Genomic DNA, 114,494 nt, shown 5'->3' on the forward strand with positions numbered 1-114,494 from the left:
CCCGCCCCCGCGGCAGCCGCCCCCGCGGCAGCGGCGGTGGCGGCGCCCGCAGCGGCGGCGGCCAGCGACTCGCCCCGCCGGGCCGCCTCGAAGGCCTGGGGCAGGCAGGCGCGCAGCGACAGCAGCCTGGCCTGACCGGCATACACACCACCCAGCAGTGGCTCGACGAGGCGGTCGACGACTGCCTCACCCAACCGCGCCGAGACGTAGTCACCGACCGACACGTCGTCGAACTCGCCGGCCTCCCAGGGCTGCTCGGCTTCGGCCCTGGCCACCTCGGCGGATGACAGGATGCCGAGCGCGGAGGACGCCGGCGACGGGATGCCCATGAGGGTCCCCTTGGGCAGCGGGTGGAGGTCGCCGCGCGACCAGATCGACGCAGCGGTCGTCGCCGGGTGCACCACGTCGAGGTCGAGTCCCAGCTCGGTGACCAGGTCGAGCGCCTCCGGTCGCCGGGCGAGCATCGACTCGGCGCCGACGTCGAGGGCGACGCCCGCCACGGGTTCCCGGCGGAGCTTGCCACCCGGACGGTCGGCTGCGTCGACCAGCGTGATGGTCGCGTCGGGAAGCGCATGCGACAGCTCCCAAGCGCAGGCAAGCCCACTGATGCCTCCCCCGACGATGAGGATTCGTGATCCGACCATGCCCACACCCTTTCAAGATCGTGACTCTTTCGACACCACCGGGTGGGAACGTCGAGCGCACGGCACGAGTCGCACCGGTATCCGCACCGCCGCACGACCTCTCCACGACCCGCTCCACCACCAGGGAGTCGCCATGATCCGTGTTCGATCGCACCGCACCGCTGCCGCCATCGGGGCAGCCCTCCTCGCCACCCTCGCCCTCGCCTCGTGCGCTGGAAGCAGCGGCGACAGCTCCGGCAGCTCTGCCGCCTCCGGCCCCCAGGCCGGGTTCTCCGACGAGTCAGGAGGGCGCGCAGCCGACTCCTCCGGCGACACACCATCGTCCGCGGGCAGCCCCGGCAAGGGCGCCAGCGGCTCGACCGCCGACCCGGTGACCACCGCCAACCTCGCCGCCAGCCAGGACTCCCTGGCCCGCCGAGCCTCGATCGCGTTGAAGGTCAAGAACATCGGCCAGGCCGTGGCCAAGGTGCGGGCCACCACTGCCACCGCCCAGGGCATCGTCCTGTCGGAGAACATCGGCACGGCGGCCGGTGACGCACCCTTGGCCGAGTCGGCCAAGGTCACCGCGACGACCTATGGCGAGATCACCATCTCGGTGCCCTCGGCCGAGCTCGACCGGGTCATCGCCGAGCTTGGCTCGGTCGGCACCGTCATCCGGTCCACGAGCTCCAGCGAGAACGTCGGTGGGCAGATCGTCGACACCACCTCACGACTGCAGACCATGCGCGTCAGCGTCGAGCGGGTGCGGGCCTTCCTCGAGGACGCCAAGGACCTCAACCAGATCGTGGCCCTCGAGGCCGAGCTGACCCGTCGCCAGTCGGACCTCGAGTCGCTCGAGGCGCAGCTCGCGTCGCTGAAGGGCAGCGTGGCCCGCTCGCCCATCCAGATCAGCCTGACCACCGAGCCCGGCGCAATCGTCGAGGAGCCGGACCAGGCCGGGTTCCTCGTCGGGCTCAAGGGCGGCTGGGACGCCTTCACCGGCTCGCTGAGCGTGCTGCTCACCGTCCTCGGGGCCCTGCTCCCGTTCCTCGCCCTGTTCGCCCTGCTGGGCCTTCCGGTGTGGTGGTACCTGCGTCGGCGACGTCCGGTGAACCCGTCGCCTGCAGTCCTCCCCCAGTAGGTCCCGCGGGGGCATGCCGAGGTCGGTCAGCGTGTGAGTGCGTCAGCGCTGGCCGACCTCGTGCACGAGCTCGACGACGCGGGTGAGGACGTCGGGGTCGGTGTCCGGCAGGACGCCGTGGCCCAGGTTGAAGATGTGTCCCGGAGCGGCGCGGCCCTCCTCGACGATCGATCGCACCGTGGCCTCCAGGGCCTCCCACGGCGCGAAGAGCAGCGCGGGGTCGAGGTTGCCCTGCACGGCATACCGGCCATCGAGCCGGGCCAGTGCGTCGGTGAGGGACACGCGGTAGTCGACCCCCACCACGTCGGCGCCGACGGCGCCCATCGACGCCAGCAGCTCACCGGTGCCGACCCCGAAGTGGATCATCGGTATGCCGCGGCCCGCGACAGCGGCGAGCGCGGCGGTGGAGTGCGGCGCCACGAAGCGCTCGTAGTCGGCGCGCGGGAGGGCGCCCACCCACGAGTCGAAGAGCTGCACGGCCGAGGCGCCGGCTGCGGCCTGCACATCGAGGAAGGCGCCGGAGATCTGGGCCAGCCGGGCGCACAGGTCGTGCCAGAGCTGGGGGTCGCCGTACATCAGCGCCTTGGTGTGCTCGTGGTTCTTGCTCGGGCCGCCCTCGACGAGGTAGCTGGCCAGGGTGAAGGGGGCGCCCGCGAACCCGATGAGGGGAGTCGCCCCCAGCTCGGCCGTCAGCAGCCCCACGGCCTCGGTGATGTAGGGGACGTGGTCGGGGGTGAGCTCGGGCAGCCGGTCGAGGTCCGCGCGGGTGCGGATCGGCTTGGCGACGACCGGGCCGACCCCGGCGACGATGTCGAGGTCGACCCCGACGGCAGCGAGCGGCACCACGATGTCGGAGAAGAAGATCGCGGCGTCGACGCCGTGGCGGCGCACCGGCTGCAGGGTGATCTCCGTGACGAGGTCGGGACGGCGGCACGAGTCGAGCATGCCGATGCCCTCACGCACCGCGCGGTACTCCGGCAGCGACCGCCCGGCCTGGCGCATGAACCACACCGGCGTGTGGCTGACGGGTTCGCGGCGGGCAGCACGGACCAGGGCAGAGTCGTGGGGGGAGGTCACCGAGCGATTCTAGGTGGCCTAGAGGGCGATGATCGCCGCGCCCGCCAGCGAGAGCACGGCCCCCACCTGCTGGATCCTGCGCAGCTTCTCCTTGAGCAGCAGCCGCGCCAGCAGGATGGTGACCACGGGATAGAGCGAGCCGAGCACGCTGGCGACACTGACCTGCCCCCGGGACGACGCGATCCCGAAGAGCAGGTTCGCACCCATGTCGCCGCAGCCGATGAGGAGCAGGGCCGGCAGCTCCTTCACCACGACGCCGCCGCGGCCGCGCACGACGAGGGCCAGGGTCGTGAAGACGACGAACGACACCCCGCGCATCCCCCAGAGGGTCATCAGGGTGGAGGACCGCGCGCCACGGTCGATGCAGAACAGCGCGAGGCCGAACCCGACCGCCGCGATCCCGGCCAGCACGACCGGTCGAGGTGACACCCCACCACTGAGCTCGGGTCCCGACGCGAGGGTCACCCCGACCACGGCGACCACGATGCCCAGCCAGGTCCAGGAGGACGGCTCGTCCCCGGTGGCGACTCCCAGGAGCACGGGCACGGCCACGCCGAGGGCCGCGATGGGCGCGACGACCCCGATGGTGCCGGTCGCGAGCGCGGTGTAGAAGCAGAGCAGCCCGGCCACCCCCGACAGGGCGGCGCCGACCGACCACAGGGGCCAGCCGCTCCACGTGACGTGGTCCCAGCGGACCGCGACGGCGACGCACAGCACGAGGAAGGCGAGCGACTGGGTCCACCCGACCACGGCCACGGCCGGCCTGCGGCGGGAGAACAGCCCCGCGAAGAAGTCCGAGGTGCCCCAGCACGCGCTGGACGCGAGCGCGAGCAGGGAGAGCATGCGCGCACGCTACCTTTCGGCGCGACACGACGCGGACGGCAACCTCCCTGTGATATCCGACCCCTCGGCATACCCTCTGATGGTGGGCAGCCGAACGGTCCCTGGCGACCAATCCCCCGAGTTCACGCAGGCGCTCAGCGACCTGCGCGGGGCGCGGTTGCGCCCCGAGATCCGACTCACCGAGGTCCCTGCTCCCCAGCGCATCGCGCCGTATGCCGTGGCGCTCACCGCCGAGGTGGTCGGCGCCGCTGCGGACGAGGACGAGCTCGCCTCCGGACGCTTCGTGCTGTTGCACGACCCGTCGGTCCCGGACCCGTGGGACGGCGCCTGGCGCGCCGTCACCTTCGCCCGGGCCGAGCTCGAGCCCGAGCTGGCCAACGACCCGATGCTCGGGGCGGTCGGCTGGTCGTGGCTGACCGATGCGCTGGAGAGCCACCACCTCGGCTACACCGCGGAGGCAGGCACGGTCACCCGCGTCGTCTCCGAGAGCTTCGCGGGGCTGTCCGACCGACCCGCCAGCGTCGAGATGGAGGTCCGCGCCTCGTGGACCCCGGTGGCCGGCAATGTCGGTGCCCACCTGGTCGCGTGGTCCGACCTGCTGTGCACCATCGCGGGGCTCCCGCCGCTGCCGGAGGGCGTCATCGCCCTGCCCGGGCCACGCCGTTGAACGGTGGAGTGCTGAGCGCCACGCGGTGCCGGGACGCGCTGGCCCGATAGGTTGACCCGGTGACCGACACCGACGCCGACCAGGCGGTGGAGCCCGAGCAGGAGCCAGCCCCGCCGCTGACCCCGCTCGACATGCCCGCCGACGGGGTGCCGCCGGTGGTCGAGTCGGAGCGGGCGCTGATGGAGGCCGCCCGCGCGATCGCCGCCGGCGAGGGCCCGGTCGCCCTCGACGCCGAACGCGCCAGCGGCTACCGCTACGGCCAGCGTGCCTACCTCGTGCAGCTCCGCCGCGAGGGGTCCGGCACCTGGCTGATCGACCCCATCGCGTGCCCCGACCTGTCGCCGGTCAACGACGCCATCGGCAGCGCCGAGTGGATCCTGCACGCCGCCACCCAGGACCTGGCCTGCCTGGCCGAGGTGGGGCTGCGACCGCAGCAGCTGTTCGACACCGAGCTCGCCGGGCGCCTCCTGGGCCTTCCGCGGGTCGGCCTGGCCGCCGTCGTCGAGCACTACCTGGGCCTGTCGCTGGCCAAGGAGCACTCGGCGGTCGACTGGTCCACGCGTCCCCTGCCGGAGCCCTGGCTGCGCTACGCGGCCCTCGACGTGGAGGTCCTCGTCGACGTCCGCAACCTGATGGGGGTCGACCTTGCCCGCCAGGGCAAGGACAGCTGGGCCCGCGAGGAGTTCGAGGCGCTGCTCGACTTCACCGGTCCCGCGCAGCGGGTCGACCCGTGGCGCCGCACCAGCGGGATGCACCGCGTCCGGCACCGCAGGATCGCCGCCGTGGTGCGCGAGCTGTGGGAGACCCGCGACCAGATCGCCCAGGACCGTGACGTCTCCCCCGGCCGGGTGCTGCCCGACGCCGTGCTGGTCGAGGTCGCGATGGAGTCGCCCACCGAGAACGGCGCGCTGCCCAGTGGTCACCGCTCGGTGCGCCGCTACCAGCGCCAGTGGCTCGACGCCATCGCCCGGGCCAACGCGATCCCGGACGCCGACCTGCCCCCCATGACCCTGCGCTCCGACGGCCCGCCCCCGCAGCGGTCGTGGGCCGAGCGCAACCCGGTCGCCGCGGCCCGGCTCACCGCCACGCGGGAGGCGCTGACCGCGTTCGCCACCGAGCACGCGATCCCGGTCGAGAACGTCCTGTCCCCGGAGCCACTGCGCCGCGTGATCTGGTCACCGCCCGCAGAACACACGGCGGCAGCGTTCGCAGAGGCCCTGTCCGGGCTCGGGGCCCGGCACTGGCAGACCGCCGTGGTCGCGCCCCTGATCGAGGCGGCCTTCGAGGCCAACCCCGACGCCTGACCGTTCCCCGGCGCCTACTCATGCAAAAGGCGAGTTAGCGCCGCCCCAGAACGGCGCTAACTCGCCTTTTGCATGAGATGGCGTCCGGAAGAGGGGCGGCCGGGTGACGGCTCTCACGCGCGGAGCCGGTGACCCGCTTGTTACCGCGGAGTAGCATCGAGCGCGGACCCACCGGCATACCGGTGAACCACCACCCCGAGCCAGATCCACATACCCAGGGAGGCCACCCGTGCCCCGCACCCTTCATGAGGTCGTGTTCGTCGACGGTGTCCGGACACCGTTCGGCAAGGCCGGCGACAAGGGCATGTACGCCCAGACGCGCGCCGACGACCTCGTCATCCGCTGCATCCGCGAGCTGATGCGCCGCCACCCCGAGCTCCCGCCGGAGCGCGTCGAGGAGGTGGCCATCGCCGCCACCACGCAGATCGGAGACCAGGGCCTCACGCTCGGTCGCATGGCCGCCCTCCTCTCGGGTCTGCCCAAGACCACTCCCGGCTACTCGGTCGACCGCATGTGCGCCGGCGCGATGACCGCCGTGACGACCACGGCGAGCTCGATCGCATTCGGCTCGATCGACATCGCCATCGCCGGAGGGGTCGAGCACATGGGCCGCCACCCCATGGGTGAGGGCGTCGACCCCAACCCGCGGATCGTCGCGGAGAAGCTGGTCGACCCCTCGGCCCTGGTCATGGGCTCGACGGCGGAGAACCTGCACGACCGCTACCCGTCGATCACCAAGGACCGCAGCGACGCGTATGCCGTGGGGTCGCAGGACAAGCTCGCCAAGGCCTACGCCAACGAGCAGATCCAGCCCGACCTCGTGCCCGTCGCCACCCGCCACCAGGAGCTCGGCTACGGCCTGGCCACCCAGGACGAGCCGCCGCGCCCGGGCACCACCGTGGCGGACCTCGCCACGCTCAAGACCCCGTTCCGACCGCACGGCAACGTCAGCGCCGGCAACTCGGCCGGGCTCAACGACGGTGCCACCGCGTGCCTCCTCGCGTCGGAGACGGCGGCCCGCGAGCTCGGCCTGCCGGTGAAGATGCGCCTCGTCGACTTCGCGTTCGTGGGTGTCGAGCCCGAGGTGATGGGCATCGGCCCCGTCCCGGCCACCGAGAAGGCCCTGGCCAAGGCCGGCCTGTCGATCGAGGACATCGGCCTGTTCGAGCTGAACGAGGCGTTCGCCGTGCAGGTGCTCGCCTTCCTCGAGCACTTCGACATCGCCGACGACGACCCCCGGGTCAACCAGTACGGCGGGGCGATCGCCGTCGGGCACCCGCTCGCGTCGTCCGGCGTGCGGCTGATGACCCAGCTCGCCCGCCAGTTCGAGGAGCACCCCGAGGTGCGCTTCGGCCTGACCGCCATGTGCATCGGGATCGGGATGGGCGCCGCCGTGATCTGGGAGAACCCCCACCACGCCGACTACGGCAAGGAGGTCGCAGCATGAGCGACACCACCACGAGCACCACTCCCGCGTTCGAGGAGGTCGTGACCCACACCCCGGTCCGCGACGTCGTGCTGCCGGGCAAGGCCGGCACACTGGCCCTCATCACCTTGGACAACGGCTTCGACCACACCAAGCCCAACACCTTCGGCCCGCAGACCATCGTCGGCCTCAAGGCCACGGTCGATGCCCTGCGGGCGCGCGCCGAAGCCGGCGAGATCCAGGCCGTCGGCATCACCGGCAAGCCGTTCATCTTCGCCGTCGGCGCCGACCTCAAGGCAGTCTCCCAGGCAGCAGACCGCGAGCAGGCGCTAGAGGTCGCTCGCGCGGGGCACGCGGCCTTTGCGGCGATCATGGACCTGCCCGTGCCGACCTTCGCGTTCGTCAACGGTGCGGCCATGGGTGGCGGCGTGGAGATCGCCCTGTCCACCGACTACCGCACCATCTCGGCTGGGGTCCCCGCGCTGGCCCTGCCGGAGACCTTCCTCGGTCTCGTCCCCGGCTGGGGCGGCTGCTACCTGCTGCCCAACCTGGTCGGCCCGGCCAACGCCCTCAAGGTCATCATCGAGAACCCGATGACCATGAACCGCATGCTCAAGGGTCCGCAGGCCTTCGAGCTGGGCCTGGCCGACGTGTTGCTCGAGCCGGCCGACTTCCTCGAGGAGTCGCTGCTCTGGGCGGCCTCGGTGCTGTCCGGCCGGACGAAGGTCGACCGCCCCCCGGTCTCGACCGACGAGGCCGAGTGGACCGCGGCGATCAAGGCAGCCAAGGGTCTGGTCGACCTCAAGACCGGTGGCAAGGCTCCCGCGCCCTACCGCGCGCTGCAGCTCGTCGGTCAGGCGCGCACCGCGACCCGCGACGAGGCCTTCGCCGCCGAGGACGAGGCCCTCGCGGACCTCGTCATGGGTGACGAGCTGCGGGCCGGGCTCTACTCGTTCGACCTCGTCCAGCGTCGCGCCAAGCGCCCCGCCGGCGCGCCCGACAAGGCCCTGGCCCGCAAGGTCACCAAGGTCGGCATCGTGGGCGCCGGACTCATGGCGAGCCAGCTCGCCCTGCTGTTCGCCCAGCGGCTCGAGGTGCCGGTCGTCATGACCGACCTCGACGAGGAGCGGGTCGCCAAGGGCGTGGGCTACGTCCACGGCGAGGTCGACAAGCTGCTCGGCAAGAAGCGGGTCAGCTCCGACAAGGCCAACCGGCTGAAGGGCCTGGTCACCGGGGCGACGTCCAAGGACGGCTTCGCGGACGCAGACTTCGTCATCGAAGCGGTCTTCGAGGAGATGTCGGTCAAGAAGCAGGTCTGGTCCGAGGTCGAGGCGATCGTCAGCGCCGAGTGCGTCCTCGCGACCAACACCTCGTCCCTGTCGATCACCGAGATGGCCTCGGAGCTCGCCCACCCCGAGCGGGTCGTCGGGTTCCACTTCTTCAACCCGGTCGCCGTCATGCCGCTCCTCGAGATCATCAAGGGCGAGCAGACCGACGACGCCACCCTCGCCACAGCATTCGCCACCGGCAAGGGACTGAAGAAGACGACCATCCTCGTCAAGGACAGCCCGTCCTTCATCGTGAACCGCCTGCTCGGACGGTTCATGGGCGAGGTCGCCAAGGTGGTCGACGAGGGCACCCCGATCGAGGTCGCCGACCGTGCGTTCGCGGGGCTCGCCCCGATGCCGCCGTTCATCCTCCTCGGCCTGGTCGGCCCGGCCATCGCGCTGCACAACAACGAGACCCTGGCCCAGGCCTTCCCCGACCGCTTCTACGTCTCCGAGAACCTGCGCAAGGTCGTGGCCGCGAAGAAGTCGGCCATCTACACCTGGCCCGAGGGCAAGCCGGTCGTCGACCCCGAGGTCGAGGCGCTCTTCGACAAGCCGGCCGACCCGGTGGTGCTGTCCACCGAGGAGGTCCGGGAGCGCGTGCTGGGCGTCCTCGCCGACGAGGCGCGCCGGATGCTCGACGAGGGCGTGGTCGCCGCTCCGATGGACCTCGACCTGGCCATGATCACCGGTGCCGGGTTCCAGTTCTGGAACGGCGGCCTCACCCCCCTGCTCGACCGCGAGGGCGTGGCCGAGAAGGTGACCGGCCGGCGCTTCCTGCCGCCCGGCGCCGCAAGCGTCCCCGCCTAGGCGAGGGACCCCAGCAAGGCCGGTGGCCGGCATACCGAAGCGACGGTGTGCCGGCCGCCGGCCTGTCCGGACCGACCACACAGGTTCGCAGCCAACTGTGGGCTGGCACCACATGCTCGCGTGCTTGCGCCGCACCTAGTCTCACCGCATGCCGATGACGCCAACGCTGCTCGACCTGTCCGGACGGAGCGCGTTGGTCACCGGCGCCGCCAGCGGCATCGGTGCCGCCTGCGTCGAGCGGCTGGTCGCGGCCAAGGCCAGCGTGTATGCCGTGGACCGCGACGCCGAGGGCCTCTCCCGGTTCGACCGGGTCGGCGCGGTCGAGACGCTCGCGATGGACCTGGCCGACCTCGACGCGGTCGACGCCCTGCCGGGCACCGTCGACATCCTGGTCAACAACGCCGGCATCCAGCACGTCAGCCCAATCCACGAGTTCCCGGTGGAGACCTGGGACCTCATCATCCGGCTCATGCTGACCTCGCCGTTCCGGCTGACCCGCCGCGTCCTGCCCCACATGTACGACCAGGGCTGGGGCCGGGTCGTCAACGTCTCGAGCGTCCACGGCCTGCGGGCGAGCGCCTACAAGGCCGCCTACGTCTCGGCCAAGCACGGGCTGGAGGGCCTGTCCAAGGTGACCGCGCTCGAGGGTGGCGAGCACGGGGTCACCAGCAACTGCGTCAACCCGGCCTACGTGCGCACGCCCCTGGTCGAGCAGCAGATCAGCGACCAGGCCCGCACCCACGGCATCTCCGAGGACGAGGTCGTCGAGCAGGTCATGCTGGCGCCGGTCGCCCTCAAGCGGCTGGTCGAACCGGACGAGGTCGCCGAGCTGGTGGCCTTCCTGTGCAGCCCGGCCGCGGACTCGGTCTCGGGCTCGTCGTTCTCGATGGACGGCGGCTGGACCGCCCACTGAGCGGGCCCGCCGCCTAGGATCCGACTCGATGGACGCCCACGACGACTCCCCGGCGATGACGCTGCTGCGCCTGCTCGCGCAGGGGGCTCCGGCGGCCGAGCTCGAGGCGGTGGTCCCCCACGCCTCCGGTCCCGACGACCCCGCGGCTGCCCAGGCCGACGAGGCCCGCGAGCTGGCGCTGCGCGTGCGGGCGGCCTTCGACTCGCGGCGCCGCCGCGAGGCCGAGCTCACCGGCCTCGTGGAGACGGCTCGTGACCTGGCTGCGATGCGTGACCCCAGCGGCATCCTCGAGGCGATCGTCCGTCGGGCCAGGGCCCTGCTCGGGACCGACGTCTCCTACCTCACGCTGTTCGACCCGCAGGCGGGCGACACCTTCATGCGCGCGACCGACGGCTCCGTCAGCTCCGAGTTCCAGGTGGTGCGGCTGTCGCTCGGCGATGGCCTCGGCGGGCTCGTCGCCTCGACCCGCAAGCCCTACTGGAGCGCCGACTACCTGCACGACCACCGCTTCCAGCACACCGGCGCGATCGACAGCGCCGTCGGTGACGAGGGCCTGGTCTCGATCTGCGGCACTCCCCTGGTCGTCGAGGACGAGTTCGTGGGGGTGCTGTTCGCGGCCAACCGCTCCCCGCGCCCCTTCTCCCCCGACCAGGTGGCCCTGCTCGGCTCCCTCGCGGCGCTGGCCGCGGTGTCGATCGTGCAGACCCGCAGCGCCGAGGAGGTCCGACGCCACACCGCCGGGGTGGAGCGCGCCGCTGCCGCCCACGACCGGTTCGCCGAGCTGGTCCTCGCCGGTGGCGGCGTCGACGACATCACCAAGGCGCTGGGCGACCTGCTCGGCGGGTGGGTGGTGCTGCTGAGCTCGGAGGGCGAGCTGCTCAGCACCCACGGGTCGACCCCGCTGCCGGACGACGGCACCGCTGGCGCCCTCGCCCGGTCGCGCGCGGTCCGCGAGACGGACAGCACCGGACGGCTCGCGCAGGACCCCGGCACGGACCAGTGGGCCATCGGCGTGAAGGCGCCGCAGACCCCGCTGGGCACCCTCGTCCTCGGGGGTGTGGGTGTCCTCGACGACGCCGACCGCCGCACCGTCGAGCGCGCGTCGGTCGTGAGCGCGCTCGTCCTGCTCTTCGAGCGCACCGCCGCCGAGGCCGAGCAACGCGTCCGCACCGACCTCGTGGCCGACCTGGTCAGCGGTCGCGGTGACCCCACGTCACTGGCCACCCGGGCGAGGGCCCAGGGCATCGACCCGGGTGCCGCCCACGCCGTGCTGGTCGCGCACGCCGACCCCGACACCCCGCGCCGCACCCTGCTGCTCGCCGCCCACGCTGCCGCTGGGCACGGCTCCGTCGTCGGTGAGCACGACGGCCACGTGGTCGCCCTGCTCCCGTCGCAGGACCCGCACGAGGCCGCCGTCGAGCTCGCCCGCCGCCTGAGCCGGCTCGCCACGGTGACCGTCGGCGCGGCGGGACCGACGACCCTCGGCGCCGACGTGCCGGCCGTGTGGCGGGAAGCCGTCCGCACCGTCTCAGCGCTCGTCTCACTCGGGCTGGAGGGCACCGGAGCAAGCGCCGGCCACCTCGGTTTCGCAGGTCTGGTCGTCGGGTCCGCACCCGACGTCAGCGGCTACGTGCGCCAACACCTGGGCCCCCTGCTCGACTACGACGCCCGCCGCGGCTCCGAGCTGGTCAAGACCCTCCAGGCCTACTTCGACGCCGGCGGCAGCCCCCGCCACGCGGCCACCGACCTGCACGTCCACGTCAACACCGTGAGCCAGCGCCTGGAGCGGATCTCCGCGCTCCTCGGGCCGCACTGGCAGCGCCCCGGCGAGTCGCTCGAGCTCCAGCTGGCGCTGCGCCTGATGCGGCTCAGCGCAGGCGGGTCGCCAACGAGGTAGCCACCGCGTCCGCGGTGAGGCCGACCTCCTCGAGCACCTGTCCCCGCGACGCGTGGTCGAGGAACCGCTTCGGTATGCCGTGCACGTGCACCGGCACGTCGACGTCGGCCTCGCGCAGGGCCAGGGCCACCGCGGCTCCCACTCCTCCGCTGACGAGGTTGTCCTCGACCACGGCGACGGCACCCGCGCGTCGAGCCATCTCGACGAGGTCAGCACTGACCGGCAGCACCCATCGGGGGTCGACGGCCGTGACCGAATGTCCCTGCGCCTCGAGCTTGCCCGCGATGTCGACGGCCATGCCGGCGAAGGCGCCGACCCCGACCAGGAGCAGGTCGCAGCTGTCCCTCGAGGTCTCGTGGAGCACGTCGACGACGCCGTCCTGGCGGATGGCGTCGACGGCCGGCCCCACGTCACCCTTGGGGAACCGGAGCACGGTCGGCCCGTCGGTGACGTCGATCGCCTCGCGCAGCTGGCGCTTGACCTGGTCGCCGTCGCGGGGCGCGGCCAGCCGCAGGCCGGGGACGACCGACGCGATCGTCATGTCCCACATGCCGTTGTGCGAGGCGCCGTCACTCCCGGTCACGCCGGCTCGGTCGAGCACGAAGGTCACGCCCGCCTTGTGCAGGGCGCAGTCCATGAGCAGCTGGTCGAAGGCCCGGTTGAGGAAGGTGGCGTAGACCGCGACGACCGGATGCAGGCCGGCATACGCCAGGCCGCTGGCCATGGTCACGGCGTGCTGCTCGGCGATCCCGACGTCGAAGACGCGGTCGGGGTACGCAGCGGCGAAGCCGTCGAGGCCGACCGGGATGAGCATCGCCGCCGTGAGGGCCACGACGTCCTCGCGCTCGCGGCCGATCGCGACCATCTCGTCGTTGAACTCGTCGGTCCAGATCCGGCCGCTCACCTCGAACGGCAGCCCGGTCTCGGGGTTGAACTTGCCGATGGCGTGCCACTGGTCGCCCTCGTCCCGGCGGGCGGGGTCGTAGCCGCGGCCCTTCTCGGTGATGACGTGGACGAGCACGGGGCCGCCGAACGCCCTGGCCCGACGCAGCGCCGCCTCGACCGCCTGCTCGTCGTGGCCGTCGACCGGACCGAGGTACTTCAGCCCGAGGTCCTCGAACATGCCCTGCGGCGCGACGATGTCCTTGAGGCCCTTCTTCATCCCGTGCAGCGTCTCGTACATCGCGCCACCGACCACGGGGGTGCGGCTGAGGGTGTTCTTGCCCCAGTCGAGGAACCGTTCGTAGCCGCGGGTGGTGCGCAGCGTCGCGAGGTGGTCGGCCAGGCCGCCGATGGTCGGGGCGTAGGACCGCTCGTTGTCGTTGACCACGATGGTCAGGGGCAGGTCCTTGTCGGCCGCGATGTTGTTGATGGCCTCCCACGCCATGCCACCGGTGAGCGCTCCGTCACCGATGACCGCCACGGTGTGCCGACCCTTCTCGCCACGCAGCCGCCGGGCCTTGGCGATGCCGTCGGCCCAGGACAGGGCGGTCGACGCGTGGGAGTTCTCGACGATGTCGTGCTCGGACTCGGCCCGGCTGGGGTAGCCCGACAGGCCGCCCTGCTTCTTGAGCTGGCTGAAGTCGTGGCGACCGGTGAGCAGCTTGTGCACGTAGGACTGGTGGCCGGTGTCGAAGACGATGGCGTCCTGGGGGCTGTCGAAGACGCGGTGCAGCGCGATGGTCAGCTCGACCACCCCGAGGTTGGGGCCCAGGTGGCCGCCGGTCTTGGAGACGGACTCGACGAGGAAGTCACGGATCTCCTGGGCCAGCCCGGGCAGCTGGGCAGGCGTCAGCGCCTTGAGGTCGGCCGGGCCGGTGATGGTCTCGAGCACTCCCACGCACGCCGTCCTTCCGGTTGTGTCAGCACAGGGGCATATCTCTGCAGGGGAACCGCCCGAGTCTATGCGCCCCCGCTGACCCGGACCTCCTGCGGCACCCCGGTGACCTCGACCGCTCCGTCGCGGCTGACCGAGACCGAGAACGGCACGCCACCCAGCCGCAGGCCTTCGACGTGGAGCGCGCCGAACGGCAGGGGCAGGACGGGGTCGACGTGCAGGACCCCGCCGGGCAGGTCGGCACGCAGGCCGAGCGCGACGGTGAGGATGGCACCGGCCGAGGCCGCGGACCACGCCTGGGGCCGGCACGAGGCCGGGTAGGGCGAGGGGCGACCCAAGCTGCGCTGGTGGCCTCCGCCGCCACCCAAGGGCAGGCCCGAGTAGAGCTCGGGCCACCGGTAGTCGAACGCCTCGGCGGACGCCACGAGGGTCTGCGCCACGCGGGCGGCCGGCCCGGTCAGCCCTTCGCGCGCGAGGCCCAGCGCGACGATGGCCGTGTCGTGGGTCCAGACCGAGCCGGTGTGGTAGCCGATCGGGTTGAAGCCACCGTTGCCCGTGCCGAGGGTGCGCACGCCGAAGGTGTCGAGCAGCTCGTCTCCCGTGACCGTCGCCCCGACGCTGGCGGCCTCCGCGGGGTCGAGGGTGCCGGTGCCGAGCGCGTGCCCCATGTTGGAGCCCAGCCCGTCCACCGGCTTGCCGGACCCGTCGAGCGCCATCGCGAGGTAGCGGCCCTCACCGCCCTCGACCCAGAACGCCTGCCGCACGCGCTCACGCAGCGCCCCGGCCTCCGCCCGTGCCGGGTCCGCTCCGTCCTCACCCAGCGCCTCGAGGAGGTCGGCTGCCCCGAGCAGTGCCTCCACGGCATACGCCTGGGCCTCGACGAGGGCGATCGGCGCGGCAGCGACGCTGCCGTCGCGCATCCGCATCGAGTCACCGGAGTCCTTCCAGCCCTGGTTGGCGAGGCCGTGACCCGACGTGTCGAGGTACTTGAGGAAACCGTCGTCGTCGGGCTGGCCGTCCGAGGTGAGCCAGGCCAGCGCGGCGCGCAGGTTGGGGAGCAGCGCGCGCACCTCGGCCTCGGGCAGACCCCACCGCCAGGTCTCGACGAGCAAGGTCACCCACAGGGCGGTGGCGTCGACGGTGCCGTAGTAGAGCGGCGGGAGTGCCAGGTCACCCTTGCGCGGCGACCCCGTGTATGCCGTGCGGCGCACCTCGTGGGGGATCTTGCCCGGCTGCTCGGCCGAGTCGGCATCGTGTCGCGTGCCCTGTCGTCTGGCCAGTGCGCGGAGGGTGCCGGCGGCGAGCTCGGTGCCGAAGGGCAGCATCATGCGCGCCGCCCAGATCGAGTCCCGCCCGAAAAGCGTGAGATACCAAGGGGATCCGGCTGCGGCGAAGACATCGGACGGCTCGAGCGGGTCACGGAGCAGGAGATGCCGCAGGTCGTCGGTCGACTGCGCGACGAGGGGGGCGAGACGGGGTTCGTCGGACGTGATGCGGATGTCGCGCCACGTGACGGCGTCGCCGCCCGGGTCGGCGTCGAACTCCGAGGCGGCGGTCCGGGAGGCGCTGACCGTGACCCGGACCGTCTGGCTCTCGCCGGGCTCCACGACGACGTCGTGGCTCACGACGGCGCGGTCCGCGGCGACCTCGAGTCCGGTCGGCGCGGGGTCGACGTCGACGCGCGTGCGGTGCCGTTCGGTGGTGAACGTCAGGACCCCGTCGACCAGCTCGGGCGGCACCGCCGGCGCGCCGAAGGCGCCGTACTTCACCCGCGCGATGGCCAGGCCGTCCGACCCGAGCTCGAGCCGCAACGTCGCGCGGACGGTGCGTGCGGCGCGCGAGGTCACCGTGACGTCCTCGTGCAGGGTGGCGCCCTCCAGGGTGCGCACCCTGCGGATCTCCACGGTCGGGTCAGGGCCCTCGTCACCGAGCCCGCGAGCCGCGCCGAAGAACTCCGCGGTGGCTCCCCCGGCCTCGGAGGCGACCGCGCTGGGTGTCTCGCCGGAGACGGTCAGCTCGAGCCTGGACAGCAGGCGCACGTCGTCCACGAACAGCCCGTGGCCCGCGCCGGGGCTCACGTCACCCGTGGTCGCCGACAGCGCGGTCGCGTTGCCGTCGACGATGATCCGCAGGTCGTGCAGCCACGGTTGACGCGGGCTCTGCTCGGTGGTCACGCGGGCCTCGTTTCCGGTTGAGCACTGAGGGGTCCACCCAGGGGTTGGTGGCCATGATCTCTTGACTGGCGGCCCGTCGTGGGCCATATTCAGCCTAGTTGGAACGTTCAAATGGGGCATCTCCACCATGGCCCGTCGGTCGATCACAGCGCAAGGGAGCGGTTGTGGCAAGTGGACCAGAGCAGTACCGCGGACGAGCGACGATCGTCGACGTCGCCACCGCGGCCGGAGTGTCCCGCCAGACCGTCAGCAACGCCCTCAACTACCCCGACCGGGTCGCCCCCAGCACCCTCGCGCGGGTGCATCGCGAGATCGAGCGGCTCGGGTTCACCCCCAACGCCGCCGCCCAGCAGCTGAGGCGGCGCAAGGCCTCCGCCTACGGGTTCGAGGTGAACCCCTCCGGCGCCGGCAAGATGGGTCACATCCTCGACGGCTTCCTCGTCGAGCTGACCGTGGCCGCCCCCGACCACAGCTGCCACCTGGTCACCTTCGCGCCCGACCTGAGCAGCCTGCTCTCGGGCTACGACCAGATCCTGTCCACCGGGCTGGTCGACGGGTTCGTGCTGGGAGACACGAGGCACGACGACCCCCGACCCGCGTGGCTGCTCCAGAACGACGTGCCCTTCGTGACCTTCGGCCGGATCTGGGACGAGCCGCAGATGGGCCGGTGGGTCGACGTCGACGGACGCGCCGGCATGGAGCTCGCGGTCGGGCACCTGCTCGGCCAGGGCTACACCTCGGTCGCCTACCTCGGGTGGCCGGAGGGCTCCCCCGTCGGCGACGACCGGCGCCGCGGCTGGCTGGCCGGCCTGGCCGACGCGGGCCTGGCGGACGATCCCATCGCCGAGGAGGCCGTCCAGGACCTCGCGGTCGCCACGGCGGCAGCCGACCGGTTGCTGGCGCGACTCGGTCCCGACAGCGCGATCCTCTGCGCCTCCGACCTGCTGGCCCTCGGCGCCCTGAGGGCGGTCCGCAACCGCGGTCTCGAGCCCGGCCGCGACATCGGCGTCGTGGGCTTCGACGACAGCGACGTCGCCGAGGCCCTGCAGCTGACCAGCCTGCGCCAGCCCCTCCGGCAGGCGGCCGCCGAAGCGTGGCGGATCGTCCACGAGAAGGGCACCGACCTGTCCCTCACCGCCCTGCTGGCCCCGACGCTCTCGATCCGCGAGAGCACCTCCCGCGCGGGCGACCCCTCGGCACCCCCTCCGACTGCTACGCCCCGACCCAGACCCTGACCCACGACCCCTGACCCACGACCCCTGACCCACGACCCCTGAGTTACCCAGGTCGTCCGACACCCGGCGGACGGCACCCCCACCCCAAGGAGCACCCATGAGGCGCAACACCACCCTGGCCCTGGTCGTCGCGGCCACGACATCGTTGGCGCTGACCGCCTGCGGTGGCGGCGGCTTCGACGAAGGCGCGAAGCCACAGCAGTCGTCGGGCCCGGCGAAGCTGCAGATCCTGATCGGCACGTCCGGCGACGCCGAGACCGCCGCCGTCAAGGCGGCCGCTGACACCTGGGCCAAGAAGACCGGCAACACCGCCGAGGTCGTCGTGGCCTCCGACCTCAACCAGCAGCTCGGACAGGGCTTCGCCGGTGGCACTCCGCCGGACATCTTCTACGCCGACGCCGGCCGCATCGGCGACTTCGCCAAGGCGGGCAACCTCTACGCCTACGGCGACCAGGTCAAGGACGCGGGCTACCTCGACAGCCTCGTGCAGACCTACACCTACGACGGCAAGCTCCAGTGCGCGCCAAAGGACTTCTCGACGCTCGCCCTGGTCATCAACACCGAGATGTGGACCAAGGCCGGTCTGACCGACGCCGACATCCCCAAGGACTGGGCAGGCCTGGAGACGGTGGCCAAGAAGCTCACCAGCGGCAAGGTCACCGGCCTGGTCGTCAGTGGCGAATGGGCCCGGCTCGGGGTCTTCATGCGTCAGGCCGGCGGCTGGGTCGTCAGCCCCGACGGCAAGACCGTGACGGCCGACTCGCCGGAGAACGTCGCCGGGCTCACCGAGGCGCAGAAGCTGCTCAAGGCCGGCTCGATGAAGTACGCCAAGCAGGTCGACGCCGGCTGGGGTGGCGAGGCGCTGGGCAAGGGCAAGGCCGCGATGACCATCGAGGGCAACTGGATCCGCGGCGCGCTGAAGAACGACTTCCCCACCATCAAGGCCAAGGTCGTCGAGCTGCCGGCTGGTCCGGGCGGCAAGGGCACCCTGCTGTTCAGCAACTGCTGGGGCATCGCCGCCAAGTCGAAGAACCAGGCCGCCGCGGTCGACCTCGTGAAGTCGCTGACCTCGGTCGACCAGCAGATGGCCTTCGCCAAGGCGTTCGGTGTCATGCCGTCCACCAAGGAGGGCTCGACGCAGTATGCCGCCGCCTTCCCTGACGATGCCGCCTTCTCCGCCGGTGGTGCCTACGGCACCGGTCCGGTGAACGTGCCGGGCTTCGACCCCGTCATGGCCGCCTTCAACACCGACCTCGAGCAGCTGGCGAGCAAGGACCCGAAGACGATCCTGTCCAGCCTGCAGAAGAACGGCGACGCGGCCCTCAAGGGTCAGTGAGCATGACTGTCATCCCCGGATCCCGTCGCCGCGCCAAGGCCGGCGGCGGGATCCGCGGCGGCGAGTCCGTCGCAGGCTGGTTGTTCACCGCACCGATGATGATCATCCTCGGGCTCTTCCTGTTCATCCCGATCGTCATGGCGCTCTACGTCAGCTTCACCAACTGGAACGGCAACGGATCGCCCTTCAACGGCGGCACGAACGCCGAGTGGGTGGGGACCAGCAACTACACGTCGCTGTTCACCCAGGACGGACTCAAGCGCGCCAACTTCATGCAGTCGCTCAACAACAACTTCTGGTACGTGCTGTTCGTCGTGCCGCTGCAGACGGCGGTGTCGTTCTTCCTGGCGCTGATCGTCAGCAACCGCTTCCTCAAGGGAAAGGGCTTCTTCCGCACCGCCTTCTACTTTCCCTCGGTCACGAGCTCGATCGCGATCAGCGTGGTGTTCCTCTTCCTCTTCGCCAACTCGGGCGCGGTGAACGCGGTCCTCAGCGCCGTGGGCATCAAGGGGCCGGCGTGGTTCAGCGACTCGCGGGGGCTCTTCCACATCGTGCTGGGGTGGTTCGGCGCGGGTGACAACCCCGGCTGGGGCCAGGGCCTGATCCTGGGCCGCTCCGTCTGGGACTGGTTCGCCGGGCCCTCGGTCGCCATGTGCGTCGTCATCATCCTGGCTGTCTGGACCACCACCGGCACCTTCATGCTGATGTTCCTGGCGGCCCTGCAGGACGTGCCGGTCGAGGTCGAGGAGGCCGCCATGCTCGACGGCGCCACCGGCTGGCAGAAGCTGCGCCACGTCACCATCCCCATGCTCAAGCCGGCGTTCTTCCTCGTGACCACGCTCGGTCTGATCGGCACCTGGCAGCTCTTCGACCAGATCTACGTCATGGGCAAGGGCGCGCCCGCCAACACCACCCTGACCCCCGCCTACCTGTCCTACAAGCAGTCCTTCACCAGCCTCCAGTACGGCAGTGGCGCGGCGATGTCGTTCATCGTCTTCGTCCTCATCGTCGCGCTGACCGCCTTCCAGCGATGGCTGATGCGTGACAAGGACGCCAAGCCGAGGCGACGCTTCGGACGGGCAGCTGCGGTCGGCGTCGCGACCCAGGGCACCGGCACCGGAGGGGTGAAGTGAACCAGCGCACCAAGGGTTGGAAGCTCACCCTCTTCTACGTCGTGCTCGTGGCCTTCGCGATCATCTATCTCTACCCGTTCCTCATCCAGACCGCGACGTCGTTCAAGTCCAACGCCAGCGCCACCGACAACCCCCTGAGCCTGGTCCCCAACCCGCTCGACCTCTCGACCTGGAAGCGGATCTTCGGCATCGGTGGGGACACCTCGCTCCCCATCATGCGGTGGCTCACGAACTCCGTCGTCGTCACCGTCGTGATCACGGCGGCTCGGGTGTTCCTCGACAGCATGGCCGGATATGCGTTGTCCCGGCTGAGGTTTCGCGGCCGCGGGTTCCTCTTCTCCACCGTGCTCGCCGTGATGAGCGTGCCGGGCGTCGCGCTCCTGATCCCGAAGTTCCTGATGGTGAACTACCTCGGCATCTACGACAGCTACACCGCGATGGTCCTGCCGCTGGTCGTCGACGCTGCCGGGGTCTTCATCATGAAGCAGTTCTTCGACTCGGTCCCGGTGTCGATCGAGGAGGCCGCGCGGATCGACGGGGCTGGCGTCTTCCGGACCTTCTGGTCGGTGGTGCTGCCGATGGCCCGCCCGGCCCTGATCACGCTGACGATCCTGTCGTTCCAGGGGTCGTGGAACGAGTTCACCCACTTCCTGGTCACGACGCAGAGCCCGGAGCTGAAGACCCTCGTGACCGGCCTGGCCAGCCTGGCCAGCGGCGACCTGGGTGCTGGCTCGCAGTACCCGCTCAAGCTCGGAGCCGCCCTCCTGACGACGATCCCGGTCGCGGTGCTGTTCTTCGCGTTCCAGCGCTACTTCGTCTCGGGCGCCAACGAGGGGGCCGAGAAGGGCTGACGCCGTCGGTAGGCCGCCGTGCCCCACCGGGCGCGGCGGCCTACCGTGGGTCGGGGCACGGTCGGGGCACGGTCGGAGCTCACAACCGGGGCACGTAGCGCTTGCCCTGCAGCGCGTCGTAAATCAGCCCCGCACTGCGTCGCGCGGCCAGCAGCCGCACCCCCTCGGTCTCGAGGTCGGCCAGCACCTGGGCCAGTCCCTCGCTGGTGAGGTGATCACCCAGCTCGACGCGCACCTCGCGGTAGGCCTGCCGCATCGCGACCACCTGCGCGTCGATGTGCCGGGTCGTCATCCAGGCCAGCGCGACGGGCTGACGTCGCCACCCGGCATACAGGCGGTACTCGGAGGGGCAGAAGTCGAGCAGCCACGAGACGGCGGGCACCTGCCAGCCGTGCGACTCCGGTGGTGGCACCAGTGGCGGCCAGCCCGGGGGTACCGCGGGGCTCGCAGGTCTCGTCGGCGACGGACCCGCGAGGCGTCCCGCGACCTCACCCGGTCGGCGAGCCGAAGCAGTCATCGCCGGCCGTGCTGGACGACCGGCGGGAATCCAGCGATTCGAACATGTGTTCGATCATAGGGCATGAGCGAGCTCCGCTGGACCGGATGAGGGAAGTCGCACCACGGAGAAGCGGGCACCCCGCAGGGCGCGACGGAAGGACGGACGGCGGGCTGCTTCACCGTCCGTCCTCCCCTGCCGGGTCAGCTCACGTCGGCGAACCTCCGCGCGGTGACCCGGGTACCTGCTCCCGCGAGGAGCAGGAGCCCAGCGACCAGCAGGAGCTGCCATGGCAGGCCACCACCGGTCATGGCGAGCGACGCCGCGGTGGCCATGCCCAGGGCAGGAAGCGCCGAGGCTGACGGCGGGCCGGTCGCACCGTCCGCCGTGTCACCCCCGGGCTGGCCGCTCGAACCCCCCGCGCCGTCACCGGGGGCGGTCGGGTCGGACGGGTCCATGGGTTCGGACGGGTCCGTGGGGTCCGTCGCGTCCTCGCCGGGAGGTGTCACGGGGTCGGTCCCCGTGGCAGCTCCCGTGGTCGTGGAGTCCCCGACGACCGAGACGGAGTTGCCACCAGCTGTGACGGGGGCGGCCACCGGAGCCGTGACCTGGTTGCCACCGGCAGCCGAGYCCGCACCGGACGTCGAGTCACCGGCGGTGCCACCAGTCGAACCGGATGCCCCAGCGGGCTCCGACGGYGCTGCTGCGGTCGAGTTGGAGGACGAGGAGTCCCCCAGSACCGACACACTGTTGCCGCTGACCGTGACGGGCACCGTGGCCGCCGCAGCAGCCTGGTTGCCACCGGCAGCGGAGCCGTCTCCTGAGGTGCTGGCGGCCTGAGCGCTGGGCGCCTGAGCCGCCGCTGGTGCGGTGGCGTTCGACCCGGACGAGTCCGAGTCCCCCACCGCTGAGATGGAGCTGCCCGTCGCGGTGACCGGCACGACGACCGAGACTGCCGCCTGGCTGCCGCCGAGGGCGCTGTCCGCGCCCGTGGTGCCTTCGTCGGCTGACGCCTGTCCTGCGAAGAACAGGATGCCGCCCCCGACCACGAGAGCCACTTCGAGCCCTCTGCGCACGTATGCATGCATGGTCTTTCCTTCCTGATCGTGCTGTGTCGCCCGTGTCCGGGCATGGCTCATCTGCGCCGAGATCACGGCGCGAGAGCGGCACTAGTCAGGTCGGGTACCGGGGTGTGCGGGAAGGCCGCGCGGGACGCGCCAGTCGGCGCTGCTGCGACCGAACAAGCGGGGGTCCGGGAGCACCACGCTCGGGCTCCCGGTGGCCGGGTCGCCGCCACCCTGCGCAGCGCCGCCGGGGGGCGACGGCTGGGTCGGCAGGGCCGGCGAGGAGTCGAGCGGGGCCCACGGGTCGAACGGCTCGCCGGGCCAGCTGGGTGCGGCGGGCAGTTCGGTCTGCACGGATGCCGCGTGGCGAGAGGGGCCGGCCTCGGACCTCGTCAGGAGCCCGTCCCGATCACGGGACATGGTTGGCCGGATGACCGCCCTGGCGGCTGACGGGTCACGCTCTGTCGCAACGGCTTCCGTGGCCCCCGGAAGCGGGACCACGTCGATGGGCGTCCCGTCGCCGATCGGCAGGGGCACGATCGGCGACGGGAAGCCCACGGGAGCAAGGGACTGCACGAGGGTCACGACGGTGTCGGTCACCAGCACGAGCGGTTCGCCGGCCACTGGCACCGAGCCGGCGACCTCGGCCAGGTCGATGACCTGCGTCAGCCCGCTGTCGACGGTCGACCGTGCCGTGGCCCCGACCTGGTCGAGGACCGGGGGTACCTGCCGGCCGGCAGCCTTGACGGGCGCCATCGTGGTCGTCAACGTGGTGGTCAACATCGTTGTGCCAGAACGCTTTTCGCTCGCCTGCGCGTCGGCAGGCGTGGCAGGCGTGGCAGGCGTGGCGGGCTTCGCGGGCGTGGCGGGCTTGGCGGGCGTGGCGCGCTTGGCAGACTTCGCGGGTTGGGCCGGGTGACCCGCGGGCCGCTCGGCCGTGGCCGACGACGTCCCGACGACGGTGCCCAGCACCGCCTCGAGCCCGTCCCGGTCGATCGGCGCAAGGGTGCGACCGACGTCGGAGCGTGGTTGCGAGGATGCGGATCGCTCGGCGGCCGAGGCCGGTCCGGAGGTCAGGACGACCCAGGCGAAACAGAGGAGGGCAGCGCCGATGAGCAGCCGAAGGAGGCTGCGCACGTGCATCGTCCCCTGCATGCAGTCGACCCCAAGCTCCCCGGCTCAAGGGCATTACCGTCACTCCAGTGGAGCACGGACCACGCGCAACGGCAACCGGTCAGCCCATCATCACCGCAGGTCAGGCCCACCCTTCGCACCCCAAACGGGCCCAGGGACCGTCCGCCGGACGCCACCAGAACCTCGACATCCAGTGGTTGAAGCGGTCAGGAACTGACCTCTTTGGCTCCTAGCGTGGAGCCATGACGACCACCGACCAGACCCCGACCACCGCACCCGCCACAGCACCCGCCTCCGCCGGCGGTGAGCGCGCCGACTTCCTGGAGTCGCTGCAACGCCATCGCGACTTCCTGCGCTTCACCGTCAAGGGCATCAGCGACGAGCAGGCCCGCCAGCGCACCACCGGCTCGGAGCTCACCCTCGGTGGCCTCATCAAGCACGTCGCCACCACCGAGAAGCAGTGGGCGGAGTTCATCGTCGACGGGCCCGCTCCCCGCCCCGACATCGACTGGGAGGACGTCGACTGGCAGAACCCCCCGGAGCACGTGCGGGCCTTCATGGACTCACACCGGATGACCGAAGACGAGACGCTGGCCGACTTACTCGCACACTACGATTCGGTCGCCCAAGCCACCGATGCGCTCGTGGGGAGCCTCGCTGACCTGGACGCGTCCCACCCGCTGCCGGAGGCTCCGTGGTTCGAGCCGGGGGCGCGGTGGTCGGCTCGCCGGACCCTCCTCCACATCATCGCCGAGACCGCTCAGCACGCCGGCCACGCCGACATCATCCGCGAGGCACTCGACGGACAGAAGACGATGGGCTGACGAGGTGAGCCGGTCGGGCGGCGACCGGCGAGTCCGAGGGGCGGTCCCCGGCATACGGATTCGCCGACGGCGGGGTTAGCGTGAGGAGGTGACGCACCCCTCTGCCTCCACCCCTGTTCCCCCGCCCCCTGCCACGACCCTGGGCGAGCTGCGCGCCTCCGGTCACGCGCACCGCACCCTTCGCGAGGAGGTGCGCGGCAACCTCGTGGCCGCCCTCGCCGAGGGCCGTGACCCGTGGCCCGGACTGCACGGCTTCGCCACCACCGTCATCCCCCAGCTCGAGCGGGCCCTCCTCGCCGGCCACGACATCGTCCTGCTGGGCGAGCGAGGCCAGGGCAAGACCCGTCTGCTGCGCAGTCTGGTCGGACTGCTCGACGAATGGACGCCGGTGATCGCCGGGTCCGAGCTCGGCGAGCACCCCTACGAGCCGGTCATCCACGCCTCCCGGCGTCGGGTGGCCGAGCTGGGCGACGACCTTCCCATCGAGTGGCGACACCGTGACGAGAGGTATGCCGAAAAGCTCGCCACCCCGGACACGTCGGTCGCCGACCTCATCGGGGACGTCGACCCGATGAAGGTCGCGGAGGGGCGCTCGCTCGGTGACCCCGAGACCATCCACTTCGGTCTGATCCCTCGCAGCCACCGCGGCATCGTCGCGATCAACGAGCTCCCCGACCTCGCCGAGCGCATCCAGGTCGCGATGCTCAACGTGATGGAGGAGCGCGACATCCAGATCCGCGGTTACGTCCTGCGGCTCCCACTCGACGTGCTCGTCGTGGCCAGCGCCAACCCCGAGGACTACACCAACCGCGGTCGCATCATCACTCCCCTGCAGGACCGGTTCGGCGCCGAGATCCGCACCCACTACCCGCGCGAGCTCGAGGACGAGATGGCCGTCATCCGCCAGGAGGCCGAGCTCGTCGCGCAGCTCCCCGACCACCTCGTCGAGGTCCTCGCCCGGTTCACCCGAGCGTTGCGCGAGTCGAGCTCGGTCGACCAGCGCTCCGGCGTCTCGGCGCGGTTCTCCATCGCAGGGGCGGAGACGGTCGCCGCGGCAGCCCTGCACCGCGCCACCCGCCAGGGCGAGCCCGAGGCCGTGGCCCGCGTCGTCGACCTCGACAGCGCCGTGGAGGTGCTGGCCGGGAAGATCGAGTTCGAGACGGGTGAGGAAGGTCGCGAGCAGGAGATCCTCACCCACCTGCTGCGCACGTCCATCGCCGACACCGCTCGGCGTCACCTCGCCGGGATCGACCTCGCCCTCCTCGTCGCCGCCCTCGAGGGCGGTGCGACCGTCACCACGGGCGAGCAGGTGGCGGCCACCGATGTGCTGGCCGGGTTGCCGGTGCTCGGCGAGTCCGACCTCTACGACGCCATCGCGGATCGGCTCGACGCGCACAGCGCCGGTGAGCGGGCCGGGGCGGTCGAGCTCGCGCTCGAGGCCCTCTACCTGGCGCGCCGCGTCGACAAGGACTCGGCGGACGGGGAGACGGTCTACGGATGAGCCCGCACCGGTCGCGGTACGCGCGCTACTCAGGCGGACCCGATCCCCTCGCACCCCCGGTCGACCTGGCCGAAGCCCTCGACGCGATCGGCCAGGACGTCATGGCCGGCTACTCGGCCGACCACGCCATGCGCGAGTACCTGCGCCGGGGCAGCCGTGACCAGACCGGCCTGGACGACCTGGCCCGCAGGGTGGCCGAGAAGCGGCAGGAGCTGCTGCAGCGGCACTCCCTCGACGGGACCTTGCGCGAGGTCCGCGAGCTGCTCGACCGCGCCGTGCTCGAGGAGCGCAAGCAGCTCGCCCGCGACCTCGACGACGACGCCCGGCTGGCAGAGATGCGGATCGAGAGCCTGCCCGCGTCCACGGCGGGGGCGGTCAGCGAGCTGTCCGACTACTCGTGGCGCAGCCAGTCGGCCCGGGCTGACTACGAGCGCATCAAGGACCTGCTCGGCCGCGAGGCCCTCGACCAGCGCTTCGCCGGCATGAAACAGGCCCTCGAGAACGCCACGGACGAGGACCGCGAAGAGGTCCGACAGATGCTCTCGGACCTCAACGACCTCCTCGCCGCCCACGGTCGAGGCGAGGACACCACCGAGCAGTTCCGCCAGTTCATGGAGCAGCACGCCGACTTCTTCCCGGACGACCCGCAGGACGTCGACGAGCTCATCGACAGCCTGGCCCAGCGGGCGGCCGCCGCCCAGCGGATGCTGAACTCGATGACCGCGGAACAGCGGGCTGAGCTGATGCAGCTGTCGGCGCAGGCGTTCGGGTCTCCCGCGCTCATGGACGAGCTGGGGCAGCTCGACGCGAACCTGCAGGCGCTGCGCCCCGGTGAGGACTGGGGCGGCTCCGAGGAGTTCGAGGGATCGCAGGGGCTCGGTCTCGGCGACGGCACCGGCGCCCTCCAACAGCTCGCGTCGCTCGACGAGCTCGCCGAACAGCTCTCGCAGTCCTATCCCGGCGCTCGGATGGACGACATCGACATCGATGCGCTGGCCAGGCTGGTCGGCGACGACGCTGCCGTGGATGCCAGGACGCTGGGCGAGCTGGAGCGTGCCCTGCGCGACTCGGGCTACCTCAACCGCACCTCGGACGGACAGCTGCGACTGTCTCCCAAGGCGATGCGGCAGCTCGGCAAGGCCCTGCTGCGCGATGTCGCCACCCGGCTGTCCGGTCGCCAGGGACAGCGCGACGTGCGGCACGCCGGCGCGGCCGGCGAGGCCAGCGGCGCCACCCGCGAGTGGCAGTTCGGTGACACCGAACCCTGGGACGTCACGCGCACGGTCACGAACGCCGTGCTGCGGACGGCGGGTGAAGGCGGCCAGCCCGCACACGGCATACGCCTCGACCTCCGCGACGTGGAGGTCACCGAGACCGAGGCGCGCACCCAGGCCTGCGTCGCACTGCTCGTGGACACGTCGTTCTCGATGGCGATGGACGGGCGCTGGGTGCCGATGAAGCGCACCGCCCTGGCGCTGCACCACCTCATCTCCAGCCGGTTCCGTGGCGACGCCCTCCAGCTGATCGGCTTCGGCCGGCACGCGGAGGTGATGGACATCGAGCAGCTCACCGGTCTCGACGCGCAGTGGGCCAAGGGCACCAACCTGCACCACGCCCTGCTCCTCGCAGCCCGGCACTTCCGCAAGCACCCGAGCGCGCAGCCGGTGCTGCTCATCGTGACCGATGGCGAGCCGACCGCCCACCTCGAACCCGACGGGCAGGTCTACTTCGACTACCCACCACACCCCCTCACCGTCGCCTACAGCGTGCGCGAGCTCGACAACGTGGCTCGGCTCGGGGCGCAGGTGACGTTCTTCCGGCTGGGCGAGGACCCGGGGCTGGCCCGGTTCATCGACCAGATGGCGCGCCGCGTCGACGGCCGCGTCGTGGCGCCAGAGCTCGACGACCTCGGTGCGGCGGTCGTCGGCAGCTACCTCGGCTCGCGGGGGCCGGGTTCCTACCGAGAGCAGTTCGGTGGCTTCTACGGCGGCGGGCGCGGGTTCTGGGTCGACGACTGAGGTATGCCGCGTGGCTGGCTCCTCTCGTGGCCTCGCTCGCTGCGTCGGCCGCGCCGTATCGGCGCCCTATCCGGGCTAGGCCTCCACAGTCACGCCGCCGTCGAAACGTTATACACAGCAACAGGATTCGCGGTCCAGGCATCTGGTTGGGCTGTCGGTGGTCGGTCGTAGGTTTGATCCATGTCGTTCGCACCGGACCCGAGCTGGCCGGCTGACCAGCCGCCGGCCCGGCCTGTGCTGGGCGCGGTCAGCGCCGCCCTCGACGCGATGTCCGAGTCGACGCCGGAGCGGCTCTGGGCACTCAGTGACGGTGAAGTCACCCAGGCGGTTGCGCTCCTCGGGCAGCTGCACGCGAGCGGCGACGCGCATCTGGTCGCGGTGCTTGCCGAGGCCAAGCGGCGAAGCCTCGGCACCGGTGACGGGTGGGGGCCGGTCGACTGGGCAAGAGCGCAGGCGCCTCAGCTGCCGACCCGGACCCTGGCCGACCTTGACACCGTCGCCACGGCGGCGGCCGACGCCGCAGCGGGTGACACCCGCCTGGGCGACGTCATCGATGCCGTCACCGGGGCGGCTGGCCGCGGCAGCGCGTCCGGCGATGGTGCGGACGATGCGGGCGGTGCCGACACGGAGGAGCACTGGGGAGGCGAGGGCGGCACGGACGACGTGGGATCGGGTGGGCTGGAGCTCGGGAAGGCGGCCCAGATCGTCCGGTTCCACCGCTCCGTGCGCGGCCTGGCCGAGCCCGAGCACCTCGCCGAGCTGACCACGATCACCCTGCGCGCCGCTCGCGGAGACCGACCGCTGTCCGAGAAGGGTCTGGCCACCGCGCTGCGCCGCGCCGCCGACCAGCTGCGCCCCGACCGGTTCGTCGAACACGACGCCGACCTGCGCCGCGCGCACCGCTCCCTCGTGAAGGGCCCAGGACCGCTCGGCCTCTCCCGCTACACCCTGCTCCTGGACGACGAAGGCGCCGCGGTCCTCGACACCGCCGTCGACGCCCTCGCCCGACCTCGACCGGATGCCGATACCGGGGAGCTGGACCCGCGGACCCCCGCAGCGCGCCGCGCGGACGCGTTGCTCGACCTCGTGACCCGCGCCGTCACCGCCCCCGACGGCACACCACGGCAGGCCAAAACCGCCCTCATGGTGACCATCGACCTCGACGTGCTCCGCCGCACCCGCCGCGGCGCCGGGCTCACCCTGGCCGGGGACCTGCTCACCACGGACACTGTCCGCCGCCTCGCCTGCGACGCCGAGCTCATCCCCATCGTCCTGGGGAGCGCCGGACAGATCCTCGACCACGGCACCGCCGTCCGGCTCTTCACCCCGGCCCAGGTCAGACACCTGTGGCTCCGCGACCGAGGCTGCACCTTCCCGGGTTGCAGCAAACCACCCACCTGGACCGACGCGCACCACCTGATCCACTGGGCCGATGGTGGTTCCACCGACCTGACCAACGCCGCGCTGCTCTGCCGAGCACACCACACCGTCGTCCACCGCCACCGCTACACCGCCACCGTGGTGGACGGCGCCCTCGGACCCAGTGTCCGGTGGGATCTCACCCCCGGCGCCTACGACGACCACCTCGAAGCCCTCCGCCACACCGGCACCATCCCCCGGTGGACCCACCCCGACGAGCACCGACCATGAGCCCGCCCCACACCCCGCCGACCGCGGGGCCGGTGGCCTGCCCGCGTGCGGGGATCACGCCTGGGGCCGGATGGCTGCCCAGCGACGGCGACAGATCGAGCAGGAATCGAGGAGTCTCGGGCACGGCGGCTTCCTAGCATGGGGCCAACCCATTCCCCCGACCCGATCCGACCCGATCCGACCCAGGAGCGCACCATGATCACCAGGCTCAACGTCACGTCCGTCTACGTCCTCGACAAGGAGGAGGCGCTCGACTTCTACGTCGGCAAGCTGGGGCTCGAGAAGAGCAACGACGTCCGGCAGGGCGACTACCGGTGGCTCACGGTTCGGGTCCCGGGCGACCCGTCGACCGAGATCTCGCTGGAGCAGCCGGGTGCGCCCCTGCACGACGAGGCGACCGCCGCCCAGATCCGCGAGCTCGTCACCAAGGGCGCGTTCGGCACGCTGGTCTTCATCGCCAACGACGTGCCGGCCCTCTACGAGTCCCTCAAGGACGCCGGCGTCACCGACTTCACCCAGGAGCCGACCGAGCACTTCTACGGCACCGACATGGGCGTCCGAGACCCGTTCGGCAACCCCATCCGGGTCCTGCAGCAGGGCTGAGGGGTATGCCGCGTGGTGACCACGCGGCATACCCCTCAGTGTTGGTGCGGTGCGGCGGAGCTCAGCTGTTGACGAGCGACCGCAGGACGTACTGCAGGATGCCGCCGTTGCGGTAGTAGTCGGCCTCGCCGGGGGTGTCGATGCGGACCACCGCGTCGAACTCGACCGGGTCGGCACCGTCACGGACCGCGGAGACCTTGACCGTCTTGGGGGTCCGGCCCTCGTTGAGCTCGGTGATGCCCGAGATCGAGATCGTCTCGGTGCCGTCGAGGCCCAGCGACTCGGCCGACTGACCCGCCGGGTACTGCAGCGGGATCACGCCCATGCCGATGAGGTTCGAGCGGTGGATGCGCTCGTACGACTCGGCGATGACGGCGCGGACCCCCAGCAGGCGGGTGCCCTTGGCCGCCCAGTCACGCGACGAGCCTGAGCCGTACTCCTTGCCCGAGAGGATGACCAGCGGGACACCGGCCTCCTGGTAGGCCGCCGAGGCGTCGTAGATGGTGGTCTGCTCGCCGCCCGAGAGGAAGTTCCGGGTGAAGCCACCCTCGACCCCGTCGAGCAGGAGGTTCTTGAGCCGGATGTTCGCGAACGTGCCGCGGATCATGACCTCGTGGTTTCCACGACGCGAGCCGTAGGAGTTGAAGTCCTTGCGGTCCACACCGTGCTCGGCGAGGTACGTGCCGGCAGGGCTGTCGGCCTTGATCGACCCGGCCGGGCTGATGTGGTCGGTCGTGACCGAGTCACCGAGCTTGGCCAGCACCCGCGCGTCGGCGATGTCGGAGACCGGCGTGGTCTCCATCGTCATGCCGTCGAAGTAGGGGGGCTTGCGCACGTAGGTCGAGTCCTCGGCCCAGTCGAAGGTCTTGCCCTCAGGCGTGGGGAGCGACTTCCAGCGCTCGTCGCCGGCGAACACGTCGGCGTAGTCGCTGGTGAACATCTCCTTGTTGATGCTCTCCGTGATGGTCCGCTCGACGTCGGCCGGAGCGGGCCACAGGTCCTGGAGGAAGACGTCGTTGCCGTCGGTGTCCTGGCCCAGCGGCTCGGAGTCGAAGTCGAAGTCCATCGTCCCGGCCAGGGCGTACGCGATGACCAGCGGCGGCGACGCGAGGTAGTTCATCTTCACATCAGGGTTGATGCGTCCCTCGAAGTTGCGGTTGCCGGAGAGCACGGAGACGACGGCGAGGTCGTTCTCGTTGATGGCCGCGGAGATCTCGTCCGACAGCGGACCGGAGTTGCCGATGCACGTGGTGCAGCCGTAGCCGACCAGGTGGAAGCCGAGCTTCTCGAGGTAGGGCCACATACCGGCCTTCTCGTAGTAGTCGGAGACGACCTTGGAGCCCGGCGCCATCGACGTCTTGACCCACGGGGCGACGGTGAGACCGCGGTCGACGGCGTTCTTGGCCAGCATCGCGGCGGCCATCATGACCGACGGGTTGGAGGTGTTGGTGCACGACGTGATCGAGGCGATCGACACGATGCCGTGGTCGATCTCGAAGGACGCCCCCTCGGCGGTCGTGACGGTGACCTTCTTGGACGGACGCTCGGCACCATCACCCTCCGAGGCCGGCTTGTCGCCGCCGTTGGTGCCGTCGGTGCTCCCCTGCGGCGAAGGGTCGCTCGCCGGGAAGGAGGACGCCACGCCGGCGTCACCCTCGTGGTGGGCGACATAGGTCGGCAGCACCTTGCGGAAGGAGTCCTTCGCGTCGGTGAGCGCGATGCGGTCCTGCGGGCGCTTGGGCCCGGCGATCGACGGCACGACGGTGGACAGGTCGAGCTCGAGCCGCTCGGAGTAGCGGGCCTCGGGCTGGTCGGGGCCGGCGTGCAGCCACATCCCCTGCTCCTTGGCATACGCCTCGACCAGGGCGACCGACTCGTCGCTGCGACCGGTAAGCCGCAGGTACTCCAGGGTCACGTCGTCGATCGGGAAAATCGCACAGGTCGAGCCGAACTCGGGGCTCATGTTGCCGATCGTGGCGCGGTTGGCCAGCGGCACGGCCGAGACGCCCTCGCCGTAGAACTCGACGAACTTGCCCACCACGCCGTGCGCACGCAGCTGCTCGGTGATGGTGAGCACGACATCGGTCGCGGTGGCGCCCGCCGGGATCGAGCCCGAGAGCTTGAAGCCGACGACGCGCGGGATGAGCATCGAGACGGGCTGGCCGAGCATGGCCGCCTCGGCCTCGATGCCGCCGACGCCCCAGCCGAGCACGCCGAGGCCGTTGACCATCGTGGTGTGCGAGTCGGTGCCGACACAGGTGTCGGGGTAGGCCACGCCGTCACGGACCATGACCGTGCGGGCGAGGTGCTCGATGTTGACCTGGTGGACGATGCCGGTGCCCGGGGGCACGACCTTGAAGTCCTCGAACGCGGTCTGGCCCCAGCGCAGGAACTGGTAGCGCTCACCGTTGCGCTGGTACTCGATCTCGACGTTCTTCTCGAAGGCGTCGGCGCGACCGAAGACGTCGATGATCACGGAGTGGTCGATGACCATCTCGGCCGGGCTGAGCGGGTTGATCTTCGCCGCGTCGCCCCCGAGGTCGGCGACGGCCTCGCGCATGGTGGCCAGGTCGACGATGCACGGCACCCCGGTGAAGTCCTGCATGAGGACCCGCGCCGGCGTGAACTGGATCTCGGTGTCGGGGTCAGCGGTCTCGTCCCACGCGCCCAGGGCGCGGATGTGGTCGGCCGTGATGTTGGCGCCGTCTTCGGTGCGCAGGAGGTTCTCCAGCAGCACCTTCAGGCTGTACGGGAGGGTCTCGCTGCCCTCGACCGCGTCGAGCCGGTAGACCTCGTAGGAGTTGTCACCGACCTTCAGCTCACCGTGGGCGTTGAAGCTGTTCGTGCTGGCCACTGCCTGCTCCTTCGATGCTCGGAATCGATGCTCTGGGGATGCACCCTCGTGTCGCTCGATACGGGTGCTCGTGCTCGGTCGATTTATCTTGACGTCAAGATATCACGTCGGTCAGGCCTACTGCCTGATCCTGCTCCAAGGCCGCGCCCAGCGAAAGTGGGGAGCGCCCGCGACAGCCGTCGCAGCACCGCCACCGGTCACGTCGCGGCCCTCGTGAACAGGGCAACGCACTCCACGTGGTGGGTCATCGGGAACGCGTCGAAGGCCCGCAGCTCCCCCAGCTCGTAGCCGGCCGCCGCCAGGAATGCCGAGTCCCGGGCCAGCGCAGAAGGGTCGCAGGCGACGTACGCGATGGCCCGCGGCTCGAGGGCGGCGATCTGCGCCGTGACATCGCGCCCCGCTCCGGTCCGCGGCGGGTCGAGCACCACCAGGTCGGCGCGCAGGGGGATCAGCGGGTGCCGGCGCAGCTTGCGCTGCCGTTGCGCGCGGTTGCGGGTGGGGCCCGACCGACTGGCCCGCGGCACGCCGAACGCGTCGTCCACGCGGGCCCGGACCACCGCGACCGACGGGTATGCCGCGAGGTTGCCTGCCGCCGACGCGACGGCTCCGGAGTCCGACTCCACCGCGACGACCTTGCCCGACTCGCCCACCCGCTCGGCCAAGGCTGCGGCGAACAGGCCCACCCCGGCATACAGGTCGAGGGCGATCTCGCCCGCACCGGGCTGGAGCATGCCCGTGACGGTGTCGACGAAGGTCGCCGCCGCTCCGGGGTGCACCTGCCAGAAGCCGCGGGCCGACACCTCGAACGTGCCCGAGAAGGTCTGAGCCGCAACGTGTTCGGTCACGACCGGAGGCTCGGCCTCCCCCGAGGGGATGGCGACCACGACCGCCTCGCCCTCCGAGGGCGCCGCCACGTCGACGGCCGACTCGCCCGACCAGTCGCGCGCCAGGACACCGGTGGCGAGGATGCGCGGATCAGCGATCAGGCAGGTGTCGACGGGCACGATGTCGTGCGACCGACTCCCCCGCAGTCCGGCCCGACCGCTGTCGTCGACCGCGAACTCCACCCGGGTCCGCCACCCCAGGCCCGCCTGGTCGCCCGGGAGCGCCTCGACGGCGACCTCGACGTCCTGCTTGGCCAACCGGGCGAACTGCTCACGCACGACCGATGACTTGAGCTCTCGCTGGTGGGCGAGGGTGGCGTGCTGGAAGTCGCACCCCCCGCACAGGCCGGGGCCAGCATACGGGCAGGGCGGCGTGACGCGGTGCGGACTGGCGTCGAGCACCTCGACGCAGTCGGCCCGGACGAACCGCTGCCCCTCGCGCGCCTCGGTGATCTTCGCGGTGACGCGCTCGCCCGGCAGGGCGTGCCGGACGAAGACGACCCGGCCCTCGTGCCGCGCGACGCAGAACCCACCGTGCGCCACCGCCCCCACGTCGAGGGTCACCAGGTCGCCCACGGCGAGGGCTGCTGGAGCGGGCGGGGTGGTGGTCACTGCCCGAGGCGGACCGAGCCCGCAGTGGGGCCGTCGAACCGCTCCTCCTGGCCCTCCGACGAAGCGAGCTGCCACGGCACGCTGGCCACCATGACCCCGGGGGTGAAGAGCAACCGGCCCTTGAGGCGCAGGGCGCTCTGGTTGTGCAGGACCTGCTCGTACCACTTGCCCAGCACGTACTCCGGGATGTAGACCACGACGACGTCGCGGGGGTGGCCGGAGCGCAACGACTTGACGTACTCGACGACCGGGCGGGTGATCTCGCGGTAGGGCGAGTCGAGGGCCTTGAGCGGCACGGGGATGTCGCGACGGTCCCACTCGTCCTGCAGCGCCTTGGTCTCGTCCGGCTCGACGTTGACCGTGATCGCCTCCAGCTTGGACGGGCGGGTGGCCCGGGCGTAGGCGAGCGCTCGCAGGGTCGGCTTGTGGATCTTGGAGACGAGGACGATCGCGTGCACACGGCTCGGCAGCATCTGGGCGTCCAGGTCGTCGTCGCTGATCCGCAGCTCGGCACGAACGCGCTCGTAGTGCCGCTGGATGCGCACCATGATGAAGAAGATGACGATCATCGCCGCGATGGCGTAGCCGGCCCCGTGGATGAACTTGGTCAGCAGCACCACCACCAGCACGGTGCCCGACATCGTCGCGCCGACGGCGTTGATGACGCGGCTGCGCATCATCCGGCGTCGCACGGCCGCATCACGCTCGAGCCGCAGGTGACGGTTCCAGTGCCGGATCATGCCGGTCTGGCTCAACGTGAACGAGACGAAGACGCCGACGATGTAGAGCTGGATCAGCTTGGTGACCTCGGCGTTGTAGATCACGATGAGCAGGGCCGCCGCGCCGGCGAGGATGAGGATGCCGTTGGAGAAGGCGAGCCGGTCGCCGCGGGTGTGCAGCTGGCGGGGCAGGTAGCCGTCCTTGGCGAGGATCGAGGCCAGCACCGGGAACCCGTTGAAGGCCGTGTTGGCAGCCAGGATCAGGATGAGTCCGGCCACGATCGAGACCAGGACGACTCCGGGGTGGAAGCCGGAGAAGACCGCCTTGGCCACCTGCCCCATGATCGTGTCCTGGACGTAGGAGTCGCCGACCGGTTTGCCGTCGCGGAGCAGCTGGGTGCCGGGGTCCTCGGCGTACTTGATGCCGGTCCACTTGGCCAGGGTCAGCATCGACATGAGCATCGTGATGGCGATGACGCCCATGAGCAGGAGGGTGGTCGCGGCGTTCTTGCTCTTGGGCTTCTGGAAGGCGGGGACGCCGTTGGAGATGGCCTCGACGCCGGTGAGCGCCGCGCAGCCGGACGAGAAGGCGCGCAGGAGCAGGAACATCATCGCGAAGCTGCCGAGGGACTCGAAGCCCTTCTCCGGGGCCAGCGTCAGTCCGGCGCTCTCCGCCTGGGGCAGCGACCCGGAGACCTCGCGGATCAGCCCGACGATGCCCATGCCGATGACGCTCGCCATGAAGAGGTAGACCGGCAGCGCGAACGCCTTGCCCGACTCACGCACTCCACGCAGGTTCATCGCGGTGAGCAGCGCGACCAGCCCGACGGCGACGATCACCTCGTGGCCGCGGATGAAGGGCAGCGCCGCTGCGGCGTTCTGGACGCCCGACGAGATCGACACCGCCACGGTGAGGACGTAGTCGACGAGCAACGACGCGGCGACCGTGAGGCCGGCCTTCGGCCCGAGGTTGGTGGTCGCGACCTCGTAGTCACCACCGCCTGAGGGGTAGGCGTGCACGTTCTGGCGGTACGACGCGACGACGACCAGCATGACGCCGACGACGCACAGCCCGATCTCCCACGAGTGGGTCAGGGCGAGGAAGCCACCAGCCAGGCCGAGCGTCAGGAAGATCTCGTCCGGCGCGTAGGCCACGGAAGACAAGGCGTCGCTGGCGAAGATCGGCAGCGCGAGCCGCTTCGGCAGGAGCGTGTCGCCCAGCCGGTCACTGCGCATCGCGCGTCCGACGAGCACGCGCTTGACGACACGTGAAGAGTTGGGCACGGCCAACACTCTAGGGCGCGGTATCCACGGCTGCGCGGCGCCCTGCGGCGGTGGGAGGGCGCGGTGTAGCGTCGGCGTCGTGCATTTCGTCATCATGGGCTGCGGCCGGGTGGGTTCCTCCCTCGCGCACAGCCTCGAGACCCTGGGCCACGACGTCGCGATCATCGACCAGGAGGAGTCGGCCTTCCGTCGGCTCGGATCCACGTTCGAGGGTCGTCGGGTGACGGGGGTCGGGTTCGACCGCGACACCCTGCACGAGGCCGGCATCGCCGACGCCTATGCGTTCGCGGCGGTCTCCAGTGGTGACAACTCCAACATCCTCGCGGCCCGGGTGGCGCGCGAGACCTTCGGCGTCGAGCACGTCGTCGCCCGCATCTACGACCCCGGTCGCGCCGAGGTCTACCAGCGGCTCGGCATCCCCACGGTCGCCACGGTGAAGTGGACCGCCGACCAGATGATGCGGCGCCTGCTGCCCCAGGGCCACGTCCCCGAGTTCGTCGACCCGTCGGGCAACGTCGTCATCGCCGAGGTGACCGTCAACCCCGGCTGGGTCGGGCGACGCATCACCGAGCTCGAGGATGCGACGGGCGCCCGCGCGGCATACCTGACCCGCTTGGGCGTGGCCACGCTCCCCGCCGCGGACAGCGTCTTCCAGGAGGGCGACCTGCTCCACCTCGCCGCCCTCGCGGCCGAGCTGCCCTCCGTCGAGCGCACGCTCGACGGACCGCCCGCCGTGACCGACCAGTGAGCCCCACGAACACCGAGCCCCACGAACCCTGAGCACGAAGGAACCAAGCATGCGCGTCGTCATCGCCGGTGCAGGCAGCGTGGGCCGCTCGATCGCCCGCGAGCTGCTGCACAACGGTCACCAGGTGCTCCTCATGGACCGCGAGCGCAAGGACGTCCAGGCCAGCAAGATCCCTGACGCCAACTGGCTGCTCGCCGACGCCTGTGAGATCACCGCACTTCACGAGGCCGGGTTGGCCGAGTGCGACGTGGTCGTCGCCGCGACCGGTGACGACAAGGTCAACCTGGTCGTGTCACTGCTGGCGAAGACCGAGTTCGGGGTGCCGCGCACCGTGGCGCGGGTGAACAACCCCAAGAACGAGTGGATGTTCGACGAGGCGTGGGGCGTGGACGTCGCAGTGTCGACCCCACGGCTGATGACGGCCCTGGTCGAGGAAGCCGTGAGCATCGGCGACCTCGTGCGGATCTTCCAGTTCCAGCAGGGCAAGGCGACGATGGTGGAGCTCACGCTGCCGCCTGACAGCCCCTACGCCGGCAAGCGGGTCGGCGACGTCGACTTCCCCGGTGAGACCGTGCTGGTCGGGATCATCCGCGAGGACCACCCGATCGCCCCCAGCCGCGACGACTCGCTCGAACCGCACGACGAGCTGCTGTTCATCTCGACGCCGGAGTTCGAGGACGAGCTCGAGGCGATGCTGAGCCCGGGTCAGAGGGTGCCGCGCGGCGAGGAGTGAACCGAGCCCTCGGGCTCAACCTCTCCCTGCTCCTCCGCCGGTAGTGCGTCGACCTCGGACTCGCGGGCGTCTGCCTCTGCGTCGGGCCGTGCCTCGTCGGCGGGGTCCAGCTCGGGCGGGGTGTGTCCCTTGACGAGCATGAGGCCCATCACGCCGATCCCGGCCAGCCAGAGCGGCCACCCCAGCACGACCTTCGCGACGCCCAGCAGCGCGACCTGGCTCGCGAGGTAGAGCGGCACCATCACCACGAGCCGGATCACGAAGAGCCCGACCAGCACCAGGGTCAACCGCTGACAGACGCGCACGAGACCGCGGTCGCGGTGCCAGCCGACCGGGTCGTCGGCCATCCGCGGGTCACCCGCGCCGACCATGAAGCCCACCAGGGGCCAGCGCAGGGCCACCGAGACCAGGGCCACCGCGAGCATCACGGCGTTCCAGATGATGCCGGGGAGGAAGGCGTCCTCGGCCTTGCCGCTGCGCAGCGCGAAGAACGCGGCGATGGCGGTGGGGAAGACGGCCGACAGGACGTACTGCAGGCTCTGCCGCTGGACCACGCGCACGACGGCCAGGACGACCGTCACCGCCACCGACGCGATGATCGCGATGGTCAGGTCCTGGCGCCAGACCCAGAGGACGACGAACGCCACGGTGGGCAGGGCCGTCTCGATCGAACCGCGCCAGCCGCCCAGGGCGGTCGACAGCCGGTGCCGGATCAGCTCCTCGACGGTGACGCCGGCCGCGGGGTCAGTGGGCACGCAGCGGGACGATCTCGTACGACGGGTTGAAGATCGTCGGGGTGCCGCGGGTGTAGGTCACGCGGCCGTGCGCGCGCAGGTAGGTGCCGGGCTCGATCCCGCCGATCGTGCGACGGCCCAGCCAGACGAGGTTGATCGTGCGGCTCCCGTCGTAGAGGTCGATCACCAGCGCGGGGACGTTGACCCGCGGCCGCAGGGTGACGGCGCGGACGGTGCCGGAGACGGTGGCCTCCTGGCGGTCCTGCAGGTCGCACATGGGCGTACACCCCAGGCGCGCGGCGTCCTCCTGGAGCTCGTCGGCCTCCAGCTGGGTGACGGACTTCGTGAGCCGCTCGGAGAGCTTGGCCAGCGGTGACTTGTGGACCTGCGGCGTCCGCGGGTCGACGGGGGTGAGGTGCTTGATCGCCACGGTGTCCTACCTGACCTCGGTGATTTCGGGACCACGCTCGAACGGCTTGAGGTCGTCGACCCGGCTGGACGACCCAGCGGGGGCGTCGTCCCCGTGATCGTGGTCGTGGTCGTGGTCGTGGTCGTGGGGCGTCTGCATCTCGTCGGGCAGCTTGAGCAGCAGCATCTCGCGAGGGGCCATGGCGCTGTCGCCGCGCACGACCACGGTCCCGCGGACGACCTCGAGCAGCGGCTCGGCCGCGGCGTCCTCGATCGCCGCCCGCCCGGAGAACACGGCGCGCAGGAACCAGCGCGGGCCGTCGACGCCGGCGAACCGTGCCGGGGCGAAGACGGTGCGACCGTCCGGCCCGGCCGAGGGCATCCGGGTGCGCAGCTCGGTGCCGAGCACTCCCCGGGCCTCGTCGGCGGTGCCACCCTGGGCCAGGATCGACTCGGCGATCTCGCTGCGGATGTCGTCCCAGATGCCCATCGTCTTGGGGGCAGCGAAGGCCTGGATCTGCACGGCCGAGTCACCGATCACCGCCGTCGCGCCGACCACCTGGTTGGCCGCCTCGTCGATCTCGAGCCGCAGCTCCATGCCGGGCAGGCCCTTGATGCGCAGCGCGCCGAGGTCGAGCCGGCCGTCGTCGTCGTCGACCTCGGACGAGTCGAACGGCCCCGCGGCGCCGGTCCCGGCATCGACCGCGTGGTCGTCCGCTTGGTCGGCCGAGTGAGCGTCGGCCCGGTCGTCGGCCTGGTCGTCTGCCTGGTCGTCGGTGTCGCTGACGTCGCCCAGGTCCGCGAGGTCGAGGTCGGCGGCGCCGGTCCCGTCAGCCAGGTCGACGTCGTCGACGCTGTCGACGGTGTCGGTCGCGTCGGAGTTCTTGCCGCGTCGGAAAATGCCCACTGGTGAGTCAGTCCTTCGTTGTCGGGGGGTGGTCGCCGAAGCCACCACTGGCACCATGTCCAGTGTCACCCCGTGGGGTGGTTTCGAGCGAATCAACCTCGTGGAACTCGACCCGCGCGACCTCTTGCACCACCAGCTGGGCGATGCGGTCGCCACGGCGCACGGCGAAGGCGTCACGGGGGTCGAGGTTGACGAGGTTGACGAGGATCTCGCCGCGGTAGCCGGAGTCCACGGTGCCGGGGGCGTTGACGATGCTGATGCCGTGCTTGGCTGCCAGCCCGGAGCGGGGGTGCACCAGCCCGACCCAGCCGTCGGGGATCGCGAGCGCGACCCCGGTGGGGACCAGGGACCGCTCCCCCGGGGCGAGCGTCACGTCCGTGGCGGCGTAGAGGTCCGCCCCGGCGTCGCCCGGGTGGGCGTAGGACGGGAGCGGGAGCCCGGGGTCGAGCCGCCGGACCGCAACGGCCACCGTCGAGGTCGGAACGCGGGAAGGGCCAGTCACGTGGACTGACCCTATCCCTGCGTCGAGAGGAGGTGCATCCTGCACCGTGGTGCCCACGCTGCCGTCCTCCGTGTCATTGCTCACCTACGCGGCGCACTCCCGGCACACCATCTGACCGCCGGACTCGGAAGCCAGCTGGCTGCGGTGGTGCACGAGGAAGCACCGTGAGCAGGTGAACTCGTCGTACTGGCGCGGGATGACCCGCACCGAAAGCTCTTCGCCGGACAGGTCCGCACCGGGCAGCTCGAAGCCTTCGGCCTGTTCGGTCTCGTCGACGTCGACGCTGGATGCGCTCTTGTCGACGCGGCGGGACTTCAACTCCTCGATCGAGTCCTCGGACAGCTCGTCATCGGTCTTGCGCGGCGCGTCGTAGTCAGTCGCCATGGTCGCTGTCGCTCTCCCTGTTCTGTGGTCGTTCTGGGTCTTCCCGAAGATCGGGAAAAACGATCGGCCGGTGCCCCGGCAATACGATTCGCCCGTGTAACGCTGGTGGTCACGGTTTTGTGCCCGTTGCCGGGCGGGATTGTGCCCTATCCACGGCGCCACGTCACCATCGTGTCCAGATCCGGTCCGCCCGCGTCTCCGAAGCCCCACGTAAGCACCGCCACACGACCGGCGCGCCACCCCGGTCCGCGCGCCAGCGGCATACCAAGTGCTGGTCTGGGTTCACCCAAGATTCACCTCTGACGGGCAACCCCGACTCCCTGTTTCGGCGTCTGAACCCGTAGAGTCCTCACTTCGGCCCGGCCGACCCGACTCGTGAAACGACCATCTGACACACGAAGAGAGGGGTGCACCATGACCGAGTTCCACACCGAGATCACCCAGCGCGCAGCCCGCGCCGTCCAGTCCCTTCGCACGGCCCAGGAGTCCGGCGACGACTACCTCGCCTCCGTCCGTGAGGCCGAGCTCGAGAACCTGGCTCGCCTCGCCTCCGAGCACGGCCTGCGCATCCCTGAGCTCAGCGGCTACAGCGCCGCTTGAGCCAGACCTGCACGACGAAGCCGGTGCCGGGGCCACAGCCCCGGCGCCGGCTTCCTTCATGAGCTCGCTGTCAGAGGGTGGAGTCGGTGCCGGCCCGCCCGGCGGCGCGGAGCACCACCTCGTGCAGGGCGGTATGCAGCGTGGCCGCCGCCGCGACCACCATCCGGTCGCTGGGTGGCTCGCCTCCCAGGCCGGAGAAGACACCGCCCGCCTCCACCAGCACCAGCCAGGCCGCAGCCATGTCCCACGGGTTGAGGCCGCGCTCGTAGTAGCCGTCGAGGCTGCCTGCGGCCACCGAGCAGATGTCGAGGGCGGCGCTGCCGAGCCGGCGGATGTCGCGGACCTCCGGCAGGACGTCCAGCAGCACGGTCGCCTGCCACAGCCGCCGCGCCGTGTCGTAGCCGAAGCCGGTGCCGACCAGGGCGTGGCCCAGCGACGGCGGCTCGGCCACCTCGAGGCGGCGGGCCGGCGCCCGTCCGACCTCGAGCCGGGCCCCGGCACCGGCCCGTGCGCGGAAGAGCTCACCCGTCACCGGGTTGAACACGGCGCCGGCCACGGGCCGCCATGCCCCGGGGATCGTGGGGTCGCCGACCACGGCGGCCACGGACACCGAGTACGAGGGGATGCCGTAGAGGTAGTTGACGGTCCCGTCGATGGGGTCGACGACCCAGGTGATCGTGGAGCGCCCGTCGGTGCCGCCCTCCTCCTCGCCGAGGAAGCCGTCCTGGGGTCGCGCCTCGTGCAGGCGGGTCCGCAGCAGGTCCTGCGCCCGCTGGTCCATGACCGTGACGACATCCGTGGCGGTGCTCTTGGTCTTGGAGACCCCCAGGTTCGGGGGCCGTTCGTCGACGATGAGCCTGCCCGCTTCCATGGCGACGTCGACGGCGAGCGCCTCGAGAACCTCCAGGGTGGCGTCGTCGGGAGTGGTGAGGTCGGGGGTGGCGAGGTCCATGGTCAGTCCCGCCCGCAGAGCGCCGGCTTGGCCGCCCGCAGGTTCGGGCAGCACCCGGGGGCGCACACCGACGGCATGGCCGCTCGACCCGGCCAGGCGGGCACGACCGGCTCCTCACCGCGCGCCTGGGCGGCGCGCTCCAGCACGAGGTCGACCAGGCCGGACACGAACTCGGGGTCGACGCCGACGGTGGGCACGCGGGCCAGCCGGAGCCCGAGGCGCTCTGCCGTGGCGGCCGCCTCGGTGTCGAGGTCGTAGACGACCTCCATGTGGTCCGAGACGAAGCCGATCGGGGCCAGCACGACGGTCGTGGCACCCTCGGCCGCGAGCTCCTCGAGCCGGTCGTTGACGTCGGGCTCGAGCCAGGGCTGGGAGGGCGGACCCGAGCGCGAGCAGAACACCAGCTCACCGGTGAGCTCCGTGTCGAGGGTCGCGTTGACCTCGTCGGTGATCGCCGCCCCGAGCGCGAGGTGCTGGTGGCTGTAGGCGTTGCCGTCCTCGTCGCCGGGCCCGGAGGTGTCGTCCATCGCCGTGGGGATCGAGTGCGTGACGAAGAGCAGGCGGATCCCCTCCGGGTCCACCCCGTCCCGCAGCACCCCGCGCACGGCCTCGGTCACCAGCCGGGTGTTGGCTCGGGCGAACCCGGGGTGGTTGGCGTAGGGCCGGACCTTGTCGAGCTCGATCACGATGCCGCGCTCGGCCACTGACTCCTGGGCTGCGGCGAGGTCCTCGCGGTACTGCCGGCAGGAGGAGTAGGAGGAGTAGGCGCTCGTGACGACGGTGACCAGCCGCTGCATCCCCTGCCGCGCCGCCTCGGCGAGCGCCTCGGCGGTGAACGGGGTGAAGTTGCGGTTGCCCCAGATCACCGGCGTCGGGATCTCGCGACGGTCCAGCTCGGCTCGCAGGGCGGCCAGCAGGGCGCGGTTCTGGTCGTTGATGGGGCTGCGGCCACCGAAGCCGTAATAGTGCTCCCCCACCTCCTCGAGGCGCTCGTCCGGGATGTTCTTGCCCGCCGTGACCGTGCGCAGGAACGGCAGCACGTCCTCCGGCTTCTCCGGGCCGCCGAAGGACAGCAGCAGGATGCCGTCGTAGGGCTCGAGGGGTTGCTCGGTGGTCATGGGGTGGGTCCGTTCATGTGAGGTCTCCCGTGCGCAGTGGTTTGGGGGCGTGGACGTCGAGGACGACCGCCACCATCCGCATGACGAAGACGAGTGCGACACACCCCCAGATGGTGAAGGAGTTGACGAGGTCGTAGTGGTGGGCGGTGACGATCAGGATCGAGCCGAGCAGGGCCGGGAGCGCGTACATCTCTCGTCGCAGCACCTCGGGCACCTGGCCGGCCAGGACGTCGCGGATGATGCCGCCCCCGACAGCGGTGATGCCACCGACGAACACGGAGGTGAGCGGGTCCATCCCGGCTCCGAGCGCCTTGAGCGACCCCCCGATGGCGAAGACGGCCAGCCCCGCGGCGTCGAGCACGCGGACGAAGCGCGAGATGCGTTCGACGCCGGGGTGGTAGAGGAAAGTCACCAGTCCGGCGACGACGGAGCAGGTCAGCAGACGCCAGTCGGAGATGCCTACTGGGGGCAGGGCGCCGATGAGGACGTCCCGGATCACCCCTCCTCCGAGCGCGGCCGCCCCGGACAGGACGAGCACCCCGAACAGGTCGAGCCGCTTCTTGACGGCCACCAGCCCACCGGACAGCGCGAAGGCGAACACGCCGACGAGGTCGAGTGCCAGCTGGAGGTGTGCGTCGAAGGTGAGCATCGCGAGGTCAAAACTACCGTTGCGGCGTGGTCGCTTTCGCCTCGACCTCGGGGATGGCAGAGTCAGCAGCACGGTGCCCGATCCAACGAGCGAGGGCGATACGGGAGACATGCCGATACTGGAGACGATGGCAATGCGGGATTTGCGGCTGATCGGTGTGCAGGAGGACGGCCAGCACCTCTTGCTGTCCGATTCCGACGGAGAGCGCTTCCGCGTCCAGCTCGACGAACCGCTCCGGGCCGCCGCCAGGCGCGACCGGCCCCGCCTCGGACAGCTCCAGATCGAGATCGACGGCGGGATGCGCCCGCGCGAGGTGCAGGCCCTCATCCGTGGCGGGCTCTCGGCCGACGAGGTCGCCGAGCGGTCCGGTTGGCCGGTGGAGAAGGTCCGTCGCTACGAAGGACCGATCCTCGCCGAGCGCGAGTACGTCGCGGGCCTGGCCAGGGCTGTCCGGCTCCGTGGCCGCTCGGCGGGAGGCGCCAGTGCGCCCACCCTCTCCGCCCGCGTGAGCCAGCGACTGTCCGGCCGCGGGGTCGACCCTGCCTCGGCCGACTGGGACTCCGCCCGCGGCACCGAGGGCGACTGGACGATCATCCTCACCTTCCCGGCAGGCGGTCGCGAGCGGCAGGCGCGGTGGTCCTTCGACGTGCAGGCACGCACCGTCGCAGCGGCCGACGACGAGGCGCGCTGGCTCAGCGAGGAGGACGTGTCCGGCACGAGCTCACCCCTGCCGGCACCACACCTCGTCTCTGCCCCCGTGCGGGCGACCACCGTCTACGACGTCGAGGCCGAGGGCGGAGTGGGATCGGCACGCCGGGCAGCGACGCGCTCGACCTCCGCGACGGGTGGCACGCTCGACGAGCCGCTCGACCTCATGTCCGCCATGCGCGAGCGCGCGTCTCATCGGGGGCGCCCACGTCGCCGCAAGAGCCCCGCGACCCAGACTCCCGGCGACGACGCCCCCAGGGACGACGCTCTCCCCCTCGAGGACCTGGCCTACGACCCCGAGTCGATGCCTCCTCCCCCGGCCGCGCGCGGTCCACACCCCCTCGACCAGGCCTCCGATGACGGCTCCGTGGGCCACGACGTGCTGCCCGCGGCGCCGGAGGCACCGACCGAGCCTGCGGGGGCCGAGCGGGGACCCCAGCCGACCGACGCAGCAGACGACACCGACCACCGGGAGCCCGAGCCCGAGGTCGAGGCGACGACCGAGTCGCCCGCCGAAGCGGAGCCCGGGTCGGCCCACCGTCCGGGCGCGGGCTCGGGCAAGAAGTCCGCGCGCCGCAGCGTGCCCAGCTGGGATGACGTCATGTTCGGGGCCAAGCCCCGCGACTAGCTGTACTGACCACACAGGTTGGGTACGCGGGACGCGGGACGCTGGTCGACTAGCCCTGCGGCACGGGGCAGACGTCGAGGTCGAACGGCAGCACGTCGGGGGACGTGGCGGCAGCTCGCGCGGCGGCGGAGTTCATCCGCCGCATGAAGTGCCGGCGGCACAGCACCTCGTACTCCACGAGGGTCTCGGTGCCCGGCTTGGTGTCGCCGACGACGACCTGCTCGCCCTCGACCACCATCACTCCGTCGACCACTCGCGCGTTGTGCGTGGCGCGGCGCCCACACCAGCACAGGGCCTCGACCTGGAGCACCGAGACCCGGTCGGCGAGCTCGATCATCCGTCTCGACCCGGGGAACAGCTGGGTGCGGAAGTCGGCGGTGATGCCGAACGCGAACACGTCGATGCCCATCTCGTCGACCAGCTTCGCGAGCTGCTCGACCTGCTCCGGGGTGTAGAACTGCACCTCGTCACAGATCAGGTAGTCGACGCGCAGCCCGCTGGTCGCGTGCTCGACCACGGCCTCCCAGAAGTCGAGGTCGTCGCTGACCTCGTGGGCGGCGGTCGACAGCCCGAGCCGGGACGACAGCACATCGGTGCCGGCGCGGTCGAGCTTGGTGTAGATCAGGCCCGACCGACCCCGCGCCTGGTGGTTGTGGTCCATCTGGAGTGCAAGGGTCGACTTGCCGCAGTCCATGGTCCCGGAGAAGAAGACGAGCTCAGCCACGAGAGGACACCCTAGGCGTTGTCCCGCGCCGGGACGTGGAACCACGGCACGGCGGACTCCTCGGGTGTCAGGGATCCGTGCAGACCGAGCAGGGCGAGGAGCTGGGGACGGGCCCGGCGCGAGTCGACGATGGCGAAGTTGTCGCGCATCGCCACGACGAGGTCACCGATCCGGGCCCGGTTGACCTCGCTGACCGGACCGAACCACCCCTCGCGGGTGGCCTCCTCGCGGGTGCGGATCCAAGCCCGCTCCCCCACCCGGTCGGCCCAGGTCTGGGCGACGTCGGCGGCCGCCCCCTCCTCGCAGTAGAGCTGCAGGGCGCGCGGCTCTCCGCCGACGTGCCGGATGCCCGCGGCCAGCTCGGCGTCGTGGGCCAGGTCGATCCGCAGTGCGTGCGGGGCGTCGACCATGCCGTGGTCGGCGGTGATGTGGACCGCGGTGTCGCTGGGCACCGAGCGCACCAGCCGGCCGAGCTCGGCATCGATGGCCTCGAGCTCGTCACCCCACTCCCACGACTGGCACCCGTGCACGTGCCCCACCTTGTCCAGCTCGCCCCAGTAGAGGTACACCATCGACCGGGCACTGGCCCGCACTGCTGCCAGGCTCGCGTCGACCCGTTCGGCGAGGGTGTCTGCGGCCCGGAACCTCCCGCCCCGCAACGCTGCTCGCGTCAGGCCCGACCCGTCGAAGAAGCCCGGGCCGACGCGGGTGACGGACACCCCAGCGCCTTCGACGACCTCGAAGACGGTCTGCTGTGGTTGCCAGGCGAGGGGGTCGGGACCGTCCTCCCAGGACAGCTCGTTGACCAGCCGGTCCTCGCCCGGCACCAGCACCTCATAGCCCAGGAGGCCGTGGGAGCCAGGCGGAAGGCCCGTCCCGAACGTGCCCATCGAGGTCGCGGTCGTGGCGGGGAACCCGGCGGTGATCCGGTGCGCGGCCGGCAGGAGCGAACGGAGGAAGGGAGCGTGCCCACCGCGTCGGCGGATCAGCTCGTAGCCCAGCCCGTCGACGAGGACGACGACCGCTCGCCGGGCCCCGGGCAGCGGCAGGTGACCGGGACCGGCATACCGTGGCACGCCCAAGCTGGCGGCGACGGCCGGCAGCACCCCGGCGAGGCCGGACTGGTCGTATCGGGGCGGGAGCAGACCTTCGTGGGGCATCGGCTAGGGGTTCGCCCGGGTCAGGTCGAGAGATTCGGCCGCGACGGTCGGGTCGGTCGGGTCGAGCAAGGACTGACCGCGGTCGCGACGCACCTCAGCTGCCGATGCTCGCCGAGAGCTCTCGCGCGAACCCCAGGGCGTGCTGCAGGGCCGCCTCGCCCTCGGCATCGGCACTGATCCGCAGCGAGATGTCGTCGGATGCGACGCTGCCCTCGTAGCCGTGGTCGGCATCGCAGTCGGGGTCGGCACACGTGGCGGGCATGAGGTCGATCCGGCTGACCGCCCCCCAGCCCAGCGTCAGCGTGATCTCGCGTCCGAGCGAGCCGGGCTGGTACTCCTGCGGCCGCGCGACGACGTGCGTGATCATCACGCCCCGCACCGCCGACAGGGGCACGCTCTCGGTCGTGGCGGTCGCGACGTCCTCGTGGCCGGGTCGCTCGTCGGTGTGGTCGTCGGCGTGGGCGATGACCAGCCGGGTGCCGGTCAGGGCCAGCACGGTGATGTGCCGACGGACGACGTCGTGGTCGAACGTCGTCTCCTGGTGCACGAGGTGCGACACCACTTCCTCCGAGCCGAGTGCGGCCTGGACCACGTCTGCCACGAGTGCCGGGTAGTAGCCGGCCTGCTCGATCGCCCGCGTCAGGTCGACCGGCAGCGGGATGAGGGGTGCAGCAGCACTCTGCGACGAGGCACTGTGCGAGGAGGTGGGACCCATACGTCCATCTTGCCCTAGGCCGACCGGTGGCGCTCCGGCTAGGTCGGCTAGGTCAGCGTGCGGCGACCCTGGTCCTGCCTTCGCGGGGTCGGGGCCAGCGTGACCTCGGCGCCGAGCACGTCGACTCCCCCGACGTGTGCGTTGACCGGGTTGAGCACGAGGCTGCCGACCTCCGGCAGGTTGTCGGCCAGCACCGACACCCGGGCGATCAGGTCGGCCAGCGCCGCGCGGTGGACCGGCGCCGCACCCCGGTGCCCGTGCAGCATCGGCGACGCCTTCACCGACGAGATGAGGTCGGAGACGTCGACGTCCGTCAACGGCGGGATCCGGTGCCCGATGTCGCCGAGGAGCTCCGTGGGCGGTCCCGCGATGCTGAACGACACGACCGGGCCGAAGAGGGGGTCCTCGTCGGACCGCACCACGCACGACACCCCCGGCGTGGCCATCCGCTGGATGACGAAGCTGTTGGCCGACATCGGCGCCAGTCGCTCGTTGAGCCCTTCGAACGCCTCACGCAGCTGCGCCTCCGACCGGAGGTCGACCCGGATCCCGCTCAGCCCCGGGGAGTGCCGCATGAGCGGCGCCACCGACTTGATGACCACCGGGTAGCCGATGGCCTCGGCAGCAGTCACCGCCTCGTCGACGGTACGGGCCGGCACACTGCCCCACACGTCGATCCCGTAGGTGGCCAGCAGCTCGGTGACCTCCTGCAGCGTGAGCCGCCGCCCTTCCGGCGACTCCTCGAGCACCCGCTCGACGAACGCCTCGGCGGCCTCGCGGTCGATCCCGACCGGGAGCACCGGTATGCCGCGGTCGCGAGCGCGCCACTCGGCATACCTCGTCGCGGCGGCCAGGGCGCGGACGGCGTCCTCCGGCATGGCGTAGGCGGGGACGACCGTGGTGCGCCCGTCGTCGGTGGTGCCGGACAGCCTCTCGAGGACACCCCGCATGCCGAGGAACGTTGCGAGGCAGGGCTTCTCGTGCTTCATGGCAGCATCGCGCACGGCGATGGCCACGTCCTCGTCGAGCGTGACGAGGGGTGGGATGAAGCAGGTCAGGACGCTGTCGACCTCGGGGTCGGCGAACGCATCGGCGAGCGCCTCGGCGAACTTCTCACCGCTCGCCTCGCTCGGCAGCGAGACCGGCCCGTGGGCGACCTGCAGGCCCCAGCTGACACACGCCTCGGCGCTCAGCGCCCCCAACGCGTCGGAGTTGCCGACGATGGCCACCCGGTTGCCCTGGGGCAGTGGCTGGTGGACCACGAGCTGGGCGACATCGAACATCTGGTGGACGTTCTCGACGCGGATCACGCCGGCCTGGCGCAGCATGGCGTCGAAGGCCTCGGGCCGGATCCGGGTGTGCCGGGCGCGGTGACCCGGGGGGACGCCGTAGGACGACACCCCCGACTTGACGACGATGACGGGTTTCGTGGAGGCGAGCCGCCGGGCGATCCGGGAGAACTTGCGAGGGTTGCCCATCGACTCGAGGTAGAGCCCGACCGCGTCGGTGCTGTCGTCGTCGATCCAGTACTGCATGAAGTCGTTGCCGGAGACGTCGACGCGGTTGCCGGCCGAGGCGAAGACGGAGATGCCGAGACCCCGGCGTGAGGCGGAGGCCAGCACGGCGATGCCCAGGGCCCCGCTCTGGGCGAACAGCCCCAGCCGTCCCGGGGGCGGCAGCTCGGGCGCGAGCGAGGCGTTCAGTCGCACCGCAGGGTCGTTGTTGATCACCCCGAACGAGTTGGGGCCGAGCACTCGCATCCCGGACTCGCGGACGGCAGTGAGCAGGCGGGACTGCAGCTCCGCGCCGTCGGGGCCGGACTCGGCGAAGCCGGCGCTCACCACCAGCAACGTCTTGACGCCCGCCTCGGCGCAGTCGGCCACGACGTCGAGGACCTCGTCGGCGGGGACTGCGACCACCGCGAGGTCGACGTCGTCGGGGATCTCGGAGACCCGGGTGTGGGCCGGCAGCCCGAGCACCTCCATGGCCTCGCGGTTGACCGCGTGGACGGCGCCGTTGAAGTCGGCCGCGAGGATGTTGGACAGGATGTGGTGGCCGATCGACTCCGGCCGACGACTCGCCCCGACCACGGCGATCGAGTCGGGGAAGAGCACCGAGTGCATGCTGACCGACTCGGCGCGGTGCTCGCGCGACAGCCGCACCGCCTCGGAGCGCTCGGTCGGCTTGATCTGGAAGGTGAGCGAGACGACGCCGTCCTCGAAGCGGCGGCTCACCTCGTAGCCGGCGTCGGAGAAGACCGAGATCATCTTGCGGTTCTGCGGCAGGACCTCGGCGGTGAACTCCTCGACCCCCGACTCCCAGGCGATCACGGCCAGGTGCTCGAGGAGCACGGAGCCGATCCCCCGACCCTGGTAGCTGTCGGAGATGTTGAAGGCCACCTCCGCGCTCGTCGGGGTGACCCGGTCGTAGCGCCCGATCCCGATGATGTCGCCCCGCACGGTCGCCACCAGGGCCACCCGGTCGTGGTAGTCGACGTTGGTGAACCGGGTGACGTCACGGTCGCTCAGCTGGCGCAGGGGCGCGAAGAAGCGCATGTAGATCGACTCGGCGGACTGGCCGGCGTGGAACCGGTGCACGGCGTCGACGTCGCTCGGCGTGATCGGACGCAGGTGGGCCACCGACCCGTCTCGCAGGACGACGTCGGCCTCCCACGACACCGGGTAACCGGCGGGAAGCGCCGAGGCCTCACTCATGGCCGAAAGCATGTCACGTCCGGGTGTCCCCGAACCGGCTGACCCGCCCTGCGACCGCCGTGCGACCGCCGTGCGACCGCCGTGCGACCGGGCAGCGCGCTGAGGCGTGCTCTAGCGCGCTACTTCCTGAACGACCGCTGTTCGAACGAGGCCCCGCTGTCAGTGCTGACGTCGTACCTACCGCCACGGGCCACCGCGTAGACGATCGGCCCGCCTGCGGCACCGACCCAGACGAAGGAGTCGTCAGCGCCCTGGTCCAGCCGAGGGCGGGCCCACGTGGCTCCCCCGTCCCGGGTCGACAGGATCGCGGTGGCGTTCTGGTAGGCCGGGATGCTGACGGTCAGACCCTGGAGCACCACGACGAAGTGCCTCAGGTCAGCCGCCGTCAGCCACACGCCGGGGGCGCCGGGGGTGGCCAGGTCCGGCGATGCCTGCGCAGGCGACCACGATCGGCCGCTGTCAGTGGAGGTGGCGAGCGCGTAGGACTTGCCCGGTGCGCCAGAGGCGCGGCACACGGCAACCAGCGCACCGCGGGTCCGTGCCGTCCCCCAGACCCAGACACCACCCGTCGATGCGCAACCGCGGGGCCGCGAGACAGGGTTTGGCGTACCTGAGACCCGCTGCGGCAGCGACTGCGCTTCCTGGTCCTCGTAGGAGACGCTGACGTACGCGTCGGTGCCGTCCATGCTCAACCACGCCCCGTCCGCCGGCGCCGGCGTGTCCAGCCCTACGACCTTCGCCGCCTTGGCCCCGGTGACGTCCGTCGACCAGACCTCGAGGCCCGCGCATCCCCGGGTGCCCTTCTCGGAGAGAAGGCAGCTGCTCGCCGTCACCATCCACACCTGCTTGCCGTCGGTCTCCAGCGACAGGACGGTGCGACCGCTGACGTCCACCGGGTCCCAGTGCCGGCCGCCGTCGACCGTGCGCATCGTGGTGCTGCCGTAGACGTAGCCGACCTGCGGGTTGGCGAAACGGATGCCCACGACCTGGCCGGGGTCGGCCGGGGTGGTGCGCGGGCCGGGGCTGGTGAGCGTGGTGAAGGACGCCCGGGTGGTCCACGTGGCACCGTCGTCGTCCGAGCCGATGACAGCGGTGCACTCCCCCTTGGGGCACGTCGCCTTGCCGAGGGCGAACAGGTGCTTCCCGCCGGCGTTGGTCATGGACACGATGTCGAAGCTGTTGGGCGCCGGGAAGGTGGTCGCCGTCGGGGTGCCCGGCGATGAGGTCCCGCCGGTGGCCGACGGCTGCGCCAGCGTGGTGGCCTCGGTGGCGCTGACCGTGGCCGTGGAGACGGCGGCCGTGCTGCTGGCGGGGTCGGCCGCACGGTCGGTACCGGGTCCGCGTCCGTTGCCCCACAACACTCCGCCAACCAGGACGACCGCCGCGGCACCGGCGAGGTAGGGCAGCCAGCTGCGGCGCACCGGACGGCGCGCCTCGACGAGGATCGACTCCCAGCGGTCGGCCCCGGCGGGCAGGTCACGGATGTCGGCTCGCTCGCGGGCGAAGAAGTCGGCGACCGGGTCGCGCTGCTCTCCCTCGTCGGGCAGGTCGGACAGGTGGCGGTTCATCGGATCTCTCCCAGCATCGTCGCCATCCGCTGGCGCGCGTCGAACAGGTCCCGCTTGATGGTTCCCTCGGACTTCTCGAGCTGCCTGGCCACGGTGGCCACCGGAAGGTCGGCGAAGTAGTGCAGCATGACCACCACCCGCAACCGGTCGGGCAGCGCCTCGACGGCGTCCCGGACGGTGAGGGTTGTCGCGGGGTCGGCGTCGGTCGTGAAGTCGTCGCGACCGGCCTCGTGCCGCCGGTAGGCGGCCGCCTCGCGACCGCGCTTGCGCCAGTGGTCCCGGACCAGGTTGGCCGTCACCGTGTAGAGCCACGGCCTCGGCTCGTCGACCCGGCCGAAGTCCCGGAACAGCTTGAGGAACGCCTCGGTCGCGAGGTCGTGGGCCAGGTCGGGGTCGCCCACGAGCTTGGCGGTCCACCCCGCGAGGCGGGCGTAGTGCACGTCGTAGAGCTCACGGACGGACGCTTCCACGTCCACGCGGTCTCGCGCCGGCACTGCCACCCCTCCCGTGAGTGCCACCGCGGCCATGGTCGTCATGCCTCGTGGACGCCGCAGGGCGGTCCCGGGTTGGCAGTGCTGGGCGGGTGGGTCGTCGGCCAGTCTTGCAGGCAGGGTGCACGGGCCATCCGGTGCCTCGACGGCCGCCACGACAGGATGACCCCATGGAGTTCGCAGACGTGCTCAGGCGGCGCCGCATGGTGCGACGCTTCGACCCCGACCGACCGGTCCCGCCCGCCGTCCTCGACGCGGTCCTGTATGCCGCGCAGCGGGCTCCCAGCGCCGGCTTCAGCCAGGGCTGGGACTTCGTGGTGCTCCTGGAGGACGACGACCGCTCGCGGTTCTGGAGTGCGACCCGCGACCCGGCATCAGGCGCACCGCGCGACGCCTGGCTGGCCGGCGTCTCGGCGGCGCCGGTGCTGGTGCTCTGCCTGTCCGACCCGGACACCTACCTCGACCGCTACGCCGAGCCCGACAAAGGCTGGGACGACCGTGACCCGGCGCGCTGGCCGGTCCCCTACTGGGACGTCGACACCGGGATGGCCGCCATGCTGATGCTGCTCGCGGCGGTCGACCAGGGGGTGGGGGCGCTGTTCTTCGGGGTCCCAGCGCCCAGGCACGCGGCGGTGCGCCGGGCACACGGCATACCGGAGAACCGGCGGCTCGTCGGCGTCGTGGCCCTGGGCCACGAGCTGCGGCGCACCGAGGGGTCCAGCCGGACCCGGCCACGGCGCGCGGCCACCGAGGTCGTGCACTGGGGGCACTTCAAGGGCGCCGACCTCGGGGTCAGCGAGGGCACCCAGCACGGGGTCAGCGGCGAGTCGGGGGCAACCCCGGTCTAGGCGTGGGACAAGATTGGGGGGATCCCCGCACCGAGCGGGGACGACCGCGAGGAGTTGCACGCACGCATGGCCCGCAAGACCCCACCCGCACCGGCCGACGACAGCTACGTCGAGCGGATCGTCGACATCGACGTCGAGGAGGAGATGCAGGGGGCGTTCCTCGAGTACGCCTACTCGGTCATCTACTCGCGCGCCCTGCCTGACGCGCGCGACGGTCTCAAGCCGGTCCAGCGCCGCATCCTGTTCTCCATGGCCGAGATGGGGCTGCGCCCCGACCGCGGTCACGTGAAGTCCTCCCGTGTCGTGGGCGACGTGATGGGCAAGTACCACCCGCACGGGGACACGGCGATCTACGACGCCCTGGTCCGCATGGCCCAGCCGTTCACGATGCGCCTGCCGCTCGTCGACGGCCACGGCAACTTCGGCTCGCTCGACGACGGCCCGGCTGCCTCGCGCTACACCGAGGCCCGGCTCGCTGCCGCCGCGATGCTGATGGTCACCGGTCTTGACGAGGAGACCGTCGACTTCATCCCCAACTACGACGACCAGCTCCTCCAGCCTGCGGTGCTCCCCGCTGCCTTCCCCAACCTGCTCGTCAACGGTGCCAGCGGGATCGCTGTCGGCATGGCCACCAACATGGCCCCCCACAACCTCGTCGAGGTGATCGGCGCGGCTCGTCACCTCATCGCCAACCCCACTTGCTCGCTCGACGACCTCATGCGGTTCGTGCCGGGCCCGGACCTGCCCCAGGGCGGACGGATCATCGGGCTCGACGGGATCCGGGACGCGTACCTGGGCGGCCGCGGCAGCTTCCGGACCCGGGCCACCACGCGGATCGAGAAGACCTCGCCCCGGCGGATGGGCATCGTCGTCACCGAGCTCCCCTACCTCGTCGGTCCCGAGAAGGTGATCGAGAAGATCAAGGACGCAGTCCAGTCCAAGAAGCTCCAGGGCATCTCCGACGTCAAGGACCTGACCGACCGCAAGCACGGGCTGCGCCTCGTCATCGAGGTGAAGAACGGCTTCAACCCCGACGCCGTCCTCGAGCAGCTCTACAAGCTCACCCCGATGGAGGACTCGTTCTCCATCAACAACGTCGCGCTCGTCGACGGTCAGCCAAAGACGTTGGGGCTCAAGGATCTTCTGCGCGTCTACGTCGACTTCCGCACCGACGTGGTTCGTCGCCGCACCGAGTACCGGCTCACCAAGTACAAGGACCGCCTGCACCTGGTCGAGGGACTGCTCATCGCGATCCTCGACATCGACGAGGTCATCCAGGTGATCCGCACCTCGGACGACGCAGCCGCCGCTCGCCTTCGGCTGATCGACGTCTTCGACCTCTCCGAGGCGCAGGCCAACTACATCCTCGAGCTCCAGCTGCGCCGCCTGACCAAGTTCAGCCGGCTCGAGCTCGACAAGGAGAAGACCGAGCTGGAGCGCCTCATCGAGGAGCTCGAAGCCATCCTCGGTGACGAGAAGCTGCTGATGAAGACGGTCTCCACCGAGCTCGCCGACGTCGCGAAGGCGCACGGCACGCCCCGCCGGACGGTCCTGCTGGAGTCGGCCGGTGTGCCCGCGACGACCACCACCCCGCTCGAGGTCGCCGACGACCCGTGCTGGGTGCTGCTCTCCTCCACCGGGCTGCTGGCCCGCACCGGGTCGGCCGACCCGCTCCCGCTGGACTCGGCGCGCAGCAAGCACGACGCGCTCGTGGGAGCGGTCCGCACGACCGCCCGCGGTGAGGTCGGGCTCGTGACGTCCCGGGGCCGGCTCGTGCGGCTGTCCGCGCTGGAGCTGCCGACGCTGCCGCCGACCAACGGCTCGCCCAGCCTGTCCGGAGGTGCGCCGCTCGCGGCCTACGTCGACCTGCCCCCCGGTGAGGAGCCGTTGACCCTCGTGTCGGTCTCCCCCGAGTCGGCCGGGATCGCGCTCGGCACCGCCCAGGGCGTGGTCAAGCGGGTGACGGTGGACTACCCGTCCCGCCCCGACTTCGAGATCGTCTCCCTCAAGGACGGCGACGAGGTGGTGGGAGCCGTCGAGCTGGCGACCGGCACCGAAGACCTGGTCTTCATCACCTCCGACGCGCAGCTGCTGCGGTTCGGGGCCGCGGCCGTGCGACCCCAGGGACGGGCCGCCGGGGGCATGGCCGGCATCAAGCTCGGGTCCGGGCACCAGGTCACCTTCTTCGGTGCGGTGCCCCAGGGCGCCGACGGCGTGGTGGTCACCTCCTCCGGCTCCTCGGGGGCGCTCCCGGGCACCGAGCCCGGCTCACTCAAGGTCACGCCCTACTCGGAGTACCCGCCCAAGGGCCGGGCCACCGGTGGTGTGCGCTGCCACCGGTTCCTCAAGGGCGAGGACACCCTCGTCCTCGCCTGGGCGGGCGCGCTGCCGGCCCGGGCCGCGGCCGCGAACGGCGTGGCCCTCGACCTGCCCGAGGCCACCGGCCGCCGGGACGGCTCGGGTGTCCCTGCGGCAACCGCCATCGCCCGCATCGCCGGGCCGCCACTCTCGTGACGGCGCGGTCGTGACGTCAGCCAGTCCGCACAGCCCTGCCACCCATGCCACCCCGGCGCCGGACGCCTGTTCGGTGGGCTTCGACCGAGCCGACGTCAGCGCCTACGGCACGGCTGCGCGAGCCACCTTCTTCATCGCGCTCGAGCAGTCCGGGCCCTGGGGTCGAGATGCGGCGACTGAGTCGCATCTGCCTGCGGCTGTAGGACGTTCCCTGTCCGAGGAGTGTTCGGATCGCGGCGGTCGACTCTCCCTCATCCGCCGGCCGGGTCGCCACGCCGACGACGCGCGCGAGGCCGGCCACACGGCATACCTCGCCTGGGCGGGTGCCGCGCCCTGGCTGCTGCAGCTCTCGGTCAGGGACCCGGCAACGCTCCTCGACCTCGACCTCGACGCGCTCGCTCGCGGTGACCGCGAGGCCGTCCTGGCGACTGCGCCGGGCGCGACCCCCGCCGAGCCGATCCTCCTGTTGTGCACCAACGGACGCCGCGACGTCTGCTGCGCCGTCCGCGGTCGCCCGGTCGCCCTGGAGTCGTCCGCGGCCCACCCGGGGAGGGTGTGGGAGGCGTCCCACACCGGCGGACACCGGTTCGCCCCGACCGGCGTGCTGCTGCCGCACGGTGCCACGCTGGCCAGGCTCGACGCCGCGGCGAGTGCCGAGGTCCTGACCGCGGCCGACGCCGGCCACCTGCCCCGATCGGTCCTCGGACCGCTGCACGACCGCGGGCGCAGCCCCCTGTCCGGCCCCCACCAGGCCGCGGAGTCGTTCGTCCGGCACCGGGTGGGGATCACCGACCTGACCGGCCTCGACGTCGAGGACGCAGCGGTTGGCGTGGGCGACCGTGCGGATGACGCCGGTGGCTCGCTCGTGGTGCGGCACAGGGACGGTCGCGTGTGGCACGTGGCGCTCGAACGCCGCACGCACGAGGACCTGCCCGAGTCCTGCGGCAAGGCCGCTGTCCACGTGGCGGACTGGGTCGGGACCCTCGTCGACTGACGGATCGGGACAACTCCGGCTCGTCACGCGTGGATCACCTGCCAGTTACCCAATCGTTACCGGAACGACTGCGTCTTCGGATTGCGGCGGCGGAGCGTAAACGTTTACATGAACTCGGTTCACCTCAGCGCTGAGGGCAGTCCGCCCCAGCGCAACGCGAGAAGATGGAGGCGGGCGTATGGCCCTTCGAATGCACAAGCGGCGCACCCTCACGGTGATGGCCGGAGCTGTGGCCGTGGCGCTCGTTGCCGCTGCCTGTGGCGGCGATGACGGCGGCGGCACGGGCAGCACGGCTGGCTCCGGCGCTGCAGCCCGAGGCCCGATCACCTACGTCCAGGGCAAGGACAACAGCGGTCTGCTCGGCCCCATGGCCGAGAAGTGGAACTCCTCCCACCCGAACGAGAAGGTGACCGTCAAGGAGCAGTCCGACCAGGCCGACCAGCAGCACGACGACCTCGTGCAGCACTTCCAGGCCAAGGACCCGAGCTACGACGTCGTCTCCGTCGACGTCGTCTGGACAGCGGAGTTCGCCGCCAAGGGCTGGCTGACCCCGCTCAAGGACAAGATGGCCCTGCCGACCACCGGGTTCCTCGAGCCGACAGTCAAGGCCRCGACCTACAACAAGACGCTGTTCGCGGCCCCGACGTCCTCGGACGGCGCGATGCTCTACTACCGCAGCGACCTGGTGAAGACGCCGCCGAAGACGATCGACGAGATGTGGGGCATGTGCTCCATCGCCAAGCAGAACGGAATGGACTGCTTCGCAGGCCAGTTCGCCAAGTACGAGGGCGGCACGTGTAACGCCACCGAGTGGATGAACGCCTATGGCGCCAAGGTCGTCGACGACGCGGGCAAGCCCACCGTCGACTCCCCCGAGGCGGCGGCCGGCCTCAAGGCCCTGGCCGACCACTACAAGAGCGGTGACATCCCGAAGCAGGCGATCACCTACCAGGAGGAGCAGAGCCGTGCGGCCTTCCAGGACGGCAAGCTGCTGTTCCTGCGCAACTGGCCCTACGTCTACAACCTGGCCTCCACGGACAAGTCGTCCAAGGTCAAGGGCAAGTTCGCCGTCGCCCCGCTCCCCGGCCTGAACGGTCCCGGCACGTCGACGCTCGGTGGCCACATGGCGGCCATCAGCGCCTACTCGAAGTACAAGGCAACCGCCCTGGACTTCCTGAAGTTCCTCACCAGCCCCGAGCAGCAGAAGACCAACATGGAGAAGGGTTCGCTGGCCCCGGTCATCGAGTCCATCTACACCGACGAGGCACTGGTCAAGAAGTACCCGTACCTCCCGGTGCTCAAGGAGTCCATCGCCAACGCGGTCTCCCGTCCCGTCACCCCGTTCTACCCGCAGGTGACCCAGGCCATCCAGGACAACTTCTACGCCGCTATCCAGGGCCAGAAGACACCTGAGGCCGCGGTCAAGGACATGCAGTCCGCCATGGCGGCAGCCGGCGGCTGACCGGTCTGAACGCAACATCCCAAGGTGTGGGGGTGGCCCCACGGGGTCACCCCCACACCTGCAGGACCCCTGCCTTTCGCATCCTCGGTCGACGCTCCACTCGACCACCATCTCGACCCACCCTGAGACGCACCTCCCGGGCTAGGAGCAGGCATGAGCGCAGCCACATCCGCACCACCGCGATCGACTGGCACGAAGCCGAAGAAGAGCAAGGGCCTCAACGCAGGCCAAGGTCGCCTGGGCCTGATGCTCGTGGCACCCACCATGCTCTTCCTCGCGGTGATCATCATCTATCCGCTGTTCAAGGCGATCCAGCTGTCCTTCCAGAAGGACGCCGGCCTCGACCCGGCCACTGGGCTGTTCGTGGAGGGCGGCAACGCAGGGATCTCCAACTACACCCACTGGCTGCTCCAGAAGTGCGGCGAGGTGGACTGCCCGCCCGGCACGCTGGGCGCCCAGTTCTACGACGCCCTCTGGGTGACGCTGTTCTTCACCGTGGTCAGCGTCTTCTTCGAGGTCATCCTCGGCATGTGGTTCGCGATGATCATGAACCGCGACTTCAAGGGCCGCGGCCTGGTCCGCGCGGCCATCCTCGTGCCGTGGGCCATCCCCACGGCCGTGACCGCGAAGCTCTGGTTCTTCATCTTCGCCTTCGACGGAATCGCCAACCGGTTGTTGGGCATCGTCGGCATCAACCCACAGCTGTGGACGAGCGACCCCACGGCCGCCAAGTTCGCGATCATCATCGCCGACGTGTGGAAGACCACCCCGTTCATGGCGCTGCTCATCCTCGCCGGACTGCAGCTCGTGCCCGGCGACGTCTACGAGGCGGCGCAGATCGACGGTGCGACCAAGTGGCAGACCTTCACCAAGATCACGCTGCCGCTCGTCAAGGTGCCGCTCATGGTGGCCGTGCTGTTCCGCACGCTCGACGTGCTGCGCATCTACGACCTGCCGGCGATCCTCACCGGCGGTGGTGGAGGAACGACCTCGCTGTCGATGCTCGTCATCAAACAGATCCGTGGTGGCTTCCACAGCGCCTCGGCCCTGTCGACGATCGTCTTCCTCCTGATCGCCTTCACGGCTTGGCTGTTCATCCAGTTCGGCGGCGCGGACGTGGTGCAACGGCCACCCAAGTCCAAGAAACCTGACAAGCCAGCCGCCGAGACCGGCAACCCGGTCGCCGCCAACGCCACGTCGACGGGAGCATGAGATGAGCACCACGACCACGACGGCCGCGCCCCCGGACTCCGGCCGCACCGAGGCCCAGGAGATCCACTTCAAGAGTGAGCGCGGCGCCAAGATCCGCATGTACCTCGGCCTCGCGGCCCTGGTCATCTGGGGACTCGCCCCGTTCTACTGGATGGTCGTCACCGCGTTCCGCGACGTCGGCTACACGTTCGACACGTCGCCGTGGCCCACCCACGTGACGCTGGACAACTTCAAGACGGCCTTCTCGACCGACCGCGGCAACCACTTCGGTGCCGCGCTGTTCCACTCGGTCATCATCGGCATCGTCACCACCGCGGTGGCCCTGCTGGTGGGCGTCTTCGCCTCCTACGCGCTGGCTCGCCTGGACTTCCCGGGCAAGTACGCCGTCCTCGGGGTCATCCTCGGCGCATCGATGTTCCCGGGCGTGGCCCTGGTCTCGCCGCTGTTCCAGATGTTCTCCAACTTCGGCTGGCTGACCGGCGCCAACTACCAGGCCCTGATCATCCCGAACATCTCGTTCGCCCTACCGCTGACGATCTATACGTTGACGGCGTTCTTGTCCGAGATGCCATGGGAGCTCGAGGAATCCGCCCGGATCGACGGGTGCACCCCGGGTCAGGCGTTCCGCAAGATCATGCTCCCGCTTGCGGCGCCCGGTCTGTTCACGACCGCCATCCTGGCCTTCATCGCCAGCTGGAACGAGTACCTCCTGGCCGCGCAGTTCTCGACACCGAAGACCCAGACGGTCACGGTGGCCATCGCCCAGTTCACCGGAGCCCAACCCCACCAGGAGCCGTACACCGCGGTCATGGCGGCCGGGACCATCGTCACCGTGCCGCTCATCATCATGGTGCTCATCTTCCAGCGGGCCATCGTGTCCGGCCTCACGGCGGGAGGTGTGAAGGGCTAGGCGACAGCCGAAACCCCCAGCACCCATGGGAATCTTCAACCCAGGGGGCGGCACGGGCGGCCAACGGGCACGAGCCCAGCGGCTGGACATGCTGCTCGGAATCATCGGGTTCTTCGCGTTCATGGCCGTCGTCCAGACGGTGGTGCTGGAGGTCCGCGGGGAGTCGGCGGCAGGGTCCGCCGTGCTCCTCGCGGTCCTCCTGGCAGTCCTCTGGTTCGTGTGGCGGCTGCGGCGCAACACCGGCGTCTAGACCTCGAATGGGGGTTGCGAGATGACCACCATCGGCGATGTGGCCAAGGCCGCGGGCGTGTCCGTGGCCACCGTGTCCCGTGCGTTGCGCGGGGTGGACCGGGTCAGCCCCCGCACGCGCGACAGGGTGCTCGCGGCAGCCACCGAGCTGCACTACGTCGCCTCGCCCGCCGCGACCAGCCTCGTCTCCGGTCGGACCCGAGGGGTCGGCGTCATCACCCCGTACTTCAACCGGTGGTTCTTCGCCACCGTCGTCAGCGGCATCGAGAAGGTCCTGCGTGAGGAAGGCTTCCACGTCCTGTTGTGCGACCTCGAAGGCCACACCTTCGACACCCGGCTGCCGATCACCCAGACGATGCTCTGGAAGCGCGCCGACGGCGCGGTCATCCTCAACGTGCCCCCCGTGCCCGCCGAGCGGTCCCTCCTCGACCGCCTCGGTATGCCGGTGGTGACCGTCGGCAACCGCCAGCCCGGCTGGCCCTCGGTCCGGATCGACGACCGGGAGGCGATGGCCCTGGCCACCCGCTACGCGATCGAGCTGGGCCACCGCGAGATCGGCTACGCCGGCACGGTGCCGTCCTCGATCACCCACCTGCAGACGCCGTTCGACCGGCGGGACGCCTTCGCCAGGGTGATGTCCGACCACGGCTTGGTCTGCCCACCGGAGTGGGTCCTCGAGTGCGACTGGACTGCCGCCGGCGCTGCCGAGCACGCCGACCGCCTGTTCGGGCTCGCCCACTTCCCCACGTGCGTGATCGCGGCGTCCGACGAGATGGCCTTCGGGGTGCTGAGTGCTGCCCGACGGCACGGTCTGCGCGTCCCGGAGGACGTGTCGGTCATCGGGATCGACGACCACGTCCACGCCGAGATCTTCGACCTCACGACGGTGCGCCAGGACGTGGAGGCGCAGGGCCGCCTCGCGGGACAGATGATGCTCGATGCCCTGCGCGGTCGCGGGGGTGACACCGTCGTGGACAAGGTCCTCGAGGTCGAATTGATCGTGCGTGGCTCCACCGCTGCTCCCCGACCCGCCGGCCGACGACGGTCGCCGGCGGCTGCCGTCGTCTGACCTCGGACCCGTCTGGCCTCGGACCGTGGGCCGACGGCGGGGCAGTACGGCTAGTTGGCGCCGCCCTCCCGCTCGCTGAGCTCCTCGGGGTCGCGCAGGAAGGTCTTCTTGGCCCGCAGCGCGCGGTTGGCGAACCACGTGACCGCCCACAGCACGACTCCGAGGGCCAGGAGGATCCCGGCGATCTTGTACTGCTCCCCAGCCCTTCCGGTCAGCGGGGTGACGAAGAACAGGCACAGGACCGCCCCGATGACGGGCAGGACGGTCGGGGCGACGAAGTGCTTGCGGTCGATGGTGTTCTTGCGCAGCACGAGCACGCAGATGTTGACGAGGGTGAAGACGCCCAGCAGCAAGAGCGACGTCGTGCCACCGAGGGTCTCGGTGGCCGAGGTGCTCGCCCGCGACACGTAGGCGATCAGGCCGAACGCCAGCAGCGTGGTGAAGATGATGGCTGCCCACGGCGTCTGGCGCCTGCGGTGCACCTTGCCGAGGAACGGCGGCAGGACCTCCTGCTTGGCCATGCCGTAGAGCAGCCGGCTGGCCATGAGCATGTTGATCAGGGCCGAGTTCGCCACCGCGAACATCGAGATGAAGGGCAGCAGGGTGTCGATCGGGACGCCCGGGGCGGCCTTCTCGACGACGGTGACCAACGGGGTCTCGCTCTCCCCGAGCACGCCCACCGGCACGATCGCCACGGAGAACAGCGCCACGAGGATGTAGATGACACCCGTCAGCGAGATCCCCGTGATCATCATCTTCGGGAAGATCTTCACCGGGTCCTTGGTCTCCTCGGCCATGTTGACCGAGTCCTCGAAGCCGACCATCGCGAAGAAGGCCAGCGACGTGGCCGCGGTGACGGCGAGGAAGGCGCTCTTGTCGCTGGGGCTGTCGAACACCATGGTCTGGCGGAAGTCGGTCTTGCCCGCGAAGAGCGCGTAGAAGCCCACGAGGATGACGAGCAGCAGCCCGGAGAGCTCGACGAGGGTGAGCACGATGTTGGCGCGCACGCTCTCGCCGACGCCCCGGAAGTTGACCAGGGCGACCAGCGCCATGAAGCACAGCGCCACCACGAGGATCAGCGTGGTGTTGTCCTTGTCGAGGCCGAAGCCCTTCGCGAGGTTGGAGGCGAAGGCCCGCGACGCCGTGGAGGCACTGGTGATGCCGGAGCACATCACGGTGAAGGCGACGATGAACGTGAGGAAGTGCACCCCGAACGCCTTGTGGGTGTAGAGCGCGGCGCCGGCCGCCTGCGGGTACTTGGTCACCAGCTCGAGGTAGGAGAACGCCGTGATCATGGCGATCCCGAAGGCCACGAGGAAGGGCACCCAGGCCGCGCCGCCGACCTCCGCAGCCACCTTCCCGGTGAGCGCGTACACCCCGGTGCCCAGGATGTCACCGACGATGAACAGGAGCAGGAGCTTGGGCCCCATCACCCGCTTCAGCTCGGTCTGGGTCTCCCCCGTGTCGGCCTCGGCAACAGCGCTCATGGCACATCCTTCTGATCGCGGGAGCCGCCCTTCACGGCCCCTGCAGACCCCCACAGTGGCCTAGAAGCCCCGGTCGGGCAACGACAAACACCGCGTATGCCGCGTCCCGGGCACCACGCATCGCCGCGGCCGAGGCCGTGGGTGAGCCGGGCCGTCAGGCGTCGATGCGCTCTCGGTCGAGACCTGCCGCCGAGTCGACGATGAAGTCCTTGCGCGGGGCGACGTCATTGCCCATCAGCAGCTCGAAGACCCGCTCGGCAGCCTCGGCGTCGCGCAGGGTCACCTTCCGCAACGTGCGGAACCGAGGGTCCATCGTGGTCTCGGCCAGCTGGTCGGCGTCCATCTCCCCGAGGCCCTTGTAGCGCTGCAGGGGCTGCTTGATGTTCTTGCCCCGCTTGCCGAGGGAGGCCACCGTCGTGCGCATCTCCTTCTCGGAGTAGGTGTAGATGAGCTCGTTCTTCTTCGAGCCGGGGTTGACGACCTCGATGCGGTGCAACGGGGGCACGGCGGCATACACCCTCCCGGCCTCGACGAGGGGACGCATGTAGCGGAAGAACAAGGTGAGCAGGAGGGTCCGGATGTGGGCGCCGTCGACATCGGCGTCGGTCATGATGATGACCTTGCCGTAGCGCGCGACGTCGAGGTCGAAGGACCGCCCGGAGCCGGCGCCGATCACCTGGATGATCGCGGCGCACTCGGCGTTCTTGAGCATGTCCGAGACCGAGGCCTTCTGGACGTTGAGGATCTTGCCGCGGATCGGCAGGAGCGCCTGGTAGTCGCTCGAGCGCGCCAGCTTCGCGGTGCCGAGGGCGCTGTCGCCCTCGACGATGAACAGCTCGGACCGCTCGACGTCGGTCGACCGGCAGTCGGCCAGCTTGGCCGGCAGGCTGCTCGTCTCGAGGGCGTTCTTGCGACGCTGGGTCTCCTTGTGCAGCCGCGCGCTGATCCGCGACTTCATCTCCGAGACGACCTTCTCCAGCAGCAGCGCGGCCTGGGCCTTCTCGCCACGCTTGGTGGACGTGATCCGGGCGGTGAGCTCCTGCTCGACCACCTTGGCGACGATCGCCCGCACCGCGTTGGTGCCGAGGACCTCCTTGGTCTGGCCCTCGAACTGGGGCTCGGCGAGCCGCACCGTGACGACCGCGGTCAGGCCCGCGAGGACGTCGTCCTTCTCGGGCTTGTCGCTGCCGACCTTGAGGCGCCGGCTGTTGACCTCGAGCTGCTTGCGGAACACCTTGAGCAGCGCCTGCTCGAAGCCGGCCAGGTGGGTGCCACCCTTGGGCGTCGAGATGATGTTCACGAACGAGCTGACCTTGGCGTCGTAGCCCGTGCCCCATCGCACCGCGACGTCGACGGCGCACTCCCGCTCGACGGCGGTCGGCGACATGTGGCCGTTGGCGTCAAGGACCGGCACGGTCTCGGTGAAGGTGCCGGTGCCCTGGAGTCGCCAGACCTCCGTGACGGCTGCGTCCGGGGCGAGGAACTCGGCGAACTCGGAGATGCCGCCGTCGTGGACGAGGGTCTCGACGTGGGTCGCCGACTCCCCCGCCGTGCCCGGCCTGCGTCGCTCGTCGCGGATCACCAGGGTCAGCCCGGGGATGAGGAAGGACGTCTGGCGGGCGCGGGCGACCAGTCCGTCGTAGTCGAACTCGGCATCCTTGAGGAAGATCTGCTCGTCGGCCCAGTAGCGGATCCGGCTGCCGGTGACACCGCGCTTGGTCTTGCCGACCACCGCGAGCTCGCTCGAGCGCTCGTAGGGGGTGAACTCGTGGTCCGGCGCCTTGTCGTCGGTGGCGACGTCCGGGAAGTAGCCGGGCTCCCCCCGGCGGAAGCTCATCGCGTAGGTGTTGCCGCCCCGGTCGACCTCGACGTCGAGCCGAGCCGAGACCGCGTTGACCACGGAGGCGCCGACACCGTGCAGTCCACCGGAAGCCGTGTAGGAGCCGCCACCGAACTTGCCACCCGCGTGGAGCTTGGTGAAGACCACCTCGACACCCGTGAGGCCGGTGCGCGGCTCGATGTCGACCGGGATGCCACGACCGTTGTCGCGCACCTCGACCGACCCGTCGCGGTAGAGGACGACCTCGATGTGGTCGCAGACCCCGGCCAGCGCCTCGTCGACCGCGTTGTCGATGATCTCCCAGAGGCAGTGCATCAGGCCGCGACCGTCGGTGGACCCGATGTACATGCCGGGGCGCTTGCGGACCGCCTCGAGGCCCTCGAGGACCTGCAGGTGGTGCGCGCTGTAGTCCGACGTCGACTTGGTGGTCGCGGCCTTCTTGGCGGTGGTGGCGGTGGCCAACGGTGCTGTGCTCCTGTGGTGGGTTCCGGCGACTCCTGCGTGCTCACTCATGCTCACACAGGGGTGACCCCACGCTATCTCGCCCCTCTCCGGTCACCGTGCAGGCACGCGGCACGGCGGCCCCACCCACTGCGCGGTCGGATTTCCCATCCACCGGACGCCTGACCTACGAATCACCCAATGCGACATGAGATGGCCCACATGACACCCAATACCAACTGGGAAGAACGTGGCGTGCTTGACTGTTGACCACGGCACCGGACGGGCCATTCGGGAAAAGTACTTCCCCGGGTGTATCAACCGAAGTCCGGGGTACCTCGTCTCATCAGAGACAACGCGCTCCCGGGCGCAAAGAAAGGAAGGCTGACGTGACCACTGCACTGGCACCCTCTATGACCGCGGCCGACCGCTGCGACCGCTGCGGCGCCCAGGCCTACGTGCGCGCTCGCCTTCACGCTGGAGGCGAACTGCTGTTCTGCGCCCACCACGGCCGCGAGCACCTGCCGAAGCTGCGCGAGCACGCTGACATCGTCGACGAGACCGAGCGCCTCAACGAGACTCCCCCGGTGGCTCCCATCGAGGAGCGGTAGAACGCGACACCAGACCTCCTGATGGAGGCCACCCTCTGGGTCCCCGCCGTCCTGATCGTGATCGGGATGGTGGGGATCGTCATTCCCGTGATCCCCGGGCTGCTGCTGTGCCTCGCGGGCGTTTTCCTGTGGGCCCTGGACACCCAGAGCACGCTCGGCTGGTCGGTCTTCGGGGCGTGCGCTGCGCTCTACCTGGCCGGGCTGGCGCTGCAGTATGCCGTGCCGGGTCGTCGCATGCGCGAGGCCGGCGTCCGCCGGTCGACCCTGGTCCTGGCGGTGCTGCTGGCCGTCGTCGGCTTCTTCGTGATCCCCGTCGTGGGGGCCGCCGTCGGGTTCGTCGGCGGGATCTTCCTCGTCGAGCTCGGCCACTCACAGGACCGGTCGGCCGCCTGGGTCTCGACCAAGGCCGCGCTCAAGGCGGTCTTCCTGTCGATGGGCATCGAGCTGCTCGCCGCGCTGGCGATCGCCGTCACGTGGGTCGTGGGCGTGCTGCTCAGCCGGGTCTGACGCTCAGGACGGCGTGACTGCGGACCACCCGCATGCCGTCGTGCTCAGTGGTCGTCGTGCTCAGTAGCCGTCGTCGCGGCGCTTGTCCCACCGCTCCTCCATGCGGTTCATGAACGACCCGCCGGACTTGGTGGACTTGGGCTTGCTGGGTGACTTGCCGGGGGTGGCGCGCCGGACGCTGCCATCTGGCTGGACCGTGCCGAGGGCGGCCTTGCGCCGCGGCGGCGTGAGCGCGAACGCGACGGCGCTCACCATCACGGCGAAACCGATCGCGCCGATCCACATCGTGGTGTTCACGCCGACCAGGACGAGGGCCAGACCGACCACGACACCCACGACGCCGACGGCCATCCGTCGTCGGGCCCTGGCGCGGGCACCGGCACCCTGCATCTGCGAGGCGAACTTGGGGTCCTCGGCATACAGCGCCTGCTCCATCTGCTCAAGCAGCTGCTGTTCGTGCTCAGAGAGCGGCACGGTGACCTCCTGGACGTTCGGCGTGCACCCAACTAACGCGTCAAGCCACCGAATCGTTGCCTGTCGAGAGCATCGTTGCCGGTCAGTGGCCTTCCGCTGACCTCTTCAGGATATGTCGCCGCGCGGTGTTGCACTACCCGTTCTCAGGGGGAGGTCTGGCCCGTCTCGGATTCGACTCCACCCTGCCGCCCGCGCCGCCTGTCGCGTTCGCGGTCGCTGATCAGGCTGGCGGGGCGCACGCTCCCCGCCCCGAACCGGGCGCTGGCCCGGTCGACCGCACGGTCGGCGTCGCGCCACCCGTGGTCCGGCTCGTCCAGGGTGCCCTGGATCGGCGCGCCCTGGCTCTCCACGAGGCCCTCCATCCGCACCCCCACCAGGCGGATCCTGGCCCTCTGCAGGCCCAACGCGTCGTAGAGCCCCTTGGCCGTGTCGAAGATCTCACGACTGACGTCGGTGGGGTCTCGCAGCGTCCGGCTGCGGGTGATGGTGGTGAAGTCGGAGAACCGCACCCTGATCGTGACCGTCCGCCCGAGCATCCCCGCCGAGCGCACCCGGGCCGCGGTCCGGTCGCTGAGCTTGAGCAGCTGTCGGTGGATGTAGGCCGGGTCGTCGACGTCGAACTCGAACGTCTCGTCCGAGCCGATGCTGCGCTCGCGGCGCTGGACCTCGACGTGGCGGGGGTCGCGACCCCAGGACAGGTCGTGCAGGTGCGGGCCGGCGCTCTCGCCCAGCGCCCGGCGCAACGTGTCTACGGGTGTGTGGGCGATGTCGGCCACGGTGTGCAAGCCGAGCCGCAGGAGAGCCTCCTCCGTCTTGTCACCCACCCCCCACAGTGCTCCCACGGGCAGCTGCTGCACGAAGGTCACCACCTCGTCACGGGGCACGATGACCATGCCGTCGGGCTTGGCCAGGCCGGAGGCGAGCTTGGCCACGAACTTGGTGGGTGCCACCCCGACCGAGCAGGTGATGCCCTGCTCGTCGTGGATGGTGTCGCGGATCAGCTGGCCGATCCTGGCCGGGTTGCCGAGCCGCCGGATCGCCCCGGAGACGTCGAGGAAGGCCTCGTCGAGGGACAGCGGCTCCACCACCGGGGTGATGGTCTCGAAGGTCGCCATCACGGCGGCGGAGATCGCGCTGTAGAGGGCGTGGTCGGGCGCCACGACCGTGGCGGTGGGACACAGCCGCCGGGCGCGCGCCATCGGCATGGCGGAGGCGACGCCGTACTTGCGAGCCTCGTAGGTCGCGGACAGGACCACCCCCCGGTTGCCACCGCCACCGATGATGACGGGGGTGCCGACCAGCTCGGGACGGCTGAGCAGGGAGGCCGACGCGTAGAAGGCATCCATGTCGACGTGCAGCACCGTGCACCCGGTGTCGTCCGGGGGGTGCTCCTCGCCGCGCTGGGGAAGCGTGTACTGGCGTCGGCTCATCTCGGGTGGCTCGGACGCCGTCAGCGTCGGGCGAGGACGTGTACCGCGGCGCCGAGCTGTCCGAGGAAGCCGAAGTCCGGGTGGCCGGTGGCGGCCTCCTCGAGCTCGAGCAGGGCGACGCGGTCGGCGTCGGAGTCGATCAGGGCCGAGGGGACGAGGTCGCTGAACACGCGCACCCCGTGCACGTCCTCCACGACCAGCCCGGTCTGCTCGACCAGGGAGCGCAGGGCGGCGGCGTCGAACCGGCGCGGCAGCGGGTCGGCGCCGCCCCATCGGCCGTCCGGCGAGGTCAGGGCCGTGTGCGCCTGCGCGAACTGGCCGGCCAGCGCCCTGGCGAGGACCGCCGCGAGACGCCCGGCGGCCACCAGGCTGAGGTAGCCGCCGGGTGCGAGCACGCCGGCCAGCGCCGCGAGGGTGGCCTCTGGGTCGTCGACGACCTCGAGCGTGCCGTGGCAGCAGACCAGGTCGAGCTGCTGTGCGCCCACGAAGCCGGCGAGCGAGTCCGCATCGCCCTGCAGCGCGGTGATGCGGTCGGCCACGCCCCGCTCGGCACTGCGCCGCGAGAGCGAGGCCAGGGCGTCGGGGCTGGGGTCGACCACGGTCACCTGGTGGCCGAGCTCGGCGAGCGGGACCGCGAGCCCTCCCGTGCCGCCACCCAGGTCCAGGACCCGCAGGGAGCGGCCGAGCTCGCTCTGCCGACGCTCGATGAGGCTGCGCACCGAGGCCCACACCGCCGAGGTCCGCAGGGCCGTCTCGACGCCGCCGCGCCGGTGCCGCCACTGCTCTTCGGCCACGACGGCCACCTCCTGTGCTGGGTCTGCGGGTACGTCGGCCAGCCTAATGGCCCGAGCTTCCTGGGCTGGAGTGCCAGAGCTTGCGTGGCGGGCTGAACTGCTCTGCCTCCCTGCCATCGGGCACGACCACCCCCTGACCCAGCCGGTGCGAACCCCGCACGTCCTCTCCGGGTGGGCGGGTGTCGGCGTAGGGCGACTGGCGGAACCCCGAGGCGTGGACGAGCACCCGCCGGCCCGCGCCCACCTGGTCCAGGTGGGCCGCCTCCAACGCCTCCGCCTGCTCGGTGGCGGCGCGCTCGGTCGCCTCCATCGCGGCATACACCGCCTCGAGGCCACCGCCCAGCCAGGCCTCCCACAACGGGGTGAGCTCCCACGCCCCGGTCGCCCGCAGCGAGATGCCTCGCGGGCCGGTGCGTCGGACCACTCCCCGCACCAGCAGCATCCACGAGTGGAACACCGTGGCGGCATACGGGCCTTGCACGTCCTCGAAGAAGGTCGCGTCGACCGGACCCGTGGAGTCGTCGAGGGTCAGGAAGACCACCCTGCGGCCGGTCCGGATCGGCGGCGTCTGGGTGGCCACCTTGACCCCGCACGCCCACACGGTCGACCGGCTGCGCGCCCGCAGCAGGTCACGGCTGCGGGTCACCCCCAAGGCGTCGAGCATCGGCGCGTAGAAGGCGACGACGTGGGCGCTGGCGTCGAGGCCGAGGATGTCGAGCTCGGCGCGGATGCGTTCGGGACCGGACAGCTCAGGCAGGCCGGTGCCGCTGGTGAGCTCGGGCCGGTCGCCGAGGTCGAGCGCGAGCTGGGTCGGCTGCTGGTCGGCCGCGCGGACCGGCAGGGCACCCTGGGACTGCGCGGCCGCCCTGGCCCGCACCTGGCCGGTCTCGAGCGCCTGGTCCGACGGGGCAGCGCTCGACGCCCTCCCCCGTCGTGGGGCCGCCCGCTTCGCAGCGCGGTCGAGGGCGCGTCCGTAGCGGTCGAGCTCGGCGACGTGGAGCAGCAGGTCGCGACGGGTGGTGCGACCCCGGCGCCCGAGTCCCCCGGCACCGATCCCGGCGGACTCGACCCGCATGCCATAGAGGCTGTCGAACCCGCCGGCGAGGACGAGGCGCTCGGCGATCGGTCGCGAGACGTGGGCGCGGTGCCAGAAGTCGGCCAACCCGGCGTAGGGCTGGCCCGCCACGATGCGGGCCACCTCCGCGTCGTTGATCCCCCGCACGTCGGCCAGGGACAGCCGGATGCCGTAGCTGCTGGCATCGGGCAGGTCGGGGTGCGGTGGCACGAACCCGGACGGGTCTGGGTCATCGGTGTCATTGGGGTCATCGGTGTCATTGGTGTCATCGGCCAGGCGCTCGATGCGGTAGCTGTCGGTGGAGACGTTGACGTCGAGCCCGAGCACCGCGATGCCCAGGCTCCGGGCGTCGTCGAGGATGAGCCGCTTGGGGTACATGCCCGGGTCGTGGGTGAGCACCCCGGCGAGGAACGCGGCGGCGTGGTGGGTCTTGAGCCACGCCGAGTGGTAGGTGGGCAGCGCGAAGGCCGCGGCGTGCGCCTTGCAGAACCCGAACGACGCGAACGCCTTGAGCACCTCCCAGATCCGGTCGACGTCGGCCGGGGCATAGCCGCGCGCCCTCGCCGCGGGTCGCCACCAGGCCTCGATCTCGTGCTGGCCCTTGGGGGTGCCGAGGGCCCGGCGGACCTCGTCGGCCTGGGCCAGCGACACCCCGGTGGTCTCGGCGACGATCATCAGCACCTGCTCGTGGAAGACGACGACCCCCTCGGTCTCGCGCAGCGCCTCGATGAGCGTGGGGTGCAGGTAGCTGACCTCCTTCCACCCGTGTCGGGCCTCGAGGAACGGCGTGATCATGTCGGACTTCACCGGGCCGGGTCGGAACAGCGAGATGTCGATGACGAGGTCCTCGAACCGCTCCGGGCCGAACTTGCCGATCAGCTCGCGCTGCCCGGGGCTCTCGATCTGGAAGCAGCCGAGGGTGTGGCTGGTGCGGATCAGCCGGAAGGTCGCCTCGTCGTCGAGCGGCACCTGCGCCTGGTCGTCGAGGTCGACCTGCACCCCGTCGACCCGGGCGACCTCGGCCACGGCGTGCGCCATCGCCGACTGCATGCGGATGCCGAGGACGTCGAGCTTGAGCAGCCCGAGCGTCTCGACGTCGTCCTTGTCGAACTGGCTCATCGGGAACCCCAGCCAGCTCGCCTCGACCGGGGTGCGGTCGAGCAGGCTGCCGTCGGACAGGATCACCCCGCACGGGTGCAACGCGATGTGCCGGGGCAGCCCGTCGAGCCGCTCGACGAGGTCGAACAGAGCCCGCAGGCGTGGGCTGTCCAGACCCCGGGCCCGCAGCTCGGGTAGCTCGGCGATGGCATTGCGCGCGTCCTTGGCCCGGATGTGCGGGAACGCCTTGGCGATCTCGTCGATCTCCACCGGTGGCAGCCCGAGGGCCGATCCGACGTCGCGGATGGCGTGGCGGACCTTGTAGGTGTCCATCATCGAGACGCACGTGACGCGTTCACCGCCGAACCGGTCGAGGATCCGTTCGTAGACCTCGGTGCGCCGGGCCGACTCCACGTCGATGTCGATGTCGGGCAGCTCGGCCCGCAGCGGGGAGCAGAACCGCTCCATCAGCAGGTGGTAGCGGATCGGGTCGACCCCGCTGATGCCGAGCAGGTAGTTGACCAGCGACCCGGCACCGGATCCGCGGGCCGCGACGCGTACCCCCATCTCCCGGATCAGGTCGACGACCTGGGCGACGGTGAGGAAGTAGGTCGGGTAGCCGAGCTCGGCGATCACCTTGAGCTCGTCGGCGAGCCGGCTCTCGATGGCCATCAGCTCGTGCTCGCTGGCCCCGGGGTAGCGCCAGGCCACCGCCCCGCGACACCGCTGCTCGAGCATGACCTGGGCGCTCATGCCCGGCTCCACCCCCAGCCGCTCGGGCTCGGGCAGGTGGATCGAGCCGATGCCGAGGTCGTGCCGTGCGCTCTGGGCGCACCCGAGCCCCAGGGCCAGGGTGCGGGCGACCAGGGCGTCGGCGCGCGCCCGGTCGCCACCGGTGACCTCGCGGGCGATGGCGTGCATCGTGTCGGTGCTCGCGAGGTGGGCCGCGTCGGTGACCCGGTCGAGGTGCCGGGTGTCGAGGGCGACCAACCGCCGCGCGGCGTCGAGCACGTCGACGACCGCCGACTCCCCCGGGTCGACGTGGCGCACCGCGGCGGTGAGCACCGCAGGGACACCCTGCTCGTCGGCGAGCCCGAGCAGTCGCCGGGCGTGGCTGCGTGAGGCCGGCGTGCCCTCGGGTCCCCCGTGGCAGACCACCTCGATGACGACGGCGTCGGGTGGCAGCCGGCGTCGCCAGGCGGACAGCAGCTCCCGGGCCCGGTCGGTGCGTCGCGCCAGCAGCGCGCGACCCACGTCGGAGTCGGGTCCGAGCAGCACCACGAGCGGGCTGGGCTCTCCCCCACCGTCGGGTCCCCCTGCTGCTCCCCTTGCTGTTCCACCGCCCTGCTCCCCCGGCACTCCCGCCGGTCCCCCGCACGCGCCGGCGAGCACCGCGACGGAGCTCACCGGCACCCCGCGCTCCCCCCGCAGGTGGGTCTGGGTGACCAGCCGGCACAACGCCGCCCACCCCACCCCGGCGGGCACCCCGGCTGTGCGCCCCCGCGCGAGGACGGTGACCCGTGGGTGGCGCGCGTCGCGCTCGGCACCACCGCGGACCGGCGTCCGGGTGGGGGTGGGAGCGGGTCGCGCCCCCGCTGCGCCGGGGTGGGCCGCGTCCGGACCCACCGCGAGGTCGACGCCGAGGACCGGGGCGATCCCGGCCGCGGTGGCCGCCTGGACGAACCGGACCGCGCCGTAGAGACCGTCACGGTCGGTGAGGGCGAGGATCGGCTGGCGGTGCTGGGCGGCGCGCTCGACCAGGGCTTCGGGGGGTGCTGTGCCGTAACGCATCGAGAACCCCGACGCGACGTGCAGGTGGGCGAACTCGGTGCTCATGGCGCCGCCCTCGCACCGGTGGTGGCAGCTCGGGTGGTGGTGGGGTCAGGCGTCGTCGTGGCCAGGGCGGTGGGCACCAGCAGGTGGTCGTGGGGCGACACGGTCACCGGCAGACCGAGGGTGTGGCAGACGAGGTCGAGGAAGAGCTCGGACTGCCGCAGCACGTCATCGGCCTCCCGTGCACTGTGACCGTGGTGGCGACGAGCTCCGACCACCTCGAAGAACCCCGCCCACTCGGAGAGCTCCGGGGCGACCGTGGGCAGCAGCTCCCACAGGCTGCGCGGACCCGACTGACCCGTGGGTGGACGACTGGAGGTGCGGGTGGCGACCACGGCGGCGGCGGCGCGCAGCGCCCCGAGCTGGGCCTGGTCGTAACGCCGGGTGACCTCCTGGCTCTGGCAGGCCTCGAGCAGTGAGTGCCGGGCCCGGTCGAGCAGGTCGAGGGTGGCAGCGGCCCCGGTGGAAGCCCCGGTGGAAGCCCCGGTGGAAGCCCCGGTGGAAGCCCCGGTGGAGGCCTCGGTGGTCATCAGTGGGTTTCCCATCAGTCCGCGACCCTCAGCAGCCGCCACTGGCTGCCGTGGTCGGCACCCAGGTCGTAGACCCCCACCCCGCAGAGGCGGCCGGCACTCGCCTCGACCCGCCAGACCTGTCGCTCGCGGGCATCGGTGAGCACGTCACTGCCACCATCACGCTCCCGGGCGTCGCGCCACCACGGGCGGCGTTCCTGCCAGCGGTCGAGCACGGCCCGCACGACGTAGAGCCGGCCGCGCCAGACGAACGCCTCGGGCTCGCGTCCTGCTCCCGCACCCTCGACACCTCCGGCAGCCCCCAGGGTGCCGGAGGTGAGATCGTCGCGAACCCCCTCGCGGACCTCGATGGTCTCTTCGTAGCGGCGAACCACGGGATGCTCCTTCACGGTCTGGTGCGGATGAGAGGTGGGATGAGAGGTGGGATGAGAGGGCGATGAGATGGGCAGCGTGAAACCGGGCATGACGCAGCACCGTCGAGGGCAGGCGCGACGGCGCACTCGGGTGCTGCTCTGGCCCTGTGACGGGCGGGGTCGAGGCGCCTGATCACAGGGCCAGAGCCGCAGTGCTCCGCGGGACCGCCGGTCACGGTGGAGCCGTCACCAGCGGGCCGTGACCGGTGGACCGGTCGTGGGACCACGAGTTCGAACAAGTGTTCGATAAGAAGAACCGTACACCCCGCCACGGACAGCCCGTCAACCCCTGCGGAACCAGTGGTGACAGCGACTCCCCCACGCCCCTAGTTTGGGGACATGACAGCGCCCGACGGACCGCCGTCGGCCCCCGACCTGGTGGCCTCCGCCACCGACCCGATGCCGGCCGCCACCGACCCGGCCGCATCCACCGCCGACCCGGCCGCATCCACCGCCGACCCGGCCGCACCAGCCACCGACCCGGCTGCCTCGACCCCCGACCTGACCGGGCACCCCGCCGTGCGCCGGGTCCTCGACACGCTTGCGGTGCACCACGTCGTCCCGCAGGTGGTCAGCCTGCCCGACGCCGCCCGGACCGCAGCCGCCGCAGCCGCCGCCCTCGGCATCACCCCGGCCGAGATCGCCAACTCACTCATCTTCCGTGCCCACGCCCCCGACCAGAGCATCAGCCCGGTGCTCATCCTCACCTCGGGCGCGCACAAGGTCGACCTGGTCAAGGTCGCCGAGCTCGTCGACGACATCGACCACCTCGACCGCGCCRACGCCGACTTCGTCCTGGCGGCGACCGGTTTCACCATCGGCGGGGTCGCACCGGTCGGCCACGCCACCCCGGTGCGCACCCTCGTCGACGTCTCGCTCAGCCGCTACCGGCACGTGTGGGCCGCCGCCGGGCACAGCCACACGGTCTTCCGCACGACCTACGAGGAGCTCCTGCGGGTCACCGGCGGACACGCCATCGAGGTCGCCTGAGCGACCCGCACCCTGACCCCGCACGCACGGAGTCGGGCGTGCCCCTGAGGGCGGGGCACGGCATACGAGGGCTGCTGGCTAGCCGCTCGCCACCTGGTGGACGCACAGGACGTTGCCGTCGGGGTCCTTGAACCACGCCGCCTTCTCGCCACCCATCTCGGCGATGTGGTCGACGGTCTTGAGGTCGGGCAGGTCGTAGTCCTCGAAGACCACGCCCCGCCCTTCGAGGTCGGCCACCTCGGCGACCACGTCGTCGACCTCCCAGGTCAGCGCGGTGCTGGGGTTCTGCGTGCCCGCTTCACGGGGAAGCAGCATCAGCATCGCGCCACCACTGAGCTGGTACATGAGGCTGCCCTCGTCGTTCGTCCCCAGGAACGGCAGGTCCAGCAGGTCGTAGAAACCCTTGGCGCGATCGATGTCCGCGACAGGAAGCAGCGCCGCAACTGCGCTCGTGGCCAATGACATGACGAGCACCTCCTTCAGGCCCTCCCAGCGTGCTCCCGGTCCGGCTGCTGGTGCTCCACCAAAGCGCGCAGCACAAGTCGGCACAATGGGCCCATGACCACCCCCAAGCCCGTCGAGTGCTGGCTCACCGACATGGACGGCGTGCTCGTCCACGAGGAGAGCGTCATCCCCGGGGCACCCGAGTTCATCGCCGCCCTGCAGGAGTCCGGGACACGCTTCCTCGTCCTGACGAACAACTCGATCTTCACCCCACGTGACCTGCGGGCCCGCCTGCTCGCCAGCGGCATCGACGTGCCCGAGCAGTCGATCTGGACCTCGGCCCTCGCGACCGCGCAGTTCCTCGCCGACCAGCGACCCGGCGGGACCGCGTTCGTGGTCGGCGAGGCCGGCCTGACGACCGCACTGCACGAGGTCGGCTACACGATGACCGAGCGCGACCCGGACTACGTGGTCCTGGGCGAGACCCGCACGTACTCGTTCGAGGCGATCACCAAGGCGATCCGGCTCATCGAGGCGGGGGCCCGCTTCATCGCCACGAACCCCGACGTCAGCGGTCCCAGCCCGCACGGCATGCTGCCCGCCACCGGCTCCGTCGCGGCCCTGATCAGCACGGCGACCGGCCACCAGCCCTACTTCGTCGGCAAGCCGAACCCCCTGATGATGCGCAGCGCGCTCAACCGCATCGACGCCCACTCCGAGTCGACGGTGATGATCGGCGACCGGATGGACACCGACGTCATCAGCGGCCTCGAGGCGGGGCTGCGCACCGTCCTGGTCCTCACCGGCTCCACCCGTCCCGAGCAGGTGGGCCGCTTCCCCTACCAGCCCACGCGCATCGTCGACTCGATCGCCGACGTCGTGCCGCTGGTCAGCGAGCTGCGCCCCGCACCCCGGAACTGAGCGCGCCCCCCGACGCGGGTATGCCGCGTGGCCGGGTCAGCGGGTGGCGCCGAGGACGCTGTCGAGCAGTCCGGGGAAGGTCGCGTCGAGCTCCTCGCGACGAAGCGACACCAGCCGCTCGCGACCCCGCGGCTCGTTGCGGATCACCCCCGCTTCGCGCAGCACCTTCATCAGGTGCGACTTGGTCGACTTGGGCAGGGCCGGGTTGGTGGCGCCGCACTGGGCCATCTCGAGCGGGCCGTCCGCGAGGTCACGGACGATCTGCAGCCGGGCGGGGTCGCTCAGGGCGAAGAGCACGTCGGTGAGCGTGAGGTCGGCGAGGTCAGGGTGCGGGAGCACCTGGTTGGCGGGCATGGTTCGATAATACTCGAACCAATTTGGCGGAATCGGGAATGCCCCGTCCGGAATGACAGTTCGACAAATATCGAACCGTTGTTTCGTCCGAGAGGCCCGTCATGAGTGCGACCAGCAGCATCCCGACCGGCACCACCAGCACGACCCCCAGCACGACCCCCCGCACGACGACCAGCACGACCGCCAGGCCGGCGCCCTCAGACGGGCAGGGCCGGCTGCGGCTCCCCCGCCGCCCCGCCTTCGCGCTCGCCCTCACGACCGTCGTCGCCATGATGGTCGGCGCGAGCGCCCCGTCGCCGTTCTACCCCGTCCTGCAGGCCGAGATCGGCTTCTCGCCGGGCACGATGACCACCATCTTCGGGGTCTACGCCCTCACCCTCCTCGCGACCCTCCTCGTGACGGGGTCGCTGTCGGACCACATCGGCCGCCGTCCCGTGCTGGCGACCGGCTTCGTCGTCCTCGCCGTGAGCATGGTCGGGTTCTGGCACGCCGATGGCGTGGCGACCCTGATGGTCTCGCGCGCCGTGCAGGGCGTGGCCGCGGGCCTGCTGATGTCGACCATGTCCGCCGCCGTCGTCGACCTCGAGCCCCGGAACCGCCCCGGCCTCGCCGCCACCCTCAACAGCGTCACCCCGCTGTTTGGCCTGGCCGCGGGCGCCCTGCTCGCCGGGATCGCCCTGGACGCCACGACGCACGCCCTGCCGATCGTGTTCGCGACCCTCACCGTCCTCTACGTGGTCCTCGCCGTGACGGTGCTGGCACTGCCCGAGACCTCCCCCCGCCACGAGGGCTGGCGGCGCTCGCTGCGGCCACAGGTCGGCATACCCGTGGCGGCACGACCCGCCTTCCGGCGCAGCGCCCCCGCCCTCTTCGCCGGCTGGGCCACCGGCGGCCTCTACCTCTCCCTCGGAGCGCCGATCGTCGGTCAGCTCCTGGGCGGACGAAGCCACCTCGAACAGGGCGCGGTCGTGGCGATCCTGACCGGGGTCGGCGCGCTCAGCTCCGCCCTCGGCCGGCATCGCTCGCCCCGCGAGATCACGCTCTACGGCACGACCATGCTCGCGCTCGGCACGATCCTGACCCTCGTGGCGCTGCACGCCGAGTCGCTGGTGGGCTTCCTGCTCGCCGCCGTGGTGGCCGGGTCCGGCTTCGGGACGTCGTTCCTCGGGATCATGCGCTCGATCACCCCGACGGTCGGGCCGGAGCAGCGCGGCGAGCTCTTCTCCAGCGTGTTCGTGGTCAGTTACCTGGCCTTCGGGCTGCCCGCGGTCGCCGCCGGGTTCGCTGCTCCCCACCTCGGTCTCGAGCGGACCGCGACGGTCTACGGCCTGGCCGTGGTCGTGCTCTCGGGCGCCGCGGCGCTCGCACGGGCCTTCACCACCCGCGACTGACCGCAGGACCACCGCCCCACCGTGGTGCAGGCCGTGGTGCAGGCCACCGTGGAGCGGGCCCACGGGGGCGGGACACGAGCCGGGCGCAGGCTCCCCTCATGGCTGCGTCACGGTTCGTGTCCCGCTGCCGCACTCCCCCGACTGCGACGGGGTCCACCCTCCCGCGCCGACACCGACGCCGGCATCCGTACAGGTACTCAGATGTCGCAGGCCTCCGCCGTCGCCGGGCCTGCGCGCCGGGATCAGGCGCTGCTGGCGGCCTTCGCCCCGAGGTCGAGGTTGCGGTAGACCTCGAGCGTCGCGGTCGAGCGGTTCATGGTGATGAAGTGCAGCCCGGGCGCCCCCTCGGAGAGCATCCGGTTGGCCAGCTCGGTGGCGATCTGCACCCCCACCTCGCGCGTGGCGGCGGGGTCGTCGGAGACCGCCTGCAGCCGCTGCACGACGGCGGCCGGCAGCGGGGTGCCCATCAGCTCGGACATCCGCGCGACCTGCTTGAAGTTGGTGACCGGCATCAGGCCGGGCGTGATCGGCAGGTCGCGGCGTGCGGCGACGGCGTCGCGCAGCCGCAGGTAGCTGTTGGCGTCGAAGACCATCTGGGTGATCGCGAAGCTCGCGCCGGCGTCGGCCTTGCGGACCATGACATCGACGTCGTGCTCGAAGCTCGGGGACGCGGGGTGGACGTCGGGGAACGCTGCGACGCCGATGGTGAAGTCGCCCAGGGTCCGCACGAGCTCGACCAGGTCGGTCGCGTGGTTGAGTCCCTCGGGGTGTGCCGTCCACTCGCCGCCGGGGTCGCCCGGCGGGTCGCCGCGCAGGGCGAGGATGTTGTGGACGCCGCTCGCGGCATACAGCCCGACCACCTGGCGCAGCGCGGCGACCGACGCTCCCACGCAGGTGAGGTGAGCCAGCGGGGTCAGCGTGGTCTCGCGGGCGATCCGCTCGGTGACCCGCACGGTGCGGTCCTGGTTCGACCCACCGGCGCCGTAGGTGACCGACACGAAGTCCGGTCGCACGGACTCCAGCCGACGGATGGCGTCCCAGAGGGCCGACTCCCCCGCGTCGTCCTTGGGCGGGAAGAACTCGAAGCTGATCGACGGGTGGTCGGCGGCCAGCATGCCGGGGATCGACAGCGGTTCCCTGCCTCGTCGCCCGTCCCGCGACGTGTGCACCAAAGCCATGGCGGTGAGACTAGTCGAGGCGTCACGCCGTAGGCTCGGGGCCAGCACAGGATGAGACATCCTCGGACCGACAGCCGCCTGGGAGGGATCGCGTGGTGACCAACCCGCTCGACGCCGCCGCCCTGCGTGAGCGGGTGCAGGCCACCGTCGACGACGTCCTCGCCCACCAGGCGACGGTCCTGGCCGAAGTGGGCCCCGACGCGCAGGAGCTGCTCGGCGCCGTCGCCCGCCTGCTCACCGGCGGCAAGCGGCTGCGGGCCGCCTTCCTCTACTGGGGCTACCGCGCCGCGGGCCAGCCCGACTCCGACGCCCTCGTCCGCGTCGCAACCGCGATGGAGTTCTTCCAAGCGGCCGCGTTGATCCACGACGACGTCATGGACGACAGCGACACCCGACGAGGTATGCCGGCGGCGCACCGTTCGCTCGCGGCGCGCCACGAGCGCGAGTCGTGGTCCGGCGACGCCGACCGGTTCGGGGTGGCCGGCGCGATCCTGGCCGGCAACCTGTGCCTCAACTGGACCGAGGAGATCTACGCGACCTCGGGCCTCGATCCCGCGCACCTCGCGCGCGGGCGCGGGGTCTTCGACCGCATGCGCACCCAGCTGATGGGCGGTCAGTTCCTCGACGTCGTCGAGTCAGCCCGGTCCTGGGACGGCGTGCCGACGAGCGAGCGGGTGGAGCGGGCCGAGCACGTGATCCGGTTCAAGAGCGCCAAGTACACCGTCGAGCACCCCCTCCTCATCGGCGCGACCGCCGGCGGCGCGTCGGACGACGACCTCGCTGCGCTGTCGCGGTACGGGCTCGACCTCGGTCAGGCCTTCCAGCTGCGCGACGACCTGCTGGGCGTCTTCGGGGACCCGGCGGCCACCGGCAAGCCCGCGGGCGACGACCTGCGCGAGGGCAAGCGCACCGTGCTGGTCGCGCACGCCTTGGCCGGGGCGGACGACGCGGACCGCGAGCTCATCGAGAGCCGGCTCGGCGACCCGGCCCTGGATGCCGAAGTCGTCCAGCAGCTGCGTGACGCCATCACCGCAGCCGGGGCCGTCGACGCCGTCGAGGCCGACATCGCCCGCCTCGCGGGGTCGGCACGGATGGCCCTGAAGTCGACGCGTGACCTGTCGCCCGAGGCGACCGGCGTGCTCGACCAGCTGATCGACAGCGCGACCAGCCGAGCCAACTGACCCGACCCGAGTGCGGGCAGCCCTAGAAGGCCTGCTCCATCGCCCGGCGCCGCACCTCGGTCTTGAAACCGGCGGCAAGGTTGTCGACCGGCGTGCCCGGGACGCGCAGCGTCGGGTCGGGGGTGAAGAGCCAGCGCAGGATCTCGTCGTCGTCCAGACCCCCGTCGCCCAGCACCGTGAAGGTGCCGCGCAGGTGCCGGAACACGTCCTCGTGGAGGAACTGCTCGGGCACGGCCACGACCCTGCGCTCACCGATGCGTGCGCTCAGCAGCTCGCGTTCCTCGATGAGCCGTCGGACGGCCGACAGGGCGATGCCCATCCGCTCGGCGACGTCGGGGACGGTCAGCCAGGAGCCGACCAGGGTCTCGAGCGAGGGCTCGGCGGCATCGGACTGCGCGGCGTCGACGGACTCCGCGGTGTCATTGGACTGCGCGGTGTAGTCGGACTGGGCGGTGGACGCCGCGGGCTGTTCGGTCACGGGACAAGAGTGCCAGCAGGAGCAGGCAAAGCAAATCGCACCAGAATGCGAATTACATCGATGTAAGTCGATATGGGAGTGCCCGAATGGTGTACCTTTCACATTCGTCACAGTCGCCACACTGTCAACTCCAGCACCGACTGACGCTCCAGCCTCGCGGCCCGCACGCCGCGGGCAGGATCGCCCACCGTTCGCCCGAAAGGCAGCCCCCCGATGTCTCCAGTGATCGCTCCCGCAGCGCTCCCTTCGGCCACCCTGCAGGCACCGGTCGCGGTCGTGCAGAAGGCCACGCCCGCCCCGCACGGCTGGACCACCTACACGGTGCGCAGTGGCGACACCCTCGCCGCCATCGCCGACCGGACCGGCACCACCACGGGTGTGCTCGCGTCCCGCAACCACCTCAAGGGTGGGGGCAACCACCTCGCCATCGGCCAGCGCCTCTCGGTGCCGAAGACCGCCGCCCAGGCGCGGGCCGAGGCCGCCCGGGCGAGGGCCGCGGCGGCAGCCCGCGCCGCCGCGATCAAGCGCGCCACCTACGTCGTCCGCCCCGGAGACACCCTCAGCCACATCGCCGCCCGCAAGGGCGTCTCGCTCGCGGCGCTGCTCAAGGCGAACCACCTGTCGACCCGCTCGATCCTGCAGGTCGGCCAGAAGATCCGGATCCCCGGTGCCGGCGCGGCGAGTGCGAGCCGTCCGGGCGCCCGGACGGTCTCGACCACCACCTACCGGGTGCGCAGCGGCGACACCCTCAGCGCCATCGCCGCCCGCACCAAGACGTCGCTGGCGACCGTCTACTCCCTGAACCGCCTGAACGCGCGCAGCGTCATCCACCCCGGCCAGCTCATCAGGGTGCGCGGGACGACGCCGGCGGCGACCCGGCGAGCCGGCTCCGCGGCATACCGGGTCCGCTCGGGTGACACCCTCAGCGGCATCGCCGTGAAGCACGGCACCACCCTCGCGGCCCTGCTCAAGACCAACCACCTGTCGGCGGCCTCGGTCATCCACCCGGGTCAGCGGCTGCGGGTGCCGGCCAAACCCGTCAAGAGCGCGACGAGCGCCAACAGCTTCGCCGGGCGCACCTATCCCAGCTCGACGGTGAACGCGGCCAACCGCAACCGGGCCGCCCTGGCCAGGACGTCCGTGCCCAGCCGCAGCCAGACCAAGGCCATGATCATCGCGACGGCACGTCGTCATGGCGTGGATCCCCAGCTGGCGCTGGCCGTCGGGTGGCAGGAGTCGGGCTGGAACCAGCGACAGGTCTCCGTCGCGAACGCCATCGGCGTCATGCAGGTCATCCCCTCCTCCGGACAGTGGGCCTCCGACATGGCCGGTCGCCCGCTGAACCTGCTGCGCACCCAGGACAACATCACCGCCGGCGTCGTCATCCTGCGCTCGCTGACCCGCTCGGCGAAGAACCTCGACCAGGCGATCGCCGGCTACTACCAAGGGCTCTACTCGGTGCAGCAGCACGGCATGTACGCCGACACCAAGGTCTACGTGGCCAACATCAAGGCGCACCGCGGGCGGATGTGAGCCCCGGTGTGGGCCAGGGTGACCTCGGATCTCAGGCACCTGATGTGAGCCCGGACACCACCCACGGACCCGCCTGCGCGAGATGACCAGCGAGACCTCCTACACTTTGCGGGTGTCTTCAGGTGTCACCGAGTCGTTGCTCGGTCGGGTGTTCGACGGGCGTTACCGCGTCCTGTCGCACATTGCCGACGGTGGAATGGCGTCGGTCTACCTTGCCCTCGACACCCGGCTCGACCGTGACGTGGCCCTCAAGGTGCTGCGTCACGACCTGGCCCAGGACGACGCGTTCGTCAGCCGGTTCAAGCGCGAGGCCCGCTCCGCGGCCCGGCTCTCGCACCCCAACGTCGTGTCGGTCTTCGACCAGGGCGAGGACGACGGCCACATGTTCCTGGCCATGGAGTACGTGCCAGGGCAGACGTTGCGTGAGGTGATGAAGGCCGAGGGTCCCCTCACCCCGCGCGCCGCCCTCGACATCATGGGCCCGGTCCTGCAGGCGCTCGGCGCCGCGCACCGCGGCGGCATCATCCACCGCGACGTCAAGCCCGAGAACATCATCCTGCGCGAGGGCGACGGCACCGTGAAGGTCGCCGACTTCGGGCTCGCACGCGCAGTCTCCAACCAGACCTCCCACTCCCAGACCGGCGTGCTGCTCGGCACGGTGGCCTACCTGTCCCCAGAGCAGGTCGAGCGCGGCATCGCCGACGCCCGCAGCGACGTCTACGCCGCGGGGCTGATCCTGTTCGAGATGCTGACCGGCACCAAGGCGTTCACCGGTGACACGCCGATCCACATCGCCTACCAGCACGTGCACGGCTCGATCCCGGCTCCCTCGTCGCGGGTGGGCTCGGTGCCCAGCGAGCTCGACGCCCTCGTGGCCCTGGCCACCTCTCGCGACCCGGACCACCGGCCCCACGACGCCGAGGACTTCCTCACCGAGGTGCGCAAGTCGCGGGCGATGCTGACCGCCGCCGAGCTGGACCGGCGCCCCGAGGGCCCCGCCGCCCTCGGCGGTGGCGCGAGCACGGTGGCCGTCGAGCGGACCAGCGCGCTGCCGGTCCAGCACGAGGCGCGGCATGCCGCGCAGGGCGGCCGCGCGCTGCCCCCGGTCGCGCTCCCGATCGACCGCACCCCGACCACTCCCCCCGTACTGCACGGCCGCGTCGTCGACACCTACGACGACGAGGACGAGCGGCGTGGGCCCTGGCGCTGGATCTGGGCGGCCCTCGGGGTCGCCCTCATCGCCGGCCTCGCCGCGTGGTGGTTCCTGGCCGGCCCCGGCTCGCCCACCGTGGTGCCGCAGACGACCAAGCTCACCTTCGCGCAGGCCCAGACCGCACTCGAGCGCGCCCACCTCGGCGCGGAGCAGGTGGAGAGCTTCGACGAGTCGGTGCCCAAGGGCATCGTCATGTCGACCGATCCGGGCGCCGGCCAGGAGGTCCGCCGCGGCACCGACGTCAAGGTCACCGTGTCCAAGGGTCCGGAGCGGTATGCCGTGCCGAACGTGGTCAAGAAGTCGGCAGCCGAGGCGCGTGACCAGATCACCGCGGCCAAGCTCACCGTCGGCACCTCCAAGGAGGCCTTCGACGACACCATCGCCGCCGGGCTCGTCGTGGGGGTCGACCCGAAGGTCGGCACGCAGCTGAAGCGCGGCAGCAAGGTCAACCTCGTGGTCTCCAAGGGCCGGCAGCCGATCCAGGTCACCGACTTCACCAACAAGCCCGCGAGCGAGGCGGTCGACGCGCTGTCCAAGGCCGGGCTCGAGGTCGACGCGACCGAGCAGGCCAACAGCGACACCGTGGCCAAGGGCAACGTGATCTCCCAGTCGCCGGCCGGCGGCACCCTCTTCAAGGGCGACACCGTCAAGCTCGTGGTCTCCAAGGGCCCGGTGCTGGTGAAGGTGCCTGACGTGCAGGGCAAGCAGGAGGCCGAGGCCAAGGCCATCCTCGAGGGCGTCGGGTTCAAGGTCGTGGTGGAGCGCTTCATGGGCGGCATCTTCGGCACCGTTCGCAGCCAGGAGCCCGGGGCCAACACCGAACAGCCCAAGGGCAGCACCATCAAGCTCGTCATCGTCTGAGGTGTCCAGCCGCCTGACCGCCAGCCGTCTCGCGACGCTGCTGCTCGTCTCGGTCACCGCGGTGTGGGGCTCGACCTTCTTCCTCATCCGCGACCTCGTCACCCACGTCCCCTCGGCCGACTTCCTCACCGTCCGGTTCGCGATCGCAGCGGTCGTCATGGCCGTGCTCTTCCGGCGCCAGACCCTTGCGCTGAGCCGTCGCGAGGTCCTCATCGGGGTCGGCCTCGGCGTCCTCTACGGCCTGGCCCAGCTGCTCCAGACGATCGGCCTCGAACACACCCCCGCGTCCGTGTCGGGTTTCGTCACGGGCACCTACGTCGTGCTGACCCCCGTCTTCGGGGCGCTGCTGCTGCGCGACCGCATCAACCGCACGAGCTGGCTGGCGGTGCTCCTCGCGACTGCCGGACTGGCCGTCCTGTCGCTGCGGGGGCTCACCGTGGGTTACGGCGAGGCGGTGACGCTGGCCTCCGCAGCCCTCTACGCCCTGCACATCGTCGGTCTGGGGCGCTACTCCACCGCGGAGTCAGCCACTGGGCTGGCCACCGTGCAGGCCTTCGTCATCGCGGCGGTCACCCTGGTGGCGGCCCTGCCCGGTGGGATCACCCTTCCGGCGACCGGCGGGCAGTGGACCTCGCTGCTCTACATGGCCCTGATCGCCGGTGCCGTGGCCCTGTGGGCCCAGACCTGGGCCCAGTCGCACCTTCCGGCGACCCGCGCGGCGATCGTCATGACCATGGAGCCGGTCTTCGCGACGTTCTTCGCCGTGCTCTTCGGTGGCGAGTCGCTGACCTCCCGGATGGTGGTGGGCGGCGCGATGGTGCTGACGGCGATGTACGTGGTGGAGCTCCTGGGACGGCGTTCCGGGCCGCCGGGTGCCACGGCGGCCGAGGACCGGCCGGCCGAGCTGCTCCACCACGACGTCTGACGCGTCAGCTCGAGGGACCGTCGGCCAGCAGCGGGACGAGCTCGCTGATGGCGCGGTCGGTGCCGGCGTCGTCGACGTCGAGGTGCCAGACCAGGCGCACCGCCGTCGTGCTCACCGGATAGAGGCGTATGCCGCGTCGGCCCGCCTCCGCCACGAACGCCGCGGGCGTCCACCCGGCACCGGCCACGTCGAGCACGACGATGTTGGTCTGCACCCGCTGCGGGTCGATCGACCCGGGGACCGCCGCGGCCGCCGCCTCGGCGAACCGGCGGGCCCGGGCGTGGTCGTCGGCCAGCCGCTCGAGGTGGTGGTCGAGGGCGTGGAGGCCGGCTGCCGCGAGGATGCCGACCTGGCGCATGCCACCGCCGAACCGCTTGCGCCAGATCCGGGCGCTGGCCATCAGGTCGCGGGACCCGGCCAGCACGGAGCCGACCGGTGCGCCGAGGCCCTTGGACAGGCAGACGCTGACGGTGTCGAACTGCCGGCCGTAGGTGTCGAGCGGGACACCGGTGGCGACGTGCGCGTTCCAGAGGCGGGCGCCGTCGAGGTGCATCGCGACTCCGCGGTCCCGGGTGCCCGAGCGCAGGGCCTCGATCTGGTCGAGGGGCTGGACCGTGCCACCGCCGAAGTTGTGGGTGTTCTCGACGACGACCAGCCGGGTGTTGACCTGGTAGGTCCCGCCGTCGGGGATCATCAGCGCCAGCGGCTGCGCGGCGTCGAGCAGTCCGTGCTCGGCCACCCACGACCGCGACGAGATGCCGGAAAGCACTGCGGCAGCGCCCATCTCGGCACGCAGGACGTGCGCGAGCGAGTCGGCGACCAGCTCCTCGCCGTGGGCGACGTGCAGCCGCAGGCAGAGCTGGTTGGCCATCGACCCGGTCGGCGCGAAGAGGGCGTCCTCGTGGCCGAGCAGCTCGGCCACCCGCTCCTCGAGCCGACGCACCGTGCGGTCCTCGCCGAAGACGTCGTCGCCGACCGGGGCGTCGGCCATGGCGCGACGCATCGCCTCGGTGGGCTGGGTGAGGGTGTCGGAGAGCAGGTCGACGTGCACGGCAGGTGCGGTGGGCGGCATACGGTCAGTCCTTGGCCAGCATCTCGGCGACGAGGAACGCGAGCTCGAGGCTCTGCTGGTGGTTCAACCGTGGGTCGCAGACCGTCTCGTAGCGCTTGTTGAGGTCGGCGTCGAGGATCTTCTCCGCCCCACCGAGGCATTCGGTGACGTCGTTGCCGGTGAGCTCGACGTGGATGCCACCGGGCACCGTCCCGAGCCCCTGGTGGACCTCGAAGAACCCGCGCACCTCCTCCACGACGTCGTCGAAGTCGCGCGTCTTGTAGCCACTGGCGGACTCGAACGTGTTGCCGTGCATCGGGTCGCAGATCCAGGTGACCTGGGCGCCGCTGCCGGTGATCTTGTCGACCAGGGTGGGCAGGGCGTCGCGCACCGTCTTGGCACCCATGCGGGTGATGAAGGTGAGCCGGCCGGGCTCGCGGTCGGGGTCGACCTTGTCGATGAGGCGCAGCACGTCGTCGACCTCTGCCTTGGCCGACAGCTTGACGCCGATCGGGTTGAGCACCTTCGACACGAAGTCGATGTGCGCCCCGTCGATGTCGCGGGTGCGCTCCCCCACCCAGATGAAGTGGCCACTGGTGTCGTAGAGCTCGCCGGTGCGGCTGTCGACCCGGGTCAGCGGACGCTCGTAGTCGAGGAGCAGGGCCTCATGGGAGGAGAAGAACTCGGTCGTGCGCATGGCGTCGAAGTCGGCGCCACAGGCCTGCATGAACTTCATCGCCTTGTCGATGTCCTTGGCCAGCCGCTCGTACCGGCTGTTGGCGGCGTTGGCGACGAAGCCGCGGTTCCAGTCGTGCACGTGGCGCAGGTCGGCGAAGCCACCCTGCGTGAAGGCGCGGACGAGGTTCAGGGTGGCCGTGCTCGCGTGGTAGGCCTTGACCAGCCGTTGGGGGTCGGGCGTGCGCGACTCGAGCGTGAACTCGAAGTCGTTGACCATGTCTCCGCGGTATGCCGGGAGGCTCACTCCCTCGCGCGTCTCGGCACCGCTGCTGCGCGGCTTGGCGTACTGCCCCGCCATCCGGCCGACCTTGACCACCGGGACGGACGCGCCATAGGTGAGGACGGCCGCCATCTGGAGGATCGTCTTGACGCGGTCGCGGATGTTGTCGGCCGTCGCCGAGGCAAAGGTCTCGGCGCAGTCGCCACCCTGGAGCACGAAGGCGTCACCACGCGCGGCGGCGGCCATCCGCGACTTGAGGACGTCGCACTCCCCCGCGAACACCAGCGGCGGATACGAGGCGAGCTCGGCGACGGCGCTGGACAGGCGGGCGGCGTCGGGCCACTCCGGCTGCTGGGCGGCCGGGAGGGCTGCGCCGGCCGCGAGGCTGGCGAGGGCGTCGTGGTGCTGCGTGGTGCTCACCGGTCAAGGATAGGTGCGCGTCCCCAGCGGGTGGGCAGGCGGCTCGGATCGCGGTCACGACCGGCGCTGTCGCGACGGCGCCGGGGTCGGACTGGCTATCGTCGACAGCATCGTCCGAGCCCACGACGGGACCCTCACCCTCAGCCCCCGACCGGACGGTGGGCTGCGGACCACCGTGGAGCTCCCGACCACGGCAAGGAGCCGGTAGCCATGCTGATGTACTCCATAGGCGTCTCGGTCGACGGCTTCATCAACGACCGGGTGGGCGACTTCGGCTGGGGCGCGCTCGACGACGACCTGTTCCGCTTCCACCTCGCCGAGGTCGGCAAGCTCGGCGCCTACCTGTTGGGCCGCCGGCTATACGAGACGATGCTGGTCTGGGAGACCGACCCTTCCCTGCGAGACACCGAGGACGGTGCGGCGTTCGCCGACGTCTGGTGCGCGCTGCCGAAGGTCGTCTTCAGCCGTACCCTCGACGCCGTGCAGGGCAACGCCCGGGTCGCCCGGGGCACAGTGCTCGAGGAGGTGGCCCGAGCCGTCGGCGAGACCGACCGGGACGTCTCCATCGGCGGGGCAGACCTGGCCGGCCAGGCCTTCGAGCTGGGCCTCGTCGACGAGCTGCGGGTGTTCCGCTACCCGGTCGTCGTCGGCGGCGGCACGCCCCACCTGCCGCCGGTCACCGACCTCGTGCGGTTCGAGCTCGCCGAGACGCGCACCTTCGGTGGCGGGGTCGCGTACGAGCAGTACCGCCGGGCCGGCGACTCCCGCTGACAGCAGTCCTCCCCGACGACCGCCGGGACCGTCACGCCTCCGGGGTGTCGAGGCCCTTCGCGATGGCGAACCGCACGAGCTCGATCCGGTTGTGCAGCTGCAGCTTGCCCAGCGTGTTCTGCACGTGGTTCTGCACGGTGCGGTGGGAGATGAACAGGTCGGACGCGATCTCCTTGTAGGACATGCCCGTCGCGACCAGCTTGAGCACCTCGGTCTCCCGCTCGGTCAGCTCGGGGATCGGCCGCAACGGGTCCGTCTGCGGCTGCGTCGACAGCTTGCGGAACTCCCCGAGCACCAGCCCTGCGAGGCCGGCCGTGAAGACGGCCTCGCCGCGCGCCGTCGCCCGGACGGCCTCGACGATCTGCTCCCGCGAGGCGGACTTCACCAGGTAGCCGGTCGCGCCGGCCTTGACCGCCTCGAGGACGTCCTGCTGCTCGCCCGACGCCGAGAGCACCAGCACCCTCGTCTGCAGCGAACCCAGGGCCGCGCACACCTCGTGGCCGCGCATCCCCGGCAGGTTGAGGTCGAGGACCAGCACGTCCGGACGGGTGGCCTTGGTGCGGTTGACCGCGGACGGTCCGTCGTCGGCGGTGGCGAGCACCGCCATGCCGGCCTCGGCCAGGTCGCGGGCCACGGCGTCACGCCACAACGGGTGGTCGTCGGCGACCACCACGCTCGGCTCCCGCGCGGGCTCCACCCCCGCGTCGCCGGTCGGCTGCTCCTGCTCGCTCATCGCGCTCCTTCGTCTCGTCCGCCGTCTTTCGGCGCCCGCATCCGCACGGTCACCCCGGCACCTTCACGTCCGGCGTACTCCGCCGTCCCACCCAGGTCGGAGAGCCGACCCCGGATGCTCGATGACGCGCCCATCCTCCCGGCCGCGGCCGCTTCCTCGAGGCGACCCGCCGGCATACCCACACCGTTGTCGCGGACGGTCAGGCCGACCTCGTCGCCGTCGTCCTCGACGAGCACCCAGGCCTCGGCGTCCTCTCCCGCGTGCACGCGGACGTTGTCGAGCGCGGCACCCACTGCCGCGACCAGCTCACCCGCCACCCGCGGCGGCACGAGCACGGGGTCGGCGGGCGCGACGAGGTGCACCTTGCCGCCCGCGTAGCGCCCCAGCAGCTGGCGCAGGTCGACGTCGCCCGACACGGTCGCCTCGGTGTCGGCCGGCGACGTCCCGCTGACGAGCGCGCGCAGCAGCCGTTCCTGGTCGGCGGCCATGGCGCCGAGCTGGGCGGACTCGCCGCCGAGCTGGGTGCCGCGCCGGTTGATGAAGGCAAGGGTCTGCAGGACGCCGTCGTGTACCGTGCGGGCCAGCCGCTCGCGCTCGCGCACCCGAGCCTCGAGGGCGAGCGCCTCGCGCAGCTTGGCGTGGCCCTCGCGGGCCAGGTCGCAGGCGTAGCCGATGAGCGTCCCGATGAGCAGGAGCAGGACGATGTTGTTGATGGTGTTGGGCGTCGCGCGGCCGACCTCGACCACGTCGACGACCCCGATGAAGACGGCCGCCGCCAGGCCGCCCTTGCGACCGAGCAGCACGGCCGCCGAGACCACTCCGGCCGCCGGCCAGAAGGTGGGCAGGGTGCGGCTCCCCGCCTCGATCGCGGCAGCCGTGTCGACCAGCCTGGTCGCGAGGATCGCCCCCGCCGCCAGCACCAGCTCGACCGCCACCAGCCACCACCGGCGACGACGGTAGAACACGAGGAAGACGGTCCAGACGCCCAGCACGGCGAGCACCGCCCACGCGAGGGTGGGCCGCACCAGGTCGTGCGGGCGGTCCCAGAGCGAGTACGCGGCATACGCCAGGGCCAGGGGCCGGAAGACGTCGATGCCCTTCCAGAACGCCGACACCACCTCGGGTTGCGAACCCGGCACTGCGACGTCCCGGCGCGCGGACAGGCTCAGGTGCCGCGCCACTGGGAAGGTGCCCTCAGCTCGCCGCGCGGGCGCCCGGGGGCACCTCGTCGGAGGCCTTGTCGCCCGAGTCCTCCACGTGGAGCGGGTCGGCACCGGCCTCGGCACGGACGTCGTCGCGGGCGGTCAGCTCGTCGATGTCGCCGACCGCGTCGTCGACGCTGGGACGCACCTTGCGCGATGACTCGTCGTCCTGCGCGTCGAGCGCCTCCTCGAGCTCCTTGGCGGCGGTGCCCGGCAGGGCGGCCTCCTGGAGCTCGCGCGCCTTGGTCTTCGCGGCGGCGACGATGCGGTCCTTCATCGACGTGGCGTACATGTCGACGTACTCCTGGTCGGACAGGAGCATCAGCTCGTACATGATCTCGTCGGTGATCGACCGCAGGACGAAGCGGTCGTCCTCCATGCCCTCGTAGCGCGAGAAGTCGAGCGGCTTGCCGATCTTGACGCCGATCCGGATCAGCTTGGGGATCTTGGTGCCGGTGGGCTGGGCCTTGTCGGTGCCGATCATCGCCACCGGCAGCACCTTGACGCCGCCCTCGAGGGCCATCCGCGCGACACCGGTGCGGCCACGGTAGAGCCGTCCGTCGGGGCTGCGGGTGCCCTCGGGGTAGATGCCGAGCAGCTCACCCCGACGCAGGACCTTCAGCCCCGAGCGCAGTGCCGCCTCGCCGGCCCGACCACCGGAGCGGTCGACGGGCAGCTGGCCCACGCCGCGGAAGAACGCGGCCGTCGCGCGACCCTTGAGGCCCCGACCGGTGAAGTAGTCGGACTTCGCCAGGAACGTCATGCGGCGCGGGACGACCAGCGGCAGGAAGATCGAGTCGGAGAAGGACAGGTGGTTGCTCGCGAAGATCGCGGCGCCGTCGTCGGGAATGTTCTCCTCGCCCTCGACCCACGGGCGAAAGAGCAGCTTGAGGATCGGGCCAAGAACGACCGTCTTGAGCACCCAGTAGAACACCAGCACACCTCCGAAGTGACGCCGTGAACTCTACGGTACCGAGGGAGTCCCCGCGGCACCGTGCGAGAATGCGCGCCATCGTCGGATCCCCCCGTCCGACCCCGGAGTCACCCAGGAGCCCCGTTGTCCGTGCTTCCCGGCGCCGAGCCGTACTCCCACGACGGAACCGACACCGGGGTCCTGCTGCTCCACGGTTTCACCGGCACTCCCCAGGCCGTGCGCCCGTGGGCCGAACACCTCGCCGGCCGCGGCTGGACGGTGCGGGTGCCCCGACTGCCGGGTCACGGGACGACGTGGCAGGAGCTCAACCGCACCCGCTGGCCGGACTGGTATGCCGTCGCCGACGCCGCGTTCCGCGAGCTCCACGAGCGGTGTGGCCGGGTGTTCGTCGGCGGACTCTCGATGGGTGGGGCCCTGGCGCTCGCGCTCGCCCAGGAGCACGGGCCCCGGGTGTCCGGCCTGGTCCTGGTCAACCCCGCGGTGAAGTTCGACGACTGGCGGGTGCGACTGGTGCCGCTGCTGCGCCACGTCGTGCCCAGCGTCGCCCCCATCGCCAGCGACATCAAGAAGCCGGGAGTGGTCGAGCTGGCCTACGGCCGGTCGCCGGTGCAGGCGGCTCACTCGCAGTTCACGGCGTGGAAGAACGTCATCCGCGACCTGCCCGAGGTCACCCAACCCGTGCTCCTCCTGCACTCCGCGGAGGACCACGTCGTGCCGGCGTCGAGCTCCGAGCTGGTGCTCGCCCGGATCTCCAGCGAGGACTCCACCGAGATCCTGCTCCACGACAGCTACCACGTGGCTACCCTCGACCACGACGCGCCACGTATCTTTGACGAGTCGGTGCAGTTCATCGAGCGGCTGACCTGATCGTGCCGGTCCCACGCCGGCCGGCCAGTCGTCCGATCCAGACCAAGGGGCATCCATGAGCGACCGCGACGTCGACGCCGAGTTCGCGGACATCATCGCGCGCTGGGACGAGGTCGAGTCGCTGCCCGACACCGCGGAGGGCTCTGCCGCGACCGCGGAGACCGATGCCGGGACAGACGTGCGGACCGACCCGGCGACGGGCGACGGGCCGACCGCGCCCGGCGACTCCCCCCAGGCTCTCGGGCCCGGTGTGAACCCTCCGCTGCGGTCGAACACCAACCCGCCACCGACCCGGCCCTTCGTCGTCTGGCGCGGTGCCGAGATCCCGGAGCCCGAGCCAGGCGAGGAGTCCCCCGACCCGGTGGAGCTCCGCGACCTCGCCGACGTCGACGACGACCACTTCGAGCCCGGGCCGACCGCTCCCCTGCCGCCGCAGGAGGACCTCCAGTTCTGGGGGATCATCGTCGGCCTGGTCGCGGGCCCTCTGCTGCTGCTCTGGCTGGTCCTCTTCCGGCCCGACGTGAGCGACTGGTGGATCCTCGGTGCGCTGGGGCTGACCGTGATGGGCTTCGTCCTGCTGGTGATGCGGCAGCCGCACGCCCGCGACGAGGACGACCCCGACAACGGCGCCCGCATCTGACGCACGCCTGGGGTGACCTCGGGGGCCTCGGCCCCCGGCCCGTTCAGCCGGACTTGTCCCCATTCGCCCCAGCGGGTCCGTGACCGGGCGCTACCTTCGCGCGCATGCAGAGCATCAGGCCGGTCAAGACCCAGGTGTCGTGGATGCGCGCCCGCGACCTCGTGCCACCCGAGTCCGTCACTCGCGGCGGCCCGGTCACGGGGGTCACCGGCCCGGTCGTCGACATCCTGTTCCTCATCGTGGTGTCCCTCGTCGGTGCCGTCGGAGCGGTCTTCGCCCTGGCCCACCTGTCCATCCCGGGCTTCCTCATCATGAGCCTGTTCGCTGCCGTCCCTGGCTACCTGGGGTGGGTCCGCTACCAACAGGCTTCCGCACCAGCAGTCTCCGTGGGGGCCGGCGGTGTCTGGCTGGCCGGCACGGACCGGCGGGCCGGCGAGGCGATCCCGTGGAGCAACGTCGCCGAGCTGGTCTTCTTCACGGCCGTAGAGCGTCGCGTGGGTCTCACCGGGCTCCAGCGACACCGCGCCCTCGGCGTCCGGCTCCGGGTCCCGCGGCCCACTCCGGCACCGGAGCGGGCGCAGCTCGACCAGGTGCTCGAGGGGCTGCCGGACGTCCGCGACGCGGTGCTGGAGTCGGTCCGGTCCTGGGAGGAGATGCCCTACCGCCAGATCGGCGTCGCGGGGCGGCTCGAGCGGGCCGCCCTCACCAAGGCGGCCACGGCCTTCGCCCCGTCCGTGCAGGTGGTGAAGGGTCCGCGGCTCGACTCGCTGATGCCGTGGGCCGTGGGCGAAGCCGACACCCCGGTCCCGGCCGCGCTGCAGCCGCTGGTCACCTCCGGCGGACTGCTGCCCGGGCTCCTGTCGATGCTCGGCGCGACACCGCGCGACCCCGCGAGGACACCCACCGACGAGCCGCCGTCGGCCACGCCCCCCAGTTCGGCCTCCTAGGCCGGTCGGTCGTCCTCCGGGCCGGTTGCCGCCGCTGCGTCGGCAGCGACCTGCTCGACCCGCTCGACGGTCGACGCGGGGACCACCGGCTCACCCTCGGTCTCGGTCTCCGCGGTCGGCACCGCCTGGGGGTCGAGGTCGACGTCGACCCAGGTGGGGCGGTGGTCGCTGGCAGCCACGAGGTCGGCGACCGCGAGCTCGACCTCCCGGTGCGGCAGCACCACGAGCTCGGGCGAGGCGAAGATGACGTCGAGCACCCGGTGGGGAGCCTTGGCGGGGTAGGTCGGCACGCCGGGCGAGATGAGGCGCAGCGGCGCGGCGAACAGCCGCCACGCCTTGCCGGTCTCCCCCTCGTTGAGGTCACCGGCCAGGAGCACCGGACCGCCCCCGGCCACGGTCCGCAGGATCTGGCCCGCGTGCCGCTCGCGTTCGTCGGCGTCGAGGCTCAGGTGCACCGACGACACCACGAGCGGCTGGTGACCGGCCGGACCGACCCGGATCACCGCATACCCGCGGGTGCGCTGCAGCGCAGCCACCCGGAGTCGGTGGTGCCGTGACTCGCTCACCTGCACGCGCAGGGAGGTGAAGATCGTCGTCCCGCCACTGCCGCGGTGCCGTCCGGACCAGAACAGGCCGCACTCGGCCGCGAAGTCGGACACGCGCCACGTCGAGAGCAGCCGTCGAGGCACCTCCTGGAGGCACAGCACGTCGGGGTCGATGGCGCGGATGACGCGCGCTGCCGCGTGCCGGTCGAGGGTGAAGTCCTTGAGGTTGTAGGACGCCACCCGCATCGTGCTCATGCGCCCTCGGCCGCGGCCCGTCCGAGGGCGTCGCGGCGCGCCAGGTCCGCTGCGCCGATCAACCCCGCCTCGTTGCCCAGGGCCGCGGCGACGATCCGGGCCTCGGGCCGGTAGCCACGCCCCGTGAGGTGACGCCGGAAGGTCGTCCGGGCCGGGTCGAGCAGCAGGTCTCCCGCAGCGCTGACCCCGCCACCGATGACGAAGACCCCGGGGTCGAAGGCCGCGGCCAGGTTGGCGATCCCGATCCCCAGCCACTGGCCGATCTCGCCCAGCAGCTCGGTCGCCGTCGCGTCACCGTCGCGGGCCGCCTCGGTGATCATCGGACCGGTCAGCGAGGACGGGTCACCGCCCACGAGGTTGAGCAGGTCCGTCGCCATCGGGCTGCCGGCCGTCATCATCGCCCGGGCCTCGCGCACCAGGGCGTTACCAGAGGCGTACTGCTCCCAGCAGCCCTTGTTGCCGCACTCGCACCGTTGGCCGCCGGGGACGACCTGCATGTGGCCGAACTCCCCCGCGATCCCGTAGCGGCCGCGCATGATCTGACCGTCCAAGATCATCGCGCCCCCGATCCCGGTGCCGAGGTTGACCATCACGACGTGCGAGTCGCCTTGCGCCGCACCGAATCTCCACTCCGCCCACGCCGCGGCGTTGGCGTCGTTGTCGACCGAGATCGGCACCGGTACCCGGCGTTGCAGGTTGGCCTCGAGCGGCTCGTCGCGCCAGGACAGGTGGGGGGCGAACACCACGGTCGCCCGGTCGGCGGCCACGAACCCCGCCGCGCCGATGCCCACCGCGACGACGTCGTCACCCGCGCCGTCGATCAGCTCGGCGACCACGTCGACGATGGTGTCCTCGACGACGCCGGGGCTGGTCGAGCGGTGCGGCGTGTCGCGACGGGCGCGCGCCACGACCACGCCGTCGGTGTCCACGACTCCGCCGGCGACCTTGGTGCCCCCGATGTCGATCCCGACCGACAGGCCGCCGCTCACGAGGTCGCACTCCCCGGAGCGTCCTCGTCGTCGACGGCGATGTCCTGCACCCGCGAGGAGGGGGACTGGGACCGCCGCGGTGACGCCGTCCCGGCGTCGGTGCGGCGCTGGCCGGCGATGTCCCTCAACGTCGCGGCGAGCGCCCCCGCGAGGTCGGCCAACCGGTCGACGGTCTCGGGTCGGACCGACCGCAGCAGCCCGATGCCTTGGCAGACCGGGCACAGCTGGCAGGCCACCGCCTGCCCGACGCCGTTCTCCGCACCGCACGACGAGCAGCGTGGCGTGGCCGACTCGGCGCCCTCTGCGGGTGCCGGGGACTCGTCGGTGCCCGACTCGTCGGTGCCGGACCCGTCGGTGCCGGACCCGTCGGTGCCGGACCCGTCGGTGCCGGACCCGTCGGTGCCGGACCCGTCGGCGGCAGGCGCGGTCGCAGCCTGAGCCGGTCGCGCGGCATACCCGGTCTGCGCACTGGCGGCCCAGCCGCCCAGCGCGTCCAGGAGGCGGGCAGCCTCCTCCGCCACCGTGCCCACGGCAGGGCGTTCGTCGTCAGCCACGCGGCCAGACCTCCTCGTCGGGGACGAAGCGCACCCGCAGCAGTCCGTCGCGCACGGAAGCACCCTCGACCACGCATCGTTGCAGAGCCGACGGCAGGGTGAGCACCCGGCGGTGCTCCCCGACCGTCACGACGAGCTCGTCGTCGCGGCGTTGGAGGCCCAGGTCGGCGGCATGCGCCAGCGGGAGCGGGAGGACCAGGAGGAACCCCTCGTCGGTCCGTTCGACCGCCAGGCCTCGGTGGGTGACGGGGGCGAGGACGTCGGTGCCGCCTTCCTGCGCCTCCGCGAGCTCGGCGAGCGCGTCGGCCCCGATCGGCTCGGACGGCAGGTAGGGGGTCACGACCACCGGCAGCCCCGCGAACGACTCGCGCACCTCGACCAGCCCACCCTGCTGGGCCGCGTTCCACGAGGCCCGCCAGGCGTCGGGTCGCTGGCCCTGCTCGGCGATGGCGTCCGGGAACACCCGGTTGACGACGACCGCGTCGACGACGAAGCCGTAGAGCGACAGGGAGGTCCAGGTGCGCCGGGACTCGGCGATCACCACGCGTTCGGGCGTGAGGACCAGCCGCACCGAGGTCTGTTCACCAGTGAGGATGCGGTGGACCTCGCGCATCTGCCGGTGCCACCCCGTGACCGCCTCGACCACCGCCGGGTCGGGCAGCGGCACCCCGGCGGCCGCCGCGGCGGCCGGACGCAGGGTGCGGATCAGGCCGCGCTGGGCCGGGAGCAGGCGCTCGAGGTGCCACGCGAGCGCCTCGGGCAGGGCCAGCAGCCTCAGGGTCTCGGCGGTGGGGGCGCAGTCGACGACGACGAGGTCCCACGGGCCCGACTCGACCTGCGACCGCAGCTCGAGGAGCGCCGCGACCTCCTCGGCGCCGGGCAGGCGGGTCAGCTCCTCGGCGACGACCGGGTCGACGCCCACGGCGTCGAGGACGGCGAGCAGGTAGTCCTGGACCACGCGCCACGACTCGCCCAGCAGGTGGGGCGGGCTGATCTGCAGCGCGGACAGGCCGGGCTCGACGTCCACCGGGGACCCGCCGCGCGACCCGCCCAGGGCGACCCCGAGTGCGTCGCCCAGGGAGTGGGCGGCATCGGTCGACATGACCAGGGTCTTGACCCCGGCGCGAGCGGCCTTGACGGCCGTGGCGGCCGCCGTGGTCGTCTTGCCGACCCCGCCCTTGCCGGTGAAGAGGATGACGCGCATGGCTGTCGACACCCCTCGGCTATCGGGAGTCCGCGGCGACGAGCTGCCTCAACCCTCCACCCGCTTCTTCAGCGACTTGAGCGCGGTGTCGATGATGACCTTCTCGGCCTTGCGCTTGAGCATCCCGAGCATCGGGATCTTCACGTCGACGGCCAGGCGGTAGGTGACGGTCGTGGTGTCCTTGCCCTTGGCGGCCAGGGTGTAGGAGCCGTTCATCGCCTTGAGCACGGTGGCCTCGACGAGGCTCCACGAGACGACCCCGGTGCCGTTGCGTGCGACGTCCCACTCGTAGTCGAGGGTGTAGGTGTCCTTGATCGCCCCGGCGTCGAGGGTGAACTGCACCTGGTCGGCCCAGCCGTCGCCCTCCTCGGTGAGGATGCTGACCGCCTTGACCTCGGTGGCCCACTCCGGATAGCTCTCGAAGTCGGCGATGACGTCGAGGACTTCACCCGGCTTTGCGTCGATGTCGATGCTTGATTCGGTGCGGTCGGCCATGCGCCGAAGGCTACAAGACCGAGGCGTCGGACGACGGACCGCCTTCGAGGCGGTCCTTGAGTCCGTGCACCGCCCGCTTCCACCGCAAGGTATGCCGCGTGGCGACGTCCCGGGGTGCGCGCGGCCCCCGATGGCCCCGGACGTAGTGGTGGACGACCACTCCGTCGCGGAACGGCTCGAGCCAGACCTCCATCTCGCCGACGACCTGGCCGGTCACGGCCCAGCGCACGCCCTTGACCCCACGGTCCCGCGTCACCGTGGGGGCCAGGTGCGGCCAGACCTGCGCCACCCAACTCTCGTCGTCCAGGCCCGCGCGCACGACCTCGGGCGATGCCCGGATGAAGGTCTCGTCGACGATGTCGATCCTGTGGTCGCGCACCGGATCAGTGTTCCGCACGTCACGTCGGCATGTGGATGGACCCTCCCCCGCGTGCCTACCCGCGGGTAGTCTGTGCGCACTGAGGCAGTCACGCCCACTGAGGCAGTCACGCCGTCGTCAAAGGAGACTCCGTGCAGGAACACGTCGCACCCCCACTCGTGCCACCCACGACCGAGGGGAGCCTGGCCGACCTGCCAGGCCGCAACGCCGCCTCCGACCCCACGCGCGTGGCGTTCTCCCGCAAGGAGGGCAGCCGGTGGATCGACGTGACCGCGGCCGAGTTCGACGAGGACGTGCGCGCGGTCGCCAAGGGCCTCATCGCCGCCGGCATCGCGCCCGGTGACCGCGTGGCCATCATGTGCAAGACGCGCTACGAGTGGACCCTGACCGACTTCGCGATCTGGACTGCCGGTGCGGTGACCGTGCCCATCTACGAGACCTCCTCCGCCGAGCAGGTCGCCTGGATCCTCACCGACTCGGGGGCCAAGGGCATCATGCTCGAGACCCCGTCCCACGCGGCTACCCTCGCCGAGGTCCGCGACCAGCTGCCAGGGCTCGACCACGCCTGGCAGGTCGACGCCGGTGCCATCGCCGAGCTGAAGAGCTCGGGCGCCGACGTGGGTGACGCCGACCTCGAGGCCGCCAAGGGCGGGCTCGACCGCGCGAGCATCGCGACGATCATCTACACCTCGGGCACGACCGGTCGCCCCAAGGGCGTCCAGCTGACCCACGACAACTTCCTCGCCCTGTCCGAGAACGCCATCACCAAGCTCAAGTCGGTCGTCAAGGCCGAGGGCGCCTCGACCCTGCTCTTCCTCCCCCTGGCCCACGTCTTCGCGCGGTTCATCCAGGTCCTCTGCGTCACGGGCGAGGCCAAGATGGGCCACAGCGCCGACATCAAGAACCTCCTCGCGGACTTCGCCGAGTTCAAGCCGACCTTCATCCTCTCGGTGCCCCGCGTCTTCGAGAAGATCTACAACTCTGCCGAGGCCAAGGCGACCGCCGAGGGCAAGGGCAAGATCTTCGCGACCGCGACCGACACCGCCATCGCCTGGTCCACCGCCCAGGACACCGGCGGGGCCGGGCTCGGCCTCAAGGTCCGGCACGGCATCTTCGACAAGCTGGTCTACTCCAAGCTGCGCGCCGCCATGGGCGGCCAGGTCATGTACGCCGTGTCCGGTGGCGCCCCGCTGGGCACCCGGCTGGGCCACTTCTTCCGCGGCATCGGCGTGACCGTGCTCGAGGGCTACGGCCTGACCGAGACCACCGCCCCAGCCACGGTCAACGTGCCCGACCGCGTGAAGATCGGCACCGTGGGTGCCCCCCTGCCCGGCGTGGGCATCCGCATCGCCGACGACGGCGAGATCCTCATCCAGGGCAACAACGTCTTCGCCGCCTACAACAACAACGCCGAGGCCACCTCGAGTGCGGTGCTCGACGGGTGGTTCCACACCGGCGACATCGGCGAGCTCGACGAGGACGGCTACCTCAAGATCACCGGTCGCAAGAAGGAGCTCCTCGTCACCGCCGGCGGCAAGAACGTCGCCCCGGCAGGTCTGGAGGACCGGCTCCGGGCGCATCCCCTCATCTCCCAGTGCATCGTCGTGGGCGACCAGAAGCCGTTCATCGGCGCCCTCCTCACCCTCGACGAGGAGATGTACCCGGGCTGGGCCAAGAACAACGGCCTCTCCGGGGTCAGCTTCGACCAGGCCCGCACCAACGAGACCGTCCTCGCCGAGCTCCAGAAGGCCGTCGACGACGCCAACAAGTCGGTGTCCAAGGCCGAGTCGATCCGCAAGTTCGCGGTGCTGCCGGGTGACTTCACCGAGGAGAACGGCTACCTCACGCCGAGCCTGAAGCTCAAGCGGAACATCGTCATGAAGGACTTCCACGACGAGGTCGAGGCGCTCTACTCCGGCGCCAAGGAGTGACCCGCTGACCCGCACGGTCCCGGCCGACACCGACCCGTAGGGTCTAGCCATGCGCGCTGCCCCCGGACCCTCCGCCCGGTCCGTGGTGGGGTCGTTCGCCCTGCCGCTGGCGTGGCTGGTCTTCTTGACCGCGTTGCAGTGGAGCGTCGTGCGCTACCGCATCCCCATCGTGATCGCCCTCACCGCGGCCACGCTGGGGCTGGCGCTCTGGCAGTGGGCCGGCTGGCGGGCCAGCCTCCACCGACCCGCGGTGGCGGTGATGCTGGCCGGCTCGGCCCTGGCCACCCTTGCGGTGCCCCTGTTCAGCTACCTCGCACCGACCGGCCTCGCGATCGCGACGACGCTCTTCGTCGTGGTACCGCTGGCGTGCGCGGTCCTCTTGTGTGCCAACACCGTTCGCGCCCACTGGGCTGCCGGCGTGGTGGCCGTGACCGGGTATGCCGCGTGTGCAGCCGTCGCGATCACGTCCTCACCGCGGCCCCGCATCGACGTCTGGGTGACGCTGCAGCAGGCCGCCGACGGCCTCGGCCGAGGCGAGAACTTCTACGCGATGAACTGGACCGGATCCCCCGGCATCCAGGACGCCTTCACCTACCTGCCCTGGACGGCCGTGCTGCTCGCGCCGGGCCGCTGGCTGTTCGGTGACGTGCGGTGGGCGCTGGCGTTCTGGACGCTCGTCGCGGTGGCCGGGGCCTGGATGCTCGCCCGCGGCGCGGCCCCACGGCATACCGGGGGCGCCTGGGTCTGGACCGCGGCCGCGGTCACCGGTCTGCTCGTCCTGGCCCCCGGCACGCTCACCCAGCTCGACCAGGCCTGGACCGAGCCGTTGCTGCTCGCGGGCCTGGTGTGGTGGGCCGTGCTGGTCCAGCGCGACCGCGCATGGTGGGCGGTCATCCCCCTCGCCCTCGCCTGCGCCAGCAAGCAGCACCTGGCCCTGCTGCTGCCCGTGCTGCTGGTGTGGCGACCGTTCGGGTGGCGCCGAGCCGTGGCGACGGGTGCGCTGACCGGGGTGCTGGTCGCGCCGTGGTTCGTCGCGAGCCCGCCGGACTTCGTCCACGACACGATCAGCCTGCTCGTCGGGTTCCACCCCATCAAGTTCGCCAACACGCTCTACCTGTTGGCGCTCAACACCTTTGGCGTGACGTTGCCGTTCGCCGTGACCGGGGTCGCCGTGCTGGGCACCCTCGCCGCCGTCTGCTGGACCGTCTGGCGCCGCCAGCCCGACCTGGCCGACGTGCTGCGCTGGCTGGCGCTGGTGCTGCTGGTGGCCAACCTCGTCAACAAGCAGGCCTTCTACAACCAGTTCTGGCTCGTCGGGTCCCTGGTCGTCGTCTCGCTCGCCCTGGCCCCGGCCGCCTGCAGGACGTCCTGCACGAGCTGCTCCAGCACCACGGGGTAGACCGCTTCACCGCGAGCGCGGTGCAGGGCAGGGTCGATCCACGCCAGCTGGATGGTCGACCGGACCTCCAGCTCGGCGAAGCCGGATGGGTCGGCGTCGAAGCGCTCGGTGACCCAGCCGTAGAAGACCTGCTGCTGGACGATCGTGCGCCCCTCGAAGGAGAAGGCGTCCTCGTCGTGGTGGACCGGCCCGACGAGGTCGTCGACGGTGATGGTGCGGCCGGTCTCCTCCCATACCTCGCGGACCGCCGCCGCACGGTCGGTCTCCCCCGGCTCGACACCACCGCCGACCGTGTACCAGTAGGGGTCGTCGGGGTGGTGCGGGTCGAAGCCCTCGATCATCAGGACCTGGCCGTCGGCGTCGACGACCACCACGCGGGCGGCGCGGCGGCGCACCACCTCGGGGTCCGTCATCGGGCCAGGCTCCGCAGGTAGGCGAGCCACTCCTTGGTGAACGCGGCCTGGCTGGTGCCCAGCACGCTGCGGAACGCCGCGGTCGCCGCCTCGTCGGGGTCGGGCGTCGCCGAGGACGATCCGGGGGGCTTCGTGGCGACCGCGAGGTAGTAGCGCACCAGGGCCTTGCGACCGTAGCGGTCGACGATGCGGTTCACGGCCAGCCAGGCCGCGTTGTAGCTCGGCGCGATCGTCGTGCGTGACGGGTCGAAGTCGCCGGCGGCCGGCAGCGCCTTCGGGCCATGGCCGGCGCGGACCTTCGCCAGGAGCGCCGCGGCGACCTGTCTGCGGGTCGCCCCGACGTCGCGGTAGCCGACGTAGTCGGCCATTCCCTCGGACAGCCACAGCGGGACCGGTCGGTCGGTCGTGGCGCGGATGGCGACGTGGGTCGCCTCGTGCGTCACGACGACCTGCTGCCCCCGCCTCTCCAGAGTGGCGAACGCACCGGGGTTGACCACGACCCGGTCGGCCCCCGCGCGGCCACCGGCGTCGAACGGCCCGTCCGTGACGGCAGCGACCTGCGCGACGGAGTCCTTGTCCTGGCCGACCTGCTCGGCCATCTCGGCCGCGGTGCGGGGCACGACGAGCACCAGGCGGCTGTTCCACGGGGCGGTCCAGACCGCGTCGACCCGCGTGACGGCGAGGTTGCCCAGGGCGAGGTAGGGACGCAGGCGGCTCGCCGGACCGCTTCCCATGACCAGCGTCGTCGGGCTGCGCAGGACCGTGAACGCGGGCAGGTCCCAGGCCTGCACCTGGGTGCCTCCGTCGGTGTCGTCGACCAGCCGCCACCCGGTGTCGCGACGCACGACGGTGAAGTACGACTCGAACTCGCGGGACGCCGTGTCATAGCCGGCCAGGCTGTAGTGTCCGGCGACGCGGGAGACCCACGCCTCGGGGCCGAGCTGGGCGACGCGGTCGGCACCGAGCTCCGGGGCGGGCTCGGGGGTGCCGTAGGAAAAGGCGCCCAATGGGAGCTTGGCCAGGGCGTCGTACTGGGCCAGCTGGCGCAGCCCGAACCCCGACTTCGGGTCGTCCAGGGTCGCCGCGAAGGCGGCTCGGTCGTGGGCCCGCACCGCCGCGGCGCGGGCGGACAGCAAGGCGGTGAGGGCGTCCTCGCGCGCGGTGGAGGGGTCGGGAGCGTTCGACTGGGTGGTGGCCGACGGGGACGTCGACGGGCCCGACGACGATCGCGCGGTCCCAGCGTCCTCGTCGGAGCACCCCGCCAGCAGCCCGACGACCAGGACGGCCGTTGCCGCGACCGCGACACCAGCCCGCAGGGGGCCGCGTCGTCGAGGGGTGGCCCGGGTCATCCGGCCATCGTAGGGACGGCTCAGCCGACAGCGCGGACGTGGGCGGCCCACGGCTCGCGGCGCGCGCTGGCCGAGGAGGCCTCGTGCGCGCTGACCAGCCCGGCCTCGGCGAACCGGGCCACGGCGGACCGCTCGACGGCGTCGAGGGGCAGCTCGGCGCCTTGGGGCACGAGCATGGCCGTCACCATGCAGTCGGCGCAGTGCAGGTCGCGCACGGGACAGCTCTGGCAGTCGATGATCATCGCGATCACCTCGCTCTCTCAGTCGGGGAGTCCTTCTGTCGTGTGACCTGTCGACGACGCTAGGTGAGGGCACTGACAACGCCCGCGACACGGCACACCCCGATCCCACGCCACAGCCGGTGGCAGGGCGCGCCTGCCGGGGGCTGTCACACCCGCGGCCTACCGTCGGGACCATGCAGACGGCCGGCGACCAGATGGTGCAAGGCACCTTCGACGACCTGGGCACGGCACTGGCCGATGTCACGTTCGTCGTCGTCGACCTCGAGACCACCGGCGGCAGCCCGGCCGACTCGGCCATCACCGAGATCGGCGCCGTCAAGGTCCGGGCCGGCGAGGTGCTCGGCGAGTTCCAGACCCTGGTGAACCCCCACCTGCCGATCCCGCCGTTCATCCAGTCGCTCACCGGCATCACCACCGCCATGGTCGCGGACGCCCCCCGGATCGAGGCCGCCCTCCCGGCGTTCCTCGAGTTCGCGCGGGGAGCCGTGCTGGTCGCCCACAACGCCGGCTTCGACATCGGCTTCCTCAAGATGGCCGCCCGCCAGCAGGGCATCGAGTGGCCGCGCCACGCGGTGCTCGACACGGTCCACCTGGCCCGTCAGCTGGTCAACCGCGACGAGGCCCGCAACCACAAGCTCTCCACCCTGGCCGCCTTGTTCGGGGCCACCACGACGCCCGACCACCGCGCCCTGCACGACGCACAGGCGACCGTCGACGTGCTGCACGCCCTCATCGGGCGGGTGGGCAGCCTGGGCGTCCACACGCTCGAGGAGCTCTCCAGCTACACCTCGCGGGTCAGCCCCGCCCAGCGCCGCAAGCGCTGGCTCGCCGACGGCCTGCCCGACCAGCCGGGGGTCTACCTCTTCAAGGACGGCGACGGCCGGGTCCTCTACGTGGGCACGTCGATCAACATCCGCACGCGGGTCCGCAGCTACTTCACGGCGTCCGAGCAGCGCACCCGGATGGCCGAGATGGTGCGGCTGGCCGAGTCCGTCACCCCGATCGTGTGTGCCACCACCCTCGAGGCCGAGGTGCGCGAGCTGCGCCTCATCGCCGAGCACAAGCCGCGCTACAACCGGCGCTCCAAGACCCCCGAGCGGGCCACCTGGGTCAAGCTGACGGTCGAGGCCTTTCCCCGGCTGTCGATCGTGCGCGAGGTCCGGGGCGACGGAGCCCGCTACATCGGTCCGTTCGGCAGCCGCGGCTCGGCCGAGGCCGCCGTGGCGGCCGTCCACGAGGTGATCCCGCTGCGCCAGTGCGTCCAGCGGCTGTCCCCCACCCGGCGGGTGGGGTCGTGCGCGCTCGCCGACATGGGCCGCTGTGGCGCACCGTGCACCGGCGCCCAGAGCGTCGAGGAGTATGCCGCGGTCGTCCAGGACGCCGTGCACGCCCTCGCGGGCGACTCGCGCGACGTGGTGACCGCTCTGCGCACCCGGATGGGGTCGCTGGCCGACCAGGAGCGGTTCGAGGACGCCGGCACCCTGCGCGACCGGATGCTCGCGCTGGTGCGCGGCATGGCCAGGGCCCAGCGCATCGCGCCGCTCGCCGCCAGTCGCGAGATCGTCGCGGCCCGTTCGGCCACGGCCGGGGGCTGGGAGGTCATCGTGGTCCGGCACGGTCGGCTCGCCGCCAGCACGGTGTCCCCTCGCGGTGCCGACCCGATGCCCTATGTCGAGGCCGTCCGCACCAGCGCCGAGGTGGTCCTCCCCGCGCCGTGGCCGTCCCCGGCGGCGATCCCCGAGGAGACCGAGAAGATCCTGCGCTGGCTGGAGGCCCCCGGCGTGCGGATCGTCGACCTCGACGGCGAGTGGACCTGCCCGGTCGGTGGCGCCGGCGGTGCGCGGGCCGAGCTGGAGCCGCAGGTGGTGGCCCGCCATGCGGTGGCCGGATTCGTCGCGGCGTCCTAGCCTCCGGGGACCCACCCGCTACGCCAGCGGCGCCGATAGAGTGGGCTCGTGATCTCCGCCATCGTGCTCATCAACGCCAAGGTCGACCGCATCCCCGAGGTGGCCCAGGCCATCGCCGAGCTCGAGGGCGTCTCCGAGGTCTACTCGGTCGCCGGCGATGCCGACCTCATCGCGATGATCCGGGTCCGCGAGCACGAGCAGCTCAACGACGTCATCGCCGACCGCCTCAACAAGGTCGACGGTGTCACGGGCACCAACACCCACATCGCGTTCCGCACCTACTCCACGCACGACCTCGAGGCCGCCTTCAGCCTCGGCCTCGACGGTGACTGACCCTTCGACCCCAGTCACCCCCGGCCTCGACTCACCACTGCCTCGGCCGCACGGCCGATCTGAGTAGCAACACGCATCCGCGCAACCCTCCTGACCTGCAGACTCGTGCCACCGAGCGCTGAGCTCCTGCACCCTCCGGAGGACCGATGCCGCCCATCCCCTGCCCCGCCTGCGCTCGCTTCCTGCCCGAGTCGCCCAGGTCGTGCCCAGGGTGCCACCTCCCCCTCACCGGCCCGAACGCCCTGCGCCTGTGGCAGGTCGACCAGGGCCTGGCCGCGCTCCAACGCGAGCGCATCGAGCTGATCGCCGCGCTGCGGGCAGGGGACGCCTCCTCATCCGTCGCCGCTGCCGGCTCCCCGACCACCGTCGCGACCGCACCGGACGCGCCCCTGCGCGGCGCGAGCTCGATGGCGCAGTCGGGCCAGCCCGGTGAGACGGACCACGCAGCACCCCCGCCCGCCGCGCCCGCGCGCCGCGCCTGGACCACCCAGCAGACCCTGCTGGCGATCGGGGTGCTGCTGGTCCTGGTGGCCGGGTCGATCGCCTTGGCGATCGCGTGGTTCCTCATCGGCATCGTCGGTCAGCTGCTCGTCATGGGTGGCTTCACCGCCGCGGCCACGGTGGCCTCGCTGGTGCTGTCCCGCCGACGCCTGCCCAGCAGTGCGGAAGCCCTGGCCCTCGTGGCCGGCGGCCTCCTCCTCCTTGACGTGGCGGCTGCGCGGCGGTTCGGGCTGGCCGACCTCGAGTCGGTCGACGGGCGCACCTATGCCGCGGTCACTGGGCTGCTCGCCGCCATCGTCCTCGCCGCCCTGCACCGCACCGACCGCAGGATCGCAGGCTTCGCCCTCCTCTCGCTGACCGCCGCCTCGCTCGGGTGGGCCGGCGTCGTGGCCTTCGCCGACCACGCCGCCGGGGTCGCCGCCCTCGCCCTCGCCGGCGCCGTGCTGTTCGGCGCCCTGCACCTGGTCGTCCCCCCGTCGTTCGGGCTGACCCGCCGCGCCGCCACCGGTCCAGCGGCAGGGTGGACCGCCTTCTCGGCGGTCACCGCTGCCGTCGGGGCGCTCGGCGCCGGGCTCGACGCACTGTCTGCTCCGACCGGTCCGGGCGTCGACGGCCCGGTGGTCCAGGGGGTCACCGCAGACGGCGTGGTCAGCGTGGCGACCCTGGCGACGCTGGCCGTCGCGGGCGCCCTCGTCGTGCGACGCGTCGTCGCGGTCCGCGCCGCGCGCCTGGGCACCCGAGCCGCCGCGCGCGCCGACTGGACCGCGCGGGCGTTGGCCGGTGACTGGCGTGCCCTCGGGGTGGTCGCCGTCGCCGCCTCGGTGGCCGGCCCCACTGCTGTGCTCGGACTGGCGCTGCAGCTCGGGGCGTTCTGGTCGGCGGTGCTCGCCGTCGTCGCAGCCGTGGCCGCCACCGCGCTCGTGGTCGCCCGCCCCCGCACCACCTCGCGCGGCGTCGCCTGGGTCGAGGCCCAGGCCGGTGCGACGCTCGGTGTCCTCGTGTTCGTCTGCGCCGTCGAGGGGTCCAGGCCGGCGACGACCATCGCCCTGACCGCGACCGCCCTCGTGGCCGCGACGGCGGCAGTGCACCGGCCGACCTGGCGCGCGGCCGCCAGCGCCGTCGGGGCGGTCGCCACGGTGGCGGCCGCCGCCCTCACCGGCTCGATGTTCTCCGACGCCGCCGCGGTGCTCGCGGCCGCGGCCGCGGGGGCCGCCTTCGTCGCCGTCGGGTTGCTGCGGCAGGCCGAACCCGAGGAGGCGCCCCTCGCCGTCGTCGGCCACCTCGCCGTGTTCGGCGCCCTGGCCGCGGCGGCCGGCACCGCTCTCGCCGACGAGGTCGTGATCGCCGTCCTCGTGGTCATCGCCCTGACCGGAGGTGCCACCGCCGTCCTGCGCCCGCACCTGCGCCCCATCGCCAGCGGCACGACGACCGTCGCGTCGGTCTGGGCGCTGTGGTTGGGCGGTGGCCTGGTCGGCCCGCGCTCCCAGTGGGTGCTGCTGGCCGCCGCCGCGCTCGGCCTCGCCGCGCTGGCCCAGTGGCGTCGTCACCGCACCGAGGAGCTCGTCCTCGGCGCCCTGGCGGTCCTCGTCGCGGTCACCGCCGTCGTCGTCGCCGTCGATCGCTCCTGGCCGCACGCCGCCTCGCTGGCCGCCGCGGCATACGGGCTCGTGGCTGTCGCGTATGCCGCCCTGCCGCACCGCCGCGCCGTCGTCACCATCGCGGTGGCCGCGCTGACGGCAGCGGTGTGGGTGGAGCTCGGGGACGCGGACGTGACCACCTTGGAGGCCTGGACGCTGCCGCTGGCCGCGTTCCTGCTCGCTGCCGGTCTCTGGTCGCACCGCGAGCTCGGTGACCACTCGTGGCTCACGGCCGGGCCGGGTCTGGCCGTCGCCCTCCTGCCGTCCACCCTCTTCACCACGGTCGACGACGGCCTGGTCCGCCCGCTCGTCACGGTCGCCGCTGCCGTCGCCGTCCTGGTGCTCGGGGCGCTGCGCCGCTGGCAGGCGCTGGTGGTGCTGGGCGCGGCCTGCGCCGCCACCGTCGCCCTCACCCAGCCGCTCCCCTATGCCGTGCTGCTGCCCCGCTACCTGACCCTCGGGGCGCTCGGGGTCCTGCTCCTCGCCGTCGGCGCGCGGTACGAGCAGCGTCGGGCCGACGCCCGGCAGGCCGTCAGCTGGCTGGCATCCATGTCCTGACCCGTGTCCTGACCCGTCTCGGCCGTGGTCGGCCAGAAGTGGGGGGCGGTGGGCCGGGAGGCGGGCGTACCTTCGCGTCATGGACGACCTCACCACCTTGTTCGACCGGGCTGCCCGCGTGGCAGCCGACCACCGCGCCGCGGTGGCTGATGCACCCGTCGCGGCCCGTGCCTCGGCGCAGGAGCTGCGGGCGTCCGCGGACGGGGCCCTGCGTGAGCAGCCGACCCCGGCCGGGCAGGTCCTCGACGAGCTGGTCGAGACCTTCGGGCCGGGGCTGGTCGGCACCCCCGGGCCGCGCTTCTTCGGCTTCGTCATCGGTGGAGCACTGCCGGCTGCGAGTGCGGCCGACATGGTCGCGGTCGGGTGGGACCAGTGTGCGTTCAACGCGACCCTCTCCCCCGCCGGCGCGGTGGCCGAGGAGCTCGCGGGTGGCTGGCTCAAGGACCTGCTCGGGCTGCCGGCCGGGGCCACCGTCGGGTTCGTCACGGGTGCCCAGGGGGCCAACACCGTCAGCCTCGCGACGGCGCGTCACCACGTCCTCGCCGCGGCGGGTTGGGACGTCGAGAAGGACGGCCTCCTCGGGGCACCCCGGGTGCGGGTGGTGGCGAGCGTCGAGCGCCACGCGACCATCGACCGGGCGCTGCGGCTGATCGGGTTCGGGACCGCCGTCGTCGAGGAGGTGGTGACGGACGCCAACGGCGCCATCGACGTGGCCGACCTGACGGCCGTGCTGGCCCGCTCGGACCCGGGGCCGACGATCGTCTGCCTCCAGTCCGGCAACGTCAACACCGGCGCGTGCGACGACCTGCGGGCGGCGGTGGCGGTGGCCCGGCGCCACGGGGCCTGGGTCCACGTCGACGGTGCCTTCGGCCTCTGGGCCGGGGCCAGCCCTGCGCGGGCGCACCTCGTCGACGGAGTCGACCTCGCGGACTCCTGGTCGTGCGACGGACACAAGTGGCTCAACGTGCCCTACGACTGCGGCTTCGCCATCTGCGCCCACCCCCAGGTGCACGCGGGGTCGCTGTCCTACACCGCGGCATACCTCACCGGACAGGGCGGCCCGACGCCGGCCCTGGGCGACCTGGTGCCCGAGTCCTCAAGGAGGGCAAGGGGTTTCGCCGTGTGGGCGGCCCTACGCGAGCTGGGACGCGACGGCGTCGCCGACCTGGTCGAGCGCAGCTGCACGCTGGCCCAGCGCTTCGCCGCTGGCCTCGAAGCCGGTGGCGCCGAGGTCGTCAACGACGTCGTCCTCAACCAGGTGCTGGTCGGCTTCGGCAGCGACCAGCGCACCGACCGGATCGTCGAGGGAGTCCAGCGGGAGGGGACCTGCTGGCTCGGTGCGACGACCTGGCACGGCCGCCGGCTGATGCGGGTCTCGGTCTCGAACTGGTCGACGACCGAGCAGGACGTCGACCGTTCCGTCGCCGCCATCCTGCGGGTGGCCGCGGAGGACCGCCGCTGAGCGGGCGCTGGTGGTCAGGCGGACGTGAGGCGCTGCGTCGCGGCGGCCCACTGCTCGAGCCGGGCGGCGGCCGCACCGGAGTCGAGCGCCTCCTCGGCACGGTCCATGCCGAGGCGCACGCCGGCCGCGAACGCCTCGTCGGTGGCGTCGTGCCCGGCCGGCTCCGCGCCGCCGGCGAGGTCGCGACCAGCGAGCGCGAGCGCCATGCCGGCGTTGAGCACCACTGCGTCACGCACCGCACCACGCTGGCCCGCGAAGAGGTCGCGGGCGACCTGCGCGTTGTGGGCCGCATCGGCGCCCCGCAGGGCCTCGACGGGCTGCCGCTCGAGGCCGACGTGGAGCGGGTCGAAGACGCGCTGGGTGACGGCGCCGTCGCGCACCCACCACACGGTCGAGGTCGTGCTGAGGGTCAGCTCGTCGAGCCCGTCGTCGCCGCGGAAGACGGCGGCTTCGGAGCCTCGCCCCGCGAAGACCCCGGCGATGAGGGGCGCCATCCGCGGGTCGGCCACCCCCACGGCGGCGTAGGTGGGACGGGCCGGGTTGGTCAGCGGACCGAGGACGTTGAAGGCGGTGCCGACGCCGAGCCCACTGCGGGCGGCGGCGGCGTGCCGCATGGCCGGGTGGAAGGCCTGCGCGAAGCAGAAGGTGATGCCGGCCTCGGCGGCCACCTGCGCCACCTGGGCCGGCGTGAGGGTGAGGTTGACGCCCAGCGCCTCGAGGACGTCGGCCGAGCCCGAGGCGGACGACGCGGCCCGGTTGCCGTGCTTGACCACCTGGACCCCGCTGGCCGCGATGACGACCGACGCCATCGTGGAGATGTTGACCGTGTTGGAGCGGTCGGCACCGGTGCCGACGATGTCGAGGCTCGGCCCCGGCACCTCGATCTGGTTGGCGTGGGCGAGCATGACGTCGGCCAGCCCACGCAGCTCCTCCACCGTCTCGCCCTTGGACCGGAGCGCGACGAGGAAGCCGGCGACCTGGACCGGCGAGGCCTCGCCGCCCATGATCTCGTTCATCGCCCAGGCGGCCTGGTCGGTGCTGAGGTGCTCACCGGCGATGAGCAGGGTGAGCAGGTCCGGCCAGGTGTGACCGGCCGGCTCGCGTGCGGTCACCGGCTCAGGAGGCGCTGGGACGTCCGCCACGACCCAGCTCTGCCACGGCCGAGGCCAGCGCGATCGGGTCGAGCGGGTGGGGGACGGCCAGGTCGGCGAGCGACCAGGTGGCCAGCCAGCCGTCCTGCGGGCGACCGGTCAGGACCAGGATCGGCGGGCAGCCGAAGATCTCGCTCTTGAGCTGGCGGCAGAGGCCGAGCCCACCGGTCGGGGCCGCTTCGCCGTCGAGGATGAGGAGGTCGAACGAGGCGTTCTCGACGGCCTCGATCACCGCCGCCGCGGTCGCGCACTCACGCCACGACGAGACCTCGACATCACGGGCCGGACGACGGCCCACGGTGACGCGGACAGCGTCCCGGGTGGTCCTGTCGTCGCTGTACAGCAGCACCGAGATCTGACGGGTCGAAGACCCCGCTGGTGACCCCGACGAGGTCGGGACGTCGGCGGCGGTCGCGTGCGAAGCGGTCATGACGCAGATGCTACCGGTGCGGCGTTTCGGCGCGGTGACGCACCCATCGGGGGGTCGACGGTGTGCCGGACGGGGAATGTGGCTAATCTGGCGCACGTGGCGACCGCATCTCCCGTGACCTCTGAACCCGCTCGCTCGGCCGGCAGCATCCCCGGCCACGGGCCGGTGTCCCGACCCAACATGGTGTCGGTCGGCACCATCGTCTGGCTCTCCAGCGAGCTGATGTTCTTCGCTGGCCTGTTCGCGATGTACTTCACGATCCGCTCGGTCGAGCCGAACCTGTGGGACACGTCGACGGACGTGCTCAACGTGCCCTTCGCCACCATCAACACGATCATCCTCGTGGTGTCGTCGGTGTGGTGCCAGCTCGGTGTCCACGCCGCGGAGCACGGCAAGCCGCACCGCGGCGACGCGAGCCTCCTCGCGGTCAAGAGCTGGGGCATGCGCGAGTGGTACGTGCTGACCTACATCTTCGGCGCGATCTTCGTGTCCGGGCAGGTGCTCGAGTACTCCGAGCTCGTCCACGAGGGCATCACGCTCTCGTCCACCGCGTACGGCTCGGTCTTCTACCTCACGACCGGCTTCCACGCCATGCACGTGACCGGCGGCCTCCTCGCCTTCCTGCTCATCATCGGCCGCACCTTCACGACCCGGCACTACAGCCACGCGCAGGCCGCGGGTGCTGTCGTGACCTCCTACTACTGGCACTTCGTCGACGTCGTGTGGATCGCGCTGTTCGCGACGATCTACCTGTTGAAGTGACCCGCACGATGCTCCACCTGCACCCCCAGCCAGCCCTGCCCACCTCCGTCGACAGGACCGCACCGTGAACGCCTTGGCCGCCCGCCGCCGACACCCGGCCGCGATCGCCCTGCTCCTGCTCCTGGGTCTGATCCTCACTGGGGTCGCGTACTCCACCTTCGCTCCCAAGCAGGCCGACGCCGCCACCGCCGCGGCCAGCTCGGTCGAGCAGGGCAAGAAGCTCTTCCTGGCCAACTGCGCGACGTGTCACGGCCTGCAGGCCCAGGGCACGAAGGCCGGCCCCGCCCTGCCGGGCGTCGGCGCCGCCGCCGTGGACTTCCAGATGGGCACCGGACGTATGCCGATGGCTGCCCCGAACGTCCAGGCGCCCCGCGCCGAGGAGGTCCGGTTCACCCAGGACCAGATCTCGGCCGTCGCCGCGTACATCGCGTCGCTGGCCCCCGGTCCCGCCGTGCCCGACGCGGAGTACACCAGTGGTGAGGGCGGCGACGTCGCCCTCGGCGCCGAGCTGTTCCGGGTCAACTGCGCCATGTGCCACAACTTCGCCGGCTCGGGTGGCGCGCTCACCCGGGGCAAGTACGCCCCCGCCCTGCGCAACATCGAGGGCAAGCACATCTACGAGGCCATGGTGACCGGCCCGCAGTCGATGCCCGTCTTCAGCGACGACAACATCTCGCCCGAGGCCAAGAACGACATCGTCGCCTACCTCCACGAGGTCGACCAGCAGGAGAACGTCGGTGGCATGGCCCTGGGCAACCTCGGCCCCGTCTCCGAGGGACTGTTCGTCTGGATCTTCGGGCTCGGCATCATGGTCGGCTTCGCCGTCTGGCTCGGTCGGAAGGCCGCGTGATGACTGCGTCACCATGGCTGGCCACATCCGCCCCGTGCGGCGACACTGGAACTGACCACCGCGACTCGACAGGACCCACGACACGATGAGCGAACACGACACGCCGCACGGCGAGGTCGTCGGCACCGGCGACGGCTACGGGTCGACCGCGGTCCGCCTCGACCAGGGCCACGTCGAGGGCACCGGCGGCCTGCCGGCGCGCTTCGAGGACCCGGGCCTGCACCCGCACGTCGCGCGCATGGCCGACCTCGACGAGAAGGGCGCCAAGCGCGCCGAGAAGCAGGTCGCGGCGCTCTTCGGGCTCTCCAGCCTGGGCACCATCCTCTTCGTCGTGGCCTACTTCGCCATCGACCCCGAGCAGTCCGGCTTCATCCCCGGCATCGGCAACGCCAGCATCTACAACGTGGCCCTCGGGGTCACCATGGCGCTGGCCCTGCTCGGCTGTGGCGTCGGTGCCGTGCACTGGGCCAAGACGCTCATGCCCGACAGCGAGTCGGTCGAGTACCGCCACACCCAGCGAGCCAGTGACGAGGACCGTCAGCGGGTCGTCACCAACCTCATGGACGGTGGCGAGAAGGCCCAGCTCGGCCGCCGCCCCCTCATCAAGTTCTCGCTGGCCGGCGCGCTCGCCTTGCCGCCGATCGCGATCCTGCTGCCGCTGGTCGGCGGACTGGGCCCGCTCCC

104 protein-coding genes (1 of these 104 running past the window's edge) are annotated in these 114,494 nt (G+C 71.5%); 51 read left to right on the plus strand and 53 right to left on the minus strand.

Features of this window, described 5'->3' with window-relative positions; translation table 11 throughout:
- Positions 1–644 (minus strand): protoporphyrinogen oxidase (gene hemG / locus ACXJKD_RS02845; protein ID WP_457252830.1); only part of this gene is annotated, 644 nt, incomplete at its 3' end.
- A 133-nt stretch (positions 645–777) separates the two neighbouring features.
- On the opposite strand from hemG, the gene ACXJKD_RS02850 reads away from it, so the two are divergent.
- Complete coding sequence (locus ACXJKD_RS02850) at positions 778–1,764, plus strand: DUF4349 domain-containing protein (protein WP_457252831.1); 987 nt, start codon at positions 778–780, stop codon at positions 1,762–1,764.
- A 42-nt stretch (positions 1,765–1,806) separates the two neighbouring features.
- Here ACXJKD_RS02850 and hemE read toward each other — a convergent pair whose 3' ends face one another.
- Both hemE and ACXJKD_RS02860 read right to left on the minus strand, forming a co-directional pair.
- A complete protein-coding gene (gene hemE / locus ACXJKD_RS02855) occupies positions 1,807–2,841 on the minus strand; it encodes a uroporphyrinogen decarboxylase (protein WP_457252832.1) in 1,035 nt (344 codons plus the stop codon).
- Between the two features lie 18 nt (positions 2,842–2,859).
- Positions 2,860–3,684: a DMT family transporter gene (locus ACXJKD_RS02860; RefSeq protein ID WP_457252833.1), complete on the minus strand. Its 825-nt coding sequence runs from the start codon at positions 3,682–3,684 to the stop codon at positions 2,860–2,862.
- A 79-nt stretch (positions 3,685–3,763) separates the two neighbouring features.
- Here ACXJKD_RS02860 and ACXJKD_RS02865 point away from each other — a divergent pair, with 79 nt between their 5' ends.
- From ACXJKD_RS02865 to ACXJKD_RS02890, 6 genes are all read left to right on the plus strand, one after another.
- Positions 3,764–4,351, plus strand: coding sequence for a DUF3000 domain-containing protein (locus tag ACXJKD_RS02865; RefSeq protein ID WP_425564830.1), 588 nt, complete (start codon positions 3,764–3,766; stop codon positions 4,349–4,351).
- Between the two features lie 59 nt (positions 4,352–4,410).
- Positions 4,411–5,655, plus strand: coding sequence for an HRDC domain-containing protein (locus ACXJKD_RS02870; RefSeq protein ID WP_457252834.1), 1,245 nt, complete (start codon positions 4,411–4,413; stop codon positions 5,653–5,655).
- A gap of 229 nt (positions 5,656–5,884) precedes the next feature.
- Entirely contained in the window at positions 5,885–7,102 is a 1,218-nt protein-coding gene (locus tag ACXJKD_RS02875) for a thiolase family protein (RefSeq protein ID WP_457252835.1), read from the plus strand.
- The gene (locus ACXJKD_RS02880) at positions 7,099–9,219 is read left to right on the plus strand and encodes a 3-hydroxyacyl-CoA dehydrogenase NAD-binding domain-containing protein (protein ID WP_457252836.1); all 2,121 of its coding nucleotides are present in this window, start codon (positions 7,099–7,101) and stop codon (positions 9,217–9,219) included. The genes ACXJKD_RS02875 and ACXJKD_RS02880 overlap by 4 nt, the downstream gene beginning before the upstream one ends.
- 148 nt (positions 9,220–9,367) lie before the next feature.
- On the plus strand, positions 9,368–10,132 hold the full coding sequence (locus ACXJKD_RS02885) for a 3-hydroxybutyrate dehydrogenase (RefSeq protein ID WP_457252837.1): 765 nt from the start codon (positions 9,368–9,370) through the stop codon (positions 10,130–10,132).
- Between the two features lie 28 nt (positions 10,133–10,160).
- A complete protein-coding gene (locus tag ACXJKD_RS02890; protein WP_457252838.1) occupies positions 10,161–12,029 on the plus strand; it encodes a helix-turn-helix domain-containing protein in 1,869 nt (622 codons plus the stop codon).
- Here the strand turns inward: ACXJKD_RS02890 and dxs are convergent.
- Together dxs and ACXJKD_RS02900 are read right to left on the minus strand one after the other, a co-directional pair.
- Positions 12,001–13,869 carry a 1-deoxy-D-xylulose-5-phosphate synthase gene (gene dxs, locus ACXJKD_RS02895; protein WP_457252839.1) on the minus strand — a complete coding sequence of 623 codons (1,869 nt, stop codon included), beginning with the start codon at positions 13,867–13,869 and terminating at the stop codon, positions 12,001–12,003. The two genes, ACXJKD_RS02890 and dxs, sit on opposite strands and share 29 nt — an antisense overlap.
- 62 nt (positions 13,870–13,931) lie before the next feature.
- Positions 13,932–16,040: an amylo-alpha-1,6-glucosidase gene (locus tag ACXJKD_RS02900; protein WP_457252840.1), complete on the minus strand. Its 2,109-nt coding sequence runs from the start codon at positions 16,038–16,040 to the stop codon at positions 13,932–13,934.
- 164 nt (positions 16,041–16,204) lie between these two features.
- Between ACXJKD_RS02900 and ACXJKD_RS02905 the strand changes: the two genes are divergently transcribed.
- The 4 genes from ACXJKD_RS02905 (at position 16,205) to ACXJKD_RS02920 (ending at position 20,595) form a co-directional block, all read left to right on the plus strand.
- Positions 16,205–17,275: a LacI family DNA-binding transcriptional regulator gene (locus ACXJKD_RS02905; protein ID WP_457252841.1), complete on the plus strand. Its 1,071-nt coding sequence runs from the start codon at positions 16,205–16,207 to the stop codon at positions 17,273–17,275.
- A gap of 97 nt (positions 17,276–17,372) precedes the next feature.
- Positions 17,373–18,611, plus strand: coding sequence for a sugar ABC transporter substrate-binding protein (locus ACXJKD_RS02910; protein WP_457252842.1), 1,239 nt, complete (start codon positions 17,373–17,375; stop codon positions 18,609–18,611).
- Positions 18,612–18,613: 2 nt separating this feature from the next.
- On the plus strand, positions 18,614–19,744 hold the full coding sequence (locus ACXJKD_RS02915) for a carbohydrate ABC transporter permease (protein ID WP_457252843.1): 1,131 nt from the start codon (positions 18,614–18,616) through the stop codon (positions 19,742–19,744).
- Positions 19,741–20,595: a carbohydrate ABC transporter permease gene (locus ACXJKD_RS02920; protein ID WP_457252844.1), complete on the plus strand. Its 855-nt coding sequence runs from the start codon at positions 19,741–19,743 to the stop codon at positions 20,593–20,595. The genes ACXJKD_RS02915 and ACXJKD_RS02920 overlap by 4 nt, the downstream gene beginning before the upstream one ends.
- Positions 20,596–20,674: 79 nt before the next feature.
- On the opposite strand, the gene ACXJKD_RS02925 is transcribed toward ACXJKD_RS02920, so the two are convergent.
- The 3 genes from ACXJKD_RS02925 to ACXJKD_RS02935 all read right to left on the minus strand — a co-directional run bounded on the left by ACXJKD_RS02925 (position 20,675) and on the right by ACXJKD_RS02935 (position 23,310).
- Positions 20,675–20,977, minus strand: coding sequence for a hypothetical protein (locus ACXJKD_RS02925; protein WP_457252845.1), 303 nt, complete (start codon positions 20,975–20,977; stop codon positions 20,675–20,677).
- Positions 20,978–21,294: 317 nt separating this feature from the next.
- Positions 21,295–22,179 carry a hypothetical protein gene (locus ACXJKD_RS02930; protein WP_457252846.1) on the minus strand — a complete coding sequence of 295 codons (885 nt, stop codon included), beginning with the start codon at positions 22,177–22,179 and terminating at the stop codon, positions 21,295–21,297.
- Between the two features lie 81 nt (positions 22,180–22,260).
- Positions 22,261–23,310 carry a hypothetical protein gene (locus tag ACXJKD_RS02935; RefSeq protein WP_457252847.1) on the minus strand — a complete coding sequence of 350 codons (1,050 nt, stop codon included), beginning with the start codon at positions 23,308–23,310 and terminating at the stop codon, positions 22,261–22,263.
- A 221-nt stretch (positions 23,311–23,531) separates the two neighbouring features.
- On the opposite strand from ACXJKD_RS02935, the gene ACXJKD_RS02940 reads away from it, so the two are divergent.
- The 5 genes from ACXJKD_RS02940 (at position 23,532) to ACXJKD_RS02960 (ending at position 29,885) form a co-directional block, all read left to right on the plus strand.
- Entirely contained in the window at positions 23,532–24,113 is a 582-nt protein-coding gene (locus ACXJKD_RS02940) for a DinB family protein (protein WP_457252848.1), read from the plus strand.
- An 88-nt stretch (positions 24,114–24,201) separates the two neighbouring features.
- A complete protein-coding gene (locus tag ACXJKD_RS02945; RefSeq protein WP_457252849.1) occupies positions 24,202–25,614 on the plus strand; it encodes a magnesium chelatase in 1,413 nt (470 codons plus the stop codon).
- Positions 25,611–27,632, plus strand: coding sequence for a vWA domain-containing protein (locus tag ACXJKD_RS02950; protein ID WP_457252850.1), 2,022 nt, complete (start codon positions 25,611–25,613; stop codon positions 27,630–27,632). Before ACXJKD_RS02945 ends, ACXJKD_RS02950 begins: the two co-directional genes overlap by 4 nt.
- 180 nt (positions 27,633–27,812) lie before the next feature.
- Positions 27,813–29,282 carry a DUF222 domain-containing protein gene (locus ACXJKD_RS02955; protein WP_457252851.1) on the plus strand — a complete coding sequence of 490 codons (1,470 nt, stop codon included), beginning with the start codon at positions 27,813–27,815 and terminating at the stop codon, positions 29,280–29,282.
- A gap of 195 nt (positions 29,283–29,477) precedes the next feature.
- Positions 29,478–29,885 carry a VOC family protein gene (locus ACXJKD_RS02960; RefSeq protein WP_457252852.1) on the plus strand — a complete coding sequence of 136 codons (408 nt, stop codon included), beginning with the start codon at positions 29,478–29,480 and terminating at the stop codon, positions 29,883–29,885.
- Between the two features lie 61 nt (positions 29,886–29,946).
- Here ACXJKD_RS02960 and acnA read toward each other — a convergent pair whose 3' ends face one another.
- The 3 genes from acnA to ACXJKD_RS02975 all read right to left on the minus strand — a co-directional run bounded on the left by acnA (position 29,947) and on the right by ACXJKD_RS02975 (position 36,238).
- Positions 29,947–32,739: an aconitate hydratase AcnA gene (acnA, locus tag ACXJKD_RS02965; protein ID WP_457252853.1), complete on the minus strand. Its 2,793-nt coding sequence runs from the start codon at positions 32,737–32,739 to the stop codon at positions 29,947–29,949.
- Between the two features lie 197 nt (positions 32,740–32,936).
- Positions 32,937–34,235 carry a class I SAM-dependent RNA methyltransferase gene (locus ACXJKD_RS02970; RefSeq protein WP_457252854.1) on the minus strand — a complete coding sequence of 433 codons (1,299 nt, stop codon included), beginning with the start codon at positions 34,233–34,235 and terminating at the stop codon, positions 32,937–32,939.
- Positions 34,232–36,238 carry an APC family permease gene (locus ACXJKD_RS02975; RefSeq protein WP_457252855.1) on the minus strand — a complete coding sequence of 669 codons (2,007 nt, stop codon included), beginning with the start codon at positions 36,236–36,238 and terminating at the stop codon, positions 34,232–34,234. The genes ACXJKD_RS02970 and ACXJKD_RS02975 overlap by 4 nt, the downstream gene beginning before the upstream one ends.
- A gap of 79 nt (positions 36,239–36,317) precedes the next feature.
- On the opposite strand from ACXJKD_RS02975, the gene ACXJKD_RS02980 reads away from it, so the two are divergent.
- On the plus strand, positions 36,318–36,986 hold the full coding sequence (locus ACXJKD_RS02980; protein WP_457252856.1) for a potassium channel family protein: 669 nt from the start codon (positions 36,318–36,320) through the stop codon (positions 36,984–36,986).
- 49 nt (positions 36,987–37,035) lie between these two features.
- Entirely contained in the window at positions 37,036–37,719 is a 684-nt protein-coding gene (locus tag ACXJKD_RS02985; RefSeq protein ID WP_056920806.1) for a potassium channel family protein, read from the plus strand.
- Here the strand turns inward: ACXJKD_RS02985 and ACXJKD_RS02990 are convergent.
- The 5 genes from ACXJKD_RS02990 to ACXJKD_RS03010 all read right to left on the minus strand — a co-directional run bounded on the left by ACXJKD_RS02990 (position 37,692) and on the right by ACXJKD_RS03010 (position 40,654).
- Positions 37,692–38,474, minus strand: a complete 783-nt coding sequence (locus tag ACXJKD_RS02990) for a DUF3159 domain-containing protein (RefSeq protein WP_457252857.1) — start codon at positions 38,472–38,474, stop codon at positions 37,692–37,694. The two genes, ACXJKD_RS02985 and ACXJKD_RS02990, sit on opposite strands and share 28 nt — an antisense overlap.
- Positions 38,464–38,883 (minus strand): OB-fold nucleic acid binding domain-containing protein, encoded by a 420-nt coding sequence (locus ACXJKD_RS02995; RefSeq protein WP_457252859.1) that lies wholly within the window; start codon positions 38,881–38,883, stop codon positions 38,464–38,466. The genes ACXJKD_RS02990 and ACXJKD_RS02995 overlap by 11 nt, the downstream gene beginning before the upstream one ends.
- A 6-nt stretch (positions 38,884–38,889) precedes the next feature.
- Positions 38,890–39,768 carry a DUF3710 domain-containing protein gene (locus tag ACXJKD_RS03000; protein ID WP_457252860.1) on the minus strand — a complete coding sequence of 293 codons (879 nt, stop codon included), beginning with the start codon at positions 39,766–39,768 and terminating at the stop codon, positions 38,890–38,892.
- Between the two features lie 7 nt (positions 39,769–39,775).
- Positions 39,776–40,270, minus strand: coding sequence for a dUTP diphosphatase (gene dut, locus ACXJKD_RS03005; RefSeq protein WP_457252861.1), 495 nt, complete (start codon positions 40,268–40,270; stop codon positions 39,776–39,778).
- A gap of 84 nt (positions 40,271–40,354) precedes the next feature.
- Positions 40,355–40,654 carry a DUF4193 domain-containing protein gene (locus tag ACXJKD_RS03010; protein ID WP_056920802.1) on the minus strand — a complete coding sequence of 100 codons (300 nt, stop codon included), beginning with the start codon at positions 40,652–40,654 and terminating at the stop codon, positions 40,355–40,357.
- Between the two features lie 414 nt (positions 40,655–41,068).
- On the opposite strand from ACXJKD_RS03010, the gene ACXJKD_RS03015 reads away from it, so the two are divergent.
- On the plus strand, positions 41,069–41,254 hold the full coding sequence (locus tag ACXJKD_RS03015; RefSeq protein WP_457252862.1) for a hypothetical protein: 186 nt from the start codon (positions 41,069–41,071) through the stop codon (positions 41,252–41,254).
- A 70-nt stretch (positions 41,255–41,324) separates the two neighbouring features.
- On the opposite strand, the gene ACXJKD_RS03020 is transcribed toward ACXJKD_RS03015, so the two are convergent.
- The 3 genes from ACXJKD_RS03020 to ACXJKD_RS03030 are packed head-to-tail and all read right to left on the minus strand — an operon-like array spanning position 41,325 to position 43,973.
- A complete protein-coding gene (locus ACXJKD_RS03020) occupies positions 41,325–42,206 on the minus strand; it encodes an inositol monophosphatase family protein (protein ID WP_457252864.1) in 882 nt (293 codons plus the stop codon).
- Positions 42,207–42,208: 2 nt separating this feature from the next.
- Positions 42,209–43,324 carry a ferrochelatase gene (locus ACXJKD_RS03025; protein ID WP_457252865.1) on the minus strand — a complete coding sequence of 372 codons (1,116 nt, stop codon included), beginning with the start codon at positions 43,322–43,324 and terminating at the stop codon, positions 42,209–42,211.
- A gap of 13 nt (positions 43,325–43,337) precedes the next feature.
- Complete coding sequence (locus ACXJKD_RS03030) at positions 43,338–43,973, minus strand: trimeric intracellular cation channel family protein (RefSeq protein ID WP_457252866.1); 636 nt, start codon at positions 43,971–43,973, stop codon at positions 43,338–43,340.
- Positions 43,974–44,100: 127 nt separating this feature from the next.
- On the opposite strand from ACXJKD_RS03030, the gene sepH reads away from it, so the two are divergent.
- Complete coding sequence (gene sepH / locus ACXJKD_RS03035; RefSeq protein ID WP_457252867.1) at positions 44,101–45,309, plus strand: septation protein SepH; 1,209 nt, start codon at positions 44,101–44,103, stop codon at positions 45,307–45,309.
- A 49-nt stretch (positions 45,310–45,358) separates the two neighbouring features.
- On the opposite strand, the gene ACXJKD_RS03040 is transcribed toward sepH, so the two are convergent.
- From ACXJKD_RS03040 to ACXJKD_RS03065, 6 genes are all read right to left on the minus strand, one after another.
- On the minus strand, positions 45,359–46,033 hold the full coding sequence (locus ACXJKD_RS03040; RefSeq protein WP_457252868.1) for a thymidine kinase: 675 nt from the start codon (positions 46,031–46,033) through the stop codon (positions 45,359–45,361).
- 11 nt (positions 46,034–46,044) lie between these two features.
- The gene (locus ACXJKD_RS03045) at positions 46,045–47,193 is read right to left on the minus strand and encodes an alkaline phosphatase family protein (RefSeq protein ID WP_457252869.1); all 1,149 of its coding nucleotides are present in this window, start codon (positions 47,191–47,193) and stop codon (positions 46,045–46,047) included.
- 94 nt (positions 47,194–47,287) lie between these two features.
- On the minus strand, positions 47,288–47,908 hold the full coding sequence (locus ACXJKD_RS03050) for a DUF5998 family protein (RefSeq protein WP_457252870.1): 621 nt from the start codon (positions 47,906–47,908) through the stop codon (positions 47,288–47,290).
- Between the two features lie 47 nt (positions 47,909–47,955).
- On the minus strand, positions 47,956–50,622 hold the full coding sequence (locus ACXJKD_RS03055; RefSeq protein ID WP_457252871.1) for a bifunctional acetate--CoA ligase family protein/GNAT family N-acetyltransferase: 2,667 nt from the start codon (positions 50,620–50,622) through the stop codon (positions 47,956–47,958).
- Between the two features lie 119 nt (positions 50,623–50,741).
- Positions 50,742–52,190 (minus strand): hypothetical protein, encoded by a 1,449-nt coding sequence (locus tag ACXJKD_RS03060; RefSeq protein ID WP_457252872.1) that lies wholly within the window; start codon positions 52,188–52,190, stop codon positions 50,742–50,744.
- Entirely contained in the window at positions 52,187–52,708 is a 522-nt protein-coding gene (locus ACXJKD_RS03065; protein WP_457252873.1) for an RNA polymerase sigma factor, read from the minus strand. The genes ACXJKD_RS03060 and ACXJKD_RS03065 overlap by 4 nt, the downstream gene beginning before the upstream one ends.
- A 143-nt stretch (positions 52,709–52,851) precedes the next feature.
- Between ACXJKD_RS03065 and ACXJKD_RS03070 the strand changes: the two genes are divergently transcribed.
- The 8 genes from ACXJKD_RS03070 to ACXJKD_RS03105 all read left to right on the plus strand — a co-directional run bounded on the left by ACXJKD_RS03070 (position 52,852) and on the right by ACXJKD_RS03105 (position 61,939).
- Positions 52,852–53,529 carry a nitroreductase family protein gene (locus ACXJKD_RS03070; protein WP_457252874.1) on the plus strand — a complete coding sequence of 226 codons (678 nt, stop codon included), beginning with the start codon at positions 52,852–52,854 and terminating at the stop codon, positions 53,527–53,529.
- A 66-nt stretch (positions 53,530–53,595) separates the two neighbouring features.
- Positions 53,596–56,043, plus strand: coding sequence for a DNA gyrase/topoisomerase IV subunit A (locus ACXJKD_RS03075; protein ID WP_457252875.1), 2,448 nt, complete (start codon positions 53,596–53,598; stop codon positions 56,041–56,043).
- A gap of 10 nt (positions 56,044–56,053) precedes the next feature.
- A complete protein-coding gene (locus tag ACXJKD_RS03080) occupies positions 56,054–57,037 on the plus strand; it encodes a sucrase ferredoxin (RefSeq protein ID WP_457252876.1) in 984 nt (327 codons plus the stop codon).
- Positions 57,038–57,227: 190 nt separating this feature from the next.
- Positions 57,228–58,499 carry an ABC transporter substrate-binding protein gene (locus tag ACXJKD_RS03085; RefSeq protein ID WP_457254148.1) on the plus strand — a complete coding sequence of 424 codons (1,272 nt, stop codon included), beginning with the start codon at positions 57,228–57,230 and terminating at the stop codon, positions 58,497–58,499.
- A gap of 153 nt (positions 58,500–58,652) precedes the next feature.
- Positions 58,653–59,711, plus strand: coding sequence for a carbohydrate ABC transporter permease (locus tag ACXJKD_RS03090; RefSeq protein ID WP_457252877.1), 1,059 nt, complete (start codon positions 58,653–58,655; stop codon positions 59,709–59,711).
- A gap of 1 nt (position 59,712) precedes the next feature.
- Positions 59,713–60,621 carry a carbohydrate ABC transporter permease gene (locus ACXJKD_RS03095; RefSeq protein WP_457252878.1) on the plus strand — a complete coding sequence of 303 codons (909 nt, stop codon included), beginning with the start codon at positions 59,713–59,715 and terminating at the stop codon, positions 60,619–60,621.
- Positions 60,622–60,709: 88 nt separating this feature from the next.
- Positions 60,710–60,871 carry a hypothetical protein gene (locus ACXJKD_RS03100; RefSeq protein ID WP_457252879.1) on the plus strand — a complete coding sequence of 54 codons (162 nt, stop codon included), beginning with the start codon at positions 60,710–60,712 and terminating at the stop codon, positions 60,869–60,871.
- A 21-nt stretch (positions 60,872–60,892) separates the two neighbouring features.
- Positions 60,893–61,939, plus strand: a complete 1,047-nt coding sequence (locus ACXJKD_RS03105) for a LacI family DNA-binding transcriptional regulator (protein ID WP_457252881.1) — start codon at positions 60,893–60,895, stop codon at positions 61,937–61,939.
- 50 nt (positions 61,940–61,989) lie between these two features.
- Here ACXJKD_RS03105 and ACXJKD_RS03110 read toward each other — a convergent pair whose 3' ends face one another.
- Both ACXJKD_RS03110 and ACXJKD_RS03115 read right to left on the minus strand, forming a co-directional pair.
- Complete coding sequence (locus ACXJKD_RS03110; protein WP_457252883.1) at positions 61,990–63,426, minus strand: APC family permease; 1,437 nt, start codon at positions 63,424–63,426, stop codon at positions 61,990–61,992.
- 154 nt (positions 63,427–63,580) lie between these two features.
- Positions 63,581–65,728 carry a DNA gyrase/topoisomerase IV subunit B gene (locus tag ACXJKD_RS03115; RefSeq protein WP_457252884.1) on the minus strand — a complete coding sequence of 716 codons (2,148 nt, stop codon included), beginning with the start codon at positions 65,726–65,728 and terminating at the stop codon, positions 63,581–63,583.
- A gap of 368 nt (positions 65,729–66,096) precedes the next feature.
- Between ACXJKD_RS03115 and ACXJKD_RS03120 the strand changes: the two genes are divergently transcribed.
- Both ACXJKD_RS03120 and ACXJKD_RS03125 read left to right on the plus strand, forming a co-directional pair.
- Entirely contained in the window at positions 66,097–66,318 is a 222-nt protein-coding gene (locus ACXJKD_RS03120) for a DUF7455 domain-containing protein (RefSeq protein WP_457252886.1), read from the plus strand.
- Positions 66,319–66,339: 21 nt separating this feature from the next.
- A complete protein-coding gene (locus ACXJKD_RS03125) occupies positions 66,340–66,825 on the plus strand; it encodes a DUF456 domain-containing protein (protein WP_457252887.1) in 486 nt (161 codons plus the stop codon).
- 60 nt (positions 66,826–66,885) lie between these two features.
- Here the strand turns inward: ACXJKD_RS03125 and ACXJKD_RS03130 are convergent, their stop codons facing one another.
- The 6 genes from ACXJKD_RS03130 to ACXJKD_RS03155 form a co-directional block, all read right to left on the minus strand.
- On the minus strand, positions 66,886–67,299 hold the full coding sequence (locus tag ACXJKD_RS03130; protein ID WP_457252889.1) for a DUF3040 domain-containing protein: 414 nt from the start codon (positions 67,297–67,299) through the stop codon (positions 66,886–66,888).
- A 143-nt stretch (positions 67,300–67,442) separates the two neighbouring features.
- Complete coding sequence (gene dinB / locus ACXJKD_RS03135) at positions 67,443–68,729, minus strand: DNA polymerase IV (protein WP_457252890.1); 1,287 nt, start codon at positions 68,727–68,729, stop codon at positions 67,443–67,445.
- A 20-nt stretch (positions 68,730–68,749) separates the two neighbouring features.
- Positions 68,750–69,523, minus strand: a complete 774-nt coding sequence (locus tag ACXJKD_RS03140) for a methyltransferase domain-containing protein (RefSeq protein WP_457252891.1) — start codon at positions 69,521–69,523, stop codon at positions 68,750–68,752.
- 43 nt (positions 69,524–69,566) lie between these two features.
- A complete protein-coding gene (locus ACXJKD_RS03145; protein ID WP_457252892.1) occupies positions 69,567–73,532 on the minus strand; it encodes a DNA polymerase III subunit alpha in 3,966 nt (1,321 codons plus the stop codon).
- On the minus strand, positions 73,529–74,074 hold the full coding sequence (locus tag ACXJKD_RS03150) for an SAV_6107 family HEPN domain-containing protein (protein ID WP_457252893.1): 546 nt from the start codon (positions 74,072–74,074) through the stop codon (positions 73,529–73,531). Before ACXJKD_RS03150 ends, ACXJKD_RS03145 begins: the two co-directional genes overlap by 4 nt.
- Positions 74,074–74,433, minus strand: a complete 360-nt coding sequence (locus ACXJKD_RS03155) for a DUF6504 family protein (RefSeq protein WP_457252894.1) — start codon at positions 74,431–74,433, stop codon at positions 74,074–74,076. The genes ACXJKD_RS03150 and ACXJKD_RS03155 overlap by 1 nt, the downstream gene beginning before the upstream one ends.
- Before the next feature lie 378 nt (positions 74,434–74,811).
- Between ACXJKD_RS03155 and ACXJKD_RS03160 the strand changes: the two genes are divergently transcribed.
- A complete protein-coding gene (locus tag ACXJKD_RS03160) occupies positions 74,812–75,462 on the plus strand; it encodes a YbaK/EbsC family protein (protein WP_457252895.1) in 651 nt (216 codons plus the stop codon).
- A gap of 78 nt (positions 75,463–75,540) precedes the next feature.
- Here ACXJKD_RS03160 and ACXJKD_RS03165 read toward each other — a convergent pair whose 3' ends face one another.
- Positions 75,541–75,927, minus strand: coding sequence for a VOC family protein (locus ACXJKD_RS03165; RefSeq protein WP_457252897.1), 387 nt, complete (start codon positions 75,925–75,927; stop codon positions 75,541–75,543).
- A gap of 93 nt (positions 75,928–76,020) precedes the next feature.
- Here ACXJKD_RS03165 and ACXJKD_RS03170 point away from each other — a divergent pair, with 93 nt between their 5' ends.
- Positions 76,021–76,827 (plus strand): HAD-IIA family hydrolase, encoded by an 807-nt coding sequence (locus tag ACXJKD_RS03170; protein WP_457252898.1) that lies wholly within the window; start codon positions 76,021–76,023, stop codon positions 76,825–76,827.
- A 36-nt stretch (positions 76,828–76,863) separates the two neighbouring features.
- Here the strand turns inward: ACXJKD_RS03170 and ACXJKD_RS03175 are convergent, their stop codons facing one another.
- On the minus strand, positions 76,864–77,181 hold the full coding sequence (locus tag ACXJKD_RS03175; RefSeq protein WP_457252899.1) for an ArsR/SmtB family transcription factor: 318 nt from the start codon (positions 77,179–77,181) through the stop codon (positions 76,864–76,866).
- A gap of 101 nt (positions 77,182–77,282) precedes the next feature.
- Here ACXJKD_RS03175 and ACXJKD_RS03180 point away from each other — a divergent pair, with 101 nt between their 5' ends.
- Positions 77,283–78,572 (plus strand): MFS transporter, encoded by a 1,290-nt coding sequence (locus tag ACXJKD_RS03180; RefSeq protein WP_457252900.1) that lies wholly within the window; start codon positions 77,283–77,285, stop codon positions 78,570–78,572.
- Between the two features lie 242 nt (positions 78,573–78,814).
- Here ACXJKD_RS03180 and metF read toward each other — a convergent pair whose 3' ends face one another.
- Positions 78,815–79,750, minus strand: coding sequence for a methylenetetrahydrofolate reductase [NAD(P)H] (gene metF / locus ACXJKD_RS03185; RefSeq protein ID WP_457252901.1), 936 nt, complete (start codon positions 79,748–79,750; stop codon positions 78,815–78,817).
- 95 nt (positions 79,751–79,845) lie between these two features.
- On the opposite strand from metF, the gene ACXJKD_RS03190 reads away from it, so the two are divergent.
- Complete coding sequence (locus ACXJKD_RS03190) at positions 79,846–80,931, plus strand: polyprenyl synthetase family protein (RefSeq protein WP_457252902.1); 1,086 nt, start codon at positions 79,846–79,848, stop codon at positions 80,929–80,931.
- 22 nt (positions 80,932–80,953) lie between these two features.
- On the opposite strand, the gene ACXJKD_RS03195 is transcribed toward ACXJKD_RS03190, so the two are convergent.
- Positions 80,954–81,409: an Rv2175c family DNA-binding protein gene (locus ACXJKD_RS03195; protein WP_457252903.1), complete on the minus strand. Its 456-nt coding sequence runs from the start codon at positions 81,407–81,409 to the stop codon at positions 80,954–80,956.
- A gap of 213 nt (positions 81,410–81,622) precedes the next feature.
- Here ACXJKD_RS03195 and ACXJKD_RS03200 point away from each other — a divergent pair, with 213 nt between their 5' ends.
- The 3 genes from ACXJKD_RS03200 to ACXJKD_RS03210 all read left to right on the plus strand — a co-directional run bounded on the left by ACXJKD_RS03200 (position 81,623) and on the right by ACXJKD_RS03210 (position 85,941).
- The gene (locus tag ACXJKD_RS03200) at positions 81,623–82,942 is read left to right on the plus strand and encodes a LysM peptidoglycan-binding domain-containing protein (RefSeq protein ID WP_457252905.1); all 1,320 of its coding nucleotides are present in this window, start codon (positions 81,623–81,625) and stop codon (positions 82,940–82,942) included.
- A 112-nt stretch (positions 82,943–83,054) separates the two neighbouring features.
- Positions 83,055–85,016: a Stk1 family PASTA domain-containing Ser/Thr kinase gene (gene pknB / locus ACXJKD_RS03205; protein WP_457252906.1), complete on the plus strand. Its 1,962-nt coding sequence runs from the start codon at positions 83,055–83,057 to the stop codon at positions 85,014–85,016.
- Between the two features lies 1 nt (position 85,017).
- A complete protein-coding gene (locus ACXJKD_RS03210; protein WP_457252908.1) occupies positions 85,018–85,941 on the plus strand; it encodes a DMT family transporter in 924 nt (307 codons plus the stop codon).
- 4 nt (positions 85,942–85,945) lie between these two features.
- Here ACXJKD_RS03210 and ACXJKD_RS03215 read toward each other — a convergent pair whose 3' ends face one another.
- Together ACXJKD_RS03215 and ACXJKD_RS03220 are read right to left on the minus strand one after the other, a co-directional pair.
- Positions 85,946–87,013: a threonine aldolase family protein gene (locus tag ACXJKD_RS03215; protein WP_457252909.1), complete on the minus strand. Its 1,068-nt coding sequence runs from the start codon at positions 87,011–87,013 to the stop codon at positions 85,946–85,948.
- Positions 87,014–87,017: 4 nt separating this feature from the next.
- Positions 87,018–88,370, minus strand: coding sequence for a class II 3-deoxy-7-phosphoheptulonate synthase (locus ACXJKD_RS03220; protein ID WP_457252910.1), 1,353 nt, complete (start codon positions 88,368–88,370; stop codon positions 87,018–87,020).
- A gap of 13 nt (positions 88,371–88,383) precedes the next feature.
- On the opposite strand from ACXJKD_RS03220, the gene ACXJKD_RS03225 reads away from it, so the two are divergent.
- Positions 88,384–88,578 carry an ATP-binding protein gene (locus ACXJKD_RS03225; protein ID WP_457252911.1) on the plus strand — a complete coding sequence of 65 codons (195 nt, stop codon included), beginning with the start codon at positions 88,384–88,386 and terminating at the stop codon, positions 88,576–88,578.
- Positions 88,579–88,580: 2 nt separating this feature from the next.
- Complete coding sequence (locus ACXJKD_RS03230) at positions 88,581–89,141, plus strand: dihydrofolate reductase family protein (RefSeq protein ID WP_457252912.1); 561 nt, start codon at positions 88,581–88,583, stop codon at positions 89,139–89,141.
- Between the two features lie 31 nt (positions 89,142–89,172).
- Here the strand turns inward: ACXJKD_RS03230 and ACXJKD_RS03235 are convergent, their stop codons facing one another.
- The 3 genes from ACXJKD_RS03235 to ACXJKD_RS03245 are packed head-to-tail and all read right to left on the minus strand — an operon-like array spanning position 89,173 to position 92,010.
- Entirely contained in the window at positions 89,173–89,874 is a 702-nt protein-coding gene (locus ACXJKD_RS03235; RefSeq protein WP_457252913.1) for a response regulator, read from the minus strand.
- Complete coding sequence (gene macS / locus ACXJKD_RS03240; RefSeq protein ID WP_457252915.1) at positions 89,871–91,055, minus strand: MacS family sensor histidine kinase; 1,185 nt, start codon at positions 91,053–91,055, stop codon at positions 89,871–89,873. Before macS ends, ACXJKD_RS03235 begins: the two co-directional genes overlap by 4 nt.
- Before the next feature lie 13 nt (positions 91,056–91,068).
- On the minus strand, positions 91,069–92,010 hold the full coding sequence (locus ACXJKD_RS03245; protein ID WP_457252916.1) for a 1-acyl-sn-glycerol-3-phosphate acyltransferase: 942 nt from the start codon (positions 92,008–92,010) through the stop codon (positions 91,069–91,071).
- A gap of 129 nt (positions 92,011–92,139) precedes the next feature.
- On the opposite strand from ACXJKD_RS03245, the gene ACXJKD_RS03250 reads away from it, so the two are divergent.
- The 3 genes from ACXJKD_RS03250 (at position 92,140) to ACXJKD_RS03260 (ending at position 94,464) form a co-directional block, all read left to right on the plus strand.
- Positions 92,140–92,877 (plus strand): alpha/beta hydrolase, encoded by a 738-nt coding sequence (locus ACXJKD_RS03250; protein WP_457254149.1) that lies wholly within the window; start codon positions 92,140–92,142, stop codon positions 92,875–92,877.
- A 55-nt stretch (positions 92,878–92,932) separates the two neighbouring features.
- Positions 92,933–93,517, plus strand: coding sequence for a hypothetical protein (locus ACXJKD_RS03255; protein WP_457252917.1), 585 nt, complete (start codon positions 92,933–92,935; stop codon positions 93,515–93,517).
- Positions 93,518–93,621: 104 nt separating this feature from the next.
- Positions 93,622–94,464, plus strand: a complete 843-nt coding sequence (locus ACXJKD_RS03260; protein WP_457252918.1) for a hypothetical protein — start codon at positions 93,622–93,624, stop codon at positions 94,462–94,464.
- Here the strand turns inward: ACXJKD_RS03260 and ACXJKD_RS03265 are convergent.
- The 6 genes from ACXJKD_RS03265 to ACXJKD_RS03290 are packed head-to-tail and all read right to left on the minus strand — an operon-like array spanning position 94,461 to position 98,885.
- Entirely contained in the window at positions 94,461–95,264 is an 804-nt protein-coding gene (locus ACXJKD_RS03265; RefSeq protein WP_457252920.1) for an endonuclease/exonuclease/phosphatase family protein, read from the minus strand. The genes ACXJKD_RS03260 and ACXJKD_RS03265 overlap by 4 nt on opposite strands.
- Positions 95,261–96,253: an ROK family glucokinase gene (locus ACXJKD_RS03270; protein ID WP_457252921.1), complete on the minus strand. Its 993-nt coding sequence runs from the start codon at positions 96,251–96,253 to the stop codon at positions 95,261–95,263. The genes ACXJKD_RS03265 and ACXJKD_RS03270 overlap by 4 nt, the downstream gene beginning before the upstream one ends.
- Positions 96,250–96,807, minus strand: coding sequence for a hypothetical protein (locus ACXJKD_RS03275; RefSeq protein ID WP_457252922.1), 558 nt, complete (start codon positions 96,805–96,807; stop codon positions 96,250–96,252). Before ACXJKD_RS03275 ends, ACXJKD_RS03270 begins: the two co-directional genes overlap by 4 nt.
- Complete coding sequence (locus ACXJKD_RS03280) at positions 96,800–98,011, minus strand: ArsA family ATPase (protein ID WP_457252923.1); 1,212 nt, start codon at positions 98,009–98,011, stop codon at positions 96,800–96,802. Before ACXJKD_RS03280 ends, ACXJKD_RS03275 begins: the two co-directional genes overlap by 8 nt.
- Positions 98,012–98,059: 48 nt before the next feature.
- The gene (locus ACXJKD_RS03285; RefSeq protein WP_457252924.1) at positions 98,060–98,506 is read right to left on the minus strand and encodes an SRPBCC family protein; all 447 of its coding nucleotides are present in this window, start codon (positions 98,504–98,506) and stop codon (positions 98,060–98,062) included.
- 10 nt (positions 98,507–98,516) lie between these two features.
- The gene (locus tag ACXJKD_RS03290) at positions 98,517–98,885 is read right to left on the minus strand and encodes a hypothetical protein (RefSeq protein ID WP_457252925.1); all 369 of its coding nucleotides are present in this window, start codon (positions 98,883–98,885) and stop codon (positions 98,517–98,519) included.
- A gap of 131 nt (positions 98,886–99,016) precedes the next feature.
- Here ACXJKD_RS03290 and ACXJKD_RS03295 point away from each other — a divergent pair, with 131 nt between their 5' ends.
- Positions 99,017–100,816, plus strand: a complete 1,800-nt coding sequence (locus ACXJKD_RS03295) for an AMP-dependent synthetase/ligase (protein ID WP_457252926.1) — start codon at positions 99,017–99,019, stop codon at positions 100,814–100,816.
- Positions 100,817–100,865: 49 nt separating this feature from the next.
- Positions 100,866–102,215, plus strand: coding sequence for a glycosyltransferase 87 family protein (locus ACXJKD_RS03300; protein WP_457252927.1), 1,350 nt, complete (start codon positions 100,866–100,868; stop codon positions 102,213–102,215).
- On the opposite strand, the gene ACXJKD_RS03305 is transcribed toward ACXJKD_RS03300, so the two are convergent.
- From ACXJKD_RS03305 to ACXJKD_RS03315, 3 genes are read right to left on the minus strand one after another with little or no spacing between them, the layout of a single operon-like run.
- Complete coding sequence (locus tag ACXJKD_RS03305) at positions 102,110–102,628, minus strand: NUDIX hydrolase (RefSeq protein WP_457252928.1); 519 nt, start codon at positions 102,626–102,628, stop codon at positions 102,110–102,112. The genes ACXJKD_RS03300 and ACXJKD_RS03305 overlap by 106 nt on opposite strands.
- The gene (locus ACXJKD_RS03310) at positions 102,625–103,977 is read right to left on the minus strand and encodes a hypothetical protein (protein ID WP_457252929.1); all 1,353 of its coding nucleotides are present in this window, start codon (positions 103,975–103,977) and stop codon (positions 102,625–102,627) included. Before ACXJKD_RS03310 ends, ACXJKD_RS03305 begins: the two co-directional genes overlap by 4 nt.
- 20 nt (positions 103,978–103,997) lie before the next feature.
- Positions 103,998–104,219: a hypothetical protein gene (locus ACXJKD_RS03315; protein WP_457252931.1), complete on the minus strand. Its 222-nt coding sequence runs from the start codon at positions 104,217–104,219 to the stop codon at positions 103,998–104,000.
- A 173-nt stretch (positions 104,220–104,392) separates the two neighbouring features.
- On the opposite strand from ACXJKD_RS03315, the gene ACXJKD_RS03320 reads away from it, so the two are divergent.
- From ACXJKD_RS03320 to ACXJKD_RS03335, 4 genes are all read left to right on the plus strand, one after another.
- A complete protein-coding gene (locus tag ACXJKD_RS03320) occupies positions 104,393–106,126 on the plus strand; it encodes a DEDD exonuclease domain-containing protein (RefSeq protein ID WP_457252932.1) in 1,734 nt (577 codons plus the stop codon).
- A 48-nt stretch (positions 106,127–106,174) separates the two neighbouring features.
- Complete coding sequence (locus ACXJKD_RS03325) at positions 106,175–106,459, plus strand: Lrp/AsnC family transcriptional regulator (RefSeq protein WP_057377683.1); 285 nt, start codon at positions 106,175–106,177, stop codon at positions 106,457–106,459.
- A 146-nt stretch (positions 106,460–106,605) separates the two neighbouring features.
- Entirely contained in the window at positions 106,606–109,155 is a 2,550-nt protein-coding gene (locus ACXJKD_RS03330; protein WP_457252933.1) for an SCO7613 C-terminal domain-containing membrane protein, read from the plus strand.
- Between the two features lie 79 nt (positions 109,156–109,234).
- Positions 109,235–110,617 carry a pyridoxal phosphate-dependent decarboxylase family protein gene (locus ACXJKD_RS03335; protein ID WP_457252934.1) on the plus strand — a complete coding sequence of 461 codons (1,383 nt, stop codon included), beginning with the start codon at positions 109,235–109,237 and terminating at the stop codon, positions 110,615–110,617.
- A gap of 14 nt (positions 110,618–110,631) precedes the next feature.
- On the opposite strand, the gene trpD is transcribed toward ACXJKD_RS03335, so the two are convergent.
- Entirely contained in the window at positions 110,632–111,729 is a 1,098-nt protein-coding gene (trpD, locus tag ACXJKD_RS03340; protein WP_457252935.1) for an anthranilate phosphoribosyltransferase, read from the minus strand.
- A gap of 4 nt (positions 111,730–111,733) precedes the next feature.
- Positions 111,734–112,198 carry a hypothetical protein gene (locus ACXJKD_RS03345; RefSeq protein WP_457252936.1) on the minus strand — a complete coding sequence of 155 codons (465 nt, stop codon included), beginning with the start codon at positions 112,196–112,198 and terminating at the stop codon, positions 111,734–111,736.
- 114 nt (positions 112,199–112,312) lie between these two features.
- Between ACXJKD_RS03345 and ctaE the strand changes: the two genes are divergently transcribed.
- The 3 genes from ctaE to qcrA all read left to right on the plus strand — a co-directional run.
- Positions 112,313–112,960, plus strand: a complete 648-nt coding sequence (gene ctaE / locus ACXJKD_RS03350) for an aa3-type cytochrome oxidase subunit III (protein WP_457252937.1) — start codon at positions 112,313–112,315, stop codon at positions 112,958–112,960.
- Between the two features lie 64 nt (positions 112,961–113,024).
- On the plus strand, positions 113,025–113,810 hold the full coding sequence (qcrC, locus tag ACXJKD_RS03355) for a cytochrome bc1 complex diheme cytochrome c subunit (RefSeq protein ID WP_457252939.1): 786 nt from the start codon (positions 113,025–113,027) through the stop codon (positions 113,808–113,810).
- An 85-nt stretch (positions 113,811–113,895) separates the two neighbouring features.
- Positions 113,896–114,494 carry the 5' portion of a cytochrome bc1 complex Rieske iron-sulfur subunit gene (gene qcrA / locus ACXJKD_RS03360; protein WP_457252940.1) on the plus strand. The gene runs 493 nt beyond the window's last position, so only the first 599 of its 1,092 coding nucleotides appear in the window; the start codon lies at positions 113,896–113,898; its stop codon lies off the right edge, out of view.

Source organism: Pedococcus sp. P5_B7, assembly GCF_054049895.1.

What these genes read in the sequence shown, in the direction of transcription:
- ACXJKD_RS02850 (WP_457252831.1), top strand. Translation starts at nt 778, where the DNA reads ATGATCCGTGTTCGATCGCACCGCACCGCTGCCGCCATCGGGGCAGCC.
- ACXJKD_RS02860 (WP_457252833.1), bottom strand. Translation starts at nt 3,684, where the DNA reads ATGCTCTCCCTGCTCGCGCTCGCGTCCAGCGCGTGCTGGGGCACCTCG.
- ACXJKD_RS02865 (WP_425564830.1), top strand. Translation starts at nt 3,764, where the DNA reads ATGGTGGGCAGCCGAACGGTCCCTGGCGACCAATCCCCCGAGTTCACG.
- ACXJKD_RS02880 (WP_457252836.1), top strand. Translation starts at nt 7,099, where the DNA reads ATGAGCGACACCACCACGAGCACCACTCCCGCGTTCGAGGAGGTCGTG.
- ACXJKD_RS02885 (WP_457252837.1), top strand. Translation starts at nt 9,368, where the DNA reads ATGCCGATGACGCCAACGCTGCTCGACCTGTCCGGACGGAGCGCGTTG.
- ACXJKD_RS02890 (WP_457252838.1), top strand. Translation starts at nt 10,161, where the DNA reads ATGGACGCCCACGACGACTCCCCGGCGATGACGCTGCTGCGCCTGCTC.
- ACXJKD_RS02910 (WP_457252842.1), top strand. Translation starts at nt 17,373, where the DNA reads ATGAGGCGCAACACCACCCTGGCCCTGGTCGTCGCGGCCACGACATCG.
- ACXJKD_RS02915 (WP_457252843.1), top strand. Translation starts at nt 18,614, where the DNA reads ATGACTGTCATCCCCGGATCCCGTCGCCGCGCCAAGGCCGGCGGCGGG.
- ACXJKD_RS02935 (WP_457252847.1), bottom strand. Translation starts at nt 23,310, where the DNA reads ATGCAGGGGACGATGCACGTGCGCAGCCTCCTTCGGCTGCTCATCGGC.
- ACXJKD_RS02940 (WP_457252848.1), top strand. Translation starts at nt 23,532, where the DNA reads ATGACGACCACCGACCAGACCCCGACCACCGCACCCGCCACAGCACCC.
- ACXJKD_RS02950 (WP_457252850.1), top strand. Translation starts at nt 25,611, where the DNA reads ATGAGCCCGCACCGGTCGCGGTACGCGCGCTACTCAGGCGGACCCGAT.
- ACXJKD_RS02955 (WP_457252851.1), top strand. Translation starts at nt 27,813, where the DNA reads ATGTCGTTCGCACCGGACCCGAGCTGGCCGGCTGACCAGCCGCCGGCC.
- ACXJKD_RS02960 (WP_457252852.1), top strand. Translation starts at nt 29,478, where the DNA reads ATGATCACCAGGCTCAACGTCACGTCCGTCTACGTCCTCGACAAGGAG.
- ACXJKD_RS02985 (WP_056920806.1), top strand. Translation starts at nt 37,036, where the DNA reads ATGCGCGTCGTCATCGCCGGTGCAGGCAGCGTGGGCCGCTCGATCGCC.
- ACXJKD_RS03010 (WP_056920802.1), bottom strand. Translation starts at nt 40,654, where the DNA reads ATGGCGACTGACTACGACGCGCCGCGCAAGACCGATGACGAGCTGTCC.
- ACXJKD_RS03015 (WP_457252862.1), top strand. Translation starts at nt 41,069, where the DNA reads ATGACCGAGTTCCACACCGAGATCACCCAGCGCGCAGCCCGCGCCGTC.
- ACXJKD_RS03020 (WP_457252864.1), bottom strand. Translation starts at nt 42,206, where the DNA reads ATGGACCTCGCCACCCCCGACCTCACCACTCCCGACGACGCCACCCTG.
- ACXJKD_RS03025 (WP_457252865.1), bottom strand. Translation starts at nt 43,324, where the DNA reads ATGACCACCGAGCAACCCCTCGAGCCCTACGACGGCATCCTGCTGCTG.
- ACXJKD_RS03030 (WP_457252866.1), bottom strand. Translation starts at nt 43,973, where the DNA reads ATGCTCACCTTCGACGCACACCTCCAGCTGGCACTCGACCTCGTCGGC.
- sepH (WP_457252867.1), top strand. Translation starts at nt 44,101, where the DNA reads ATGGCAATGCGGGATTTGCGGCTGATCGGTGTGCAGGAGGACGGCCAG.
- ACXJKD_RS03045 (WP_457252869.1), bottom strand. Translation starts at nt 47,193, where the DNA reads ATGCCCCACGAAGGTCTGCTCCCGCCCCGATACGACCAGTCCGGCCTC.
- ACXJKD_RS03050 (WP_457252870.1), bottom strand. Translation starts at nt 47,908, where the DNA reads ATGGGTCCCACCTCCTCGCACAGTGCCTCGTCGCAGAGTGCTGCTGCA.
- ACXJKD_RS03055 (WP_457252871.1), bottom strand. Translation starts at nt 50,622, where the DNA reads ATGAGTGAGGCCTCGGCGCTTCCCGCCGGTTACCCGGTGTCGTGGGAG.
- ACXJKD_RS03060 (WP_457252872.1), bottom strand. Translation starts at nt 52,190, where the DNA reads ATGAACCGCCACCTGTCCGACCTGCCCGACGAGGGAGAGCAGCGCGAC.
- ACXJKD_RS03070 (WP_457252874.1), top strand. Translation starts at nt 52,852, where the DNA reads ATGGAGTTCGCAGACGTGCTCAGGCGGCGCCGCATGGTGCGACGCTTC.
- ACXJKD_RS03075 (WP_457252875.1), top strand. Translation starts at nt 53,596, where the DNA reads ATGGCCCGCAAGACCCCACCCGCACCGGCCGACGACAGCTACGTCGAG.
- ACXJKD_RS03090 (WP_457252877.1), top strand. Translation starts at nt 58,653, where the DNA reads ATGAGCGCAGCCACATCCGCACCACCGCGATCGACTGGCACGAAGCCG.
- ACXJKD_RS03095 (WP_457252878.1), top strand. Translation starts at nt 59,713, where the DNA reads ATGAGCACCACGACCACGACGGCCGCGCCCCCGGACTCCGGCCGCACC.
- ACXJKD_RS03100 (WP_457252879.1), top strand. Translation starts at nt 60,710, where the DNA reads ATGCTGCTCGGAATCATCGGGTTCTTCGCGTTCATGGCCGTCGTCCAG.
- ACXJKD_RS03105 (WP_457252881.1), top strand. Translation starts at nt 60,893, where the DNA reads ATGACCACCATCGGCGATGTGGCCAAGGCCGCGGGCGTGTCCGTGGCC.
- ACXJKD_RS03110 (WP_457252883.1), bottom strand. Translation starts at nt 63,426, where the DNA reads ATGAGCGCTGTTGCCGAGGCCGACACGGGGGAGACCCAGACCGAGCTG.
- ACXJKD_RS03125 (WP_457252887.1), top strand. Translation starts at nt 66,340, where the DNA reads ATGGAGGCCACCCTCTGGGTCCCCGCCGTCCTGATCGTGATCGGGATG.
- dinB (WP_457252890.1), bottom strand. Translation starts at nt 68,729, where the DNA reads ATGAGCCGACGCCAGTACACGCTTCCCCAGCGCGGCGAGGAGCACCCC.
- ACXJKD_RS03145 (WP_457252892.1), bottom strand. Translation starts at nt 73,532, where the DNA reads ATGAGCACCGAGTTCGCCCACCTGCACGTCGCGTCGGGGTTCTCGATG.
- ACXJKD_RS03150 (WP_457252893.1), bottom strand. Translation starts at nt 74,074, where the DNA reads ATGGGAAACCCACTGATGACCACCGAGGCCTCCACCGGGGCTTCCACC.
- ACXJKD_RS03165 (WP_457252897.1), bottom strand. Translation starts at nt 75,927, where the DNA reads ATGTCATTGGCCACGAGCGCAGTTGCGGCGCTGCTTCCTGTCGCGGAC.
- ACXJKD_RS03170 (WP_457252898.1), top strand. Translation starts at nt 76,021, where the DNA reads ATGACCACCCCCAAGCCCGTCGAGTGCTGGCTCACCGACATGGACGGC.
- ACXJKD_RS03175 (WP_457252899.1), bottom strand. Translation starts at nt 77,181, where the DNA reads ATGCCCGCCAACCAGGTGCTCCCGCACCCTGACCTCGCCGACCTCACG.
- ACXJKD_RS03180 (WP_457252900.1), top strand. Translation starts at nt 77,283, where the DNA reads ATGAGTGCGACCAGCAGCATCCCGACCGGCACCACCAGCACGACCCCC.
- metF (WP_457252901.1), bottom strand. Translation starts at nt 79,750, where the DNA reads ATGGCTTTGGTGCACACGTCGCGGGACGGGCGACGAGGCAGGGAACCG.
- ACXJKD_RS03200 (WP_457252905.1), top strand. Translation starts at nt 81,623, where the DNA reads ATGTCTCCAGTGATCGCTCCCGCAGCGCTCCCTTCGGCCACCCTGCAG.
- ACXJKD_RS03215 (WP_457252909.1), bottom strand. Translation starts at nt 87,013, where the DNA reads ATGCCGCCCACCGCACCTGCCGTGCACGTCGACCTGCTCTCCGACACC.
- ACXJKD_RS03230 (WP_457252912.1), top strand. Translation starts at nt 88,581, where the DNA reads ATGCTGATGTACTCCATAGGCGTCTCGGTCGACGGCTTCATCAACGAC.
- ACXJKD_RS03235 (WP_457252913.1), bottom strand. Translation starts at nt 89,874, where the DNA reads ATGAGCGAGCAGGAGCAGCCGACCGGCGACGCGGGGGTGGAGCCCGCG.
- ACXJKD_RS03255 (WP_457252917.1), top strand. Translation starts at nt 92,933, where the DNA reads ATGAGCGACCGCGACGTCGACGCCGAGTTCGCGGACATCATCGCGCGC.
- ACXJKD_RS03260 (WP_457252918.1), top strand. Translation starts at nt 93,622, where the DNA reads ATGCAGAGCATCAGGCCGGTCAAGACCCAGGTGTCGTGGATGCGCGCC.
- ACXJKD_RS03265 (WP_457252920.1), bottom strand. Translation starts at nt 95,264, where the DNA reads ATGAGCACGATGCGGGTGGCGTCCTACAACCTCAAGGACTTCACCCTC.
- ACXJKD_RS03280 (WP_457252923.1), bottom strand. Translation starts at nt 98,011, where the DNA reads ATGCGCGTCATCCTCTTCACCGGCAAGGGCGGGGTCGGCAAGACGACC.
- ACXJKD_RS03285 (WP_457252924.1), bottom strand. Translation starts at nt 98,506, where the DNA reads ATGGCCGACCGCACCGAATCAAGCATCGACATCGACGCAAAGCCGGGT.
- ACXJKD_RS03300 (WP_457252927.1), top strand. Translation starts at nt 100,866, where the DNA reads ATGCGCGCTGCCCCCGGACCCTCCGCCCGGTCCGTGGTGGGGTCGTTC.
- ACXJKD_RS03305 (WP_457252928.1), bottom strand. Translation starts at nt 102,628, where the DNA reads ATGACGGACCCCGAGGTGGTGCGCCGCCGCGCCGCCCGCGTGGTGGTC.
- ACXJKD_RS03310 (WP_457252929.1), bottom strand. Translation starts at nt 103,977, where the DNA reads ATGACCCGGGCCACCCCTCGACGACGCGGCCCCCTGCGGGCTGGTGTC.
- ACXJKD_RS03315 (WP_457252931.1), bottom strand. Translation starts at nt 104,219, where the DNA reads ATGATCATCGACTGCCAGAGCTGTCCCGTGCGCGACCTGCACTGCGCC.
- ACXJKD_RS03320 (WP_457252932.1), top strand. Translation starts at nt 104,393, where the DNA reads ATGCAGACGGCCGGCGACCAGATGGTGCAAGGCACCTTCGACGACCTG.
- ACXJKD_RS03330 (WP_457252933.1), top strand. Translation starts at nt 106,606, where the DNA reads ATGCCGCCCATCCCCTGCCCCGCCTGCGCTCGCTTCCTGCCCGAGTCG.
- ACXJKD_RS03335 (WP_457252934.1), top strand. Translation starts at nt 109,235, where the DNA reads ATGGACGACCTCACCACCTTGTTCGACCGGGCTGCCCGCGTGGCAGCC.
- ACXJKD_RS03345 (WP_457252936.1), bottom strand. Translation starts at nt 112,198, where the DNA reads ATGACCGCTTCGCACGCGACCGCCGCCGACGTCCCGACCTCGTCGGGG.